The 84822-nt window shown below is 43.3% G+C and carries 81 protein-coding genes and 4 pseudogenes; 40 read left to right on the top strand and 45 right to left on the bottom strand.

Annotation, left to right across the window (positions count from 1 at the left end; all coding sequences use genetic code 11):
- Window positions 1-86: 86 nt before the first annotated feature.
- From D3222_RS12745 to D3222_RS12725, 5 genes are all read right to left on the bottom strand, one after another.
- Window positions 87-347, bottom strand: coding sequence for a bacteriocin immunity protein (locus D3222_RS12745; protein ID WP_118986506.1), 261 nt, complete (start codon window positions 345-347; stop codon window positions 87-89).
- A 1-nt stretch (window position 348) separates the two neighbouring features.
- A complete protein-coding gene (locus D3222_RS26725) occupies window positions 349-489 on the bottom strand; it encodes an HNH endonuclease signature motif containing protein (protein WP_118986505.1) in 141 nt (46 codons plus the stop codon).
- An 88-nt stretch (window positions 490-577) separates the two neighbouring features.
- Window positions 578-1192 carry a DUF6392 family protein gene (locus D3222_RS12735; protein WP_232832505.1) on the bottom strand — a complete coding sequence of 205 codons (615 nt, stop codon included), beginning with the start codon at window positions 1190-1192 and terminating at the stop codon, window positions 578-580.
- Window positions 1193-1210: 18 nt separating this feature from the next.
- Window positions 1211-1684 (bottom strand): DUF6392 family protein, encoded by a 474-nt coding sequence (locus tag D3222_RS12730; protein ID WP_118986504.1) that lies wholly within the window; start codon window positions 1682-1684, stop codon window positions 1211-1213.
- The gene (locus tag D3222_RS12725) at window positions 1684-3357 is read right to left on the bottom strand and encodes an S-type pyocin domain-containing protein (protein WP_118986503.1); all 1674 of its coding nucleotides are present in this window, start codon (window positions 3355-3357) and stop codon (window positions 1684-1686) included. Before D3222_RS12725 ends, D3222_RS12730 begins: the two co-directional genes overlap by 1 nt.
- Before the next feature lie 282 nt (window positions 3358-3639).
- Between D3222_RS12725 and D3222_RS26450 the strand changes: the two genes are divergently transcribed.
- Window positions 3640-3768: a hypothetical protein gene (locus D3222_RS26450; RefSeq protein WP_255417033.1), complete on the top strand. Its 129-nt coding sequence runs from the start codon at window positions 3640-3642 to the stop codon at window positions 3766-3768.
- Here the strand turns inward: D3222_RS26450 and mrcB are convergent.
- Both mrcB and hrpB read right to left on the bottom strand, forming a co-directional pair.
- Window positions 3762-6221, bottom strand: a complete 2460-nt coding sequence (gene mrcB, locus D3222_RS12720) for a bifunctional glycosyl transferase/transpeptidase (protein WP_118986502.1) — start codon at window positions 6219-6221, stop codon at window positions 3762-3764. The two genes, D3222_RS26450 and mrcB, sit on opposite strands and share 7 nt — an antisense overlap.
- A gap of 95 nt (window positions 6222-6316) precedes the next feature.
- Window positions 6317-8755 carry an ATP-dependent helicase HrpB gene (gene hrpB / locus D3222_RS12715; RefSeq protein ID WP_118986501.1) on the bottom strand — a complete coding sequence of 813 codons (2439 nt, stop codon included), beginning with the start codon at window positions 8753-8755 and terminating at the stop codon, window positions 6317-6319.
- A gap of 92 nt (window positions 8756-8847) precedes the next feature.
- On the opposite strand from hrpB, the gene sfsA reads away from it, so the two are divergent.
- The 8 genes from sfsA to panD all read left to right on the top strand — a co-directional run bounded on the left by sfsA (window position 8848) and on the right by panD (window position 15537).
- A complete protein-coding gene (sfsA, locus tag D3222_RS12710) occupies window positions 8848-9555 on the top strand; it encodes a DNA/RNA nuclease SfsA (protein WP_118986500.1) in 708 nt (235 codons plus the stop codon).
- A gap of 194 nt (window positions 9556-9749) precedes the next feature.
- Complete coding sequence (dksA, locus tag D3222_RS12705; protein WP_118986499.1) at window positions 9750-10205, top strand: RNA polymerase-binding protein DksA; 456 nt, start codon at window positions 9750-9752, stop codon at window positions 10203-10205.
- 50 nt (window positions 10206-10255) lie between these two features.
- Window positions 10256-11143: a tRNA glutamyl-Q(34) synthetase GluQRS gene (gene gluQRS, locus D3222_RS12700; RefSeq protein ID WP_118986498.1), complete on the top strand. Its 888-nt coding sequence runs from the start codon at window positions 10256-10258 to the stop codon at window positions 11141-11143.
- A 289-nt stretch (window positions 11144-11432) separates the two neighbouring features.
- Window positions 11433-12797 (top strand): polynucleotide adenylyltransferase PcnB, encoded by a 1365-nt coding sequence (gene pcnB / locus D3222_RS12695; RefSeq protein ID WP_232832506.1) that lies wholly within the window; start codon window positions 11433-11435, stop codon window positions 12795-12797.
- 6 nt (window positions 12798-12803) lie between these two features.
- Entirely contained in the window at window positions 12804-13319 is a 516-nt protein-coding gene (folK, locus tag D3222_RS12690) for a 2-amino-4-hydroxy-6-hydroxymethyldihydropteridine diphosphokinase (protein ID WP_118986496.1), read from the top strand.
- Window positions 13320-13389: 70 nt separating this feature from the next.
- On the top strand, window positions 13390-14181 hold the full coding sequence (gene panB, locus D3222_RS12685; RefSeq protein ID WP_118986511.1) for a 3-methyl-2-oxobutanoate hydroxymethyltransferase: 792 nt from the start codon (window positions 13390-13392) through the stop codon (window positions 14179-14181).
- A 53-nt stretch (window positions 14182-14234) separates the two neighbouring features.
- Complete coding sequence (gene panC, locus D3222_RS12680) at window positions 14235-15089, top strand: pantoate--beta-alanine ligase (protein WP_118986495.1); 855 nt, start codon at window positions 14235-14237, stop codon at window positions 15087-15089.
- Window positions 15090-15156: 67 nt separating this feature from the next.
- Window positions 15157-15537, top strand: a complete 381-nt coding sequence (gene panD, locus D3222_RS12675; protein WP_118986494.1) for an aspartate 1-decarboxylase — start codon at window positions 15157-15159, stop codon at window positions 15535-15537.
- Between the two features lie 76 nt (window positions 15538-15613).
- Here panD and D3222_RS12670 read toward each other — a convergent pair whose 3' ends face one another.
- From D3222_RS12670 to D3222_RS12660, 3 genes are all read right to left on the bottom strand, one after another.
- Entirely contained in the window at window positions 15614-16567 is a 954-nt protein-coding gene (locus D3222_RS12670) for an Abi family protein (protein WP_118986493.1), read from the bottom strand.
- Between the two features lie 210 nt (window positions 16568-16777).
- The gene (locus tag D3222_RS12665) at window positions 16778-17548 is read right to left on the bottom strand and encodes an ABC transporter permease (protein ID WP_118986492.1); all 771 of its coding nucleotides are present in this window, start codon (window positions 17546-17548) and stop codon (window positions 16778-16780) included.
- 11 nt (window positions 17549-17559) lie between these two features.
- A complete protein-coding gene (locus D3222_RS12660) occupies window positions 17560-18471 on the bottom strand; it encodes an ABC transporter ATP-binding protein (protein ID WP_118986491.1) in 912 nt (303 codons plus the stop codon).
- A 187-nt stretch (window positions 18472-18658) separates the two neighbouring features.
- Between D3222_RS12660 and can the strand changes: the two genes are divergently transcribed.
- Window positions 18659-19312 (top strand): carbonate dehydratase, encoded by a 654-nt coding sequence (gene can, locus D3222_RS12655; RefSeq protein WP_118986490.1) that lies wholly within the window; start codon window positions 18659-18661, stop codon window positions 19310-19312.
- A gap of 230 nt (window positions 19313-19542) precedes the next feature.
- Here the strand turns inward: can and D3222_RS12650 are convergent, their stop codons facing one another.
- Complete coding sequence (locus tag D3222_RS12650; protein ID WP_118986489.1) at window positions 19543-19821, bottom strand: type II toxin-antitoxin system TacA family antitoxin; 279 nt, start codon at window positions 19819-19821, stop codon at window positions 19543-19545.
- Between the two features lie 444 nt (window positions 19822-20265).
- On the opposite strand from D3222_RS12650, the gene D3222_RS12645 reads away from it, so the two are divergent.
- Window positions 20266-20547: a type II toxin-antitoxin system RelE/ParE family toxin gene (locus tag D3222_RS12645; RefSeq protein ID WP_118986488.1), complete on the top strand. Its 282-nt coding sequence runs from the start codon at window positions 20266-20268 to the stop codon at window positions 20545-20547.
- 10 nt (window positions 20548-20557) lie between these two features.
- The gene (locus D3222_RS12640; protein WP_118986487.1) at window positions 20558-20836 is read left to right on the top strand and encodes a HigA family addiction module antitoxin; all 279 of its coding nucleotides are present in this window, start codon (window positions 20558-20560) and stop codon (window positions 20834-20836) included.
- 110 nt (window positions 20837-20946) lie between these two features.
- On the opposite strand, the gene hpt is transcribed toward D3222_RS12640, so the two are convergent.
- The 3 genes from hpt to cueO form a co-directional block, all read right to left on the bottom strand.
- On the bottom strand, window positions 20947-21483 hold the full coding sequence (gene hpt / locus D3222_RS12635; protein WP_118986486.1) for a hypoxanthine phosphoribosyltransferase: 537 nt from the start codon (window positions 21481-21483) through the stop codon (window positions 20947-20949).
- A gap of 292 nt (window positions 21484-21775) precedes the next feature.
- On the bottom strand, window positions 21776-22423 hold the full coding sequence (locus tag D3222_RS12630) for a Panacea domain-containing protein (protein ID WP_118986485.1): 648 nt from the start codon (window positions 22421-22423) through the stop codon (window positions 21776-21778).
- Window positions 22424-22588: 165 nt separating this feature from the next.
- On the bottom strand, window positions 22589-24133 hold the full coding sequence (cueO, locus tag D3222_RS12625; protein ID WP_118986484.1) for a multicopper oxidase CueO: 1545 nt from the start codon (window positions 24131-24133) through the stop codon (window positions 22589-22591).
- A 206-nt stretch (window positions 24134-24339) separates the two neighbouring features.
- Between cueO and D3222_RS12620 the strand changes: the two genes are divergently transcribed.
- The 3 genes from D3222_RS12620 (at window position 24340) to speD (ending at window position 26485) form a co-directional block, all read left to right on the top strand.
- Window positions 24340-24687 carry a YacC family pilotin-like protein gene (locus tag D3222_RS12620; RefSeq protein ID WP_118986483.1) on the top strand — a complete coding sequence of 116 codons (348 nt, stop codon included), beginning with the start codon at window positions 24340-24342 and terminating at the stop codon, window positions 24685-24687.
- Window positions 24688-24798: 111 nt separating this feature from the next.
- Window positions 24799-25662 carry a polyamine aminopropyltransferase gene (speE, locus tag D3222_RS12615; protein WP_118986482.1) on the top strand — a complete coding sequence of 288 codons (864 nt, stop codon included), beginning with the start codon at window positions 24799-24801 and terminating at the stop codon, window positions 25660-25662.
- A gap of 28 nt (window positions 25663-25690) precedes the next feature.
- Entirely contained in the window at window positions 25691-26485 is a 795-nt protein-coding gene (speD, locus tag D3222_RS12610; RefSeq protein WP_118986481.1) for an adenosylmethionine decarboxylase, read from the top strand.
- Window positions 26486-26760: 275 nt separating this feature from the next.
- Here the strand turns inward: speD and D3222_RS12600 are convergent, their stop codons facing one another.
- From D3222_RS12600 to D3222_RS25050, 3 genes are all read right to left on the bottom strand, one after another.
- The gene (locus D3222_RS12600; RefSeq protein ID WP_036782624.1) at window positions 26761-27168 is read right to left on the bottom strand and encodes a type II toxin-antitoxin system HicB family antitoxin; all 408 of its coding nucleotides are present in this window, start codon (window positions 27166-27168) and stop codon (window positions 26761-26763) included.
- Between the two features lie 51 nt (window positions 27169-27219).
- A complete protein-coding gene (locus tag D3222_RS12595; protein WP_112877036.1) occupies window positions 27220-27402 on the bottom strand; it encodes a type II toxin-antitoxin system HicA family toxin in 183 nt (60 codons plus the stop codon).
- A 309-nt stretch (window positions 27403-27711) separates the two neighbouring features.
- The gene (locus D3222_RS25050; RefSeq protein WP_232832504.1) at window positions 27712-27801 is read right to left on the bottom strand and encodes an S-4TM family putative pore-forming effector; all 90 of its coding nucleotides are present in this window, start codon (window positions 27799-27801) and stop codon (window positions 27712-27714) included.
- A 198-nt stretch (window positions 27802-27999) separates the two neighbouring features.
- Here D3222_RS25050 and D3222_RS12590 point away from each other — a divergent pair, with 198 nt between their 5' ends.
- Window positions 28000-28473, top strand: a complete 474-nt coding sequence (locus D3222_RS12590) for a hypothetical protein (protein WP_118986479.1) — start codon at window positions 28000-28002, stop codon at window positions 28471-28473.
- Between the two features lie 83 nt (window positions 28474-28556).
- A pseudogene (locus D3222_RS26990) lies at window positions 28557-28715 on the top strand (IS982 family transposase); the annotation flags it as partial.
- Here the strand turns inward: D3222_RS26990 and D3222_RS12580 are convergent.
- Window positions 28702-28863 (bottom strand): isochorismatase family protein, encoded by a 162-nt coding sequence (locus D3222_RS12580; protein ID WP_112877039.1) that lies wholly within the window; start codon window positions 28861-28863, stop codon window positions 28702-28704. The pseudogene D3222_RS26990 and the gene D3222_RS12580 overlap by 14 nt on opposite strands.
- Window positions 28864-29101: 238 nt before the next feature.
- Between D3222_RS12580 and D3222_RS12575 the strand changes: the two genes are divergently transcribed.
- Window positions 29102-29281: a type II toxin-antitoxin system HicA family toxin gene (locus tag D3222_RS12575; protein WP_198672800.1), complete on the top strand. Its 180-nt coding sequence runs from the start codon at window positions 29102-29104 to the stop codon at window positions 29279-29281.
- Window positions 29282-29301: 20 nt separating this feature from the next.
- Entirely contained in the window at window positions 29302-29712 is a 411-nt protein-coding gene (locus tag D3222_RS12570) for a type II toxin-antitoxin system HicB family antitoxin (RefSeq protein WP_049583296.1), read from the top strand.
- A gap of 130 nt (window positions 29713-29842) precedes the next feature.
- On the opposite strand, the gene D3222_RS12565 is transcribed toward D3222_RS12570, so the two are convergent.
- The 9 genes from D3222_RS12565 to agaR are packed head-to-tail and all read right to left on the bottom strand — an operon-like array spanning window position 29843 to window position 38559.
- Window positions 29843-31747 (bottom strand): enterotoxin, encoded by a 1905-nt coding sequence (locus D3222_RS12565; RefSeq protein ID WP_118986509.1) that lies wholly within the window; start codon window positions 31745-31747, stop codon window positions 29843-29845.
- Between the two features lie 38 nt (window positions 31748-31785).
- Window positions 31786-32646, bottom strand: a complete 861-nt coding sequence (locus D3222_RS12560) for a tagatose bisphosphate family class II aldolase (RefSeq protein WP_118986478.1) — start codon at window positions 32644-32646, stop codon at window positions 31786-31788.
- 9 nt (window positions 32647-32655) lie between these two features.
- Entirely contained in the window at window positions 32656-33090 is a 435-nt protein-coding gene (gene agaF, locus D3222_RS12555; protein ID WP_118986477.1) for a PTS galactosamine/N-acetylgalactosamine transporter subunit IIA, read from the bottom strand.
- Between the two features lie 21 nt (window positions 33091-33111).
- On the bottom strand, window positions 33112-34005 hold the full coding sequence (locus tag D3222_RS12550) for a PTS system mannose/fructose/sorbose family transporter subunit IID (RefSeq protein ID WP_118986476.1): 894 nt from the start codon (window positions 34003-34005) through the stop codon (window positions 33112-33114).
- Window positions 33995-34780, bottom strand: a complete 786-nt coding sequence (gene agaW, locus D3222_RS12545; RefSeq protein ID WP_118986475.1) for a PTS N-acetylgalactosamine transporter subunit IIC — start codon at window positions 34778-34780, stop codon at window positions 33995-33997. Before agaW ends, D3222_RS12550 begins: the two co-directional genes overlap by 11 nt.
- An 11-nt stretch (window positions 34781-34791) precedes the next feature.
- Window positions 34792-35274, bottom strand: coding sequence for a PTS N-acetylgalactosamine transporter subunit IIB (agaV, locus tag D3222_RS12540; RefSeq protein WP_198672799.1), 483 nt, complete (start codon window positions 35272-35274; stop codon window positions 34792-34794).
- A 2-nt stretch (window positions 35275-35276) separates the two neighbouring features.
- On the bottom strand, window positions 35277-36458 hold the full coding sequence (locus D3222_RS12535) for an AgaS family sugar isomerase (protein WP_118986474.1): 1182 nt from the start codon (window positions 36456-36458) through the stop codon (window positions 35277-35279).
- Window positions 36455-37750: a D-tagatose-bisphosphate aldolase, class II, non-catalytic subunit gene (locus tag D3222_RS12530; RefSeq protein ID WP_118986473.1), complete on the bottom strand. Its 1296-nt coding sequence runs from the start codon at window positions 37748-37750 to the stop codon at window positions 36455-36457. Before D3222_RS12530 ends, D3222_RS12535 begins: the two co-directional genes overlap by 4 nt.
- A 35-nt stretch (window positions 37751-37785) precedes the next feature.
- Complete coding sequence (gene agaR / locus D3222_RS12525) at window positions 37786-38559, bottom strand: transcriptional repressor AgaR (RefSeq protein ID WP_118986472.1); 774 nt, start codon at window positions 38557-38559, stop codon at window positions 37786-37788.
- A 390-nt stretch (window positions 38560-38949) separates the two neighbouring features.
- Between agaR and ampC the strand changes: the two genes are divergently transcribed.
- The gene (gene ampC, locus D3222_RS12520; protein ID WP_118986471.1) at window positions 38950-40107 is read left to right on the top strand and encodes a class C beta-lactamase; all 1158 of its coding nucleotides are present in this window, start codon (window positions 38950-38952) and stop codon (window positions 40105-40107) included.
- A gap of 81 nt (window positions 40108-40188) precedes the next feature.
- Here the strand turns inward: ampC and D3222_RS12515 are convergent, their stop codons facing one another.
- Window positions 40189-41487, bottom strand: a complete 1299-nt coding sequence (locus D3222_RS12515; RefSeq protein WP_118986470.1) for a phospholipase — start codon at window positions 41485-41487, stop codon at window positions 40189-40191.
- 36 nt (window positions 41488-41523) lie between these two features.
- Window positions 41524-42003: a CesT family type III secretion system chaperone gene (locus D3222_RS12510; protein WP_118986469.1), complete on the bottom strand. Its 480-nt coding sequence runs from the start codon at window positions 42001-42003 to the stop codon at window positions 41524-41526.
- An 89-nt stretch (window positions 42004-42092) separates the two neighbouring features.
- Here D3222_RS12510 and D3222_RS26445 point away from each other — a divergent pair, with 89 nt between their 5' ends.
- The 12 genes from D3222_RS26445 to D3222_RS12465 all read left to right on the top strand — a co-directional run bounded on the left by D3222_RS26445 (window position 42093) and on the right by D3222_RS12465 (window position 52016).
- A complete protein-coding gene (locus tag D3222_RS26445) occupies window positions 42093-42215 on the top strand; it encodes a hypothetical protein (RefSeq protein ID WP_255417031.1) in 123 nt (40 codons plus the stop codon).
- A gap of 302 nt (window positions 42216-42517) precedes the next feature.
- On the top strand, window positions 42518-42835 hold the full coding sequence (locus D3222_RS12505) for a type II toxin-antitoxin system RelE/ParE family toxin (RefSeq protein ID WP_118986468.1): 318 nt from the start codon (window positions 42518-42520) through the stop codon (window positions 42833-42835).
- Between the two features lie 85 nt (window positions 42836-42920).
- Window positions 42921-43217, top strand: a complete 297-nt coding sequence (gene nadS / locus D3222_RS12500) for a NadS family protein (protein ID WP_118986467.1) — start codon at window positions 42921-42923, stop codon at window positions 43215-43217.
- Between the two features lie 249 nt (window positions 43218-43466).
- Window positions 43467-44099, top strand: a complete 633-nt coding sequence (locus D3222_RS12495; protein ID WP_118986466.1) for a response regulator transcription factor — start codon at window positions 43467-43469, stop codon at window positions 44097-44099.
- A complete protein-coding gene (locus D3222_RS12490; protein WP_118986465.1) occupies window positions 44096-45640 on the top strand; it encodes an MASE1 domain-containing sensor histidine kinase in 1545 nt (514 codons plus the stop codon). Before D3222_RS12495 ends, D3222_RS12490 begins: the two co-directional genes overlap by 4 nt.
- A gap of 88 nt (window positions 45641-45728) precedes the next feature.
- Complete coding sequence (gene uhpC, locus D3222_RS12485) at window positions 45729-47060, top strand: MFS transporter family glucose-6-phosphate receptor UhpC (protein ID WP_118986464.1); 1332 nt, start codon at window positions 45729-45731, stop codon at window positions 47058-47060.
- Between the two features lie 17 nt (window positions 47061-47077).
- Complete coding sequence (locus D3222_RS12480; protein ID WP_118986463.1) at window positions 47078-48109, top strand: ABC transporter substrate-binding protein; 1032 nt, start codon at window positions 47078-47080, stop codon at window positions 48107-48109.
- Window positions 48110-48245: 136 nt separating this feature from the next.
- Window positions 48246-50324, top strand: a complete 2079-nt coding sequence (locus D3222_RS12475) for an ABC transporter permease (RefSeq protein ID WP_118986462.1) — start codon at window positions 48246-48248, stop codon at window positions 50322-50324.
- 15 nt (window positions 50325-50339) lie between these two features.
- Window positions 50340-51395, top strand: coding sequence for a ferric ABC transporter ATP-binding protein (fbpC, locus tag D3222_RS12470; protein WP_118986461.1), 1056 nt, complete (start codon window positions 50340-50342; stop codon window positions 51393-51395).
- Between the two features lie 142 nt (window positions 51396-51537).
- Complete coding sequence (locus D3222_RS25045) at window positions 51538-51693, top strand: hypothetical protein (RefSeq protein WP_157975321.1); 156 nt, start codon at window positions 51538-51540, stop codon at window positions 51691-51693.
- On the top strand, window positions 51656-51769 hold the full coding sequence (locus D3222_RS26720; RefSeq protein WP_369973517.1) for a hypothetical protein: 114 nt from the start codon (window positions 51656-51658) through the stop codon (window positions 51767-51769). The genes D3222_RS25045 and D3222_RS26720 overlap by 38 nt, the downstream gene beginning before the upstream one ends.
- Entirely contained in the window at window positions 51750-52016 is a 267-nt protein-coding gene (locus D3222_RS12465) for a helix-turn-helix domain-containing protein (RefSeq protein ID WP_118986460.1), read from the top strand. The genes D3222_RS26720 and D3222_RS12465 overlap by 20 nt, the downstream gene beginning before the upstream one ends.
- A 135-nt stretch (window positions 52017-52151) precedes the next feature.
- Here the strand turns inward: D3222_RS12465 and D3222_RS12460 are convergent, their stop codons facing one another.
- The 5 genes from D3222_RS12460 to D3222_RS12440 form a co-directional block, all read right to left on the bottom strand.
- The gene (locus D3222_RS12460; protein WP_118986459.1) at window positions 52152-56570 is read right to left on the bottom strand and encodes a neuraminidase-like domain-containing protein; all 4419 of its coding nucleotides are present in this window, start codon (window positions 56568-56570) and stop codon (window positions 52152-52154) included.
- Between the two features lie 48 nt (window positions 56571-56618).
- Entirely contained in the window at window positions 56619-59507 is a 2889-nt protein-coding gene (locus D3222_RS12455) for a Tc toxin subunit A (RefSeq protein ID WP_118986458.1), read from the bottom strand.
- Window positions 59508-59766: 259 nt separating this feature from the next.
- Window positions 59767-62079 (bottom strand): hypothetical protein, encoded by a 2313-nt coding sequence (locus D3222_RS12450; RefSeq protein WP_118986457.1) that lies wholly within the window; start codon window positions 62077-62079, stop codon window positions 59767-59769.
- 409 nt (window positions 62080-62488) lie between these two features.
- Window positions 62489-62635: a hypothetical protein gene (locus tag D3222_RS12445; RefSeq protein ID WP_198672798.1), complete on the bottom strand. Its 147-nt coding sequence runs from the start codon at window positions 62633-62635 to the stop codon at window positions 62489-62491.
- 91 nt (window positions 62636-62726) lie between these two features.
- A complete protein-coding gene (locus tag D3222_RS12440; protein ID WP_118986456.1) occupies window positions 62727-63356 on the bottom strand; it encodes a TetR/AcrR family transcriptional regulator in 630 nt (209 codons plus the stop codon).
- A gap of 364 nt (window positions 63357-63720) precedes the next feature.
- Here D3222_RS12440 and D3222_RS26985 point away from each other — a divergent pair.
- Window positions 63721-64073, top strand: a pseudogene (locus D3222_RS26985) (Tm-1-like ATP-binding domain-containing protein); the annotation flags it as partial.
- Window positions 64074-64420: 347 nt separating this feature from the next.
- Here the strand turns inward: D3222_RS26985 and mtr are convergent.
- From mtr to tnaC, 3 genes are all read right to left on the bottom strand, one after another.
- Window positions 64421-65665, bottom strand: a complete 1245-nt coding sequence (mtr, locus tag D3222_RS12430) for a tryptophan permease (protein ID WP_118986455.1) — start codon at window positions 65663-65665, stop codon at window positions 64421-64423.
- A gap of 204 nt (window positions 65666-65869) precedes the next feature.
- Window positions 65870-67270 (bottom strand): tryptophanase, encoded by a 1401-nt coding sequence (tnaA, locus tag D3222_RS12425; RefSeq protein ID WP_118986507.1) that lies wholly within the window; start codon window positions 67268-67270, stop codon window positions 65870-65872.
- 124 nt (window positions 67271-67394) lie between these two features.
- A complete protein-coding gene (gene tnaC, locus D3222_RS26715) occupies window positions 67395-67493 on the bottom strand; it encodes a tryptophanase leader peptide (RefSeq protein WP_118986454.1) in 99 nt (32 codons plus the stop codon).
- A 1303-nt stretch (window positions 67494-68796) separates the two neighbouring features.
- Here tnaC and D3222_RS12410 point away from each other — a divergent pair.
- From D3222_RS12410 to D3222_RS12385, 6 genes are all read left to right on the top strand, one after another.
- Window positions 68797-70137, top strand: a complete 1341-nt coding sequence (locus D3222_RS12410) for an MATE family efflux transporter (protein ID WP_118986452.1) — start codon at window positions 68797-68799, stop codon at window positions 70135-70137.
- A 1231-nt stretch (window positions 70138-71368) separates the two neighbouring features.
- Window positions 71369-72145 carry a HisA/HisF-related TIM barrel protein gene (locus D3222_RS12405; RefSeq protein ID WP_118986451.1) on the top strand — a complete coding sequence of 259 codons (777 nt, stop codon included), beginning with the start codon at window positions 71369-71371 and terminating at the stop codon, window positions 72143-72145.
- Window positions 72146-72147: 2 nt separating this feature from the next.
- A complete protein-coding gene (locus tag D3222_RS12400; RefSeq protein ID WP_118986450.1) occupies window positions 72148-73329 on the top strand; it encodes a phosphoribosyltransferase in 1182 nt (393 codons plus the stop codon).
- A 26-nt stretch (window positions 73330-73355) separates the two neighbouring features.
- Window positions 73356-74018, top strand: a complete 663-nt coding sequence (locus D3222_RS12395) for an HAD family hydrolase (RefSeq protein ID WP_118986449.1) — start codon at window positions 73356-73358, stop codon at window positions 74016-74018.
- A gap of 190 nt (window positions 74019-74208) precedes the next feature.
- Window positions 74209-75468 carry an adenylosuccinate synthase gene (locus D3222_RS12390; protein WP_118986448.1) on the top strand — a complete coding sequence of 420 codons (1260 nt, stop codon included), beginning with the start codon at window positions 74209-74211 and terminating at the stop codon, window positions 75466-75468.
- Between the two features lie 16 nt (window positions 75469-75484).
- A complete protein-coding gene (locus D3222_RS12385) occupies window positions 75485-75913 on the top strand; it encodes an NUDIX domain-containing protein (RefSeq protein ID WP_118986447.1) in 429 nt (142 codons plus the stop codon).
- Between the two features lie 129 nt (window positions 75914-76042).
- Here D3222_RS12385 and D3222_RS12380 read toward each other — a convergent pair whose 3' ends face one another.
- From D3222_RS12380 to D3222_RS12350, 7 genes are all read right to left on the bottom strand, one after another.
- A complete protein-coding gene (locus D3222_RS12380; protein WP_118986446.1) occupies window positions 76043-77197 on the bottom strand; it encodes a hypothetical protein in 1155 nt (384 codons plus the stop codon).
- Window positions 77198-77234: 37 nt separating this feature from the next.
- Window positions 77235-79877, bottom strand: coding sequence for a fimbria/pilus outer membrane usher protein (locus D3222_RS12375; protein ID WP_118986445.1), 2643 nt, complete (start codon window positions 79875-79877; stop codon window positions 77235-77237).
- An 82-nt stretch (window positions 79878-79959) separates the two neighbouring features.
- Window positions 79960-80781, bottom strand: a complete 822-nt coding sequence (locus D3222_RS12370) for a fimbrial biogenesis chaperone (RefSeq protein WP_118986444.1) — start codon at window positions 80779-80781, stop codon at window positions 79960-79962.
- A gap of 38 nt (window positions 80782-80819) precedes the next feature.
- Entirely contained in the window at window positions 80820-81485 is a 666-nt protein-coding gene (locus D3222_RS12365; RefSeq protein ID WP_232832502.1) for a fimbrial biogenesis chaperone, read from the bottom strand.
- A 102-nt stretch (window positions 81486-81587) separates the two neighbouring features.
- Entirely contained in the window at window positions 81588-82160 is a 573-nt protein-coding gene (locus tag D3222_RS12360; RefSeq protein ID WP_118986442.1) for a fimbrial protein, read from the bottom strand.
- Entirely contained in the window at window positions 82160-82876 is a 717-nt protein-coding gene (locus tag D3222_RS12355) for a fimbrial biogenesis chaperone (RefSeq protein WP_118986441.1), read from the bottom strand. Before D3222_RS12355 ends, D3222_RS12360 begins: the two co-directional genes overlap by 1 nt.
- Window positions 82877-82978: 102 nt before the next feature.
- Entirely contained in the window at window positions 82979-83539 is a 561-nt protein-coding gene (locus tag D3222_RS12350) for a fimbrial protein (protein ID WP_118986440.1), read from the bottom strand.
- Between the two features lie 310 nt (window positions 83540-83849).
- Here D3222_RS12350 and D3222_RS25965 point away from each other — a divergent pair.
- Window positions 83850-84094: pseudogene (locus D3222_RS25965) on the top strand (integrase core domain-containing protein); the annotation flags it as partial.
- Window positions 84095-84163: 69 nt separating this feature from the next.
- Here D3222_RS25965 and D3222_RS12345 read toward each other — a convergent pair.
- Window positions 84164-84705, bottom strand: a pseudogene (locus D3222_RS12345) (immunity 42 family protein).
- Window positions 84706-84822: the final 117 nt, after the last annotated feature.

Here is an 84822-nt window from a genome sequence, read left to right as displayed (position 1 = left end):
GTTATATTCTCCGCTTACCCCTCTAACATGCAAATCAGCTAAATATAATCGAGAAAATCCTTTTCCTTTTTTTACCGGGATCCCTGTTATTTTTTAAAGCCGGGTTTTCCGTTTTTAGCTCGCCATTCTTTAATGTTTTTTGTTATTGCTTCGGGAGTACACTCACTATCAGAAGTAGCATAATAAATAATGTCTGTTCCTGATGGATATTCAGTAATTTTCTCAAAATGAGATAATAATACATTTAGCTTTTCATCTGTTTTTGCAAGATTTTCTTTAAAAATTTCTTTCATAAATTCAATAAATTCAGCTTCTGTATAAAATTCTATCTTATTTTTCAGTTCCATATTATTTCTGCCCATTATTAGAATGCATTTCAACATGTCGTTTTGGTGTAACCACTTGTAGATTATCTAGATCATAAATATTTCCACCATTTTTGACCAGATCCACATGATGGATTTCAAAAGAACACCTTTTTCCTAACATATAAACACGGATAACGGTTTATTAACCGCAATCTAATAAAAGTAGAAAATTGGAAAAAATATTCCAGAAAATTTTTCCCCAACGACAATTATATAACTAACTCAAACGCTAATACATCCACTCTAAAATCAGTTAAATATGAAAAATGAATGTTTGTATTAGGGTATTGTTCACTTAATTTACGTGTATAAGCATCAAACCCACCCATAAGCCCTATTACCGGAACCTTTTTAGGACCACCGCTGGAATCAGGTTCCCCCATGAGTGTTCTAACGGTTGTTTTATCCATTGATTTTAAAAATGGAGGAGGCATATCACCATTATATGAATCATTATTATCATAAACATTGATTAATACAAACTCCACTGAACACAGTCTCCTTGAAACATTGTGAAAAGTTAACCTCAGACCGGGCTCTGGTTTACAAAAAAACGTATCATCTCCTTCAAAGAAATATTCAAACCTATTATCTGGAATAATCTGTTTTTCAATTAGTTGCTCTGCTGTCTGCACCAAGTTATCAATTAACTCTTTAATGTTGATTTCCATTATTTTATAACCAAAATCTGGTATGCAATAGAATAAAACTTCGATGTTAAACATGGGTAGTGGTTTGTAAGCCTCTACCCTATCAAAGCAGGAAACTGGAAAAATGACTCCAAATCGTATTTCTAAAATAGAATTAATTCTTCCTCTGCTCATTCCGTTTTTAAGATATCTCTACCACGTAACATTTTCAGCACGAAGGAAAGTTATTGTCTCAACCTGCTCAAACAAATCATAGGATAATTGTATATAAATACTTTCCTCAGATTCAGGTACATTGTAAAGGTAGAGGTCTTTCCAGCCATATTGACGGTTAAACACCTTGCATGGTGGAAAGGACTTAATTGCTGGCCCCAAATGCTCCTTAATCCATTCACGTGTCATTGAATTAATCAGAGGAGGTGGCAATTGATTTGGGTAAACATAACGGGGCCGTTCTTCATCGATCAATGTCAGAGTGACATGTGTCAATTTCTTACTAGCCCGATCGAAAGCTAGAAATACCCCCTCTTTCTGCATATCTAACGACACATAATCATCACCAGAGTCTCCTCTAGGCTTACTCTTATAAGGAATTAACCCTTGATCAAAAATTTCCTGATAGGTTATTCCTAAACTATTAATTAATGCATTAACACTGATAGCCATTATTTATATAACCCCTGTTTCTGATTTATATCGTGGATCTTTTGGTGAGCTTGCTCCAGTTCTTGTTCACTAAACCCTTCTTCCTCAAGGTAGGGTTTTATAGCATTAAAATTATTGTCTACAGCTTGTTTTAAGTCTTTTGCATCCCTTGCGATTTGTTCTGGTGTATTACGACCTCCATAGGTTTCACTGTATTTCTGATGTACTTTCGAAGGAATGATAATAGCTGCAACATCTTTTACCTGTTTGTTTTGTTCTTTTGGTGCCAACGTGGGATTTAGCCTTTTTGCTGCTGCTTTTACAGCCGCAGCCGAAGGAATATGATCCGCATGCATACCACCTCTTAACCGACCATTAAAGTTACGATATAAATCCACTTCCAGCGGCTTCACCGGCGGTTTACTCAAATACACATACACCGGCGGCATATTCGGAATGGGGAGTACCAAAATATAATCGCGGAAATCCTTCTCTTCCGGCATAGGGAACGATTCAATATCGCTGCCCACTTTATCCGGGATCGGCAACACGGTTATTTGTGACGGAATAAACGGCTGTTCTTCATTCCCGGTATGGGCCGGAACTTTGAATTCCTGTTCGTTCGGCGTCCATAAAATCGTCGGCCGGTTCTCTCCCGGCTCCCAGAACTCGTAATTACCGGTGGTCCGATTCAGCGTCATCATGCGAACCGGCACTTTATCCAAACCGCCTTCCGGGCTGACGTGATACCCCTGAATGGTCATCCTGCCGCTTTTTTCATCTCTGATCCAGCGAAAACGCACGCGAGTAGAAGCTTTACCATACTGTTCCGCTATCTGTCTCAGACGATACGGGGTTAAGTAATCTTCCTCTCCGTCATTCAACTTAGGTGAATAAAACAGCCCCATTAACCCAACCGTTACCGGATTGGGTGCCGCCAGCCAGCGCCCGGCACTGATGGCGCCACCACCAATGTAACGCATCACCAGCCCTTCCCCTTCCGCTACTGCGCTGCGGGCAGTCGCAGCCACGGCGGTAGCGGCTGCTTCGGCTTTCTCTTCACCATCACGGAACCACCGTTTATACCACGGTAATTTTTTATCCTGCGGTTTATCCGGTTCAGGTGGGTGTTGCTTGCCCTGTGGAGGCGGTTCTGGTTTTTGCAGCGTTACGGGAGCAGGAGATGACGGAACCTGATATACCGCCATCCTGCCGAAGTTGTTCGCGGGTTCAGCCTCAGTTCCGGCATCGGTACAACCTTTGCCCCGCAAGCAAGATTTCGTAAACACCGGTATTGGCGGCGGTGCTTTCGGGACAGGCGTCGGCCCGGACTGAACACCTGCTGTTTTCCCCGCAGGCGATGAGAGATTCTGCGCAGCCATATTAGCCGGAGCCACGGACTGATTGACCGGCTGAGATTCTTTCTCATAGCAATCCATAATGGAATTGATAAACCGAGCCTTACAGGGACAGGTGCTGACACTATCCAGTGTGCCGGCCAGCCGTTGTCCCATGTCAAACATATCTGATATACCACCGACTATCATGTAAGTACCAGAATGTTTACCACAGGTAACCTTATCCCCTTCACGAGCGGTTGCCCGTCCATCAAATGTCATGGTGTGGTCACCAGTAATAATCTGGCCGCCACAGGTTGTTTTGTCACCTACGAGCAGGAAATACCCTATTGCCATCTATTCACTTCTCCATTGACTAACCACATGAAGAGTGGTTCTGACTGGAATCATCATGTTCTTACTACCTATTACTTAATATTAATGATTAACAATTCATCAGATTTCACTTTAGAAAGATATAGGAATATTCCGAAAATTGATGATTTTTTTGTCTCAGACAGGTGCAAAAACCCATATTTATAAACAATTTTCATACAAAAACATAACAAATATGGGCATGACTACTGCGATAATGGTGTAAAGCTGAAAAGGTAATGACGCGGTATGTTTGGGAAGCTGATGAAAAAAACAGTGAACGGTGGCTTTGCAGCCGAAAAACAATATTCAGGAAAACAATACTCAGAAAATCAAAACGCTGACCAGAAGATCAGCGCTTTGTTATTCATTTCATCAAATATTCATTATTGACCAAACATCTCCCGCAACCAGCCCGGTGCTTGTTCTTGTTGCTGAACAGGCTCTGACACTGCTGTCTGCTGGCACAAACTCTGTGGATCATAAGTCCAAACCGGTAATGTTCTCCAACCACTACCACTACAGCTAAAGCTACCATCCTGATTAACCGCCATATCGACAATGCCTTCTGGTGGAATGTTATTCAGCATCAGCGGAGTCTGATTTTCCAGATAACGGCGATATACGTTCAACGCTCCTGTAGCCCCCGTCAGATTAGTCGGTTCGTTGTTATCACGACCAACCCATGCAATCACCACTTCTTTACCATCGATTCCCGCAAACCAACTATCACGCAGATCATTGGTAGTGCCCGTTTTACCTGCCAGATTATAGCGACCAAACTTGGCCGTCAGAGAACGAGAAGTCCCTCTCGCCACAACTTGCTGCATACCATATAGCGTCAGATAAGCCGCCTGAGCCGGTACAGCCCGTTCAGCCTGTGGGTAACTCTGATATATCACCGTGCCATCTTCCGTGATAACAGAACGTAATGCGGAAAGTGTCGCACGGTTGCCACCGCTCGTCATCGTCTGGTATTCCTGCGCCACTTCTAATGGCGTCAAACTAAGAGAACCCAGTAACATCGCTGGAACCTGCTGAATCACCTCCTCCGGTACGCCAAGCCGGATCAAGGTGTTGCTGACATGATCAAGGCCAACCGCCAACCCAAGATTCACTGTAGGAATATTCAATGAACTCGCCAGCGCATCTATTAACATGACACGCCCACGGAAACGACGGTCATAATTTCTCGGTTCCCAAACCTTACTGTTCGGCTGTTTTACCGTAAGAGGTTCATCCGCCAGCCAAGTATTCAACCGATATTGATCAGGTTCACTCAATGCCGCCAAATAAGTAGAAGGTTTTGCCAATGAACCAATTGAACGACGTGCCATCATCGCTCGGTTAAATCCAGCATACTGAGGTTGAGAGCCCCCAACCATCGCCCTGATTTCACCACTGATGCGATCGACAATCACCATTGCCCCTTCAAGGTCAGCAATTTTGCGGGTTTTTCTCAGGCTGGCAATCCCCTCTTCTACTGCGTTTTCAGCCGCATCCTGAGATACCGGGTCCAATGTAGTGAAGATTTTCACGCCGGACAGGTCATTCACTCTATCCCCCAGTCTGTCCTGCAACTCTTTACGAACTAGCTGCATAAATGCCGGTTGTGGGGTAATAACACCACTTTTCGGTTTTACTCCCAATGGGCGAGCACTCAGTAACTTGTAAAGATCTTCATCAATAATTTGCTGATTTTGTAAAAGTTTAAGTACTACATTACGACGTTGAAGAGCGAGTTTAGGATTACGCCACGGGTTATAAAGTGAAGCTCCTTTTACCATACCAACCAGCAATGCTTGCTGATCCAAACTCAATTCATCCACCGGGCGACCAAAATAATAGAGGCTCGCCAGTGGGAATCCTCGGATCTGCTCATCACCACTTTGGCCTAAATAAACTTCGTTCAGATACAGTTCGAGAATCCGATCTTTGCTGTAACGATAATCCATCAGCACAGCCATATAGGCTTCATTGGCTTTGCGTACCAAGGTACGTTCATTGGTCAGGAATAAGTTTTTGACCAATTGTTGCGTCAGGGTGCTTCCTCCCTGAACCGTGCGCCCGGCAGTCAAGTTAGCCAGTACTGCGCGCCCAATGGAAAGAATACGGATACCATCATGTTGATAAAAATGACGATCTTCGGTCGCCAGCAAGGTGTTAACCAGTAACTCTGGGAAACCAGAACGTGGCACAAATAGCCGCTGCTCCCCATTGGGGGACTGCAACATGGTAATCAGCTTCGGATCAAGACGGAAGAACCCAAACTGACGCTGATTTTCCAGATTTTCGATCCCCGCCAAACGGTTATCGCTGAAAGTCAGCAAAGCGTGGATCTGCCCCTCTTTGCTGTCTGGGAAATCAAATGGACGGCGCAGCATCTCAATGGTTTCACCTCTGACAGAAAACTCCCCAGGACGAGTAATTTTCGTCACCTGGCGATACTGCATCCCTTCCAGCAGATGTACCATCTCTTTTTTACTGTAGTTCATACCCGGTTCAAGGTTGACCATTCGGCCATAAACTGCCGCAGGTAACTCCCAAACTTTTCCATCAATGCGATCGCGGATTTTAGCGTCCAGATAGACACCATAAGCCGCCAGTAATACGGCAAAAATAGTAAATATCTTGAATAACAACCAGAACCAACGCCACTTTTTCTTCGGTGGACGGGAATACATTCCTTTCTTTGTCATGGGTTGATCCTCTTCATTATCGTAGTCGTCATCTTCGTAACCATCATCATAATCATCCAACAAATGCCGTCTTTTCGATGGCGGTTTACGGCGGGACACCGGTTTCTTGCTTTTACGTCCGATTGGTTGATGATCTTCACTAGACATTCCAAAATTCTCCAAAGCCATTCAAACGCTGAATAATGGGTATTCATATCTTTTTTAATGAATTTATTCGCCTACAAGAAAGTTGTTAAATTCTATTACGAATATTTTTTTACCCGCCGAGTGGGTGTCGTATTTGCCGGATCATCCGGCCATAGATGTTTTGGATAGCGCCCCTTCATCTCTTTTTGCACTTCCCGATATGCCCCCTGCCAAAAAGCAGCCAAATCTTGCGTGATCTGCAATGGGCGCTGGGCCGGCGATAATAATTCAAGCACCAATGCTATCCGCCCTTTTGCCAACGATGGACTTTGCTGCTCTCCATACATTTCCTGCATCCGAACAGATAATACTGGTGGTTTATCACTGAAATAACAGATTGCTATCCGACTGCCGGTAGGGACAGTGTAATAAATAGGCAGTTCATTATCCAGACATTGGCGCTGTTGCCAATCCAGCAAATTTTCCAGTGCCGGCAACAAATCAATCTGTTTCAGCCCTTTCAAATCACGCACACCAGTAAGGAACGGCATTAACCAATCATCGAGAGAAGCCATTAATACATCATTATCTACTGCCGGCCACTGCATTTCAGGCAACCATTTAGCCGCACATTGGATACGGATGCACAACTGAATAGCCGCTGGTGACCAGTTCAGCTCATGTAATCCCTCACTGCGTAACCAGTTTAGCAGGGCCTGTTGTAATTGCTCATCTGAAGGCTTTGCCAATCGTTGGGCTTTTACTGTCAAGCTGCCACATTGCAGCCGTTTCCATGCTCGCAACGTCCCTTTGTTATCATCCCATTCAACGACACTCTGCTCACTGAATAAATTCGGTTGTTGCTGTACCAGTCGTTCAATATCCAGAGAACAAGCTAGCAAAATACGCGCGTCAGGATTTCTGCTGTTTTGTAATAATGAAGGAGCCACCAGCCACGATTCGCCAGATAACTTTTCATCATCATCGATCATCACCCCCAAACCATTAGCCAGTTGAAAACGCCCTCCCTTATCCCGATTTTTGGCTATTCTGTCAGGGAAACCCTGGGCTAATAGCATTGCAGCAAATCCACAGTCTGGCTCACCAAAATGATCACCCATATTGCTAGCTAACCGTTTTGCCCGCCGTAACCAATGAGCTTGTCGCTGCTCAACCCAATAAGTGATGTCCGACTGACCATCACGGGGCGGCTCCTCCAGAATCGCGGTCAGCATAGCGGCGGTTGCCAGCATATCGGCCCCTTGTTCCAACCCTGCACATAACATTGCAGCCAGGCGCGGATCACTACCGGATTCCGCCATTTTTCTGCCTCTGGACGTTAACTGACCATGGTTATTAACTGCACCTAACCGTAATAATAGCGATTTGGCTACTGCCAAAGCTGCGTCAGGGGGCATATCTAGCCAGTGCAATTGGGAAATATCATGACACCCCCACTGCAATAAGGAGAACCATAAGCCACTGAGATCAGTATTCAGAATTTCGGGTTCACTATACTCTGCCGCTCTTTCTGCCTGTTCTTGGCTGAATAGATGCCAACAAATTCCCGCTTCCAACCGTCCTGCACGGCCAGCCCGTTGCGTCATAGAAGCTTGACTGATGCGTTGAGTGATTAGGCGGGTCAATCCATTTTTGGGTTCAAAACGCGTCGTGCGTTCAAGGCCACTATCAACCACCAATCGAATACCTTCAATCGTTAAGCTGGTTTCGGCAATGTTGGTCGCCAAAACAACTTTACGGCGTCCACGTGGTGAAGGTTCGATAGCTTTTTGTTGGTCAGCCAATGACAACACACCGTATAACGGGCACAAATCGGTATCCTCAGCAACTTTCCCGCTAAGAAGTCCAAATACCCGTTGAATTTCCCCACTCCCTGGCAAAAACAACAGCATAGAACCTTGTTCCTGTTGGAGTAACCGCAATACAACCGTAGCTACACTCTGTTCAAAAGGTTGGTGAGCAGGCAAAGGACAATAATGTCTAGTCACAGGAAAGCTTCGTCCTTGAGAAGTAACCACTGGCGCATCAGGTAACAAAGCAGAGAGCCGCTGATTATCCAGTGTGGCTGACATGATCAAAACGCGCAGATCATCCCGCAACCCTGCCTGTACATCCAGCAACAATGCCAGCGCCAAATCAGCCTGCAAACTGCGCTCATGGAATTCATCCAGAATCACCAGAGAAACCCCTGTTAGCATCGGATCTTGCTGTAACATACGGGTTAAAATACCTTCCGTTACCACTTCAAGACGGGTAGCCGTGCTCACTTTCGTTTCTGAGCGCATCCGATAACCCACGGTCTGACCGGTATTTTCATTCAGTTGAACCGCAAGACGATTGGCAACGCTGCGAGCGGCAATCCGCCGTGGTTCTAACATTATGATACGCCCAGAGAAATTGGCTTTTTTCAGAATTTCCAATGGCAAAGCCGTCGATTTCCCGGCACCGGCCGGAGCATGAAGCAGGACCTGTTGTGAACTTTTCAACGCACTCAGGACAGGTTCGACGACCTCATATACAGGCAATAAAGACACAAACACTCCATACAAAGAAAGTTAACTTTCAACCGCCGGCATTGTAGCATTGCCTGCTTCAATCTTATGCCATCAGTCATGCAGGAGTTTTTATGGAATTCCATCCACCCTTACAATCCGCCACGCTAATTCGTCGCTATAAACGTTTCCTGGCTGATGTCATCACACCGGAAGGTGAAACACTGACTATCCACTGCGCCAATACGGGTGCAATGACTGGCTGTGCGACACCGGGAGATACGATTTGGTATTCCACCTCTGATAATCCAAAACGTAAATACCCCAACAGTTGGGAATTGACAGAAACACAGGATGGTCACTGGATTTGTGTCAATACGCTCAGAGCAAATGATTTAGTCGCCGAGGCTATTGCACAAAATGCCATTCCAGAATTTTCTGAATATAAAAAAATCAGTCGGGAAGTGAAATATGGCGAAGAGAACAGCCGGATAGATCTACTGTTACAAGCAGAACAACAAGTTAATTGCTATATTGAAGTGAAATCAGTGACACTGCTCCAAGAAAATTGTGGCTATTTCCCAGATGCTGTCACGACCCGTGGACAGAAGCACTTGCGGGAATTGCAACACATAGCAGAGCAAGGGCAAAGAGCGGTTTTATTTTTTGCTGTTTTGCATTCTGGGATCAATCAGGTCGCCGCGGCTGCACATATCGATCATAATTATTCATCTCTTTTGGAACAAGCGCAAAACTCTGGGGTCGAAGTTATCTGTTACCAGGCCAACATGACGGGAAAAGGGATGGTTTTAGGCGATAAGTTAACTTTTTTACTGAAATGATTAACTTACCGATTCACCTAATATTTGCAGCTAGGTTGTACAAGGTGTAAAGGCATACAATACATTTGCTTCCACACCATAGTGAAACTAATGGCAGGAACAATTGCCAACCCATGTTCCATCTGCTATTTATAGCGGCCTGTTTTTTCCCCCGCTAGGGGTTTGTTTGATAGTGCGTGTGTAGGAGAAGTATTATGCAAGAAGGGCAAAAACGTAAAACCTCGTCCTTAAGCATTCTCGCCATCGCTGGGGTAGAACCTTACCAAGAAAAGCTAGGTGAAGAATACATGAACGATGCCCAGTTGGCGCATTTCAAGCTAATTCTTGAAGCATGGCGCAATCAGCTCAGGGATGAAGTAGATCGTACTGTATCTCATATGCAAGATGAGGCAGCGAACTTCCCTGATCCAGTTGACCGTGCGGCGCAGGAAGAAGAATTCAGTCTTGAATTACGTAACCGCGATCGTGAGCGTAAATTGATTAAGAAGATCGAGAAAACCCTGAAAAAAGTCGAAGATGACGATTTCGGTTTTTGTGAATCCTGTGGCATTGAGATCGGCATCCGTCGTTTGGAAGCCCGTCCAACCGCAGATTTGTGTATTGATTGTAAAACTCTGGCCGAAATCCGTGAAAAACAGATGGCTGGCTAATTAATGGTGTTCTGAATACGGCGTCTTCATGACGCCGTATAAATCCCCATATGATAAAATCTGAACGTTCCCGGGCTTATATTGGGCGTTTCGCCCCATCGCCTTCTGGTGACCTGCATTTTGGTTCATTAATCACTGCCATTGGCAGCTATTTGCAAGCCCGTGCTTGCCAGGGAAAGTGGCTGATACGTATTGATGATATTGATCCGCCTAGAGAAGTTCCCGGTGCTGCCGGCCGTATTCTTCACGCACTTGAGCATTACGGTTTACATTGGGATGGTGAAATTCTCTATCAATCTCAGCGCCATGAGGCTTACCGTCATCTCCTTAATCAATTGCAACAACAAGGGTTAAGCTATTACTGCACCTGTACCCGTCAACGCATTCACCAGATTAATGGTTTTTATGACAGAAACTGTCGTGAATTAAATTTGCCTGCTGATCATGCAGCAATTCGATTCAAACAGCGTCATCCGGTTTACGGTTTTGAAGATAAGTTGCAAGGATATCTGAACACCGATCCGGTCATGGCCGAAGAAGACTTTATCATTCATCGTCGCGACGGTTTATTCGCCTATAATTTAGTGGTTGTTATTGATGATGATTACCAAGGGGTGACCGAAGTGGTAAGAGGGGCTGATTTGATCGAACCAACCGTCCGTCAGATTGCGCTTTATCAGCAGCTAAATCTCAAAATACCTGACTATATTCATTTACCACTCGCTCTGAATAAGGATGGCAATAAACTTTCCAAACAGAATCATGCTCAGCCGATTCCATTAGATGATCCCCGGCCATTACTGATTGAGGTATTATCTTTCCTTAATCAATCTGTTATAGAAAACTGGCAAGATCTTTCTCGTGATCAATTGTTGAAAAAAGCAACAGCACGTTGGGATCTGGACCGAATTCCACAACAAGGTAAAATACACAGGTAACATGAATAAAGTGACGGTTAGTCATAACAACCATTCTCAAAAAATACACAGTAGGCTATGATTAGCCGCTGTTTTTTATTTGTTTTATATGATTAGTTACTTATCGAGGTGTACCATTTTTAACCGAGTAGCAAATTTCTGCCGTAACTTATTGATCCGCGAAGGGAAAACCAACCGCGAACCACAGGCAGCCAGTGAAAGATCAGTCACCGGATCTAACAGTTCTACTCAGGAAGAGTACGTAACTCTTCACTCTAATCGCCAAAACCCTTATCAACCCTTATCCAATATGAAAACACCAAGGGAGGTTGAACAGGAGAATCCTCATTCGGATTTATCGATAACGATAATTCCACGGGAACAACATAGTATTTCCCGCGGAAACATCAGTGAAAATGCACTGAAAGTCCTTTACCGTCTGAATAAATCCGGCTTTGAAGCCTATCTGGTTGGCGGTGGTGTTCGCGATTTATTACTCGGTACGAAACCGAAAGATTTTGATATTGCCACCAGTGCAACGCCAGAACAGGTGCGTAAATTATTTCGTAACTGCCGTCTGGTTGGACGCCGCTTTCGCTTAGCTCATATTATGTTTGGTCAGGAAGTGATTGAAGTCGCAACATTCCGTGGGCCACATGAACAAACAGGTTCTGATGATAAAAATCAGTCACAACAAGCACAAAGCGGTATGCTACTGCGGGATAACATCTTCGGTTCAATTGAAGAAGATGCCATGCGCCGCGATTTCACCATAAACAGTCTCTATTACGCCATCAATGATTTCTCTCTGCGTGATTATGCCGGTGGCCTTCATGATCTGGAAACCGGTGTTATCCGCTTGATTGGGGATCCTGAAACTCGCTATCGAGAAGATCCAGTAAGAATGCTGCGCGCGATCCGTTTCGCTAGCAAACTGAATATGACCATCAGCGAAGGTACCGCCGAACCTATTTCTCGTTTGGCTTTTCTGCTGAGTAATATTCCACCTGCCCGTCTGTTTGAAGAGTCTTTAAAACTTTTACAAACCGGTCAAGGCTACAGCACTTATAAACTTCTGCGCGAATACCGCCTATTTCAACCACTTTTCCCATTGGTTCAACGCTATTTCACCGAAAATAACGATTCGCCAATGGAACGTATACTCAATCAGGTTTTGAAGAATACCGATTACCGGTTACAAAATGATAAACGGGTTAACCCGGCGTTTTTGTTCGCCGCAATGCTCTGGTATCCACTGGTTGAACATGCGGAAAAACTATCTCAAGAAGGTGGCTTGGCTTACTACGATGCTTTTGCATTGGCTATGAACGATATTCTGGATGAGCAATGCCACTCCATTGCCATTCCTAAGCGCCTGACAACCATCATGCGTGATATCTGGCAATTACAGTTACGTCTGCCACGCCGTCATGGTAAACGGGCAAATAAGCTGATGGAACACCCTAAATTCCGTGCTGCCTATGATTTGCTGGAACTGAGAGCCAATGTTGAAAATCGCAATGAGCTAAAAGATCTTGTCCATTGGTGGGGAGAATTTCAGCAAGTCAATGCATCACAGCAACGGAGTATGATTTCCGAACTGGGCAGTGAGATTGTCCGTCGTCGTACACGACCTCGCCGTCACTATAAACCAAGACTGAGCAGGAACAGTTGATAAATTATGGCTTGTGTTTATATCGCTGTTGGTAGCAATCTGGCAGAACCTATGCAGCAAGTAAAAAATGCACTTGCTGCATTAAAAGACTTACCAGAAACAGAATTTATTACCTGCTCCTCGCTGTATCGTACTAAACCGATGGGGCCGCAGAATCAACCTGATTTTCTGAATGTGGCAGTCGCACTGGAAACCACGCTAACACCGGAAGAATTACTCAATTACACTCAGGCGATTGAACTGGCCCAGGGACGGGTAAGAAAAAATGAACGCTGGGGGCCAAGAACACTTGATCTGGATATCATGCTATTTGGTGATCAGGTGATTAATACCGAACGCTTGACAGTCCCCCACTACGGACTAAAACAGCGCGAATTCATGCTCTACCCGTTAGCTGAAATTGCCCCTGATCTCATATTTCCTGATGGGGAAGCTTTATCTGAAAGACTGAAACATATCCCAGAAAACGGCCTGGCACTTTGGCTGCAACCGCAGTCCTCTGATTCTAATCACTACATATAAGGATCTCAGTTCAGTCCGTGGCCGATTTCTGTATATAACAAGAAAAATCGCAGGAGAAGGAAGATAGATGATGAAACCAATGACCATGACTGATCTGAATCAGCTCAAAAAAGAAAAACGTAAATTCGCGACTATTACCGCTTATGACGCCAGCTTTGCCCACCTGTTTGCCGAGCAAGGCATCGATGTCATGCTGGTTGGTGACTCACTGGGTATGACTGTGCAAGGGGCTGATACCACCATTCCAGTGACGGTTGAAGATATTATCTATCATACTCGTTGCGTCCGTGCCGGAGCACCTTATACTTTTATTATTGCCGATATGCCCTTCATGAGTTATGCCACACCAGAGCAGAGTTGTGAAAACGCTGCCAAGCTTATGCGTGCTGGCGCTAACATGGTGAAACTTGAAGGCGGTAGCTGGTTATACAATACCATTAGCATGCTTACCGAGCGTTCTGTACCCGTTTGCGCTCATTTAGGGCTAACCCCCCAGTCAGTCCATATTCTGGGCGGTTATAAAGTTCAAGGACGTGATGAAGTATCAGCGAATCAATTGATAAAAGATGCAATTACCTTAGAAAAGGCAGGCATACAGCTGCTAGTACTAGAATGCGTACCCGTTGAATTGGCTAAACGTATCACCGATGAATTACAGATCCCGGTAATTGGTATTGGCGCTGGTAATGTGACTGATGGACAAGTTTTAGTGATGCATGACGTACTAGACATTACAGCAAATCCGCCTAAATTTGCGAAAAACTTCCTTGAAGAAACAGGAAATATACGTGACGCCATCCGCTTATATAAAGAACAGGTGGAAAGCGGTACCTACCCTGGAATAGAACACTCATTTTATTAATAAATTACCCTTGTTAGCCCGAAGGCTGTAAACACATTAAGGAGTATTAAGCAATGCTGATTGTCGAGACTGTACCGATTCTACGCCGTGAAATCCGCCGCTGGCGTCAGGAAGGAAAACGCATTGCACTAGTGCCAACAATGGGTAACTTGCACGACGGCCATATGACGTTAGTCGATACAGCCAAAGGGCAAGCAGATATTGTGATCGTCTCTATTTTCGTCAACCCGATGCAGTTTAATCGTCAGGATGATCTGGCAAGATATCCCCGTACTTTACAGGAAGATTGCGAAAAACTTCATCAACACGGTGTCGATCTGGTATTTGCTCCTGCTGATAAGGAAATATACCCTGATGGTATGGAACATCAGACTTATGTTGAAGTTCCTGGGCTTTCCACCATGCTGGAAGGGGCCAGTCGTCCCGGTCATTTCCGTGGTGTTTCAACCGTGGTGAGCAAACTGTTCAATCTAGTACAACCCGATTTAACCTATTTTGGTGAAAAAGATTTTCAACAATTGCAGCTTATTCGCAAAATGATTGCCGACCTGGCTTATGATATTACTCTGGTTTCAGTACCCACTGTGCGTGACCAAAGTGGCCTGGCTCTCAGTTCGCGTAATAACAATTTAACAACCGATGAACATCGAATCGCCCCAGAACTCAGTAAGATCATGCGATCTATCGCTGAAAAAATGGCCCAGGGTGAACGCCACATAGAACAGTTGCTCACTCAAGCTTCCGCACAGCTACACGGAGCGGGCTTTGTACCTGATGAGTTGTTTATCCGTGACGCCGAAACATTGGCGCCGTTAAATACCGAAAGCAAACAAGCCGTTATTCTAATGGCTGCCTGGTTAGGGCAGACCCGTTTGATCGATAATCAGCAGGTAGATTTAACGCAATAATCGCCGTTGTATCAGGCGTTATTGATGCAAAAAGGTTCTAAATTGTCATCTAATCAGGAGAAAAACCATGTTGCGCACGATGCTACAGGGGAAATTGCACCGGGTGAAAGTCACTCAGGCAGATCTGCATTATGAAGGTTCCTGTGCAATTGATCAGAATTTCATGGATGCAGCCGGTATTCTGGAATATGAAGCTATTGATATCTATAACGTGGATAACGGCGAGCGTTTTTCCACTTATGCTATTGCCGCTGAACGTGGTTCTAGAATAATTTCAGTTAACGGAGCAGCAGCACGGCGTGCTGCGGTAGGTGATAAGCTAATTATTTGTTCATATGTACAAATCCCTAACGAAGATGCCCGTCACCATAAACCTAATATCGCTTACTTCGACGGTGATAATATTATGAGCCGTATAGCTAAAGCTGTGCCGGTTCAAGTGGCCTGAGTTAAGCAGTCCCCTAAAATTGGCAAGCAAAATTTAGGGGACTATTATAAATAGCAACTTTTAATGAAATCGTTATTCATTGCAAAAGAGATGTATTACAAGGCACCAATATTCCCAACTTACCGCTGACATTAAAATAGCATCGATGATTTTCACTATTAACTCTGTTAGCCAAATCGATTAAATTATCAATATCGTTAATTTCATGCCTTTCAAAAGATTGCATATATCTGTTCATCTCAACGAGATGAAGCATTTGTTTAATTCTAGCCTCAATTCCTACATCTCTAACGTACTGACTAAATTTCGGGGAGATCCAGAATAATAGCTCCATCATACCGTTTAATCGTTCTGTAAGAGTACTAATTACATCCTCTTTTGCAGTCACATTGTTCACACGCCATGCCGGTTCATTATGTGATATACGATTACGAAATACACGGACCTCTTCGATACGACGGCGAATAATATCCCTTTGATGAAATGCAACATTTTTTCTAACTCCGACACGTGGTAACTTCTTAAATACTTTGCTGAGTCCGTTAGGCCAGAGAAAATGATTATTAGAACCATCATAGAAATGTTTATCTAGCAAATATTCCCAAGTGGAAAAATCAGTTTGGGAAATCACCTGATCCAATGTTGGTATAGACGAAACAATACCTTTTTCTTCAAGTGATCTCATTGCTGATTTTTTAGCTGATTTCATATTAGCTTTGAAATTTTTAACTTGTTCAGCACTTATCGATTGCCCTTGATCATTTATATCCTGATTAAAGGGAATTAAATCGAACCAATATTGACCAGAGGAACCAAAATATTTCGCCTGGGCAACATTATTCATGGCATTACGAAGAGCAACTTCTATCAATTGAACTAATGGATAAAAAGCACTCACTACAGCAAGATTCCAACAATACGCACCAAATAATTGGGAATTATTCCTAGTTATCAACGATGTTCTATAGCTTGTTAAACGAGCTTTGCTCAATAACCGTTCTGGCTCTGAGTAATCATAGTTATGAGGCATAATAAATTGTCCTGACCTTGATTTATATCATTATCACAAGGTTATGAATCAATTGACAGTATCGTCAATAAGATGTACAGTTTTTCACGTAGCTAGTTGACGGTTCTTCTCCCATCTTAGTCATGGTGCCAGTTCCCCAACATAAAGCGAAGGAATATCAGCCCCGAAATCATAATTAATGGTTTCGGGGTTTTTCATTTATGAAGCTATTTAAGTCCTCAACCCCCGTCCTGTTTCAATCAAATACCAGGCAACAAGATAAAAAACCACAATAAATGCTGTCAAAACACTTAATGTAATTATCAAAGAAACATCAGTAATTCCCAAGAAACCATAACGGAAACCACTAATCATATAAACGATCGGGTTCAGCTTGGAAACCGCTTGCCAAAATGGGGGTAATAATGTCAATGAATAAAACACCCCACCGAGATAGGTCAGTGGCGTTAATACGAAAGTCGGAATAATGCTAATATCATCAAATGTTTTAGCAAAAATCGAATTCAGCAAACCACCGAGTGAGAACAGAATAGAGGTCATCAATAACGTGACAACAATCATCCACCACGCATGAATATGAAGCGGCACAAAAAATAGAGAAACCAATGTCACCAGAATACCGACACAGACACCACGGGCAACACCACCACCAACAAAACCCACAATAACTATGTGTGTCGGGACCGGCGCTACCAATAATTCCTCAATACTGCGCTGGAATTTCGCGCCAAAGAAAGAGGAAGAAACATTGGCATAAGAGTTAGTAATCACCGACATCATAATAAGGCCAGGGACAATAAACTGCATATAATCGACACCACCCATTTCTCCAATACGCGAACCAATCAAGCTACCGAAGATAACAAAATAGAGCGACATGGTAATAACCGGCGGTAATAAAGTCTGTACCCAAATACGACCAAAACGGGTAATTTCTTTAATCCAGATAGTTTTTAGCGCCACCCAGTACAACTGAATCATTGACTATCTCCTTACTTGTTATTCACCAAGCTAACAAACAACTCTTCCAGACGGTTCGCTTTATTACGCATACTCAAAATATGAATCCCCTGAGCACTTAATTGGGTAAATACGCTATTTATTCCCTGACCACGTTGAACATCCACTTCCAAAGTCGAGGCATCCAGCAGTCGATAATCATATCCTACCAGTTCAAGAATTGGGTTTTGCGTTGCCAGATCGAATAAGAATGTTTCAGATTCCACCCGACTGAGTAAATTTTTCATGCTGGTGTTTTCCACCAATTCACCATGCTGAATAATACCAATATTACGGCACAGCATTTCTGCTTCTTCTAAATAGTGAGTCGTTAGAATAATTGTCGTTCCCTGTGCATTCAGCTGTTGCAAAAAACTCCACATAGAGCGACGAAGTTCAATATCAACACCAGCAGTCGGTTCATCAAGGATCAATAACTTAGGCTGATGCATTAAAGCACGTACAATCATCAGACGCCGTTTCATCCCACCAGACAGACGAATTGCCCGTTGATTACGTTTTTCCCACAAATCTAACTGCGACAGATAGGTTTTCGCTCTAGCTTGCGCCACTTTTCGCGGCACACCATAGTAACCGGCCTGATTGAGAACAATCTGCAACACCGTCTCAAACGGGTTAAAATTAAATTCCTGCGGAACAAGACCTAACTGACGTTTAGCATTCACAATATCAGTATCAATATCATAGCCAAACACCTTAACCTTACCGCTGCTTTTGTTTACCAGAGAGCTAATAATGCCGATTGTGGTGGACTTCCCTGCACCATTCGGACCCAATAATGCGTAGAAGTCTCCAACTTCCACATTCAGGTCTATCCCACGCAGCGCCTTAACGCCATCAGTGTAGGTCTTGGTAAGCTGCGTTAACTCCAATGCATAAGTCATAAATTACAAAACACCTTTATTATCTGGTCGCTTTTGCGTGCAATATGAAAACATAATGCTCCTTTTCTGCCTGACTTTCTTTGCAAAAACAGCAGAAAGATTAAAAACAAACAGCAACAAAATATTAAAATTTTAATTGATGTTGTATATGATTCTATCTTAAAGAAACACTACCAGGCTATGAATCATGATGAAAAAAATAGAAGAGCTGCTTGCCAATAACAAGCAGTGGTCAGAATCGGTTAACGAAGAAAACCCAAATTTTTTCAAAGAATTAGCAAAAGCACAAAAACCTCGATTCTTATGGATTGGTTGTTCAGACAGCCGGGTACCCGCAGAAAAACTAATTGATGCCGCCCCCGGTGACTTATTTGTTCACAGAAATGTTGCAAACCTGGTTATTCATACTGACTTAAATTGTCTTTCAGTTATTCAATATGCAATAGATGTACTGGAAGTTGAACATATCATTATCTGCGGACACTACGGTTGCGGTGGTATCGAAGCCGCAATTGATGGCACCGAACTGGGATTGATTAACAACTGGCTGCTGCATATCCGCGATCTCTGGTATAAACACAGTTCTATGCTAGGTGAATTACCGCCTAATGAACGCCTGAACCGTCTGTGCGAAATCAACGTTGTTGAGCAAGTGTATAACCTTGGTCACTCAACTATTATGCAAGCCGCATGGAAACGGGGACAGAAAGTGATGATCCACGGCTGGGTTTACGGTATTCATAATGGTCAATTGCAAGATCTTGAAGTGACGGCTGATAGCCGTGAAAAGCTGGAACTTGCTTATCGTCAAACTGTATCTAAATTGACGAATAAGAAGTAAGTTTTCCAAGCTACTGATAAAATACGCTGTGGAAAAGGTTATATTTAACCTTTTCTATAGTGTAATTAATAGCTATTTTTATTTTTCAAGTTTATATATATGGTAATAAAGAGAAAACAATCTGAAAAATAAGTATAAATTTAGTTATATCCATCGGTAAATTAAGATCTACGAATAGATAAACCATCATCGATTAAAGGATTATTTAAGGTTGGTAATTAATCATTTTATCACCACGGTTTTTTCATATTCGCTGTTTGGATAAGACGTTCATTTGGAACAGCCGGAACATCAAGTTTAGCAATAAAAGCATTAAAAATTTCTGGAGAAACAACCATAAAGAAATGCCCCAATAAAGTATTTTCAGCATCACTCTTGATTGTATCAAAGATATATTCAGTAACGGTTTTCCCCTTCACTTTTGCTGCTCTATTTATTAAATCCCGATCCTCCTGCCTAATCCCCAAGTTGAGTGTCTTATTTTTACGGCTCTCACTAATTACGTTCATTTCAAGTCTACTTATGCTATAAGTGATATAAAAAACACACAAACATAACACTATTATCATCACATTTTTAGAGCAATGTAATAGGTTTTTAATTTATTTTTATAAGATTATACAATAGAATGCTCATTAGTGTAAAAGTCAGTATCTTTTTGATTAAATTAACACGCTAAAGTATAATAGTAAAAACTTTTATTATGCAGAAATAAAACATCCAACAATTAATCCATTAAATTAATCAGGTAAATCAGAATATTTTTGACAATTTCTGTAATTATTTCTAGAATCGAAAAATTACTTATCCTCAATAATGTAAAATGAATAATTAACCTGAATATCCATTAATTATCATTCATTGAATAATTAAATATTACAGAAATTATATGTATTTATTGACATGCAATGACAACTTCCGCATAGTGTGCATATACAGTATACGAGACTAGTATGATTAAAAGCTTCAAACACAAAGGATTGGAAAAATTTTTCAAAACTGGTTCTACCGCTGGCATTCAGCCTAAACATGCCCTAAAGCTGCAAATCCAGCTAACTGCATTGAATATGGCTAAAAAACCAGAAGATATGAATGCCCCTAGCTGGAAACTTCATCCACTAAAAGGAGCAAATCTTAACGGTCACTGGGCAATATCTGTTAACGGTAATTGGCGTTTAACATTTAGATTTGAGGGCGAAGATATAATTCTCGTTAATTATCAAGATTATCACTGAGGGCAATAAAATGAAAATGCATAAACCAGCACACCCAGGTCTAGTTTTGCGTGAATATCTTGGTGACATATCTGTCACAGAGGCAGCAAAGGCTCTCGGTATAACCAGAGCTGCACTATCCCGCATATTAAACGGCAATGCAGGAATATCTGCTGATATGGCCCTGCGACTGGAAGCTGCATTAGGTACCCGTGCCGAAATGTGGACAGGAATGCAATCTCAGTATGAACTGTGGATTGCCTCACATCACAAAAGACCAGAAATAAAACCAATACTAGCTCACCCCTGATAGCGTAATAAGGAGGCTTTATTTAGCCAACCGCAACACTACACACCATGCCTGAATCACAAAGCCAAAAACGGCAACCCAAAAGTTGCCGTTTTCAAATGCGATAAAAATTACTCTTCTAGCAAAGTCACATGGCCAATATAAGGCAGATGACGGTAAAGTTGCGCATAATCGATACCATAACCCACCACAAATTTATCCTCAATTGAGTAACCAATCCACTCAACCGGAACATTAACTTCACGGCGGGAAGGTTTATCCAGCAAGGTACAAATTGCCAGTGATTTTGGCTCACGCAGCGCCAAAATTTCACGCACTTTATTCAGGGTATTACCTGAATCAATAATATCTTCCACAATCAGTACATGCTTACCGCGAATATCCTCGTCCAGATCTTTAAGGATTTTCACATCGCGGGTGGAATTCATACCGCTACCGTAACTGGAAGCCGTCATAAAATCGACTTCATGAGGAATCTGAATTTCACGGCATAAATCAGCCATAAAAATAAATGAACCTCTCAGTAATCCGACCAACACCAGCTCACTACCGCCTTCACGATAGTGTTCAGTAATCTGTTTTCCCAGTTCAGCAATACGTTGTTTAACCTCCTGTTCGGAGATCATAACTTCTACAGTGTGTTTCATTATAAAGTTAACCAATTGTTTTTAATGAATAAATATATGAAAATCAATAAAATATTATAACCAGTTGATATGCCAATTAATACGACATTCTTCTAGCAATCAATATTATTGAATAATTCCTTTTCCCTAGGATATCTAAAGGCAAGTATGGCATAAGATAAGGATGTTTATAGTATTTAGAAGAGAAACCAATCTATAGATCATACACCAAAACTATTATTCAGTAATATAGCTCACCATTAACCGAGAAATTGCTCTAACGATACCAATATGTTGCGCTTCTGACCACGTTTCATTGTTGGGGAACACTTAACCGCCTTATAAACTTCACGCAACAATAATCAGCGACTTTACCCTTAACAATATTATGATAATCAGTGCTAATCCTTCCCTTAATATCGCTAATATTAAATGCCGCATGAGCAACTAATTTGTCACCATCTTTGCAACTGGCCGCTATCACTTCCAATGGAATCTCACCATTCTGGTCAGCGGCCATCCAAACACTATCGTGACTGATATCACGTATTTCTTTAAAAGAAAGATTCCCATACTTCTCAATTGCTTCATTTATGCAATCAATATCTGAATCACTGAATACATCTTCATCGAAATTACGTAAAGCACGTACTTGATGATTTCCATTACTGCCGTCTACTGACAGAGATGACCGAATAACATCAATGTCACACCCATTCGGGATAAAACGTCCATCACCTCTGGCTATCTTTATAATGTCATAAGCATTTTCTGCGACAGGCCCATCTTTCATCGCAAGATAATTATCACCGGTAATAAGCCGTCCATAATGTTCTAAATGGAGCCTGTCAGCAAAATACAGAATTTTACCCACATGATAAATATCAGGGATTGGCGCTACAGAGGCAACATACAGAATAGCCTCTACAGCCTTTTCTGAGTCAAACCTTACATTAAGCATCTCAACACCTTCATTTAAACAGGACAAATAACACTCAAAAATCTGCGTCTATGTTAGTGCCTACAGCAATCACTGTACAACGCTTTGTGGTGTTCTATATGATGCCGACCACCACCATGGCCTAAAAAACACAATAAAACAAAATCAGAGGCAATGTGAGCAAGATTATTTACTAACAGTAAAACCCAGCATCATCCCGGTATCCTCATGCTCCAGCAGATGACAATGCGCCATAAATGGATGTTTAGCTCCCGCCGTATGATTGAACTGAACCAACACTTCACTCTCTTTACCTTCCACATGAACAATGTCTTTCCAACCACTGCGGTGAGTGGCAGGTTTGCGGCCATTTTCACTCAAAATGCGAAAACGAGTGCCGTGAATATGGAACGGATGCAACATCATGTCGCCAACTCCCGAAATCACCCAACGCTCATACTGCCCCTGTTTCACATCAAAAGCAGGTTCTGTTATGGAGAAAGCCTGTCCATTAATGGTGTTCGCATGATGGAAATTTAATTCACCACCATGATGCATATCTCCGTGGTTCATATTCCCATGATCCATGACCATACCCGCCATAGCTCGCTCACCGTAGCGCTCAGACAGCAACATCATTCCCTGCATATCCAGACGACTATCCATCGCCAGATGTAAACGACGCCGATTCAAACCACTAAAAGAAGGCAATGCAGGAAGCGTGGCAAGCTGTTCCGACAGTATTGTGCGGCTAGAAAAAAGCTGAGGCTGAATACGTAAAACCGGCAGTGGTTGATCGAACGGCGGTAATGTCATTCCTATCTGAACCACAGGCAACGTCACCAGATCGAAAGATTTGCCATCCGAAGCATCTATTACTACCTCAAAACGTTCTCCCGCCAGAATCGATAACTCATTAACCGCAACCGGTTCCGCTAATAAACCACCATCACTGGCAATAACATACAATTGACGGCCATCACTGGTCGCAATATTAAGGCTACGAGCATTACAGCCATTTAGTAAACGCAGACGTAACCAGCCGCGCGGTGCAGTATGTTGGGGCAAAATAACACCGTTAGTCAGCATCATATCGCCAAACCAACCAACAGCAGCACTCATTACATCCAGTTGATAATCAATCTGACCAGCGTTATTCAAGCGTTTATCCTGCAACATCACCGGAATATCATCCACACCCCATTGGTTTGGTAAACCTGTATTAATACTGTTCTTATCTTCAATCAGTACTAATCCACCAAGCCCCATTGCAACCTGATAACCCGTCTTGCCATGCGTATGCGGATGGAACCAACAAGTCGCTTCCGGTTGTTCAGGCGTAAAACTGACCGTCCGGTTCCCTCCTGGCGTAATCATCGCATGCGGGCCACCATCGGCTTCGCCAGTAATTTCCAAGCCATGCCAATGAACCGTGGTCTCTTCTGGTAGATGATTACGAATATCAATAGTGACAGGTTTACCTGAAATCAATTTCAGTGCCGGACCTAGTAAATCACCGTTGTAACCCCAAGTTTTAGTCACCGTTCCTACTTTAAAACTGGATTTTCCCGCTTTGATTTCAATAGCGATTTTACCTGTCGCATCTGGCTCTAGTTGTGGAGGGATAGGTAATACCGGATAAGATTCAGCAAAGGAGAAACGACTCCATGCAGGCAACATACTGGATACACCCATAACGGCACTTAATCTGATAAAATCACGTCGTTGCATATTCACCTCCTGGTTAAATCAACCCAAAAAATAGACAACAAAAAAACATCTCATAAAGGAAACGTAAGGGCTACCCTTACAGGAAGGTCAAGCGATGGGAATGTGATTTAAATCGATCTTTACAGTAATTTAAAAAAATATATTTTTCCGGACAAAGATATTAATATGTTAACGTAATATGACATTGATTGATTATAATAATACAAATGCGAAAATTAGCTCTCTTGACTTACATACTGGTTCTTTTCGGTTTTTCCCACCCCGCAAAAGCGCTGACAGAAAATGAAGCTGAAGATCTGGCCGATCTGACAGCGGTGTTTATCTATCTGAAATATGACTGTGGTTACAGCCAAATCCCTGACCGGGAAATTAAGCGGGCCATTATCTATTTCGCTCAACGTAATAAGTGGGATTTGACCAATTACAACAGCCAATTGATGGATAGACTCAATGAAGAAAGCTATCAGGATCTGAAAGGTATTTACCTCTCCAATGCGATAAAGTGCCATGCCCTCGCCAGAGATTCGTTGAGCTTATTTGCCTACGTGAAGTAGTTCCGCCCCTCATACCCCTTTAGGGGTAAATTTCACCGTGCAACTGTGAGGATTGTTGGCTATTATGTAAGCCCAATTTTCACGGCCATCACAGTGGAGGAAAGCTGCGGCATGTCACAAAAAGAAACTTGGTACGAAACCCTTCACGCCAATTTTGGTCAGTATTTTTCGGTCGATAAAGTGCTTTATCACGATAAAACTGAGCATCAGGATTTGATTATCTTTGAAAATGCGGAGTTAGGCCGCATCATGGCGCTGGATGGCACAGTACAAACGACTGAACGTGATGAATTTATCTACCACGAAATGATGGCTCATGTTCCTTTGTTCGCCCACGGGAACGCTAAACGAGTACTGATTATCGGCGGTGGTGATGGCGGTATGCTGCGCGAAGTCCGCCGTCATCAATACCTCGAAAACATCACTATGGTTGAAATCGATGCTGGCGTAGTTGAATTCTGCCGTCAGTATCTGCCTAACCATAATGCCGGTGCTTATGATGATCTACGCTTCAATCTGATCATTGACGATGGTGTTAATTTCGTTAATACCACCGATCAGAAATTCGATGTCATTATCTCCGACTGCACGGACCCGATCGGACCTGGTGAAGGATTATTCACATCTGAATTCTATCAAGGTTGCCAACGTTGTCTAAATGAAGGTGGCATTTTTGTTGCCCAGAATGGCGTCTGTTTTCTACAACAGGATGAAGCGGTAACCAGCCATAAAAAATTGAGCAACTATTTTGCCGACAGCAGTTTCTATCAGGCTGCTATTCCAACCTATTACGGCGGAATAATGACCTTTGCCTGGGCGAGCCAGAACCCGGCACTACGCCATATGGATCTGGCAATATTGCAACAGCGCTTTGACAACACAAGTTTTACCTGCCGTTACTACAATCCAGCCGTTCATGTAGGTAGCTTTGCTTTACCACAATATCTGCTGGATGCACTATCTGAGAACCCATAATCACCCATTAGCCAGGAGGTGAAATAAATTGCACAAGCTGAAATTGCACGGCTTTAATAACCTGACAAAAAGCCTGAGTTTTTGTATTTACGATATCTGTTATGCAAAAAGCCAAGCTGATCGGGATAGTTATATCGCTTATATTGACGAACAATATAACGCTAACCGTTTAACGGAAATTCTTAGCGAAACATGTTCGATCATTGGTGCAAATATTTTGAATATCGCCCGCCAGGACTATGAGCCACAAGGGGCGAGCGTTACCATACTCGTCAGCGAAGAGCCGATGGACCCCAAGGATGTAGACAATACTGAAAATCCAGGTCCGTTACCCGATTCCGTCGTTGCTCATTTGGATAAGAGCCATATTTGCGTTCACACTTATCCAGAAAGCCATCCGGGCGGCGGCATATGCACTTTCCGGGCTGATATTGAAGTATCAACCTGCGGTGTTATTTCACCTCTCAAAGCACTGAACTATCTGATCCACGAATTAGAATCAGATATTGTCACGATGGATTACCGCGTCCGTGGTTTCACCAGAGATGTGAATGGCATGAAACACTATATCGATCATGAAATCAGTTCTATTCAGAATTATATGACCGAAGAAGTGCAATCACAGTATTACATGATGGATGTTAATATTTATCAAGAAAATCTATTTCATACAAAAATGATGCTGAAAAGATTTGACCTGAATGATTACCTATTTAATGCCACACCAGAGCAACTCAGTGAAGCTGAAAAGCTGGAAATTACCCATCTCTTGAAAAAAGAGATACAAGAAATCTATTATGGACGTAATTTACCTGCTGTTTAACTTTCACTAACTTATTATTTAACCTGAGGTTTGCTTAAGAAGGGGACTCAGTGCCTGAGGCACGATCAAAGTTTTTGCTAGATAAAACAAAATCGTGGAGATCCTCAGGCATATCTAATTTAGAAGAACTTTACTGCGGCGTCGATGACTTTTGCCAACAATTTATTCCTCTCTGGCATCAACAGTTAATTGAAGTTAGTCATGTCACTTTGGTATTCTTAAAAGAAAAAACCCGCTGTTAGCGGGCTTTTCATGGTTTTGATAGAGGGATTATCTTACGAGTGTTTCGACAGCTCACGCCGAGCCAATTCAGCCAAGAATCCGCTGCGGCTATGATACTCACGATGTGAGTTCACGTATTCATCAATTCTACCCAACAAAAGTTGGGGCATAGTAATGTTTAGCTTGATGGCTTTTCCATCGTATTTAGTTAAATCCATGTCAACATAAGCCCAACTGCCGCCGGTGCAATCTTCATTGCTTAGATGGTCAGCAACAGTTCTGGCTTGTACTGGAGCCTCACCCTTTTCGCTCATGTATTCAAAATAAGTATCTAATGCGTTTTGAGCATCGCTAATAGCGTCGTCAATGGTATCGCCAGCAAAGTAACATCCGATCACGTCTGGCACAAAACCGGAAAACGATCCGTCGTCAGCCTGATGTAAATAAATAGGATATCTCATGCTTACACCTTCTCTTTGATTAAAGAGCGGCCTTTCAACCGCTTAATTAAGTTATTTCAGTCCTGCTTGTTTAAGTATTTTATTGAGCGTCCCGACCGCCAAATCTTTGCGCGGATGCGGAATTACTATCGGGCTGGGTTCCCCTGATTTATCGAAAACATGATGCGAACCATTGGCTCGCACAAAATTCCAGCCAACCGCTTTGATTTGCTTTATTAGTTCATCGCTAGACATTATCCCTCTCTTTAATCAAAACCAAGAGAATGATAGCACCCATCATACCCACCATCAACACCAATACCCATGATGGGTATAAGAAATATTGTTCGGGTAGCCGACTATTTTGTCACTCACAGGTTTAGAACGCGAATAACTAGCATTACTCATTATAAACCTGGATTAAGACCTAGCTCAATTGATGGCATTTAAACCAATTCTCCCTAGCTTAATTCCGGAAGCGCGGGTTACTTGGTGCTCTGTTACGAAATTGACTATTATCACCCTTTTTTATAGTAAGAAGATGCTTTAAAAATATTCTCACGACTAATTTTTTCCAACTTTAAACTCGTTCCATGGAATATGTAGAACATCACAGTCATATATTTCCTGAATGGTCAACGCAGTCTTTTTCATTGAAGGAAAAATACCAGAAAAAATAATTTCATTGAAGTAAAACCACGCTGTTCATCTATATTCTCCCTATTTATAGAAATTTTAAAAATAATGTCGAAATATTATGTTTATTATTGAGTCATATATAAAAATAAGAATGTGAAAAAAATTTTTATGATCTAGTATATAATTGTTAATTTTAATTGGAGGTTTTAAAAAATGGCTACATATCATATTTATAGACAGGAAGGCTTTACTACCAGATATGCGAAAGCTGGAGTGCCCGTTAATCAGGTAAGTATATTAACAGCTGATCATACGCAAACACCTGCATCTACAGACCCTTCATTTAAATGGGTATTCAATAATACTTCTGTGCCTGTGGATGGAATGATTACAACTATTTCTCAACTGGATACAGATTTGTATTGGGTACACGGAGGTGTTTTTACTGCTGGAAGGAAAAGTTATATGGGCATTGAGCTCGCGTATCAACCTCCCACAAAATCAAAATTACAAGTAAGACTAAAGAAATCAGGATTTGGATTTGGACAAAGTTATGACTTATATTCATTAGACAATGAATATATTATTATTGTATATGATCCTATTAAGGAGCGTCATAGAATTTGTCTTTCTGCTGATCCTGATCCTGCTGGCTATCGTCCATGGTCTTTTAATCAAGTAACCTGAGGTTTGCTTAAGAAGGGAACTAAGTGCCTGAGGCACGATCAAAGTTTTTGTCAAATAAAACAGAATCGTGGAGATCCTCAGGCATATCTAATTTAGAAGAACTTTACTGCGGCGTCGATGACTTTTGCCAACAATTTATTCCTCTCTGGCATCAACAGTTAATTAAAAATGGCTTGCTCAAACGTCGCCGCGACGCTTCCCTTTCTCTCAGTGAAGTCATGACGCTCCTCATTGAGCATCATTAGCATAAACCACCAGCCAATCCGGTTGACGCCGGGCATGATCAATCAGCCGTTTAATTACCGGTACGATCTTCATCGCATCCGCCTCATTGGCGAGTAATCCTGTGACAAAATCGTTCAGCATGTCAATTACGATCAACGCTTTCATTCGTTTTGTCCTTTAAATTTATTTGTACAAAAACAATTGCAGTGACTTGCTTCCACCACTAAGTTACAGACAATTCTGACAAGATTTTCTTATGATTAATATTAGCTCATGAAACTGGGATGGCCGACTTTTTAGCTGTTCTAGCAGCTAATAATAACGCCAATAACCCCTATTATCTTGACACATGACATTACAGGGTTATTATAACTCCACAAAGACAAAACAAGAGAACGGGAGGATGGATAGCAGAAACGCGATAGCAATGATAGAAGCTGACGGATGGTATCTGGTGAAGGTTAAAGGCAGTCATCATCAGTTCAAACATCCGACCAAGAAAGGACTGGTAACGGTAAAACACCCACAAAAGGACATACCTTTACCAACATTAAAAAGTATCCAAAAACAGACGGGGCTTTAGCCCACTTCTTGGAGGTGTAAATGTTATATCCAGTTGCCATTGACAAAGGTAATTCATCCTTCGGCGTCCGTGTCCCAGATATCCCAGGTTGCTTTTCTGGCGGAGATAATTTTACAGACGCGATAGAAAGCGCCCGTGAAGCAATTGAAGCGCATATCGAATTGCTGGTTGATGATAACGAAGTAGTACCAGAAGCGACCAGCGTGGAAAACTACCTGACAAACCCTGAATATATGGGGGCAATATGGGCATTAGTTGATGTAGATATTACCCGATTATTGGGGAAGTCAGAAAAAATCAACGTCACTCTTCCATCATTGCTGATCCGCCGTATCGATCAATTCGTCGCAAGCCATCCAGAATACGGGAGTCGTTCAGGTTTTTTATCACATATAGCAGCAGAAAAAGTTATTGGTAGAGCCAAAATCTAATACATCTGAAGTGTCAAATTATTGACAATATGCTGACTTTATTCTAATAAAACACCGCCATAATAGTTTCCACAAATAATCACGGCCCTGAATAAAATAGTTTATCCAGGGCCACTTAATAACACGGTGATTATTTCGATGGTGTCAAAGAAAAGGTCAACGTCTCCAACGGCTGGAGGGTAATCAACGCTGTTTTATTGACAAACTTCGGTACCGAGCTGTTCTCGCCATAATCGATATTAACGTCATATACCGAAGGTTGATTATCCGGTAATTCAAGATCGCTTTGCAGATCCAGATAATATTGTTTCACTTCATCAGATGGATTGCGCAAAGTAATAATCGACTTTTTCGGACTCCAGGCTCCCCAACCATACACCACTAGATCGGTGGGATCTTTACCAATCCAATGGGTATCAAACAGCACATCTTTATTTTCCTCTGACCATTTCGCCGCATTTGCCAGCGTATCCCAATCCTCTGTGGTCAACAGTTCAGGCGTAACATACATCTCCTGTAACTGAGTGCCACTGCCAAAATAGCTCCAAACCTGATCGGCAAAATCTTTAGGTGACTGTTTATCCAGATGCTTAGCCTGTTTAGCATAAACAATACCATGCAGCATCAACGAATTCAGTGGGAACAGCGGCCCATTTCTTACGACATTACGATAAGTTTCCGCATCACGATAGGTAAGCCACTGCTGCACTTTGGAACCTTTACCGTAAAACCCCACATCATAGCCACCACGCCAAATAGAATCGGCGAAAAATAGCCAGGAAGGCGTAGCTTTGGTGCCCGTGGTCAAGTTGATAAACAGATCATTTCCTGTACCGCGCATATCTTCAATAAGATGGATAGCGGCATCAAAATCACTGGTGAATGAACTCCCTTTAATCACGCGATCAGCATTGCCGGTACCATCTAGCTTAAACATGGATACATTTTGTTGTTGAATCAGGTTGAGTACCCGTTTGTGGAAATTGGCGTAGTAATTAGGGCCTGAAAGCGCAAATCTGCCATCTATCACTTCATAACCAAACTCCTCCGCATGGGAAACACGTTGCTCACCAGGTTTACCATAACCGCCCCAAGGAGAAAGCCAAATACCTAAACGAGCACGATATTGATCTGCTGCCAATTTAAGATTTTTGAATTCATGAGGAAATGCCTGACTAAAACCCCAATCTCCTTTGAGGTTATCCCAACCATCATCAAACAGATAACCACCCAACTTCACACCGCGCTTAGTCACCAACTCCTGTCCAAACTGATTGATACGGGTCAACGCCTCTTGTTCAGTATAAGGAGTGAAGAAACCAATATCGTACCAAGAGTTGTAATGTAGGTAAGGACTATATTCACGCGGACGAGCGTTGTTCAAAAATTCATTGACGTTGCGCCGCAATTGCCCTTCCTGATAAACACCAATATACGTCTTATAACTTAACGTTTTCCCCGCTTCTAACGGGATAGAGAGTGCAATTTTTTGCGAAGTGTTCCCTTTATAAGCCTCAGTGTTAATCAATGGATTACCGGGAACAATAAAAAAGCTATCGCTGATAATCGGTGAACTGACGATAGAGCCGTGAACAAAAGCGGTTTTAGTGTGAAATGGTATCAACGAGACGGCACTGAGCTCCAACGCGTTTTCCTGCGGTGTAATGGTGATTTCAAACGAGCCGTACTTATCTTTACCCTCCACAGTAATTATATTGCTTACCTGAATGTCGCCATGTTTCAAGGAAACAACAATACGATTGTGCTTTTTGCTGATATCAGTAATCTGAAAATCTTTAGCCGTGAGCTTTTCTCCTGATTTCAACGTGATTTCAAACAGACTGTCAATAATGATTTGATCGTGGTTTTTAGGATTTTCAAATTTTAGTTGCGTCACTTTACCGTGTTCATCGCTAACCGCGACATGGTAATTGTCACCCACCAATCGCCAGCTATCTGCCCAGGCTGGAGCGCCATACAACACGGAACTGGCTAATAAACTCAACGTAATTTTATTTAACGTTCTTATTTTCACAGCAGTTTCCTTATAGTCAGAATGAAAAAACAGAATCTTCACGAATACAGCTTGCCTGTACTGCCACAAATCCGGATCTTCTCTTCTACTACTACCTGCATAGCCTGTTTTCCCGGCGCGATATATTTACGTGGATCATTCGCATCTGGATGCTGGATGAAATAGCGCTTTACCGCATCAGCAAAAGCAATTTTCAGATCGGTCGCCACATTGACTTTACATACGCCAAGACCAATCGCCTGCTGTATCATCACTTCTGGAATACCCGATGCGCCATGCAGCACCAACGGAATATCCACCTGTTCACAAATTGCTGCTAACCGATCAAAATCCAGATGCGGTTCACCATGATACAAACCATGCGCAGAGCCAATCGCTACCGCCAGAGAATCAATACCGGTACGGGCAACAAAGGCTTTTGCCGCCAGCGGATCGGTAAAAAAACTATCGGCATTGGAGACCTGCAAATCATCTTCCTGCCCGCCTAGCCGCCCCAATTCCGCCTCAACGCTAACATCGTAACGATGGCAAAATCGTACCACCTCAGCCACCTTACGAATATTCTCCTCAAAGGGTAAATGCGAGCCATCAATCATCACTGAACGGACACCTGCGGTCACTTTATGGCTGATATCCGCCAATTCCTCATGATGATCGAGATGCAATGCCAGTGGCAAATTGTGGCGGCGAGCGGCATCCTGACAGATTGACACTAGGTAGTCAGTCCCCGCATAACTGAAAGTACTCGGCGTACCCGCCAAAATAACCGGTGATGCCAGGCGGGCAGCGGTTTCCGCTACTACCTGGACAGTCTCCAGATTATGGACGTTGAAAGCGGGAACCGCATAACCTTCACGTAGGGCCTTTTTCAGCATTTGACGACTGGAAATCAGGTACATACAAGCTCCTTAAATGCCATCCAGATTCAGGCTGTCATATCGCCGTTTCTGTTGTTCATGCCACAGGCTGGTCAATCCCCGCCGCCCACATTCCAACGCCATATCACGAAAGGTTTCCAAGGTTATATCTTCACGATCCAGCATCATCTCTACCGCCAATTGCATATTAGTCCCGGTGATAACTTCATAACATGGATTAGCTATTGCCAGTTGCGCTGCCTGCCGAAATGGTGATCCACCCAGTAAGTCACTGAGAATAATGACACCCTCACCACTATTACAGGCAGTACAGGCCGCTTCCAACAACACCAACAATTTTTCAGAACTGATCCCTTCAGGAAAATCGACGGCACAACACTGGGGCTGTTGTCCTACGACCTGCTCCACCGCCTGCAACAAACTACTGGCGAAATGCCCATGACCGGTGATTACAATACCTAACATGCCATCTCCTCAGTGCGCTTGTTAAAGAAAACCAACAAATTTACCCACAATGCCGATCACCACCGTCAAACCAATCAACTTGACCGGGGAAAATCCTCTTTTCATCAACCAAAACACCAGCAGGGTGAAACACAACGGCAATAAATTCGGCATCAGTTTATCCAGCACATCCTTTTGCAACGCCACACTGGCCTTACCGGCGTTGACCACCACCGGTGTCGAGAGATGAACATAGGAAGCCACCAATGCTCCGATCACCGTCATTCCCACGATTGATGCTGCATGGGAGATCTTTTTGGTATGTTTTTTTAGCAATACCAACGCACTGGTTCCGGTACGATAACCATAATGCGCCAGACCAAAACGCAAGCCAAAATGTACTATATTGAACAGCAACAGAAATACGAGGGGGCCAAACAGACTGCCTTGTAGCGCCAGAGATGCCCCAATCCCAGCGCAGATGGGTAACAACGTCAGCCAGAACAACGCATCACCAATCCCGCCCAGCGGCCCCATCAACGCGACTTTCACGGCACGGATAGTAGAAATTTTCTCTTTATTCCGTTCCATTGCCAGCACCAACCCGGACAGGAAGGTGACATCAAACGGATGCACATTGATAAATTCCATATGCATCTTCATAGAATTCGCCAGATCTTGCGGATCTTTATGGATCTTACGCAGACCAGGGATCAAGGTGTACAACCATCCCCCCGCCTGCATACGCTCATAGTTAAATGATGCCTGTAACAACAGGGAGCGCCACGCCATACGATTCAGATCGCGGTTAGTCAGCTCTTCACCCGGTGTACTGTCCTGATAATCATCCTGCTCAACCTGACTGGTTGCCAGTGCCTGCGCCATCCTTTTCTCAGCTTTAGCCGCCATAGCCGCATCGGTGTCGTTAAATGCCATCTTCCATCTCCTGAGACTGGGGGGTAGGTGCGCCGCGTTCAGTCGCATCTTCTATACGGGAACGGTTAAAGAAATCAATTAATGCGATCGCCAATGCGCCAAGTGCTACAGCGATAATCGGCATATTAAGGAACGTGACCGAAATAAAGCCCAGAATGAAATAGGCTATATAGGTCTTTTTCATCATGATTTTCATCAGCATGGAAAAACCGATGGCAGGCATCATTCCGCCGGCAACGGCCAACCCATCCAACAACCACTGCGGCGCTTTCCGCACCATGACGCTGGCGGCGTCGGCACCAAAATAGACCGGCAAAAACGCCACAATAAAGTAGAAGCAAAACAGAATGGTGATACCCAGATAGTTCACACGTTCCACACCGCGCCAATTCAACGCTTTCACCATCTGATCGCATTTATGCATCATGGGTGAGAACAGGGTAAACAGCAGCGTAATGCAGCCTTGTACCGCAATGGAAAATGGTACCGCTATACCAATCGCCACTTTAGGATCGGCCTGAGTCAAAATGGCAAATGCGGTACCAATCACCCCGCCAATCACCACATTTGGCGGTTGAGCGCCAGCCAGTGGCACCATTCCCATCCAGACCAGCTCCAGTGTCCCACCCACCAGCAAACCCGTCTGTACATCCCCTAAAATCAACCCAACCAGCGGGCCAATCACCACAGGGCGGTGAAAATGGGTCAATCCATCAAACAGATCCACTCCCGCCAACCCGGCCAGTAATCCAATCAATATCGCATCAATCAGCATAACTCACCTCTTTAGAACAACAATTTATCGATAAGCTCTCCCGCTTCATCTGGTACCCGCCGTATCTCGCAGGTAACACCCAGTTGCTCTAGTTCACGAAATACCACTACGTCACTATCATCAACCGAAACAGTCTTATGGATCTGGCGCTTCCCTTCCGCAAAATGCATATTGCCCACGTTAACAAATCGGATCGGCACTCCCCCCTTAACCAGCGTCAGTACATCTTGCGGTGTTTTACAGACGATAAAAATTTTCTGGCGTTCCGCCGCTTTATGGATCACATCAATGGTTTTTTGCAGGGTGAAATAACGAGTCTGAACCCCATCGGAAACCACCATATCCATCAGATTTTGCTGCATCAAATCACCGGCAACGTGATCGTTAGCCACCAATACCAAATTGGCCCCCAGTGAATTGGTCCAAGTCACACCGACTTGACCATGCACCAACCGGTTATCAATTCGGGTCATTAAAATATTCGGTATCGACATAATCACTCCTGCTTACATGCTGTTCTTTGTGAATAAGATGGGAGATAAGGATAAATTTCCACCCCCTTCACCACACGGTTGACCTCCCCTGTTGGGCATGGATTGTCTGGCGTGATACCCAATGCCAGCGAGGTTTCAAACGCTAACATCTGCAAAAACATCAAATAGGGAAAAAGCAGCCAGAGATCATCTTGTTCACTGTTAATCGCTGTAAATCCTTCCCCCGGCGTGCCACTCAGAGCAACAACCTGACGCGCCAGTCCGTCATGATTCAGTTCATGCCACAAATCGAGATCATAACGACGGCGATACTTATCAGCAGAAAGCATCATGACCACCAGCGTATCGCGTTCGATCATAAACTTCGGCCCATGACGCACTCCCATCGATGAATCGTAACGGGTGGCGATATACCCGGCGGTCAGCTCCAGCATCTTGAGCGCCCCTTCTTCGGCTATACCGGTAAAACAACTGGAGCCCAGACACATCATGCGCTTAAAACCGCTGCGTGCCAGCCGTTTAGTCTGTACCTGCCACTGTCTCCACTCACGCTCGCACAACTCAGCCATCGCCATCAGTGACGCACCACTCTGTTCCAACGTTAACGGCCCCAGCAGCAACCCTGTCGCCAGCGTCATACAACTGAAACTGGACGTCATGGCAAAACTCTGGTCATGAGAATCCTGCGGCATATTCAATGAGCAGACATGAGCGCGTCCTTCGGCATAACGTGCCAGTGCACCATCGGGATTGCAGGTCAGCATCAGGTGATAACAGCGTGGTAATATCTGATCCGCCAGTTTTACCGCTGCCACGCTCTCCGGACTATTGCCCGATCGCCCATAAGAAATCAGCAAGGTTGAACGTGTTGGATCGAGGTATTGCAAAGGAGAAGGCACAATGTCCGTGGTGCTGTACGCGACTACATTCAGTCCACACTGCTCACGCAACCAAGGCGCCAGCGTGCGCCCGATAAACGCGGAGGAACCTGCGCCACACAACACTATCTGTAACTCTGGATCAGATAATAAAGGCTGCAAAAAGGGTCGCCACAACGCTTCCTCACATTGCAGATTTTGATATAACTGACGCCAAAGCTCAGGTTGTTGATGAATTTCTCTGGCAGTATGCAATGCATGATGCTCACGCAACCAGACTTTGGTATAGGAAAATAGCTCATTCATGCTAAAGCTCCTTGTACCTCTGGCTCACAAGCCTGCGCGTAGCTCAAGAGCACAGAACGAATTTTATCCAATACCCAAGCGTATGGGTCATTATCCAACCTTCCCGCGTTAACCGCCTGCGCCTGCTCTGGTAGGTATTGACTCAACAGAGAAAGAGAAACCGGGCGACAACGCAGGTTATCCATCAAGGTATTCACTGCCTGTTGTATCCGCGGATGCGGCCAATAGTAACGAGCGCGATCACTCAAACTGTATTGACGATCAATAAACTGTTGATGCGGTGTACCGTGGTAATAGCGGTTCCAGTGCTCCGGCTGCTCAAGCATAACCTGTTCTAGCGTGGCACACAGATGAGCCGCTCCCTGTTCCCCATTCCATTCACCATCGATCTTATCAAGTGCGAAAAGCGCCTCACGCAGAGCAAAAGTCAACGCTGGACCGACTTTCAGAATGGCAAAGTGATCGCGTACCAATTCACGGTAAGCTTGCGCCGTTTGATAATCAGTGGAATGGGCTTCATAAACTAGATAGGGCTGAGATTCGATATATTGACTGAGTGCCATGGCACGTTCAGGTTGATAATGTTCGATATGATGGTGATCGAACTCCACACCCGGTTGCACCACCAGCGCAATCACTCGCGGCCATACCGGTTCCAGCCCGGCCAATCTCCAAGCTTGTTGATGTACATTCAACGTTGTGGCCGCTGCCTGCGGTGTCGTGACTTGCATTCCTTCCAACGCTTCTTTAGCGCCGCCCGGGACCGGCACTTCGGTACCTATCACATAAACCGGCGGTTCTCCCCCCACCAACTGCCAACAACGTTCTGCCACCTGACACAAACGAGCTGCACGTACCGCAACCTCCTTGTCACCCAGCGGCGTTGGATCATCCAAGCAGGACATTGAGCAATCGAGATGTATCTTACGAAACCCCGCCGCCACATAATCGTGTATCAACGTTTCAGCCAGTTTCATTGCCTGTTCAGCGGGACGATCCTGCCAGGCATTTGGTCCAAGATGATCGCCTCCTAGCCAGACACGATCACGCGGCAAACCAATGCGATCGGCCTGTTGCCAGACGGCATCCCGGAATTGAGCAGGTTTCATCCCGGTATAACCACCAAACTGATTGACCTGATTAGACGTTGCTTCAATCAGTACCGAGGTCTTACGCTCTTTAGCGACGCGCAAAGCACTCTCCAATACCCAGGGATGAGCAGAACAGACCGAATAGATCCCCACTGCTTCACCTGATTTGTGACGACGGATAAGTTGTAATAGTGACTGCATGGTGTCTCCCATGCGGGCAAGAATCTCGGTAAGAACTATTCGTCGGCAATAATCACATCCACGCCGAGTTCAATTAATGCCCGCCTGTAGTTATCGGGGATCCGGCTGTCAGTAATCAGCCGATGAATCTGTCCGGCCTGACGGATCAGGCAAAAACTTCTGCGCCCAAATTTACTGGCATCCGCCACCGCGATAATTTCATGCGCCACCTCACACATTACGCGATTAAGGCGGGCTTCACCGGGGTGTGGCGTGGTTATCCCTGCTTCCAGATCAAAACCATCGACGCCAAGAAATAGGGTATCAAAACGATATTGACGCAATTGCTGTTCCGCAGCCGGACCATAGAGCGAGTAGGAGTTCTGACGCACACTCCCGCCAAGCACCATCACCTCCATCCGGTCAAACCCCGCCAGTTCATAGGCGATATTCAACGCGTTGGTCATGACGACTAAATCACGCCGTTCTTTAAGAAATGGTACTATTTGCGTGGTAGTCGAACCGGAATCAAGGATCAAGGCATCACCATCCTGAACAAACTGTGCTGCTCTGGCCGCAATGCGCGATTTCACATCACGATTCATCCGGCCTTTATCTTGCAAGGGGCGATCAAAGGCGAATTGCTGATTCAACATAGCGCCACCATAGGAACGTAATGCACAGCCTTTTTGTTCCAGATAACGCAGGTCATTACGGATAGTGACGCTGGAAACCCCAAAATGAGTGCTCAGATGCTCAACACGCACGCTGCCCTCATGACACAGCAGGTCGATAATCTGTTCACGTCTTTTTACCGTGTCCATTGTCATGCTCCTCAGATTTCCAGCGACAAGCTCACGTCGCCTGTGATGAATTGCTTTCTCTCTCTTTCGATTAAATTACAACAAAAGCTATGAAATGAAATTGTGATCGGTGTTGCAGTCTATTATATAGGCAAAATAAGGTGAAAAAAGTTTCGATTAGAAACAAAACGAAAGAAAATATTAGGCTCTATTGTTACTGACTATTTACCCCAAAATCAGCTTTCATCCGCTTTTTTAGTAGAAATTGATATAAAGAAACGAAAGCCTTGGGTTTTCAATCAGCAACCACAAAGTTTTATTTTGTCAGGTGATAGAGATCACAAATTTTGTGATTGGATGTACAAATCCTGATAAAATCCAGCCTGAACGCTCTCACTGTAATTAAGGACACGCCACATGACAAAACGATTTTTGGTGCTGACTGGCGGGCTGCTGCTTGCCGCTTCTCTCGGCGCTCAAGCCTCGAATACACCTGATCAGACCCGTCTGACAAATACTGTTGATAAGACCATACACTCCCTGATGCAGGAATATGACATTCCAGGAATGGCGATTGCGGTGACTTTCCACGGTCAACATTTTTTCTATCAATACGGTGACGCATCAAAAGAGAGCAACACGCCGGTCACCAAAGAGACAATCTTTGAATTAGGCTCGGTCAGCAAAACCTTTGCCGGCAGCCTGATTTCTTGGGCGCAGGTGACGGGAGCCATTTCCCTCTCCGATAAGGCCAGCCAGCATTTTCAACCGCTTGCAGGCAGCGCCTTTGACAACATAAGCCTGCTAAATATTGCCACCTACACCGCAGGCGGCCTACCGTTACAGTTCCCTGATGAGATCGACGGCAATAGCAAAATGGTGAACTGGTATCAGCACTGGCAGTCGAAGTATACGCCCGGAACCTACCGCCAGTACTCCAATCCCAGCATTGGCCTGGCGGGCTATATCGCTGCCCAACGCCTTGGAAAACCTTACTCAATACTGGTAGCAAACCAGGTTCTTTCACCGCTTGGTCTGCATCATGCCTGGTTTAACGTGCCCGCGCAGGAGATGAAGAATTATGCCTGGGGTTATTCAAAAGAGAATAAACCGATTCGTATAAACCCCGGCGTGCTGGATGAGGAAGCCTATGGTCTGAAAGCCAGTGCGCAGGATATGATCGGCTTCGTTGAAGCAAATATCGATCCTTCCCGCATAAGTGATAGCAAGTTGGCACAGGCCATTCGGGCAACCCATACCGGCTATTACCGGGTGGGGGAAATGACACAAGGGCTGGGCTGGGAGCTTTATCACTGGCCTGTTACCCTTGAGCAGGTACTGAGCGGCAACTCGGCGCAGATCGCTTATCAGGCCAACAAAACCACGGAACTGTCGCAGCCGGAGCCGCCAACGGATGCGCTTTTTATCAATAAAACCGGCTCCACCAATGGCTTCGGCGCGTATGTCGCGTTTGTGCCGCAAGAGCAAATGGGTATTGTGCTGCTAGCCAATAAAAACTACCCCAACGAGGCGCGCATCAAAGCGGCCTGGCAAATCCTCAATGCGCTGAAATAACGTGCAATTACGTTAGATACAATGTCTGTTAGCAGCGACAACGCCTCCCACAGGAGGCGTTGTCCATGACATATCGAGTCATTAAGCAAGTAAAGCTTCCAGACCCGCGGTCACCGCCTCCATGCGGTGACCACCTGAGTGCTCAATCACATAACGCTTGCCTACCTGAGAAGAGGCATCCAGGCCAAAAATACCATGTTCGGCCTTCTGACTCAGCGGATCGCTACTGGTGTTGATGTGGGTGACATTGGCACTATCCAACTTGTCAGCCAGCCGATCCCGCAATCCTACATGCAACCCCATGCTATTGAATGCGGTGACCTTGATCCCATGTTTGATGCCCGCATATTGCGCCAACCCACCGCCTAAAGAGTGGCCCAGAACCTCAACTTTGCCGCCATATTGTTTGGTAAAAGCCTTGACCAAGCGATCAGCATCCTGAAACGCACTGTCCTTGATCCCTAAAGCAGCGCCGACATCACTCTTCACCGTACCAGGACGCTTGGTTGGCTGGGTACCCACGAAAGAAAGCACCATCGTATCGTCACGCTTGTAGACAGCAACCTTGAGCGCAGACCAGCGATCCCCCTCAAGGATCAAAGGATCATTCTCCCCCTTGCCGGGGCGAACATGCAGGGTTAACTCACTGCCGGTACCGCCACTGCCATCCTCCCGGCGAGCCAGTATCGAGGACGGGATATCGGCCAAAGTGGCATGACTGTAACCTGCCGGCATATCCCGATAACTACTGGAGCAACTGACTCTCGCCAATTGAGCCTCATCCATCACTGCTTTGGCTCCGACAGCATTCAACGGCTCTTGTTCCGCTTTAGCCACAAAGGCTGGTTTGGCGATCACCTTGGCGGAATTCAGCAATTGCTCGGCACGGGTTCCAGCCTGCAAACGATCGGACGCACCAAGCGGTAGATGTGAGACTCCTTTCATGCCCGCGCCAGCCAGCCCCAAGGTAGAGGATGCCAGCAAACGCCCTGTGGATTCCGCCAGGTTTTTAACGCCTGCAACACCGACCGTAATCGCACCACTCGTTACGCTACTGGCACCGCCAGTGATATTAGCCAAACCCTTGACAATGGCCCCGGTCCAGTAACGCGCCTTACCTTTGGCACTCTGTGCATGGGAGTCATGTCCTCCCTGTATGGCAGTGCCAATCTTGCGAGCGGGAGCACTCAGGGTCAGGTATTTCAGTGTGGTAGTCAGCACCTTACCCGGAGACACCTGAGTACCAAGACCAGTACTGGTGTAATGGGAGGCAAGCTGATGATGAACATTGTTATTGCGAGACGGTGTCTGTACTTCTCCGTTCGAAAGGGGCGCCAATGCCGTGGCGCTGGGAGTATGCCCAATACCTTGAATAGACATCTTATTATTCTCCTTAGTTATTCAGATAACCGCTACTTAGCATACGATGGCCGATCCGGGTAATGGATGCAGCGCAGATGATGTTCCGTTCTGCTGGGTGTTGATCACCTGAAACTGAGACTGCAAGCTGATCCCAAGATCGAGAAACTCACCCAGAGTCTGCATAAATGCAGTTTCGTCGAACATCTCGATCAACGCAGAGAAACTCAACACCAGATAATTGGTGCGACTGTCCAAACTGATCTGACTACCGCCCGTGGTGAGACCGAACATATTCAGCTCAAGGGCAGCCCGAGTCAGCATCAACTGGCCCGATTCATCCACAGGCAATCGCAACAAAGGAATATAGAGATAAAATGCCTGAATATCGTCGTTATCCGGTACTTCAACGATGCACTCTCCACCTTGTCCGAAAGGCACGGTACAGTGACCATCGCCGCCGAGGCTCAAAGCCACGCCTTGGCGTTCACCAACAAGGCGCAACCATTCCGATACTGTCTGCTGATATGCTTTCACTATGATGTTCTCCGCTCATTATCCCTTGCAAACGGAAGGGTTTCGCACGCAATAGGAAGTGGGAGCATGTTAACAATCACAGGCAAGCCATGATTTATCTCTGGGGCGAAGTTTTTTATATCGACGTCGAAATAGTGACTGATCAGCAGTTGGGTTGCACCGTGAAAGTACGGCTTGAATCCACCGCGCTCAGTTCAGCCAGCAAGTATTGACAAATGATGATTCGGTGGCAATTAAGTTATAGATAGACATAGGATTTTTTACCAATCTTACTAACTCGTTTTCTGCCAACGCTTGCACTGCTATCAAAATTACCAGCACAGAGACAACTATTACATAGGGAATCATTGATGATTTTGGCATAAAGAAGGAAGTAAATTGGTTTGTAAAAATGAGGATCACAAGCAAGTTTGTTATTCCGTAGGTTAAATATGTACTACGTACACCAATATGATTGAAAAGAGTACACAGTACACGTACAATCTACATAAACGATAACTAATCAGGGGACTCAATGTTTACGTTCATTGAACTACAAGGTTTCAGTAAAAGACGGCAAACGCTGCTAACTGATGATGAATATCGAAAGTTTCAAGAAGTTCTGATTAATAACCCCGAAGAAGGAGATACTATCTCTGATACTGGCGGATTTCGCAAAATACGTTGGAGCCGTCAGGGAACAGGAAAACGAGGTGGTATTAGAGTTATTTACTATAATGTCACCCGTAAAGGTCGTATTTATTTAGCATTAATTTACCCAAAAAGTGAGCTAGATAATTTAACGGAAGGGCAGAAGAAAGCATTAAAGAAAATGTCTACTCTCTTGGATTAAATTACTTGTTGAAACAACAAGCAAGGTTAAACGGTGTGATGAAAATATCATATATGATTTACTGAAATAGCCGGCTGAGGTATTTATGAAACATGAATTGTTTGCCGATCTGCTAGCCAGTGCGGAAGAAATGGTGAAAATTGAAAAAGGTGAACTGACGCCAAAACCGGAACACGTTCACACTTTCACGGAAATTGACGTGAAAGCAATACGCGAAGCAACTGGCCTGAAACAACAGGAGTTTGCCGTAGCAGTTGGCGTAAGCTATGACTTGGTAAAAAGCTGGGAAAGTAAACGTCGCCATCCAACTGGCGCAGCAAGAAAGCTACTTATTTTATTGCAGGTTAATCCTTTTATTATTAACCAAATTAAATCTACCTGATGTTACTTCAACGCGCCAAAACGGGCGCGTTGTCATTGTGACAGATATTTTAATCTCCATCTTTCCGGCCTCCACCAATACTCAGAGCATAAAGGTGGCTCATAAATTCATAGTTAACAAACAATCTTTCCCTCCATCAACTCCCTAAATTTGTTAACTTTCTTACAAATTCAGCTTATTAATTTGCACAACCTGCCTTTCCTGCACATCATGCAACTTATTGTATTTAGAATTATTCATTAAAAAATTATGATTAGAGTTGCACTTATTGATGACCACGTAGTCGTTCGTTCCGGTTTTGCCCAATTACTCACGCTTGAAAATGATCTTGAAATTGCCGGGCAATACGCCAGTGCCAGCGAAGCCTGGTCGGGTTTACTCAGAAACCCGATTGATGTTGCCGTGATGGATATCGCTATGCCGGATGAAAGTGGTTTACACCTGCTCACCCGGTTACGGCAAAAACGGCCTAATTTTCGCACCATTATTCTCAGCATTTATGACACCACCGCATTTGTCCAAAGTGCGCTGGATGCCGGTGCCTGCGGCTATCTCACCAAACGATGTGGTCCAGAAGAATTAGTACAGGCGGTACGCTCCGTACATCAAGGGGGATGCTATTTGTGTGCTGATGCACTCAAAGCGCTGCGTCAAACATCACAGAAAGTTACAGCACTGCAAGTTCTAACCCCCAGAGAACGGGAAATATTTGATCTACTTATCAATGGCATTAATGTTAAAACTATCGCAGAACAACTCTATCTCAGCCATAAAACGGTTCATGTTCATCGTGCCAATATTCTCAGCAAACTCCAGTGCAATAGCACCATTGATCTGGTTCATTACGCCCTGCAACACCAGATTTTGATAGGGAATCCATGAACAGAAGATCACGATTCGGCCTGTTATCACTCTTTCTGCTGATTTTTTATTCTCTGAGCTGGCTTGCTCTGTGGACCATCAGCTTCTACCTGAATGACAATGGGCAACAAGCTACACTACTTCTGCCACAAGGGTTACGGCTGGCGCTGTTTATCCTGCTGGGGCGTCGTTACTTACCAACCTTATTAGCCACTGAGATTATCATTTTGCCATGGCTTGGCAGTGAACAACTTATTACTCACAATATCATTCTGTTATCCCCCTTTCTCAGCCTAATACCCACCCTTATCGTGCAACAATTCTGGGAGCACTATCCCCTATATTGGCAACGGCTCTCAATTCTGCTGGCTGGCGTAGCCGCCAATAGCATGTTGCAGGCTGTTTGTCTGGGATTTACGCTGACTGCCAGCGCCAGCCACCTATTTCTCACTTCATTAACCGGTGGTGTTTTACTGTCACCTTTTGTTTATCTGATCTATGAATATCTACGTCAGCAACATCTAAAAAATATGCTGCAACCGAGCGACCCTGATCCACAGTTACGTCCTTCTTTGTTGATGTGGTGCTGTCTATTTTGCTTACTAGGGTTGAGCGCCCAGATCTTTATGTCACCAGAAATTGAGAATCTTTTGGTGATTCTAATATTTATCCCTAATGTCTTTATGGCCTACCGTTATGGCTGGCAAGGTGGAGTACTGGCGGCTTTGCTAGGGAGCCTAATGATCACGTCAGCTCGGCAATTTAGTGGCGCTTTTAATGATTTAGGAGAACTGGAAATGTTCCTGACTATTCAGGCCCTGTTAGGCATAGGTCTGGGGATAGCAATCAGCCGTCAACAACAGCTCGCTGAAAATTTGCAACGTTACCGTGAACTCTTAGAGCGGGAGTTAACCGCCCGCCATAACCTGATGAAGAAACTGGTTCACACAGAAGAAGACGTTTGTAAAAGTATTGCCCGCGAGTTACATGATGAAATTGGCCAGAATATTACTGCCATTCAAATTCAAGCAACGCTGATAAAACGTACCACCAGCGCCCCGGCAACAAAAATGATCGCAGAACAGATCAATAACCTAGCCCAACAGATCCATCAATCCACCCGTCAATTATTACGCCAATTGCGCCCACCAGTTCTGGAAGAGATGTCTTTAGAAAAAGCGCTTCACCATCTGATCCATGAATTTGCGTTTAAAGAACGAGATATTGATTGCCAGTTGAATTACCAGCTTCCTCAAAATCCAACCGATGAAACGGTGGTTTTTACCCTTTACCGTCTGGTTCAGGAGTTACTGAACAATATCAGCAAACACGCGAAAGCGACTCAAATCGCTATCATCCTGCAACAGAACAGGGATGTGATTGAGCTCAGAATCAGTGATAACGGCATCGGCATTACAGAAGATAAAAGAAAAGGCGGATTTGGCCTCCAGGGTATTGAAGAACGTATCCGTGCGTTAGGTGGAGATTGGCAGTTAAGCAATGATAACGGCACGCGCATAATTGTTAAGCTGCCCACAAATTCCGATGAAAATCAGGCATAACTAAGCATTATTCCTAGTTGCCTAAAACCTTATCCCATCCATTTTCATTAATTTTTCTTTATATTTTCCTTTCATGGAGGAGTCGGGTATGCAAACCACCAGCCAGGAACAGATTTCACAACACTATCGCCGTTGGCGCAGCCGTTTGCTGATTTCCATGATCATTGGCTATGCCGCATTTTATCTGACACGAAAAAGCTTCAACTTTGTCATGCCGGTTATGCAGTCGGAACTGGGACTGGACAAAGGGCATATTGGCTGGATAACCACGCTGTTCTATCTGGCCTACGGCAGCTCAAAATTTATTTCCGGCGTATTTCATGATCGCACCGGCTATCGCTGGTTTATGGGTGCCGGATTAGTGATGACAGGTGTGTTAAACATTATCTTCGCTTTCTGTTCATCATTTTCCGCACTGCTGATCATCTGGACACTGAACGGCTTCTTTCAAGGATGGGGATGGCCCCCCTGCGCCAGATTGCTGACACACTGGTACTCTCGCAATGAACGGGGTTTCTGGTGGGGATACTGGAATATCTCCATTAATATTGTCGGCATCACTGTCCCGATGTTGTCCGCTTTTCTGGCAACAACTTATGGCTGGCAAACAGCGCTGATGATGCCGGGAATTATCGGCATTCTATTAGGCATCTGGCTCTGCCATCAGTTATGCGACATACCACAACAGCACGGTTTGCCCAGTGTGGGACAGTGGCGGCAGGACTCATTGGAGCTTCGACACGAACAGCTATCGCCACCCATGCCGATGATGCAAATACTGCGAGATACGATCTTAACTAACAGAACTATCTGGCTGCTAGGATTCTCCTACATTCTGATCTATCTCATCAGAATGGCGATTAACGATTGGGGAAACCTGTGGCTGTCAGAAACACATGGCGCCAATCTGCTCAGTGCCAATGCGACACTCTCGCTGTTTGAACTCGGTGGTTTAACCGGTGCTCTGTTTTCCGGTTGGGGATCTGATTTACTGTTCCGTGGTCAACGCGCCCCAATGATTCTCCTGTTTGCGCTTGGACTATTTATGGCTGTCACCGCATTGTGGCTCACACCCATTCATCACTACGCGCTGCTGGCAGTCTGTTTTTTCAGTATCGGTTTTTTTGTATTTGGCCCGCAAATGCTGATTGGGCTGGCAGCAACAGAATATTGCCATAAACAAGCCGCCGGAACGGTCACGGGTTATCTAGGATTGTACGCCTATCTGGGCGCAGCAATCGCAGGCTGGCCACTAAGTCAGGTAGTTGCCCACTATGGCTGGTCAGGAATGTTTGCCCTGCTCACGGCCGCAGCCGCCATGATGGGTTTGCTGTTGATGCCACTGTTAATGGCAGACGTTGGTAAAAGGGAACATATGGCAGGGGTAGCCTCACTACTTTCCAATAATAAGCAGCTTTGAATACTAAGGATAAAATAATGAAACTGAAACCTCTCTCTACACTTATCGCAGCCGGTCTGGCCGTTGCTGCATTTACCCACAGTGCTCAGGCCGCCGGACGTTTGATCGTTTATTGCAGCGCGACTAACGCCTTGTGTGAAGCTGAAACCAGAGCATTCGGTGAAAAATATAATGTAAAAACTACTTTTGTCCGTAACGGTTCAGGCAGTACTCTGGCAAAAATTGAAGCCGAAAAACGCAACCCACAAGCTGATGTCTGGTACGGCGGCACCCTGGACCCACAATCTCAGGCGGGAGAGATGGATCTGCTAGAACCTTATAAATCCCCTAATCTGGCGCAAATCATGCCGCGGTTCCGCGACCCGGCCAAACGTAAAGGCAACTACAGCTCCGCCGTTTACGTCGGCATTCTCGGCTATGGCGTCAACACTGAACGTCTAAAAGAGAAAAATCTGCCAATTCCAACCTGCTGGAAAGATCTCACCAAACCAATATATAAAGGCGAAATTCAGATTGCCGATCCTCAAAGTTCAGGCACCGCTTACACCGCGTTAGCAACTTTTGTTCAGCTATGGGGCAAGGATCAGGCATTTGATTACCTGAAAAAACTGAACGTCAATATTTCTCAGTACACTAAATCCGGCATTGCACCGGCACGAAATGCCGCCCGTGGCGAATCCGCGATTGGTATCGGTTTCCTGCATGATTACTCATTGGAAGTAGAAAATGGCGCCCCACTAAAACTCATCGCGCCATGTGAAAGTACCGGTTATGAAATCGGCGGCGTAAGTATCATCAAAAATGCCCGCAATATGGACAACGCCAAACTGTTTGTTGACTGGGTGTTATCCAAAGAAGCACAGGAACTAAGTTGGAAGAAAGGGAAAGCTTACCAGATCCTGACCAATACCAAGGCGAAAGCTTCGCCTTTGGCACTTAAATTATCCGATCTGAAACTGATCAATTACGACATGGATAAATATGGCGCCAATGATGTACGCAAAGAGTTAATTACCAAATGGGTAACAGAAGTGAAAATGGCTAAATAAAGTCAGTCAAGGGCGGATCACCTCCGCCCTTGGAAACTATCCATCAGGCTGCCTTATTTTTCCCGCACCAATAATGCCCTAGAGGATAGCTTCCTACTGCTGCCATCTCACAATAATAATAAAACAGAGGGAAATTATGTCTCACGTTTTTACCTTGCCTATCAGACAGAAGCAGGATGCCGTGTTCTGGTGGATTGCCCTGATGTGGCTGGCCTTCGCGCTTCTGCCATCATGGAGCCTGGACTACGGCCTTTTCGACTCTACTCAAGATGAACTTCTCACCGCCTATGGCTGGAACGGATTAAACATCAGCTTACTGTGGTTCCTGTTACCCTCAGCGCTACTACTACGTCCACTCACACCAGCAAACCGCAATCAACCTCACCGCCACTATTTTGACGCTGGTTATGCCTTATTATGCGCTCTGTTTGTGGTTATCAGTGCAGCCATTATCGGTCGTGGACTGGGCTACTCTACGATTCTCCTGTTTATCTCGCTAGGCGCGATTATTACTCTGGCCCTGTCTCGCCTTGAGTGGCTAGGTGGTGATAGTTTTGTTATCGGCTCATTGGTCGCGGTTATTGCCCTAATCGGTATATTTATCCTTTATCCGAGTATTGCCATCTTTATTCCGATGTTCACGGATGATGCCGGTCAGTTTGCCCCATTGGCTTTTATATCGATCCTGGGGCAGGCACATATTATTCAGGTTATCATCAACTCCATTCTACTCTCTCTGGCGGTTGGTGTAGGTTGCACTTTCTTCGGGTTGGTACTGGCAATTTATACCGCCAGAATCGCTCGACGTTCCGCCATTATTGGCCGGGTCTTCTCTATCTTACCCATCGTCACCCCGCCGTTTGTGGTCGGTTTAGGCGTCACCCTAATGATGGGTCGTTCCGGTTATATCACTGAATTTATGGCAACCTGGTTTGGTTTAACCAATACCAACTGGCTATATGGTTTTACCGGGATCTGGCTGGCTCAAGTTTTGGCTTTCACACCAATGGCATTTATGATCCTTGATGGCGCCATCAAAACCATCCACCCCTCATTGGAAGAAGCCGCTTACACTCTACGCGCTAATCGCTATCAAACTTTCTTCCATGTTTTTATTCCGCTGTTGAAACCGGCACTGGCGAACGCTTTCCTGATTGTCATTGTCCAGTCGCTGGCGGATTTCAGTAACCCACTGGTACTAGGCGGTAGCTTTGACGTACTGGCGACCCAGATTTATTTTTATATCACCGGTTCCCAGCTTGATTATCAGGCAGCCAGTACGCTAGGCGCTTCGCTGCTGGTTTTCTCTCTGCTGATATTCTGCGTTCAGTATATGTGGATTGGTAAACGCTCCTACGTCACGGTTTCCGGCAAATCCTACCGTGGTGACGTACAACCGTTGCCAACTTCGCTGGTTTGGGGCGTCTGTGCCATCCTATTTATCTGGGTTGTGTTCAACATTCTGTTATACGGCAGCATCTTCTACGGCAGTTTCACCGTCAACTGGGGAGTGGATTACACACTGACCTTGGATAACTTCATCAAACTGTTCGGTCAAGGTATGCACGATGGCGCATGGCCATCATTACTGGATACCCTGCTCTACGCCGGTATCGCTGCCCCCATTACCGCTATACTTGGTTTGCTAATTGCCTACATTGTTGTACGCCAGGAATTTCGCGGTAAAAAAACTATCGAATTCACTACCATGCTGTGCTTTGCTGTACCGGGTACCGTCGCCGGGGTTTCCTACATTCTGGCCTTCAACGATTCACCTTTTTATCTCACCGGAACCGCGGCCATCGTCATTATCTCCATGACCATGCGCAATGTGCCGGTAGGTATCCGTGCCGGTATTGCCGGCCTTGGGCAAATTGATAAATCACTGGATGAAGCTTCACTCAGCCTGCGCGCCGGGTCGATGAAAACCATCTTCCATGTTCTGCTACCCTTACTGCGCCCGGCGATTTTATCCGCACTGATCTACAGCTTCGTTCGTGCGATTACCACCGTCAGCGCCATTGTCTTCCTGGTGACGCCAGACACCCGCGTAGCAACCTCTTATATTCTGAATCGAGTGGAAGATGGTGAATACGGGGTTGCTATCGCTTATGGCTCGATCCTGATTGTAGTTATGCTGGCCATTATTTTCTTATTTGACTACCTGATTGGCGAAGCACGGATCTCTCGTTCCAAAGCCAAAAATGCACAGTAATCACGGAGTGACGATATGACACAACAAAATTTTGTCGAACTGAAAAATGTAACCAAACGGTTCGGTAGCAACACCGTGATCGATAATCTGGAGCTGTCTATTCCACAGGGACATATGGTCACACTGTTAGGGCCATCCGGCTGTGGTAAAACCACCGTATTGCGTCTGGTTGCCGGGCTGGAAAAACCGAGTGAAGGTAAGATTTTCATTGACGGTGAAGACGTTACGGATCGCTCTATCCAGCAACGGGATATCTGCATGGTATTTCAGTCCTACGCCCTGTTCCCGCATATGTCGCTAGGGGAAAATATTGGCTACGGGCTGAAAATGCTAGGGCGGCCTAAAGCGGAGATACGCGATCGGGTTAAAGAAGCACTGGAGCTGGTGGATTTGGGTGGCTTTGAAGATCGTTATGTAGACCAAATCTCCGGTGGTCAACAACAGCGTGTCGCTCTCGCTCGCGCATTGATTCTCAAACCAAAAGTCTTACTTTTCGATGAACCGCTGAGTAACCTTGATGCCAATCTGCGCCGCAGTATGCGCGAGAAAATCCGCGAATTACAGCAACAATTTAATATCACCTCGCTATATGTTACTCATGATCAAAGTGAAGCATTTGCCGTTTCCGATGCGGTACTGGTGATGAATAAAGGTAAAATCATGCAAATTGGCACGCCACAAACACTCTATCGCCAGCCGGCATCTGAGTTTATGGCAAGTTTTATGGGAGATGCCAATATCTTCCCGGCGACTTTAGGTGCTGATTATGTCGAGATTTTCCAATATCGCCTGCCACGACCAGCAAACTTTACCACCAACCGACAATCGGTAACGGTAGGCGTCAGACCGGAAGCCATTACCCTGAACCGGGATGGAAATATCAGCCAACGCTGCACCATCAGCCATGTGGCTTACATGGGGCCACAATATGAAGTCACCGTAGATTGGCAAGGGCAAACGCTGTTATTACAGATTAACGCCACCCAATTGCAACCCAATGTCGGCGATAATTACTATCTGGAAATTCATCCGTTTGGGATGTTTATTTTGGCAGAACAAAGCAGCAGTTAATTTGATTGCAAAAAATCCTGACTTTCCGATCAAGAGGCCGCCAAGTGGTGGCCTGTATAATGAAAAAAAGACATTGCCGTAGAACTTTTGAAGTATGATGATAAAAAAATGCTCTAACTAGGACTTTTGGTAGAGGAGAAAGATGAACACTAAATTGAACGAAATGCTTAACTTTGCCAAAGAGCTGGAAGAAACTGGTATTTCTAACGGTGATTTAACCAAAAAACTTGAAGCTAGAATTCAAATTCGCAATTTAAGTACTGCACTGCTTCCAAAAGAAAAAACAGACAACCAGTAAGCAGGATGCAGTGCTCGCCAGAAAACGCTTAAAGCACTTATACAGGAACGGAAATCATGAGAATGCAGACTTTTGAAAACGTATGGGACGCGATCAGTGATACACCGGAACAAGCCGAAAACATGAAGATCCGAGCGCAGCTAATGAATATGCTCAATGAATGGATTGCAAAACGGGAATTTACCCAAGCTGAAGCCGCCAGAATGCTAGGGGTTACCCAGCCCCGTGTTTCAGAGCTTGCCAGGGGGAAAATACAGCTTTTCAGTGTGGATAAACTGATTGCGATGATGGCTCATGCAGGTGTGTATATCCGGCATAGGTAGTGATTCCCTTTTTAATATATTGTCCATCATGGCTTCATCCCCAATTAAAACAGCAAGAACCTGGCAAATAATGGGAATAAATTTACCAGATTCCTGATTAAATATTAAATACAAAAACAGCGACAAATAAACATATTATTTAAGTAGTTCTTTTACCTGATTGGAAAATCCCTCACCGCCATCTTTCGCGGTATAACGTACATGCAAAATAATATCGGTTAAATTATCCAGAATATCTCGTTGTATACTGTCTGTTGCCGCTGATGGGAAGGTGAGTTTCCAATCAGAAACCGCCCCGGTTCCTTCAAAAGGTAAATAACGATCATCACCGAAATTAAGATTAAATGTACCGCTATCATTAATACCTGATGAAAGTGCGATTTGTTGACTCGCTCTCAAATTCGTGACAATTTGCTTATTATCGCCCTCCTTATTTGACAGTAAATATTTCACGCCATTAATATCCGGCGTTTTCAACGTATAACTTTTCGTCTGAGTTAAAGTCGCTTTAATATCCTGATAAGGACCCATTAATGTCGGCAGCGTGACCGATACAGAAGTGATTTGACGTAAATAATGCCCGGCATAATCTTGATCAAATAATTTTTCATTCAGTATAAATGTCATTCCTTCACCGGTTTTAAGTTCAGATTGAATCTCTGCCCATTTTTTAGTACCAGATAATAAATTTTTTAACGAGATCGTTTTAGTCAACTCTAAGCGACGTTCATTACGATTCAAATAAGCTGATTCCATTTTCAGTAGATTCAATTTAATCTTTTCACCTACCAATAAACCATTATGGTTATCGTCCCAACCATTTTGCACAATGAATTGTGTGGCAAAATCCCCCATTTCATATTGCCAGCATGCTTGTGCATTTAAACATAACGAAAGCACTGCATCGTAAGCCTGACGATATAATGACATCATCTGATCATTCAACCATTGATAAAGAGAAGATTTCGTTACTCTGGTCACAGTAAAAAATTGATACATATCTTGCTCTTTTTGCAGTTGTGCCTGAGATTGCTGTAGCGTCGTATTTGCGGCGGAGATTTGTGCCTCTTGTTGTTCAAGCTGTTTTTTCAACATTTCCAGTTCACTTTCCGCCTGTTTATATTGAATCTCCCACTCTTCACGTCGCCGGTTATAACCTGCTTTAACACTCAACGTATCACTCGCCATTTGCATAATTAATGATGCAGTACGTGTAATACCCGCGGAACAAACAAGCGGCATATGCCATCGCTGTCCACCAAATGATGTTCCCGCAATACTAGGTATCAGCGAAGCGGCGCCAGCGGCGGTTAACATTCCTTCCTCAACAGAAGAAATAATTTTTGCCGTACCTTGTAAATTCAGCGCATTGGTTTCATCCGTAGAAATGTTTTCATCATAAAGCGCCTTATAATGATCAATCCGCTGTTGTAATGTCTGCTGACTTTTTAATAATGCCTCTTTTCCTTTTTCAGCAATTGCGACAGCATCTTTCTGCAATGCAATAGTGAAAATCGCTAAATCTTTTAAATGTAATTGATTCAACTCTTCCTGTTCCGCGCGATCTTTACGTTCTTGCGCACTTAAGAGTAAATCACCAAAATGACTTAATGTATCTACCGCATGATAAACACTGGGTAATAGCGCCCGGAAACGATAAGGCGGTATATTCAAAATACCCGTGCTACCTGCTGACAATAATGATCCTCCGTTTGCCAGTAAAGCGAGCAAGTTTTTTGGATCAACCGGTGTTGCATATAATGGTAACGACAACGGTTTACCATCTAAAGTTAAGTTATGGCGCAAATTATAAAATCTGCTGGATAAAATATCCCAATACCGCAATAAATCATTGTTCAAAGGCACTCGGAAAATAGCATTATCCACCGCCGCATGAGCACCGACTTTAGTGGCGGGAAGATCAATGAACATATCAGGAATAATATTACTCTCAAATTCGCGTAATTTATTATTCTTTGAAGAGGTGATATCTGCCAATTCAACAGGTAGCCAATGACTGACCAAATCAAAATCGGGTCTGGGACCCAGTAATTGCTGTGCTTGAAGATAGCGTAATTTAGCATTATTCAATCCATCATTGGTCAGAAAGCGATAAAAGCTATCACCAAAATCAATTAAGTTTTGCACATACATTTGGAATATGGCTTTCTTATAATGTACCGGTTCCGCATAAGCTATTGCATCTGGATCTTGTAATCCTTTTAGTTGTACCGAGCTATCTCGAGAAACCTCTAACAGGCTGCAATTCCAATAGTTTGGACTACCATTATTCTTATTTTTACCCCCTGGATTGAAAATATAATGCAACCAGTTTTGGGCATCCTGATATTGTTGTGAGGCATTGAGTTGATATGCGACTAAATAAGGAACATGGAAGAAGAGCTCCCAAAAATAAATACTATTTGCCCCGTTAAGCGCTGAGTCATTATTTTCATCACTACCTGGAATAGGCGGCTCTTTAATATGTTGCGCCTCCCAATTCAGTACATCAGTAATAGAATGGTTAGCCCGCGCAATAAGCTCCTTGCCAAATAAGGTATTTAATCTGATAGATCGATACTTAAATTGCAATTCAGTAATATCCAGATACTGTGCTTGCGTTTTTTTATCATAGGCTAACAGAAAATTAGGATAGGGAGTTTTACTGAGTTTAACTTCATAATAGTTATAACCTAAATCCGCATCTTCCCCTGCTTTCTTATAACCTAACTTTAAAAATACACTCGAATCATTACCATTTATTTCATTGAGATCAAGTTCTACCGGAGGAATAATACTACTTCCATTGAGTAATTGACCTTTTGAATATAACAGATTATCGCTACCATTCTTAGTATTCCATAAACAGAAATCAGCTTCTCTATAACCTGAATGGTCAATATCTACTTTTGGCGCTCCATCTCCAGACGCAACAAGTTTACCGCCAGATTTATTAAGCTCTGAACTGAATACTTTAGCCTCTTGTAATCCAGACAGTGGCACTTCCATTTCTTTGGTAAAATGATAGGCATTACCTTGCTTTTCTCCCCATTCAGAAAAATTAACATTTAGCTCAGGATAACCACTCTGACTAGAATTAAACATAATATAAAAATAGTCACCTGCCGCATAACCATTATCATTAATAGTCACCGCGACAGAAACCGTTATTTTCCCATTATTCTCTTTAGCACCACCGGAGAGTGAAATATTAACCTTCCCTTTTTCACTCGATTTACTTTTAAGGTCAACATTACATTCTACAGATTTAATAATCTCTTTCCCAATTGATAAACTATTATTACCTCTAAGGCGTAGTTTTCCATTACCCATTTCAGCAAATAATGTCATTTTCCCTGTCGCAAGCCCAGGATGACTTCCCGACTCCTGATAAACCGGTTTATCAACTAATTTGTAGGCATCGCCAAAATAAGCTGACAACATATTATACTGTGCAAGATCTTTTGTAGAATTAGATTTAATCTGTTGATAAATATAAATATCTAATAACTGGTCACCAACCTTAGGCATAGGAACTTTACTAAATAGTAAATTACAAGAGTAAGGATGATGATCTTCTTCTGATATATTATCATTTGATTTTTCTGTTTTATAAATAGCAGAAATAACTAATACAGGTTCAGCTCGCAAATCCATTAATGCAATTAGTTCAAAATCATTATTAACTTTACTCTTATCACCAGTAAAAGTACGTAATTTATTTGGAAGACTCCATTCACCATTAAATTTTCGATATATCAGATTAATACTATAATGATTTTTCTCTTCACTATTATTATCAAGCTCATGCGCCAACCAAACGATGTGAAGACGGCCATCAATAACAACTGGACGGATCTTAATGATTTCCCCGGTAGCAGGAATACCAATTTTTTCCCATTCTTTCCAAGCGGTAGGATTAATGATATCTTGCATATTTCGATTCGCCATATTCAGCGATCGCCAATAATATTGACCTGGCGTAATATTCATCTTACCAATGAAATAATATTCAGCCTGAGCAGGTGCTAATTCCTTAGTCGTACTGATATAGCCGCTCATTAACTCTAAATTACTTATTTCTTCAAATTTATTTAAATAATTCAATATGACTTCCTGCACAACCTCATCACTCAATTTACCTTTATTTAAATTATCCTCCAACTCTTTAAAATCACTTGTTTTATTCTGACGCAATATAGGACTAATATAATTTTCTGGATAATTCCATAATTGTTGAAAACCAGCCCAAATATTATATTGGCTTAAAACATCATTCCATTTCTCTACTTTATCTTCATGTTGATAATCATACCCTGATTCCATGTTAAGCATAATGCCATTAATATATTGCTGAACACTGGAAATCGCTTGTGCAGCGACACTGGTATTAACCTGACTGGATACCTGATTATCAATAAGTAAATACTGATACAAATCATCCGGCGTTTTTAAATCGGGTACATTAGCTGTTTTCGCAATATGCCCCAAGTAATAACTAACCAATCCATCACGAATATTCTCAGCTAATTTTTTAGAAACAATATTTTTCATATCCTGAACCTCTATTAGAAATTTTTTATTCCATCATGACAATGACATTTACAAAGTTGCTACCATTGCTGTACCAACTTGTTTATAAACATCATAAGAGGAATGAGTATTAATATTTATCGTCGCTAACAATAAACGCATGGAAATCGCCATCTCCTCAGACCAAACTTTAAGTCTCATCATGATATCTATTTCGGCCAATGTTTTTACTCTATTATCTTTATTGCCAAGAATATATGAATGAGCTAATAGCACTTCATCACTCTGCCATGACAATAGTTCAGTTAATATTTTCACCATATTAGCTTTATCGTGACTTTGATTATCCGTATTGGCTAGCTGCAAATAACGCAATATTTTATCTTCCGCGTTATCTAAAGAAGCAGCTAATTGCATCCAATCCCGGTAGCGACTAAAATAATAAATAACTGATAAAGAAAGTTGTGTATTTTGGCAGCCAAACCTTTCAGGATGTTCAGAAAAATGATTCAACATCACAGTGCTCAGTTGGAAAGTCTTAATCACTGCAATATATCGTGATAAATCATACATCAGTATCAAATAATCCTGACCGATCACCTCTGGCTGTAAATTATTGTTATCAAACAGTTCAAATGACTTCAACAAAAAATCATAACTATTTGAACCAATCCAATTTAAAATAAATAACGGAAATGGTTGTGATAACTGAAATGCATTTGCCAACATACTGGCTGATATTGCATTTTGTGCGGATTGAGTTTGCGTGATAATTGCAGTCCATTGCTCAGCAATAGATAGTTTGACTTTCTCGTCCAGTAATATACTTTTTATCGCTTTATTAATTTCATCAGTGATATTAACATCAGGTTTAACTAAACCATATTTTTGATGCGATACTGCATTTAAAACAGCTTGGCGTGGAGTTAACCAATCAATCAAATCACCATTATTATCTAATGCTGGTAAGATATTTGATGATAAACTTTCTAGGGTTAAGTTTTCTGAATTAAGATGCAATCCGACTTGATTAATAAAGGCCACCTGCGCTGCATTTCCGGTCATAACAACTTCGTTAGCCGATAATAAAAATAACTGGAGAGTACCAACAGATAATTTATTTTTTGCCAACCATTCTGTGGTTTGCTCCATTGCAATCATAATATCCAGTATATCTGTTTGCCTATTATTTCCTGATGGAAATAAATAAGGCGTACCAGTGACCTGTTTTAATACTTTATTTCCACCTATCAGCGTTAAAAGAACCACACCTTCCTGTGGTGTTAACCCCAAAATTCTCGATAATTGCACAATGCGATAAAACGCAGAAACAACAGGAAGTGAACACGTTAAACTCTTTTTGCCAATCGATTCGGCAACTAATGGCGCTAATAGAGCAAAAGTACTCTCTTCAATCTTTAATCCAGCACATAACTTACTAATAATAGTATCATCCTGTTTTGTCTCCGAATAAAACTCACTATCATCAATCACCAAGGGCGCAGCAAATAACGAAGATGAATTGAATATCTGATCAAAGAAAGGAATAGCGGCACCCGTCGAAAAAGGGGTAATTTGATATATCAACGCGGCAAAATCATCAGGTGAGATATGATATTTTTTGCTCCAATGATGGAAAATACCTAACATACGTAAAGTATTATCATTCATTTGTAATTTTTTATTTGTATCCCCTTCTGCCCGCATAGTTGCAGTCACCAATAAATCAATTTTATCTACCGGCAAATTAACCCATTTCCACAACCGTATCATGCGATTTAATCTATCAAAGCGTTCATGACTCACACCTGATAATTTATTTACCTCTTGTGGCAAATGACCGCTTGAGACAAATTCACGATACAAATGTAAAAAATCATTCTCTTTTGCATTTGGCCCATTAATAAAAACTGCTCCATAACTATAAGGCGCCGCAGGTATATTCAATTTGGGTACATTGCTGGATAATCTCACATTATTTTGCTCTAATGCCGCTCCTTTATTGGTAGATATTCCTTTTATACATAATAATTGCTCAATTTCCGACACTGAAAGAGAGGTTTGTGTAGTAAAATTTGATAACAATTCGAGCAATGCTGCATTATTAACACCGTAATTATCCTGATAGAATTGGTTATTAGATGGATTCAATGGTTCACTAATTATTTTTTGCTGAGAAATACCTAACTGGTTTACTAAAGGTGTTACAAATTCTCCATTAGCAGTATTCAAATTGGATTTAAGAAAATAAGGATAACTCTTATCTGTTTGTTGCATCATTGCCAAACAACAAAGTTTTTTATTATCAAATGTTAGGTTAATTTGGTTTTGTGCATAATCATAAGGGAGTTGAAATGGATAACGTACATTAGCCAAAAGATCATAACTGGATAAATTGGTCTTTCCTTGCTGTTTTAGCATATCTTCCAAACGCTGACTGAGCATGGTATTAACCAATGACAGTGTTGTAATTTCCTGATTAATACTGACATCATCCAGAATTAAGTGAGCTAAATCAGGTCGGCGTTTATCAATTTTAATTGCTTCAGCTTCGGCATTGATTTCAATATCCATAGCTAATTTATAAATCTCTGCTAAATAAGCAACCGGTGAATTATTTGCTTCCGGTGCGCCATTTTGGCAATATTGCTGCCAGTTATCCTGAAATAAAGATTGATATTGAGGATTTTCTTTTAATGAAAGAGAAGAATAACTCCTGGCATATGTATAATGAGTGTAATGCTGCTGGCGAAATTTACGCGCTATTTGTATGGCATAGCTGTTTGCTGTATCATAAATATCTTCCGCCTGATGTTCTGGATTATACTTCGCTAAAAATAGATTACGAGGTGTTCTTATAATATCAAAAACAGATTTATATCCTAATTCAATTATCTTATCCGTAAAGTTATATTTATTACCTAATTTCTCTAGCAATGGGCTGATATCATGATTCATAGAATCGCCTTTATTTATTTGAAATATATATACCCTTCATCTTTCAAGCTGCTGCTTTGTTGGCTGCTTTCACTCACCCCAGTCACATAGTTGTCTATGCTCCTGGGGATTCGTTCACTTGCCGCCGCGCTGCAACTCGAAATCTATTAGGTATAGATGGGTATTTTGTCTAACAAAAATAATAGATTTAAAAATAGAGATGCAATAAACAATAAGGAGTTTATTGCATCATCTGGTAGTTATTAAGAGTAGCTAATTATTAACTGATTTTCGGCTCAAGTGTAATCAGAGCATATCCCGCACGATTGGGTTTATTTTTATGTGTCACTCTGAGTAAAACAATTTCTGAACGCGTAATATCACTTGGCGCAGTATAAGTTGCAGTATATTTTTCGATAGGATTATCAAACTCATCTTTTCCTACAATTTCGGGTTTCCCTACCTTAATATCTCCTCTTTCTGGCATAAGGCTCCATTCACTTGGAGAAAAATCTGAGTTACCTGTAGAAGAAAAATCTATATTTCCATCTGGTATTAATGAATCTCTGCTATAGCTAGGATCAATCCTGAACTCAGCTTGCGTGTTTTTACTGATAAGCAAAATATTCACTTTATCTAAATCGCCATTATCAGCAACAGCCGTCACCGTAACCATATTATATCCGGCCGGAAAAGAAGCCGGAGGAGTATATTTGCCATTCGCATCAACAACACCATAGACAGTACCCGTTTCCACACTCCAATTCACTTTCTTATTACCATAAACAGTAAAATTGACATTCTTATTAACATCATTTTCATTGATAACAACGAAAGAAGGGCTAACCGATACTGAGGAAGGCAACAGAGTTACAACCGCTGAAGCTTTAGCGTTTGTTTTAGCGTCTGTCGCAGTAATTGTCACAACTTGGCTATTCCCTTTTATCTTAGTCGGTGCTGTGTAATCCCCCGTATTCGCATCAATACTCCCCAATTCCGCTGGAGTAATAGACCAATTTACCGTTGCATTGGTATTGGTTGTAAATTTATGCTTAGTCTTCACTGACATCGTTAATTGAAGATCATTGATTTTAAAAGCGGTTGATGTTGGAGAAATATCACCAAATAGCACCATATCTCCGGGCACATACACTTTATCAAACTCAAGATAATTGCTTTCAGGGAATAGAAGGTGATTAACTGCAAATAGACTAATGCTGTCTAATTTAATCTTTGCAACATTGGATAAATTATCCTCAACAACACCTTTAATAGTTTCTGCTGTTATATTAATAAACTTTTCTTTAGGGTAAAAGTGTATTGTCCAAACAGGTTCATCTTGTTTGTCATATCTGACGCTCATTCTATTATTTAACGTTAATTCAATCTCATCATTAGATTTTACATAAGGCGTAATATCTATCGAGCCATCAATATAAAAATTAATTTTAGACTCGTACCAACCACCGCTTATTGGAGAACTGTAAAGAATACCAACTGGTTGGGTAAAATGATGAGAGTGGCCATCATTATCCGCCCCAGCAAAGACAATTTTTTCCTTGCTTGGTTTAATATGCATTCCTGAATAGGGGATCTTGGCGTTCTCTAACCACATATTACTGTTATCATGATATTTCACCAATCCCGTCCATACTGTATACCCCCCTCCTTCATATTTTACAGGTTCCTTGCTCTCAGCATGCCCGCTTGTTATATTCAAATAGCTAGCTGAGTCATCTTTCTGGCTATCAATCTTGACCAATTCTAAATTTACACCCGTTGGGCTAGGTAATAAATATTCATATTGGGGCTTAAGGATATTCTCAAAAAGTGTCTTATTACTGATAATTAACACCGCAGAACGATTATCCGGTATCAAATAAGGAAAATTACTTGAGTTAGTTGGCAATGCTCCGCCATTAGGATTATAGTTTGTTGCAATAAATAACAACACCGCACCATGACCATAATTATCAGAACCATATAAATTAGCACCGGGTGCAGGTTGCGTTCTGATTTTAAACATTTTCGGCACTAACTCATCCGAATTATTCAACTTCAAGATACCTAACTCATAAGTGACATTACTATCCTTGAGCAAATTACGGAAATACTCTTTTACTTCTGCTGGCGCATTGTCAATAACATTAACTTCCCCCAAAGTCCCTTTTTTAAACTCAACGACAACTTTACCATCATCACCAACAGATCCTGTTGCCGCAATCAAGTCAACAGTTATGGTTATATGGTAATCATTATTCGGCGTAATTCTTTGGTAATTCTTTACTCTACCATCATCATAAAACTCTACTATCGTGCCAGAAATAAAATTTAATTTTACCATTGCCTGAGAACTTTCAATTGATGAATTTTCAAAGGAAATTAATGGCACTCCTAATATCAAGTTGTCAAATTTTATCTTTTTATTTTCCCAGAAAATAGGCGAAAAATGTGTACCTTCACTCACTTTTCGCACATATTGCTGTTCAAACAGCATATTTATTTTATCTCTATCATAGGCAGCAATAATATCCCATCCAAGAGTCTTCGTTTTACCGTCAAAATCATCAATAATGCTATTTTCTGTGGTCATATAATTACCTATTTTAGACGTCATAAAAGTTATGTTATTAGAGAAAAAATTTTAAACAATAGCTACTGCTATTATATTACCTCAACGTGAAAGTAATAATCAGAATAGTAGATATTTATGCTCTATATTTCTAGCTTAGCGATAAAATGCAGAAAAAAATATATATTACACAATCCATTCTGATGGATTAACAATCAATTAGGATAGATATGATAAGCATAACATATATTAATTGAAATATAACATAGCTAAATATTAACATAAAATATGTAGTGGATAATATATAATATTAGCCCCACAGTTAATATTTAAATACAAAAATCAATAACTGAAAAACAATAATTACACTGCAAAACATCTATTATAAGTTCTGCAAATACCAATAGCCCTTTCTGCGTGACTACTACATCTAAGGTTGTTTTGCTAGCAAAGTGCAGTAACGTTCGATATCCATATCACCGCCACTGATAATAATCCCCACCCTTTGGCCTCGCAGTGATTGACTTATTTGGTGGTCGGCAGCAATGACATCATCATAAACAGGAATATTTTGCATAGGAATAACCGCAAGTTATATAAAACATAGACAAATATCCATTCTAAGAAAGTCAGTAAATAACGCCTTATGACTAAACGAATGACAAAAATCAGGCTGACTCAGAATCTCTGTGCGCTTGATTAATTATCGCTTTTGCCATCCATTTAGTGATTTCAATAATTTCCGCATTATCCATCCGCCAGATATCTTTCATCACCAAAAAGACTTCCGAGCCATAAATCAAGGAAAAAGACCGAATAACATTTTCCAAAGTATCCGGCGGAAAATGCCCTTTTAATGGTTCAACAACCATTGCCAGGATATCTTTACGATGCCCACGTACCAGTTTCTTTTCCTGCTTATCCTCGGATAAACATCCCTGAACCCATTGTTGCAAGGAAACTAACAGAGCAGCTCGCAATACGCCTTCGTGTTGAAACATTCGAGGATAGGCAAAATCCAACAACTCAGTAATCCGCTCCTCGGTCTTTTCACTAGCAGGCTTCCAGGTGAGGATCGGCCCAAGGCTGGCGCCAACAATGGCATCAATTAAATCACTTTGAGTCGGAAAATAGCGATATGCCGTTGCTCTGGAAACACCAGTATGCATTGCCAATTCAGAAACCGAAGGTATCGCTCTCTGTTCAAAAAGTTCCAGCGCCGCATTTATTAACAATGTATAAGTTTTTTTCCGAGTACCAGTAAAATGAGTTTTCGTCTTCGAGTCCATCATTGCCATAACTCTTTCACAATAAAAATCGCAACATTAACACTTATGGTTAAAATATTTTTTCGCTATCATCACTCTACTCAACCATCTACAAAACGACCAAATTGATTCAATTTATTTATGGATAAAATGAGATGACAGTCTCAATTTGGTAATATAACAGTGATACTTGAATCTCATGTTGACTATAATCTGTCCATGAATGAGTAGTCGGCATCAGGGAAGTATCCATAATTATAATGAAAAAAAGTCAAGGCTATGTTTATATCGCGACTATTTTTGATACCAAGCGCGCAGAAGTTTTCTACGTCAAGGATCTGATCAAAAAAGCTGGCCTTGCCGTTCGAACTGTGGGTTTGACTACTCAACCTGGCTCACTACCATTGAAATCCGTGACTATCTGTTTGGCTTGTGTTCTTGCCTGTGACGCTGACCGTCTGGGGACAATAGCTCGCACGCGGATACCTTATATCAGCTCTTACGAAGCGTTGGATATAGTGAATTTCGGTCATCTGAATTCTATCCCGGAACGCTACAAATACAGGCAATTTTACCGTCACAATTCGCAAGTAACATTGATGCGCACCTAATCAAGCACTTATCAATGCCTTTGACGCTACCTTGATAAAAACGGAAAATAGACAACTCATTAAAAGCCCTCATCATGTGAATTCACTTGATTTTTGCCAACAGGTGATTGACGAGTACCGGCAAATGATGGCTTAGCACCGGCGATAATACCGTTGCAAAAACAACACTGACACTGAAAGATTATATACAACTAATTAATGACTAGGCAAAAAGTTGCCAAAAGAGGGCATTCTAATGCTATTGTTCTATCAGTGATGAATTTACGATGTGTCTGTCAGGACGTTGTACTAAAAGAAATTAAAGCAGTTAACTATTCGTGTTCTAAAGGGAAGCCATAAGAACTTCCTGTTAATAACCCTGCTGTAAGACGTTAGGAGTTAACAAACTAAATTAAAACATAAACATACCGGCTTTGTTTTCTCCCTTTCGGAGCTTATTTCCGTCAACACCAGGCTCCTGCGGCCCCCACCGCAGGAGTTTTTTTATGAATAAACGGGCAGCAGGTTAAAACTTGATAAGATATGGGCAGCAGCATTGAGTACGCCAAATAGCAAAATCAAGCCGAGCATCACATTACCTCCCCAAACTCGATACATAGGGCTACCAAATCGTTTACGGGATGCTCTGGCAAGTAATACGGGAACGATAGCAGCCCAAACTGTTGCAGCAAGGCCAGCAAAACCAATCGCATGAATAAAACCATTCGGATAAATCATTCCACCAACCATTGGCGGAAGAAATGTCACTAATGCCGTTTTAAAGCGCCCTAGCTTGGTATCATCAAATTTAAGCAGATCAGCCAAGTAATCGAACAATCCAAGCGTGACACCAAGGAATGAGCTGGCAACCGCAAAGTTAGAAAAAAGAGTCAATAATAAGCCCAGAGCAGAACTGTTCAATCCTCCACTTAATGATTGAACCAAAACATCAATATTGCCTCCTTTTGCTATGATTTCGACAAAATCATGCCGGGAAATATTTCCCATTGTTCCAATCAACCAAATCAAATAAAGCACCAAGGCCATTGATGTCCCAATAAACAGGCATCTCTTTATTTTTTCTGGCTCTTTTCCATAATATTTCATCAGGCTAGGAACATTGCCATGATATCCAAAGGAGGCCAGGCAGAAAGGTAAAGTCATTAATACATAAGGCCAGTAAGTCGGATTTACTTCAATTGTATTAAACAATACCGTTGGTTTAACGTTATAAACCAAACCACCAAACGTCATAAAGAAAGTTAATACCTTAGCACCAAGAATAATTGATGTTATCCGGCTGACAGTTTTCGTACTTAACCAAACAATAAATGCAACAACAAAAGCAAATAAAAAACCAGCAAACCCAGGTGAAAAATCTATCGATACCTCCCGCATAGCATGTTGAATAATCGATCCACTAGCGGAAATATAAGCGTAAGTCAGTATATATAAAACAAAAGCAAGGGTAATACCATTAATGATATTCCAGCCATTGCCCAACAGATCTTTTGTGATGGTACTGAAACTTGAACCAATTCGATAATTAAGATTGGCTTCCAATATCATTAATCCTGAATGCAACATGCAAAACCAGGTAAAAATCAAAGTGGCAATTGACCAGAAAAACCATGCTCCTGACATGACAACCGGTAAGGAAAACATGCCCGCACCAATAATCGTTCCACCAATGATCATAGCGCCGCCAAATAAAGATGGAGACGATTTTTTTATCGGCAAAGTAGCCATATATGTTACCCTAGCGTGGCTTTATACCCGTTATCCTTCAAGTTGCCTCTTTGTTGGCTGCGCTCATTCACCCCGGTCACATAGTTAGCTATGCTCCCGGGAATTCACTCCCTTGCCGTCGCGATGCATCTTGAAATCCATAGGGTATATATGATAAGCAGTAAAATTTGGGATGCTCTTAAATAAGGAGCACCCCGATTATTATTATTTAATTGGTTTTAATCTTGCAACAAAATGTCGTAATACGGATGGCTCATAAGTAAACATTAATCCTTTAATCTGAGGAATTCGCTCCTTTAAAGAAATAAAAGCTTCTACAACATAATCCATATGATCATTAGTATAGACGCGTCGAGGAATAGTTAATCGCAAAAGTTCCATTGGTGATGGTTTCTGTTTTCCCGTTTTTGGATCACGACCTAATAACAAAGAACCAATTTCCACACTTCTTATTCCCGCCTCCAAATATAATTCATTATTCAATGCATGAGCAGGGAATTGTTCCCCCGGAATATGCGGTAATAATAATTTAGCATCAACAAATACAGCATGACCACCGGTTGGATATTGAATGGGAATACCTGCATCTCTTAATCTATTACCTAAATAAGCCACCTGATTAATACGATATGCCAGATAATCCTCATTCATCCCCTCTTCAAGACCAATTGCCAATGCCTCCATATCGCGTCCGGCGAGACCGCCATAAGTCACAAATCCTTCCATTGGCACACAGCGGGTACGCACTTCATTAAAGAGCTCTTCATCATCACGGAAACAGCAAAGACCACCAATATTGACCAAGGGGTCTTTTTTAGCTGACATTGTTAACATATCGCCATATTGATACATCTCCTTGACAATCTGCTTAACAGATTTATTTTCATAGCCCTTTTCTCTTTGCTTAATAAACCAAGCATTTTCACAGAAACGGGCTGAATCAATCACCACAGGAATATCATGTTGCTTTGCTATTTCATACACAGCGCTCATATTAGCAATAGAGATAGGCTGACCACCGGAGCTGTTACAGGTAACGGTTGTAATAATCGCAACAATATTATCAGCGCCATGTTCCGCTATCGTTTTTTTCAATTCATCAATATCAAAATCGCCTTTCCACTCATAATAGGTGGTGGTATCAAAGGCTTTTGGTGTAACAACATTAATCGCTTTCGCGCCATTTAATTCAACATGAGCCGCTGTCGTATCAAAATGGAAATTAGAAATAAACACCGGATGCGTTGCACCACCTTGTGCTTTTTTCCGAGCAATTAATGTCGGAAATAAAATCTGCTCCGCTCCACGCCCTTGATGGGTCGGAATAGTATATTGGTAGCCAATTAATTCATTAACTTTATCACATAGATGATAATAGTTACGGGAACCTGCATAAGCTTCATCCCCCATCATCATCCCCGCCCACTGGCGATCACTCATTGCTCCAGTGCCAGAATCTGTCAGCAAATCAATATAAACCGCGTCACTGGGTAATAGGAATGGATTATATCCGGCTTCTGCTAATGCTTTTTCACGTTCGGCACGGGTAGTCATACGAATATTTTCTACCATTTTAATACGGAAAGGTTCTGGAATACGTTTCATATATATTTTTTTATCCAATAGTTGGCTATACTGCATAATTCAGACAAATTTCCAAAAACAACCAGAAATACGCCAGAATAAATATAGTGATTACAAGATTTAATTTTAAATATAACCAGAACAACTAATCAGGGAAAAAATGAGAAATACGGTGATCGACATTAAACCATGCTTGCATATTACAAGAACAAATAAGATGATAACGTACAAATATAGAAATCATAAAATGAATTTATTCCCTGATTAAAATCAATCATTAAGATATAGATAATATTTAAATTATCCGTGACCAATTCCACAAAAATAGAAAGCATCAAAAATATAATTTTATATATAGATTCAATTTAGTTAATCAGATAAATTATCAAGATAAACAGACAACGGATTTAATAAAAAAATATAACAATGCAATTAAGCATCATTAATTAAATAAACTACTAACACAATAAACCACGAATATAATTTACAAAAAATCGCCCTTTAATAAAGGGCGGAAAATAGAGAAAAACATAGGTGTAATTCCGCATAATACAATAATTGCACTAGCTGAATATCAATATAATTCCCCTCTCGATTAACTATTTTTTTCAACTACAACAGGCGTTGGATAATCAGAGGTTAAATGATTAGGAACGTGAGAACCGATAATACATGTTGCAGTATGAGATGAAAAAACGATACATTTTATAGCACATATAGGAAAATGTGGTTGTAGCACACAAGCATAAGTAGATGTGGAAAAAGCAGAAAAAAAAGTCAACGTTAAAAGGGACCAAAGTAACTGGTGTTGTAATCTATTTATCATCATATCACCTCACTGAATGGTATATTTTCATTTCCTTATGTTCGACTCCTTTAAATTAATTATAGGACAAAATTTAACCACAAAGATTTTTCTATCACTTTGTTGATAAATCGTTTAAGTTATCATGAAAAACTTAATGACCCGATTTGAAGAATCTCTACAATCCAACAAAATTATTCATCAATATCAAACCATAAACAATATCCCATAATAATTCATTAGGCATATATAGATACCCATATATTGACCAATTTGATATTTCATAAGCACCACTAATACATTAAAAAATTGTGTAAAATATTTTTAACCCGGGTATTTGAATTTTTTATCAATTCCGCTAATACATCCGACAAATAGTAATGCTAATATTTGCTGCTAATCATTTCCTTTATGATGCTCATTGATCGTTATTTGATTCGTACCACAAGGCGTTGTTCAAGCAGAAAAAATCCAATCACAGAATTCATCTTTTTATCTTTCTATACCTAATAGATTTCGAGTTGCAGCGCGGCGGCAAGTGAACGAATCCCCAAGAGCATAGATAACTATGTGACTGGGGTGAGTGAAAGCAGCCAACAAAGCAGCAGTTTGAAAGATGAAGGGTATATATCTCATCCCTGTTAACGGATAAATAAACCATGTACAATACCTGAATATTTTCTGAGTATGCGGCATCTCAAGAAATAATTCATTTACCTTTTTCAATAAGCAGGTTTTTCAAATGCATCAAACTGATGTTACTGAGCGCTCGCTCTTTTCGTTAAGCTGGCCGATTTTTATTGATATTCTTCTCCATCTGGCCACTTTATTAATTAATACTTATATGGTGAGCCATGTTTCTACTTCTTATCTGGCTGCCATGGCCGTAGGTAATCAGGTATTTGATCTGTTTATCACTATCTTCAACTTTATCAGTGTTGGTTGCAGTGTCGTTATTGCTCAATATATTGGTGCAGGCAAACGGGATAAGGCTAGCCAGGCAATCCATATTTCTATTGCATTCAACTTTTTGCTTGGGTTTATCTGTGCACTGATTCCTATCTTCTTCGGCTATAAGATCTTATATATCATGAATATGCCGGAACATCTGATGGAAGATGGTTTTAACTATCTGCACATTCTGGGTATCTGTCTGATCCCCGAAGCTATTTCGATTATTCTGGCTGCTTGTTTGCGGGTTTATGGGAAATCAAAACCGGCAATGTATGTTACTTTGATTGCTAACGTGCTGACAGTGCTAGGTAATATGATCGTCCTGTATGGTTTCTTCGGATTACCTAAATATGGTCTGGAAGGTGTTGCCTGGTCTACGGTCTTTGGCCGGATTGTTGCCGTGATCCTATTATTCTGTCTACTCAGTTATGGCCTGCGGATCAAATTTACGCTGGCAGGTTTCCTGCGCTGGTCACAAGGTATGTTGGGCAAAATCTTATATATCGGTTTACCCGCAGCGGGTGAAAACGTAGTGTGGATACTGCAATATATGGCGGCCATAGCATTCATTGGACTGATGGGTGAAATTTCACTGGCGGCACAAACACTCTATTTCCAGCTATCACTATTTGTGATGTTGTTTGGCATTGCCACCAGCATTGGTAACGAAATTATGGTTGGCCATCTGGTCGGTGCGAAACGGTTTGAAGATGCTTATATTCGTGGCATTAATAGTCTGAAAATCGGCTGTATCGTCACTATTGGCGTGGTCACTGCTTTCTGGCTGTTCAGAATGCCGATTCTGCATTTTCTGACGCAAGATGAAGCTATTATCAAATTGTTGTTACCACTATTCTTGCTATCCGTTTTTCTGGAGCCAATCCGTACCGCAAATATCGTTATGGTAAACGCGTTGCGTGCTTCCGGTGATGCGCGTTTCCCACTATATGCGGCCATATTCTTTATGTGGTGTATTGCTGTTCCGGTAGGGTACTTTTTGGGGATCAAAATGGAAATGGGCATTTTAGGTATCTGGATCGGTTTCTTCTGTGACGAATGGTTGCGTGGGCTCACTAATATCTGGCGTTGGAAATCTAAAAAATGGCAAACTAAGCGACTCGATATTTGAATGATTAAAATAACTGTTCAGCCAGTCTCCTTAAAGTAGTTTCTTCCAGTTACTCCCCACAACAAGAGGTGCCCAAATAGGTGCCTCTTGTTAATGATCGAGTGGAACGCAGTCTGGTAACAGACTGCATTTATGCTTAATCACCTATTTAAATTAAGGAATATTGCTAATAAGCGAAATTCTACATTCTAAACATTACGATCAATATCATTGTAAATATATATAGCCTTCATCTTTCAAGCTGCTGCTTTGTTGGCTGCTTTCACTCACCCCAGTCACATCGTTATCTATGCTCCTGGGGATTCGTTCACTTGCCGCCGCGCTGCAACTCGAAATCTATTAGGTATATTCATACAAAATAACCAATGAAATTATATTATAAGTTATTGTTGCCGATAATAAAAACAAACTATTTTTATAAAAACCACCTATGCAATAGGTTTATATATAATATAAACAAATAATTCCACAGATGAATAGAATGTAATTGTATAAATAAGGTTTCATAATTCCGCTACACATGGTTTTATTCAACTCATTGTTATACATAGGGTTGTTGGTAGATAAGGTGTAGCACCATTTTGGAAAGTTATTTATTCATCATCGTTACTATTTTAAATTCTCGGTAATTATATTTCCCTTATAATTAAAATTAACCACCCTAACAAATTAAATTATTAATATTGTTTATTTAAAATAAACAAGAATATATTAAAGTCACTACCTAAAAAAATAGAATTATATTATTTAAAGTAATTAAAATATTAGATAAATAACACAAAATTTTCCCTATCAACATTAGCAGAATTCATTTCCTATATATTTAAACTGAATCTCTATTTACCTCCCCCTAAATTAACTCTTCTTAAGTAAATATAAGATTAACTGGCTTAACAAAGTTATCCAAATTGTTATATTTAGCTAATAACCCTGTTGAGAAATTTTTTCTTTCCACTATTATGAATCGATGAACGGTTATTAAGTTCATTAAATTAATTCGTTTATTTTTAAGCATATTTGTTTATTGCGTTAAAAGTTTTAATTTTATTAATCACAATCGTTATTAATTTTTAAACCTAATAGATTTCGAGTTGCAGCGCGGCGGCAAGTGAACGAATCCCCAGGAGCATAGATAACGATGTGACTGGGGTGAGTGAAAGCAGCCAACAAAGCAGCAGCTTGAAAGATGAAGGGTATAAACCATTAAATTGGGATCATTTAGGTGTATTCAATGATAAGTAAGAAAACATTCGAGATATTTCCCTCCGTGGATATTGTTGACGGAATAGCAATGACATCGAATTCCGCAATTCGATTAACCCGTGGTGAAAGCTCAACATTACGGAGACCTTTAGGTACCCCGGCGGAAGTCGCACTAGCCTGGCAAAATGCCGGAGCAAAATGGATCCATGTTGTTGATCTTGATGCTGCATCAGGACGGGGCTCAAACAGCCATCTTATTGCCGATGTCCTGGCTGCGGTCGATATTAATGTACAGGTCTGTGGCGGAATCAGAGATGAAACCATCTTGTGCAAAGTATTAGCAACTGGATGCCAGCGAGTTAATTTGGGGACCGCGGCATTAGAAAATCCAGATTGGTGTGCCCGAGCCATTGCAGAATATGGCGATAAGATCGCCATTGCTCTGGACGTAAAAAGCACATCAGAAGGTTATCAACTGGCAACGCATGGATGGAATATCAGCAAAGGCAATCTCTGGGATGTCCTTGAGCGCCTCGACAAACAGGGTTGCCAACGCTACGTCGTAACCGATATTGAGCGGGGGGGCATGATGAATTCGCCAAATTTCACGCTATTACAGGAAGTCTGCGCGAAAACGTCATCACCCGTTATTGCCGGCGGCGGAGTATCGAGCCTGGATGATCTCCGCGCTTTAGCGGATATGTCCACTATCGGTGTCGAAGGGGCAATCCTTGGCCAAGCTCTACATATTGGTAAGGTTCCTCTCGAAGATGCCCTTGCTGCAACACAATCACCGAGACGTTGAATATGTCTGAATCTTTATCTCCTGCTTTGGATCTTCGCTCTATTGGTTTACTGGGCGAATTGCGTAGCGTACCTGAAACACGCTATTTAACTAAAAAAGTCATGGCATTGCCAGGTTTACTCACAGAGAAGCCAGCATTTGTAGGTTCTCGCGGTGCGGCCTATTACCAACAAAAACCTTGTCACGAACTATTGATGGCGGCGAAATATTACACGGAATACCTCTCTCAACTTGAGTGTACCGACAAGCTGTGTTCTGCCCCATCAAAATATATATTGGCCGATCATAGCCTGGCAAAATTGCTCAGAATTGTTGATAGCTTATTAAGTTCTCCGCAGACGGTTAATGAAGATATTGTGCCATTCATCGATGGGATAAAAGAGTGTGCAAAAGTCGTCAGCTCAACACTGATGGGCACACCATTTACTTTTTCATCCTCTCCGATCCATGACCTGAAATTGCCTTCATCCACGGAACACAAAGTGCCCAGACCGTTTATTGAAGGGGATAATCATCTGTTAACTTTGGCCGCTGCCCAAATTGACATATGCCGCGACTCCTCTGTTGTTGGCATCATGTTGGGAGGATCAGCGGCAGCGGCAGTCACAGCCGCAGCATGGGATAGTGAGCTCAATTTAGTGAAAGTTTCACGTTACGATGATACGTCTTGCAAGAGCAATCATCTCTGGGGGCGCAATATTCCATCCGGGCGAACCGTGACAATTATTGATGATAATTGCGGAACAGGAGATACCTTACGTCAGGCAATCGATCTGGTCATGGCCCAAACCGGACAACGTCCAAAGGCCCGTGCCGTCGAACTGCATTGGGAAAAATTATTACGTACCCGCGTTTATGGGCATGCTGATCGTGTATTCAGCCCTGAAACCTTGGATGTCTTGACGCCTTGGTGTTTCAGGCATCATCAGGTTTTGGATCGTTTAGTTAATCAGCCTTTCGCGGATGATAAATATGCTCACACAACCACGGCGGATTGGGTTGCCTATTCATACAGTTTATTGTCTATCCTTCATGACACCCTGACAGACCCAACATGGGCTGCCAAATTATTGCGCTTTTTATTAAATCTAAAAGCACAAATACCGCTGAATTATGAACAACCGATCGATGCATTTAAAGCCCTGGCATATCAATGTCCTGAATGTTCAGTTCGCAAAAGTTAGTTTGGAAAAGGGAGAGTTAATTAATTATGACAACAGCACATATTATTTGGGATTGGAATGGTACATTACTTAATGATGTCAATGTTTCATTGAGTGCAACCAATTTCGCATTGGCGGAAATTGGTATTGAACCGCTGACGCTGGAACAATATCGGGAATATTATTGTGTTCCAGTACAAACTTTCTATAAACAAGTGATTGGCCGTGAACCTTCATCTTCTGAATGGTCAGTGATCGGAAAAACGTTTAATTTTCACTATCGCCCAGGTATTCAGAAAGCCAGTTTAACGGAAGGTGTGAGCCAACTCCTCGCTTCCCGCTATGAAACAGGGGCAACTCAGTCATTATGTTCATTGATGGAGCATAATGAATTGGTCCCTATGCTTGATAATCATGGTATTGGTAAATTCTTTACCCAAATAGATGGTAGAAATACGCCATTATTGATAACCGGCAAATCAGAGCAGTTAGCTAACCATCTCAAAAAACTCAATGTTGCTCCTGAGCAAAGTGTGGTTATTGGAGACGCTACCGATGACGCAATTGCCGCATTAGCAACAGGAGCTCATGCCATTCTTTATACCGGAGGAACCCACAGCCGTGTCAGTCTTGAAACTGCCGGTGTTCCCATTGTTGATACATTAAGAGAAGCTCTATTAATAGCGGACTCTTTGGTCCATCAACAGTAATAAAGAGGCTGTTCAATATAATCCGATAAGATAAAGGATAATTTATAACGGTGTACGAATAGATATTTAGCACATTAGTTTTAAAAGAACAGCTTAGTATTTAAAAACAGATTATTCATTTAAAAAATTATCAAAGATAATGACTTAACTACTACTCAAACTAAATCAATAAATAATAAGGAATAGATTTATGTTAACTGCTGTAGTTGGACTCCAATTTGGAGATGAAGGTAAAGGAAAATTTGTTGACTATTTATCTGGCAACATTAATAACATTGCTCGATTCAATGGCGGCGCTAATGCGGGTCATTGTGTGCAACATGGTGATCTAAGAAGCTCATTTTCTCAATTACCGGCGTCACTCAACAAAAAGAATTTATATATCTGCCAAGGTGCTTTAATCAGTCTTCCCGTGCTGGTTAAAGAGATCGATTTTATACAAAAAGAAAAAATTGATTCTAATATATTTATCGATCCGCGATGCCATATCGTCTTACCATTACATTCTGAGTTAAATAGAGCGTCAGAAAAATATAAAGGTAAACAGAAGATAGGTTCAGTTGGTGTCGGCGTGGGGGCCTGTGTTGAAGACAAAGCCAACCGTCATGGCATTCGGCTTATTGATACCCTTGATAAAGAAAAATTAAGGAGTAAATTAGAATTTCTTTGGAATATCAGAAAAAAGCAGATTAACCATGTTTTTAATGCACAAACCACATTAGATTTTGAAGAGATGTTAGAAACAACGCATCAATATGGCAAGAGGATAGAACCCTATTTCACGTTCACTAATGAAGTTATCGGTGATTTACTTAATGCTGGAGAAGATGTTTTACTTGAGACATCACAAGCCACTTTCTTAGATAATAGTTTTGGTACTTATCCCTATACCGTGGCATATCAGACATTAGTGCAAACCTGCTTTGCAATGATAGGTATACCGGCACAGAAAATGCATATTGTTGGTGTAATGAAATCCTATATGATCCGTGTCGGTAATGGGCCATTCCCCACCGAATTATCGACAGAACAGGCTGATTATATTCGGGAGCGTGGGAACGAGTATGGCACCGTTTCAAAAAGGCCGAGGCGTTGTGGCTGGTTGGATTTATCCCTGATTAAACATGCAGTGAAACTCAATGGCGTAACAGAACTCGCCATAACGAATGTTGATGTTCTTGCTGATTTACATGAAATAAAAGTCGCTATTGCCTATGAAATGGACGACAAGCTCATCTGTTGCAATGACGCATTATTACAGTTCGACAGAGTTAAACCTATCTATAAGACATTTAAGTCCTGGGGAGCACTTAACTCATCATATACACATTTAACGGAACTGCCTATTGAGCTGATTGACTTCTTATCTTTTATTCAAGACTATGCTGGAGTCCCAATCAAATATATTTCCTATGGGCCAGACAGAAATCAAACATTAGTCATGAAATAAAAGCGGGGAGAAAATAATGATTAATTATGTAACAGGGTTTATGTTTTCTAAAGATAAAAAACATGTCTCCCTGATTTCAAAATTACAACCCAGTTGGCAAAAAGGGAAGCTCAATGGGATTGGTGGAAAAATAGAAGCTGGTGAAAGCCCTCAACAGGCAATGGCAAGGGAGTTTGCTGAGGAAGCCGGTATTGAAACACGTCCCGAAGAGTGGCGATTATTTACTGTTTTAACCCGCCCTGACGTTTATCAGGTAAATTTTCTCTATATGTATGATGATCGTGTCTATTCTGTCGATTCTATTGAAAAAGAGATCGTTAATATCTATGAAGCAAATTCATTACCCGATAATGTGATCTATAATTTACGTTGGTTGATCCCGATGGCGGCCGATGAGCATTTACGCTTCGATAAAGAAATAGAAATAACAGAAATGCGAGGTTAGATACAGTATAAAGAATACTGTATCTAATTAAGCATTCTAACAAACACAGAAGCACCTGAGCTTAAAATCGGTGCTTCTGTGAAATAGAAAACAACATCGCCACCAAACCATTTCGACAAATTCCCCGATCTAAGCAGATGGTTCGACGAAGTTAATATCCGACCACACGGAAATCACCGCAACAGCCCTGGCTTGCCCGCCAGCACCGTCAGTCTTCAACAGAATTGGCACTACAGACAGTTGCGTTGAAGCGGTATAACTATCGTCCCCGAACTTAACGTATCTTGCGTCCTCCCCTGTACCTCGGTGCCCAGTACTGAGTAATAAGGGTTTATTGGCAGAATCGAAGAATGCGAAAGCGACTTCCTCTATCGACGAAGCCAATGCATTCAGTTTGCCCGGCACGAATGGCCCATCGATCCGGTAAAGCAGGCGTGAATTTTGGAATACCCCGTCATCGCCGGAACAGGTGCTGTTTATCCCGATCTGTCTGGCCGACGCCAGTGGGTCTCCCGCCTGTTTGCCCGTTCTTTTCACCGTTCCCCAATCCACCGATGAAGGTGTCAGGACAACCGCACAGGTGGACGGCTTTTTGACCGGTGAAAGGATAACCGTGGCCCACAGGGGTTTCAGCATGCCGTTAGAACCCGATATGGACGCAGGAGTCCAACCGATCGCGCCCACTGACAGGGGGCTGCCTCCTACCTTCGCATTAAAATTGCCGTCACTGTCCGGGTAAATCGCCCCTGTCACGGTACGGACACTGACATCAACCAAGCCGTTGGCATCGGGAACGCAGGGAATGCTAACACCGGCATTCCCCTTGGTCAGACTGGCTGATTGATAGGTATTGGGTGAACCGTGCGTCTGGCAAGAGAGTGAAGATTGCCCGATATCAACCATAAAGTCGCCGGCCCTTCCTACCCGGACGCTACTCGGTGACGACGAAGAGATCAATGGGCTCGTTCCCGATCCCACTGTATAGGCCATAAACTGTGTCCCGGTGGGGACGCGACAGGTTGTCGACCAGTCAAGGGAGCCACTGGTGGTATAACCCACTATCTTATCTCGTGAGTAATCACGCTTATCTTTGTTGTTTGGCACCATGGCATAACCGGTGACGTTGCGAGCCCTCTGCACCAGTTCAATCTCACAGTCCTGATAACTCTCTGCCGCCTGGAGTGGCAAAGTGGTCAATAAAAAAAGCAGTGATACCCCCAGGCCCATGAGGGTTGGAACGGGGTTTTCTACATTACCGCACCACAAACGTTCAGTGTTTAACATTCTTCTTCTCTCCAAACTACTCATCTGTTCAAATCGCTTACAGACACACTGCATCTGCCTGCACCAGTTGCCCGGGTGTATCGGACGGCACCTGATAACGGGTGGTACATTGCTGCGTTGCCCCGTTTCCCCATTTGACTTTCACGCGACCAGCGGGGGGCATGCCGCTTAAATAAACCCGGCCGTTATCGCCCACAATGCCACCGCCGGCCTGAGTGGCATTCTCTTCCAGCGTCGCGGTGGCGCCAAAGGGCACCGGTTTGCCATGATGTGTCAACGTCAACAGTAACTGGCTGCCTGAGCGAACCTGATAATTTGCCAGCGTCACTGCTCCTCTGGTCGGATAAACGTTCTTGCTGGTCTGGTCAATATCCACACCTTCCGGCAGGGTGGACGGATCCAGATTAATCGTGTTTTTTTGGTAGACCGATCCGCCCGGCAGTACGGCGTAACCACGCCAGTCGGTCTGCACATTGCCGTCACCGACCGTCACCCCTTTCGCCCCGGGCGCACGGACCAACACCGCTTCATCACCCAGTGAACGTGATAGCGTCATGCCGTAAGGATGGATCAGGAGGGCACCAGAAGCCCCGTAGGTGAAATGATGGCTATTAGCGCTGTCGTTGTAGCCCAGATTAACGTTCCCCTGACTGCCTTGATAACTCAGAGACATAGCCCGGCTGTTTTGCTGGCCGCTATTCCCCCAACCTTGCTGGAGGTTATAATTCAGGCGGTTATCCCATAACATGCCACTGATCCCGGTCTGCTGCGTGGTGTTACCCTGCGAGTCGCGCGAGACCGTATAGCGGGTGTAAGCACCCCGTAGCGCAGACGATGACCCAAAGAGACTGAGTGGGACCTGCATATTGAATGACACCTGACGATTCTCCGACCAGTGGCCTGCCCCTTCCATACGATAAATGTTATAACTCAGGTTATAGCTGATCCCCATCAGCATCGCGTTATAACCCAAATTCAAATTGTTGTCGGTACGGCCATTCCAATAATCATTGCGCGTCCCGGAGGCGTAAAGACTGCCCCAACGTCCTAGCGTTTGGTGCAGGTTCACCTGCCAGGTGCTTTGACGTCGGTCAAGCGCCCACGGCACCTGATATTCATTCAAGCTGTACCCCATGCTGTTAACATCACTGAAACTGTAATAATGCGGAGTGGAATAGCGATAGGCAGCCAGATCAATACCGGTGCCGGTACTGATCAGGTTCTTGGCATATTTCACCCGATAAGCTTGGCCCTGTTGCCGGTTATTTTCCTGCCCCTTAGCCCCTTGCAACTGGGCCCGTGCAAACGTCACATCCGCAGACAATGCGCCAAATGCCCCCAGTGACACGCCCGAACCTAATACACCCGACTGGTAGTTGCCTGCAATCAGTCCCCCACCGTACAGAGTGATATTATGTGGCAAACCATAAACCAACGTACCCAGCGCAAATACCGGGGAACGGCTGCCGTCGGTGAGGTTGCCGCCGTGATATTGACCAGCCGTCAACTCATATATAATGCCACCGGGCCGCTGCATCATCGGGACAGACGAAGAGGAGAGAGTAGAGACACGAGTACTGCCATCTGCCTCTTTGATCGTGACCGTCAGGTCGCCAGAGTCCCCGATGGTGTACAAATCGGTGAAACGAAACGGCCCCGGCGCTACCGTGGTTTGATACACGGTATAACCATTCTGAGATACGGTCACCTGCGCATTAGAGCTCGCCACCCCAGTTATCTCCGGGGCAAAACCGCGCTGACTGTCAGGCAACATAGCCTCCTCGGAAGCCAGTTTCATGCCCCGCAACGGGATACTGTCAAAAATATCCCCGCCGGTATAGGTTTCACCGGCCGTAAATTCACCACGCAGTGACTGAACGTTACGTTGCAGATAGGTATTACTCACCTGCCATTGAGTCTGCGTAGAGGGGGAAAAACCGGAAGGCCCTTCGTTGCGCTGGCGATGGTAACTGTACGTTTGCGTACTGCGCAGACGCCACGGCCCCAGATTCAACCCATTACGAAAAGAGGCAAACAGATTACGGGAGCGTGATCCGCCGCCGGTTTCCTGACCATCATAACGCCCTTCCGAACCATTGACGGTGTAATTCATCAAAAAGGCCGGAATACCGTTATCCCACAGTGACGGATCGACCCTCCCGGAATGGTGAGGCTGCATGACTGCCTGAGGGACACTCAAATCCAGACGCAAACGGGCGAAATCCAATATCGCGCGGGCGTGTGGGATCTGTTTCGTCAGATCCGTGATGGGGCTGCCGCTCGCTTTTCCCTGAAAAGCCGGTAATCCGCGAATATTAACCCCATACTCTTCGAACTGTGTAACCGTTAATACCGGTTGCAGATGGCCGTTGATCAACCTAAATTCAATTTCGCGGTTGTCTACCTTATTCTGGTTCATGTAGATATCCACCAGATAGCGTCCCGGTGCGACATACCCCGCGTTCTCATACGCCGAGAGATCGATATGCTCCTGCTCCCCCATCGCCCCCATTAGGAAAGCGGGATTAAAGTATTCCCGCGCAGAGGCGGACAAGGTTGTCGCCATCAATGAACATAGCAGACAGACATATACAGGGCGGAGCCGGAAACTGCCCGGTTGACCGGGCACACATTGGCTACCCGCCGGCCGCGCAGACGAAAATAAAATGTTTATTGCCATAGCTCATCTCTGCTTCTAACTTAAGCCTATGCGGTTAATCTTGAGGTCACTTTGCCGGGCGCCACCCGCAGGTGAAGACGGGTCATAACGGAACATGGCGATCCTGACTATCGCCGGGAAAACGCCAGACCAGAGGCTCCGGTATCCCAGCGGTAAACGAATGGGTTTGAAACAAATGGGTTTGAAACGAATAGGTTTGTATGCCTTTCGGGGGCACCATCGCCTGACGGGTGTGATCATCCGCCTGTTGGCTGCCGACTTTCAGGGCAGAAAAGGTCAGAAAATAGGGCGTAGGGTTTTCCACCCGCAACTGTGTTCCCTGAATAGAAAATTTCACCTGTTTAGCCACCGTGGCGTTATCCCGGTCAGGGACTCCCAGAGGACGATAAAAAAGCCGGATATTCATCTGTAAGGCGATCTGCACCTGCGACACTTTGTCTATACGGTGACTTAATGCCGATGTATCCACAGTGTCCGGTACGGCAACGCCCGGAATAGCCCGCAGCGAGACCACGAAGGCCGATTCCCGATCCGGCGGTAATTGCCCGCCAAGCTGGCGAATACGGAACGAAAATTCCTCGCCAGCCTCGACCCGTTTTAACGGCGGCAGGACGACAAAAGGGGGAACTTGCTCGGCTTGGGTGTCAAAGCGACCCGTATCGGGGTCCATTGGGCTGACAAATCCCTGTACCAGATAGTTCTGCCCCGTATGATTCGTCATACTGAGTGTCACGCCACCCGGGCTATCTTTAGCCACATAAGACAACTGCATCGGGGAGAACGATAGCCCTTGATTATCAACCGCCTGCGCCTTGAATATATTCCCTAGCAGCAGGGCGAAACCGAGGGAGTAAAGCATTAACCCCCAGTGTGTCCGCCCATGCCGGTTACTGACTCTCTTCATTCTCCACCTCCGTGGAAAAGTAGAAAACAAGGGCGGATTTAACGCGCCACCCTGACGGTAAATAGGTTTGAAGCCCCGCCGTAATCATTAATCATCGACCAGCTCACCGAGTTTTTACCCACCAGCCCGGCATAGGTCACACAATCCCGCGGCGCTATCATGGAGGGATAGCGGTTCAGATCGAGCACTTGTCCGTCCAGCATGAGGCTGTCCAGCGACAGAAAATACGGGGTGGGATTGCACGCTTTGATGCCATCGGGTTGCGATTGAAAGCGGAGCTGCCCATACGCCTGTTCCGGCAACATCGGCAGGCCATGCGGTCGCCAGAAAAACTTGATCCGCATCCCTACGCTCATCGATGCCTGATCCCGAACAGGCTCATCCGTCACTGGCTGAGTCGCAGGGATGGCGTTCATCCGCACATACCCGAGCGATTCCCGATCCACCGGAAAAGGGGGCCGGTTAAACGTAGGCAAAATACGCAGGCTGTTCTGACTGTTGGCCTCCAGCCTGAACAGCGGTGGCGTCACCACAAACGCCGGTGCGGCTTTATCCTGATCTTCCGTTATCCTGACCTGCACCAGCCACGCCTGAGGCGTGGTATTAACCACCGTCAGCGTTTGCGCCCGTTCCCCTTGGGTAAAAATCACCCTGGTTTTATTCAGACTGATACCGGCGGCCTGACAAGATTCTGTGCTAGTCATCCCTAACCCTAGCCAAAACACCAGCGGCGCCAGCCGGTACCGCACCGGACGTATCCGACCTGTTTCCACGACGCCTCCTGAAACCTGTTATCTGAGAGACACTCAGTGATAGTCAAATTGAAATTGAATGTGCGCGGTCAGTTCACCGGGGGTCGGCACAGCCGTGCCGGATTCATGTCGCATATCCATCAGGAAGGTGATTTGACTGTCTTTAGCGGCGTTACCCGGTGGCGCCAAATTCACATAATCGCCATTTTTCAGGTAGCTCCCCAGTCCACCTTCGGGCAATTGATAGCGCAAGCCAAAGCCTACATTTCCCGCTACTGTGGAAGCTTTATCCCGAAATAGCGTCGGGTGGTCTTCTGACGTGGGGCCAGCTATTTTAATGGCCGGGGTACGGCCCGCTCTGGCTGATCCCGCACAACCTGACAACGCCAGCGTAATGGGTTTACTGCCCGCCGCATCAATATGTTGCGTGCTACGCCACACCTCGGTGAGTGGTACGGATGAAAACACCACGGATGATGTTTGCATGTTGAGCTCACAGGTTGGCTGTTCCAGCGTCAGCGCCAACGTCAGTTCTGCCGTGTTGGAGCTCGTTCCCCCGGGCGGGGGGGCGGTACAGAGCAGGCTGGCTAGTGTTGTCCGTCTGATAAGGGCCCACGGTTTTCGCATTACGGTATCTCCCCTTGATAGGTGGATTCTCCGCCGAGGTCATTAATCACCGTCCAGCTCACTTTGGCTGGAGAATGCCTTCCTTTTAGTGATAAAGAGAGGTCAGAGAATGGGGAGACCATGTTCGCTTTCTGCTGCGTCATCAGCTCCTGTCCGCCTACCTTTAGGGAGGTGAAGGTGATGTAATAAGGTGACGGATTGGTAACCGTTATTCCCTCGGTTGTCGGTTTGAAGCGCAGTGAACCAAATCCCTGCTCCGGCGAAACCGATAGCCCTGACGGGCGATACATCAGCTTAATCGTGTTAGCTATAGCAAACTGGATTCCGCCGGAGACATTCTGCCGGGAGTGATTATCGGATTCAGAACTTAACGGAATGGCCTTCGCAGTAAACCAGAACAGGGATTCCCGGTCGGCAGGCAGCGACGGGCCGGTTTTAATGATACGTACCTGATTCTGGCTGTCGGGTTCCATACGAAACAGGGGCGGCGTCACCAGAAATGGGGCCGTTTTATCCCCCTCAGAAGTAGAACTGACTGTCGCCTGTATCAAATAGACCGCCTCTTTACTGGTATTGCTCACTGAAGCGGTTGTCGCGCGGCTATCCGCTGGATAGATAATGCGGGTAGTATTAATTCCCACTCCCCCCGCCTGCGCGGAAGTGACCGAGCAACCTAATAGAACGGTCACTATCATTACTGTCATCAATCTTTTCACTGACTCACCTGAAAATGTCTGGTTTAGTATTGCGTAAGTAAGAATTGGGCCTCCCTGTCCAATTCCACGGCTATGTGCTTCTAAACGCCTAACGGCGTTGAATTAGTCATACTCGACTTTCACGGTCAGGTTCGCTTTGGAGTCAGCTGCTTTTATCGCCGCCGCACCAATCTTAGCCAGCCCTACCTTAAGCGTGATGGCATTATCACCGGCTATTGCGGGGCTGTATTGGGGATCTTTTAGGTTAATTCCTGCATTTGCTGGTACAACCTTATCATTTATCGTCAGCACAACCGCATGGTCGGTGATTGCAGTATTACCCGCAGCGTTAAGAAGCTGAAAGTAATTAGCGGATGATGCTAATGCAGTACCGGCAACCGTCAATTTAACGCTTTTCGCGGAACTCCACAGAGGGCATTTTTCTGTTTTAATCGTGACGAATTTTTGCGTGTTAGCTACGATTGCGCCATTTCCTACCGCAGTAAAATCAGATACCAAAGCGGTGAGACTAACAGGCTCTATTGCTGCAAACTTACAAGTCTCCGCAGTCACTGAAGAGCTTATCGCCAGAGTACCGGCACTCACTTCCTCCGCCATAGCCTGCGACATTCCCCCCAGACACAGTGCTGCTATCGCACAGGTCTTCAAAATTTGTTTTTTCATTTCATCTATTCCTTTTATCTATTCGATATATTTTGCCTAAAACAACACCACGACAAGTTAAACAGCCAGATCGCTAACGCGGTGCGTTTACTTGTCATTTGAGTTATTTTTTTGCTGGTTAACTTCTGAATTTTGATTAAACCATCGCTAACATATCTATTTCTGAGCGGGAAATATTGGGTGGCAGTTTGTTCTCTTTTTGAGACAATCAGTTATTAGCTCCCCGACATATTCAACATTCATTCCTGAACGTTACGGTGTCGTGAGTGTTCTATCTGTGCATCAAATAACGTATCCGTCCGGCAAACTGTTATTGTGGAGAGAAGAGATTATTCAGAGTATGAGTCGACGCGGAAACTGTTGGGATAACGTGCCAATAGAACGGTTATTCAGAAGCTTGAAAAGTGAATAGATACCGGATGGGGGCCATCCAGATGAGATATCGGCCAATGGCTGATGGATTATTACAATCAGTGCCGTCCTCACCGCTTTAATGATGGCGCTACCCCGGTAGAGAAAAAGGAATACTGGAAAAAGGCTAATAACGTATCCTAAATTAGTGGACCACTACAATTTTTGAGCCTGATAAGCCATTTTACTTTGATACTGTTAAAAGGCTGCGAATTAAATGGTTGAATAATATTCAAATGCTTTTGAAATTATTTCATTAACTTCACTCTTATAAAGAATAGCCTCTCTGATATCAGGATTAGTGATCGTTTCCCAAAAACCATTCCCATGTTCGTCTTGTTTTAATTCACTATACTTAGCGCCGAGTATCCTAACCATATCACCATGAGAAACAGCAAAAACAATAAAACCAGCATCATTAATATTTTCTGTTGATGCTTGATATTGGTAAGATTGCTCAAAATTTTCAGGCTCATCTTGTCCTATCAACTCTGGGGAAATCATTCCTAACATAAAGTTAAAAGCATCTTTAGTTCCTTTTTCAAACAACACTTTATTTTCCTGAAAAGAAAATAAAGCATTAGTATTGTCTTTCAACGAAAGGACATCTACCCAAAGGGTAGATGTCCTTATTTCTTCAGGGAAGAAAAAACCATCAATACAAAAATGGAAAAGTCCATTTTATAAGTATCATCACTCCATTCTGGAAGATGTTGTATTAACACTGCAAAACGATATGGATCACCAAAAATCATTTTTATCTCCATTTTCCAGACAAACCAAGTTGTTTTTTGACTTCATTAGGAATGTCATTTTTATTCAATGGATTTTTACATCACCAGTACTTCCATTCCAGTGATATTCCCCATTGG

It is taken from the genome of Photorhabdus sp. CRCIA-P01 (genome assembly GCF_003545805.1).
Taxonomy (GTDB): Bacteria; Pseudomonadota; Gammaproteobacteria; order Enterobacterales; family Enterobacteriaceae; genus Photorhabdus; species Photorhabdus antumapuensis.
Note: the sequence above shows the minus strand (reverse complement) of the source record. Positions and strands in the feature narration are given on the sequence as shown.

Bases quoted from the DNA above. Each gene is read 5' to 3' on its own strand.
- D3222_RS12745 (WP_118986506.1), bottom strand. From the start codon at position 347: ATGGAACTGAAAAATAAGATAGAATTTTATACAGAAGCTGAATTTATT.
- D3222_RS26725 (WP_118986505.1), bottom strand. From the start codon at position 489: ATGTTAGGAAAAAGGTGTTCTTTTGAAATCCATCATGTGGATCTGGTC.
- D3222_RS12735 (WP_232832505.1), bottom strand. From the start codon at position 1,192: ATGAGCAGAGGAAGAATTAATTCTATTTTAGAAATACGATTTGGAGTC.
- D3222_RS12730 (WP_118986504.1), bottom strand. From the start codon at position 1,684: ATGGCTATCAGTGTTAATGCATTAATTAATAGTTTAGGAATAACCTAT.
- D3222_RS12725 (WP_118986503.1), bottom strand. From the start codon at position 3,357: ATGGCAATAGGGTATTTCCTGCTCGTAGGTGACAAAACAACCTGTGGC.
- D3222_RS26450 (WP_255417033.1), top strand. From the start codon at position 3,640: ATGAAAAAAACAGTGAACGGTGGCTTTGCAGCCGAAAAACAATATTCA.
- mrcB (WP_118986502.1), bottom strand. From the start codon at position 6,221: ATGTCTAGTGAAGATCATCAACCAATCGGACGTAAAAGCAAGAAACCG.
- sfsA (WP_118986500.1), top strand. From the start codon at position 8,848: ATGGAATTCCATCCACCCTTACAATCCGCCACGCTAATTCGTCGCTAT.
- dksA (WP_118986499.1), top strand. From the start codon at position 9,750: ATGCAAGAAGGGCAAAAACGTAAAACCTCGTCCTTAAGCATTCTCGCC.
- gluQRS (WP_118986498.1), top strand. From the start codon at position 10,256: ATGATAAAATCTGAACGTTCCCGGGCTTATATTGGGCGTTTCGCCCCA.
- pcnB (WP_232832506.1), top strand. From the start codon at position 11,433: ATGAAAACACCAAGGGAGGTTGAACAGGAGAATCCTCATTCGGATTTA.
- folK (WP_118986496.1), top strand. From the start codon at position 12,804: ATGGCTTGTGTTTATATCGCTGTTGGTAGCAATCTGGCAGAACCTATG.
- panB (WP_118986511.1), top strand. From the start codon at position 13,390: ATGAAACCAATGACCATGACTGATCTGAATCAGCTCAAAAAAGAAAAA.
- panC (WP_118986495.1), top strand. From the start codon at position 14,235: ATGCTGATTGTCGAGACTGTACCGATTCTACGCCGTGAAATCCGCCGC.
- panD (WP_118986494.1), top strand. From the start codon at position 15,157: ATGTTGCGCACGATGCTACAGGGGAAATTGCACCGGGTGAAAGTCACT.
- D3222_RS12670 (WP_118986493.1), bottom strand. From the start codon at position 16,567: ATGCCTCATAACTATGATTACTCAGAGCCAGAACGGTTATTGAGCAAA.
- D3222_RS12665 (WP_118986492.1), bottom strand. From the start codon at position 17,548: ATGATTCAGTTGTACTGGGTGGCGCTAAAAACTATCTGGATTAAAGAA.
- D3222_RS12660 (WP_118986491.1), bottom strand. From the start codon at position 18,471: ATGACTTATGCATTGGAGTTAACGCAGCTTACCAAGACCTACACTGAT.
- can (WP_118986490.1), top strand. From the start codon at position 18,659: ATGATGAAAAAAATAGAAGAGCTGCTTGCCAATAACAAGCAGTGGTCA.
- D3222_RS12650 (WP_118986489.1), bottom strand. From the start codon at position 19,821: ATGAACGTAATTAGTGAGAGCCGTAAAAATAAGACACTCAACTTGGGG.
- D3222_RS12645 (WP_118986488.1), top strand. From the start codon at position 20,266: ATGATTAAAAGCTTCAAACACAAAGGATTGGAAAAATTTTTCAAAACT.
- D3222_RS12640 (WP_118986487.1), top strand. From the start codon at position 20,558: ATGAAAATGCATAAACCAGCACACCCAGGTCTAGTTTTGCGTGAATAT.
- hpt (WP_118986486.1), bottom strand. From the start codon at position 21,483: ATGAAACACACTGTAGAAGTTATGATCTCCGAACAGGAGGTTAAACAA.
- D3222_RS12630 (WP_118986485.1), bottom strand. From the start codon at position 22,423: ATGCTTAATGTAAGGTTTGACTCAGAAAAGGCTGTAGAGGCTATTCTG.
- cueO (WP_118986484.1), bottom strand. From the start codon at position 24,133: ATGCAACGACGTGATTTTATCAGATTAAGTGCCGTTATGGGTGTATCC.
- D3222_RS12620 (WP_118986483.1), top strand. From the start codon at position 24,340: ATGCGAAAATTAGCTCTCTTGACTTACATACTGGTTCTTTTCGGTTTT.
- speE (WP_118986482.1), top strand. From the start codon at position 24,799: ATGTCACAAAAAGAAACTTGGTACGAAACCCTTCACGCCAATTTTGGT.
- D3222_RS12600 (WP_036782624.1), bottom strand. From the start codon at position 27,168: ATGAGATATCCTATTTATTTACATCAGGCTGACGACGGATCGTTTTCC.
- D3222_RS12595 (WP_112877036.1), bottom strand. From the start codon at position 27,402: ATGTCTAGCGATGAACTAATAAAGCAAATCAAAGCGGTTGGCTGGAAT.
- D3222_RS25050 (WP_232832504.1), bottom strand. From the start codon at position 27,801: ATGAAAAAGACTGCGTTGACCATTCAGGAAATATATGACTGTGATGTT.
- D3222_RS12590 (WP_118986479.1), top strand. From the start codon at position 28,000: ATGGCTACATATCATATTTATAGACAGGAAGGCTTTACTACCAGATAT.
- D3222_RS12580 (WP_112877039.1), bottom strand. From the start codon at position 28,863: ATGAAAGCGTTGATCGTAATTGACATGCTGAACGATTTTGTCACAGGA.
- D3222_RS12575 (WP_198672800.1), top strand. From the start codon at position 29,102: ATGGATAGCAGAAACGCGATAGCAATGATAGAAGCTGACGGATGGTAT.
- D3222_RS12570 (WP_049583296.1), top strand. From the start codon at position 29,302: ATGTTATATCCAGTTGCCATTGACAAAGGTAATTCATCCTTCGGCGTC.
- D3222_RS12560 (WP_118986478.1), bottom strand. From the start codon at position 32,646: ATGTACCTGATTTCCAGTCGTCAAATGCTGAAAAAGGCCCTACGTGAA.
- agaF (WP_118986477.1), bottom strand. From the start codon at position 33,090: ATGTTAGGTATTGTAATCACCGGTCATGGGCATTTCGCCAGTAGTTTG.
- D3222_RS12550 (WP_118986476.1), bottom strand. From the start codon at position 34,005: ATGGCATTTAACGACACCGATGCGGCTATGGCGGCTAAAGCTGAGAAA.
- agaW (WP_118986475.1), bottom strand. From the start codon at position 34,780: ATGCTGATTGATGCGATATTGATTGGATTACTGGCCGGGTTGGCGGGA.
- agaV (WP_198672799.1), bottom strand. From the start codon at position 35,274: ATGTCGATACCGAATATTTTAATGACCCGAATTGATAACCGGTTGGTG.
- D3222_RS12535 (WP_118986474.1), bottom strand. From the start codon at position 36,458: ATGAATGAGCTATTTTCCTATACCAAAGTCTGGTTGCGTGAGCATCAT.
- D3222_RS12530 (WP_118986473.1), bottom strand. From the start codon at position 37,750: ATGCAGTCACTATTACAACTTATCCGTCGTCACAAATCAGGTGAAGCA.
- agaR (WP_118986472.1), bottom strand. From the start codon at position 38,559: ATGACAATGGACACGGTAAAAAGACGTGAACAGATTATCGACCTGCTG.
- ampC (WP_118986471.1), top strand. From the start codon at position 38,950: ATGACAAAACGATTTTTGGTGCTGACTGGCGGGCTGCTGCTTGCCGCT.
- D3222_RS12515 (WP_118986470.1), bottom strand. From the start codon at position 41,487: ATGTCTATTCAAGGTATTGGGCATACTCCCAGCGCCACGGCATTGGCG.
- D3222_RS26445 (WP_255417031.1), top strand. From the start codon at position 42,093: ATGATTTATCTCTGGGGCGAAGTTTTTTATATCGACGTCGAAATAGTG.
- D3222_RS12505 (WP_118986468.1), top strand. From the start codon at position 42,518: ATGTTTACGTTCATTGAACTACAAGGTTTCAGTAAAAGACGGCAAACG.
- nadS (WP_118986467.1), top strand. From the start codon at position 42,921: ATGAAACATGAATTGTTTGCCGATCTGCTAGCCAGTGCGGAAGAAATG.
- D3222_RS12495 (WP_118986466.1), top strand. From the start codon at position 43,467: ATGATTAGAGTTGCACTTATTGATGACCACGTAGTCGTTCGTTCCGGT.
- D3222_RS12490 (WP_118986465.1), top strand. From the start codon at position 44,096: ATGAACAGAAGATCACGATTCGGCCTGTTATCACTCTTTCTGCTGATT.
- uhpC (WP_118986464.1), top strand. From the start codon at position 45,729: ATGCAAACCACCAGCCAGGAACAGATTTCACAACACTATCGCCGTTGG.
- D3222_RS12480 (WP_118986463.1), top strand. From the start codon at position 47,078: ATGAAACTGAAACCTCTCTCTACACTTATCGCAGCCGGTCTGGCCGTT.
- D3222_RS12475 (WP_118986462.1), top strand. From the start codon at position 48,246: ATGTCTCACGTTTTTACCTTGCCTATCAGACAGAAGCAGGATGCCGTG.
- fbpC (WP_118986461.1), top strand. From the start codon at position 50,340: ATGACACAACAAAATTTTGTCGAACTGAAAAATGTAACCAAACGGTTC.
- D3222_RS25045 (WP_157975321.1), top strand. From the start codon at position 51,538: ATGAACACTAAATTGAACGAAATGCTTAACTTTGCCAAAGAGCTGGAA.
- D3222_RS12465 (WP_118986460.1), top strand. From the start codon at position 51,750: ATGAGAATGCAGACTTTTGAAAACGTATGGGACGCGATCAGTGATACA.
- D3222_RS12460 (WP_118986459.1), bottom strand. From the start codon at position 56,570: ATGAAAAATATTGTTTCTAAAAAATTAGCTGAGAATATTCGTGATGGA.
- D3222_RS12455 (WP_118986458.1), bottom strand. From the start codon at position 59,507: ATGAATCATGATATCAGCCCATTGCTAGAGAAATTAGGTAATAAATAT.
- D3222_RS12450 (WP_118986457.1), bottom strand. From the start codon at position 62,079: ATGACCACAGAAAATAGCATTATTGATGATTTTGACGGTAAAACGAAG.
- D3222_RS12445 (WP_198672798.1), bottom strand. From the start codon at position 62,635: ATGCAAAATATTCCTGTTTATGATGATGTCATTGCTGCCGACCACCAA.
- D3222_RS12440 (WP_118986456.1), bottom strand. From the start codon at position 63,356: ATGGCAATGATGGACTCGAAGACGAAAACTCATTTTACTGGTACTCGG.
- mtr (WP_118986455.1), bottom strand. From the start codon at position 65,665: ATGGCTACTTTGCCGATAAAAAAATCGTCTCCATCTTTATTTGGCGGC.
- tnaA (WP_118986507.1), bottom strand. From the start codon at position 67,270: ATGAAACGTATTCCAGAACCTTTCCGTATTAAAATGGTAGAAAATATT.
- tnaC (WP_118986454.1), bottom strand. From the start codon at position 67,493: ATGATTTCTATATTTGTACGTTATCATCTTATTTGTTCTTGTAATATG.
- D3222_RS12410 (WP_118986452.1), top strand. From the start codon at position 68,797: ATGCATCAAACTGATGTTACTGAGCGCTCGCTCTTTTCGTTAAGCTGG.
- D3222_RS12405 (WP_118986451.1), top strand. From the start codon at position 71,369: ATGATAAGTAAGAAAACATTCGAGATATTTCCCTCCGTGGATATTGTT.
- D3222_RS12400 (WP_118986450.1), top strand. From the start codon at position 72,148: ATGTCTGAATCTTTATCTCCTGCTTTGGATCTTCGCTCTATTGGTTTA.
- D3222_RS12395 (WP_118986449.1), top strand. From the start codon at position 73,356: ATGACAACAGCACATATTATTTGGGATTGGAATGGTACATTACTTAAT.
- D3222_RS12390 (WP_118986448.1), top strand. From the start codon at position 74,209: ATGTTAACTGCTGTAGTTGGACTCCAATTTGGAGATGAAGGTAAAGGA.
- D3222_RS12385 (WP_118986447.1), top strand. From the start codon at position 75,485: ATGATTAATTATGTAACAGGGTTTATGTTTTCTAAAGATAAAAAACAT.
- D3222_RS12380 (WP_118986446.1), bottom strand. From the start codon at position 77,197: ATGTTAAACACTGAACGTTTGTGGTGCGGTAATGTAGAAAACCCCGTT.
- D3222_RS12375 (WP_118986445.1), bottom strand. From the start codon at position 79,877: ATGGCAATAAACATTTTATTTTCGTCTGCGCGGCCGGCGGGTAGCCAA.
- D3222_RS12370 (WP_118986444.1), bottom strand. From the start codon at position 80,781: ATGAAGAGAGTCAGTAACCGGCATGGGCGGACACACTGGGGGTTAATG.
- D3222_RS12365 (WP_232832502.1), bottom strand. From the start codon at position 81,485: ATGACTAGCACAGAATCTTGTCAGGCCGCCGGTATCAGTCTGAATAAA.
- D3222_RS12360 (WP_118986442.1), bottom strand. From the start codon at position 82,160: ATGCGAAAACCGTGGGCCCTTATCAGACGGACAACACTAGCCAGCCTG.
- D3222_RS12350 (WP_118986440.1), bottom strand. From the start codon at position 83,539: ATGAAAAAACAAATTTTGAAGACCTGTGCGATAGCAGCACTGTGTCTG.